General features: G+C 60.0%; 105 protein-coding genes, 2 tRNA genes and 1 pseudogene (2 of these 108 cut by a window edge). 56 read left to right on the plus strand and 52 right to left on the minus strand.

Annotated features, from left to right (window positions below):
- The 6 genes from ACP7DW_RS08005 to ACP7DW_RS08030 form a co-directional block, all read right to left on the minus strand.
- Positions 1 to 91, minus strand: the start of a protein-coding gene (locus tag ACP7DW_RS08005) for an acyl-CoA dehydrogenase (RefSeq protein WP_426054620.1). It extends 1,700 nt beyond the left edge of the window; the window shows 91 of its 1,791 coding nt (coding positions 1-91); its start codon is at positions 89 to 91; its stop codon lies beyond the left edge, outside the window.
- Between the two features lie 90 nt (positions 92 to 181).
- Entirely contained in the window at positions 182 to 1,114 is a 933-nt protein-coding gene (locus ACP7DW_RS08010; RefSeq protein ID WP_034759881.1) for an electron transfer flavoprotein subunit alpha/FixB family protein, read from the minus strand.
- Positions 1,115 to 1,154: 40 nt separating this feature from the next.
- Positions 1,155 to 1,904 (minus strand): electron transfer flavoprotein subunit beta/FixA family protein, encoded by a 750-nt coding sequence (locus tag ACP7DW_RS08015; RefSeq protein ID WP_219133189.1) that lies wholly within the window; start codon positions 1,902 to 1,904, stop codon positions 1,155 to 1,157.
- 266 nt (positions 1,905 to 2,170) lie between these two features.
- Positions 2,171 to 2,398, minus strand: coding sequence for a sulfurtransferase TusA family protein (locus ACP7DW_RS08020; RefSeq protein WP_010395510.1), 228 nt, complete (start codon positions 2,396 to 2,398; stop codon positions 2,171 to 2,173).
- A gap of 237 nt (positions 2,399 to 2,635) precedes the next feature.
- Positions 2,636 to 5,248: an alanine--tRNA ligase gene (gene alaS, locus ACP7DW_RS08025; protein WP_426054619.1), complete on the minus strand. Its 2,613-nt coding sequence runs from the start codon at positions 5,246 to 5,248 to the stop codon at positions 2,636 to 2,638.
- A gap of 119 nt (positions 5,249 to 5,367) precedes the next feature.
- Positions 5,368 to 5,826, minus strand: a complete 459-nt coding sequence (locus tag ACP7DW_RS08030; protein WP_426054618.1) for a Fur family transcriptional regulator — start codon at positions 5,824 to 5,826, stop codon at positions 5,368 to 5,370.
- A 159-nt stretch (positions 5,827 to 5,985) separates the two neighbouring features.
- On the opposite strand from ACP7DW_RS08030, the gene ACP7DW_RS08035 reads away from it, so the two are divergent.
- Entirely contained in the window at positions 5,986 to 8,049 is a 2,064-nt protein-coding gene (locus ACP7DW_RS08035) for a TonB-dependent receptor domain-containing protein (RefSeq protein ID WP_426054617.1), read from the plus strand.
- A 107-nt stretch (positions 8,050 to 8,156) separates the two neighbouring features.
- Here the strand turns inward: ACP7DW_RS08035 and ugpQ are convergent, their stop codons facing one another.
- Positions 8,157 to 8,900: a glycerophosphodiester phosphodiesterase gene (ugpQ, locus tag ACP7DW_RS08040; RefSeq protein ID WP_426054616.1), complete on the minus strand. Its 744-nt coding sequence runs from the start codon at positions 8,898 to 8,900 to the stop codon at positions 8,157 to 8,159.
- Between the two features lie 198 nt (positions 8,901 to 9,098).
- Between ugpQ and ACP7DW_RS08045 the strand changes: the two genes are divergently transcribed.
- Positions 9,099 to 10,202 carry a sensor histidine kinase gene (locus ACP7DW_RS08045; protein ID WP_426054615.1) on the plus strand — a complete coding sequence of 368 codons (1,104 nt, stop codon included), beginning with the start codon at positions 9,099 to 9,101 and terminating at the stop codon, positions 10,200 to 10,202.
- Entirely contained in the window at positions 10,199 to 11,074 is an 876-nt protein-coding gene (locus ACP7DW_RS08050; protein ID WP_426054614.1) for a LytR/AlgR family response regulator transcription factor, read from the plus strand. Before ACP7DW_RS08045 ends, ACP7DW_RS08050 begins: the two co-directional genes overlap by 4 nt.
- Positions 11,075 to 11,098: 24 nt before the next feature.
- On the opposite strand, the gene ACP7DW_RS08055 is transcribed toward ACP7DW_RS08050, so the two are convergent.
- The gene (locus ACP7DW_RS08055; RefSeq protein WP_298410725.1) at positions 11,099 to 11,425 is read right to left on the minus strand and encodes a hypothetical protein; all 327 of its coding nucleotides are present in this window, start codon (positions 11,423 to 11,425) and stop codon (positions 11,099 to 11,101) included.
- Positions 11,426 to 11,592: 167 nt separating this feature from the next.
- Here ACP7DW_RS08055 and ACP7DW_RS08060 point away from each other — a divergent pair, with 167 nt between their 5' ends.
- The gene (locus ACP7DW_RS08060) at positions 11,593 to 12,249 is read left to right on the plus strand and encodes a hypothetical protein (RefSeq protein WP_426054613.1); all 657 of its coding nucleotides are present in this window, start codon (positions 11,593 to 11,595) and stop codon (positions 12,247 to 12,249) included.
- Between the two features lie 5 nt (positions 12,250 to 12,254).
- On the opposite strand, the gene ACP7DW_RS08065 is transcribed toward ACP7DW_RS08060, so the two are convergent.
- The gene (locus ACP7DW_RS08065; protein ID WP_426054612.1) at positions 12,255 to 13,529 is read right to left on the minus strand and encodes an MFS transporter; all 1,275 of its coding nucleotides are present in this window, start codon (positions 13,527 to 13,529) and stop codon (positions 12,255 to 12,257) included.
- A 108-nt stretch (positions 13,530 to 13,637) separates the two neighbouring features.
- Here ACP7DW_RS08065 and ACP7DW_RS08070 point away from each other — a divergent pair, with 108 nt between their 5' ends.
- Positions 13,638 to 14,540 (plus strand): LysR substrate-binding domain-containing protein, encoded by a 903-nt coding sequence (locus tag ACP7DW_RS08070; RefSeq protein WP_426054611.1) that lies wholly within the window; start codon positions 13,638 to 13,640, stop codon positions 14,538 to 14,540.
- Between the two features lie 46 nt (positions 14,541 to 14,586).
- Here the strand turns inward: ACP7DW_RS08070 and ACP7DW_RS08075 are convergent, their stop codons facing one another.
- The 4 genes from ACP7DW_RS08075 to ACP7DW_RS08090 form a co-directional block, all read right to left on the minus strand.
- Positions 14,587 to 15,459, minus strand: coding sequence for a hypothetical protein (locus ACP7DW_RS08075; protein WP_426054610.1), 873 nt, complete (start codon positions 15,457 to 15,459; stop codon positions 14,587 to 14,589).
- A 19-nt stretch (positions 15,460 to 15,478) separates the two neighbouring features.
- The gene (locus ACP7DW_RS08080; protein WP_099760374.1) at positions 15,479 to 16,270 is read right to left on the minus strand and encodes a hypothetical protein; all 792 of its coding nucleotides are present in this window, start codon (positions 16,268 to 16,270) and stop codon (positions 15,479 to 15,481) included.
- Positions 16,260 to 16,772, minus strand: a complete 513-nt coding sequence (locus ACP7DW_RS08085; RefSeq protein WP_071079095.1) for a hypothetical protein — start codon at positions 16,770 to 16,772, stop codon at positions 16,260 to 16,262. Before ACP7DW_RS08085 ends, ACP7DW_RS08080 begins: the two co-directional genes overlap by 11 nt.
- 101 nt (positions 16,773 to 16,873) lie before the next feature.
- Positions 16,874 to 17,167 (minus strand): DnaJ domain-containing protein, encoded by a 294-nt coding sequence (locus ACP7DW_RS08090; RefSeq protein ID WP_426054609.1) that lies wholly within the window; start codon positions 17,165 to 17,167, stop codon positions 16,874 to 16,876.
- Positions 17,168 to 17,328: 161 nt separating this feature from the next.
- On the opposite strand from ACP7DW_RS08090, the gene ACP7DW_RS08095 reads away from it, so the two are divergent.
- The 3 genes from ACP7DW_RS08095 (at position 17,329) to ACP7DW_RS08105 (ending at position 22,016) form a co-directional block, all read left to right on the plus strand.
- A complete protein-coding gene (locus ACP7DW_RS08095; RefSeq protein ID WP_426054608.1) occupies positions 17,329 to 19,095 on the plus strand; it encodes a glutamine--tRNA ligase/YqeY domain fusion protein in 1,767 nt (588 codons plus the stop codon).
- A gap of 201 nt (positions 19,096 to 19,296) precedes the next feature.
- Positions 19,297 to 21,141, plus strand: coding sequence for a CHASE domain-containing protein (locus ACP7DW_RS08100; protein ID WP_426054607.1), 1,845 nt, complete (start codon positions 19,297 to 19,299; stop codon positions 21,139 to 21,141).
- Positions 21,142 to 21,329: 188 nt separating this feature from the next.
- Positions 21,330 to 22,016, plus strand: a complete 687-nt coding sequence (locus ACP7DW_RS08105; protein ID WP_426054606.1) for a glycine-rich domain-containing protein — start codon at positions 21,330 to 21,332, stop codon at positions 22,014 to 22,016.
- An 81-nt stretch (positions 22,017 to 22,097) separates the two neighbouring features.
- Here ACP7DW_RS08105 and ACP7DW_RS08110 read toward each other — a convergent pair whose 3' ends face one another.
- From ACP7DW_RS08110 to ACP7DW_RS08125, 4 genes are all read right to left on the minus strand, one after another.
- Positions 22,098 to 22,337, minus strand: a complete 240-nt coding sequence (locus ACP7DW_RS08110) for a hypothetical protein (RefSeq protein WP_029496207.1) — start codon at positions 22,335 to 22,337, stop codon at positions 22,098 to 22,100.
- Positions 22,338 to 22,579: 242 nt separating this feature from the next.
- Positions 22,580 to 22,849, minus strand: a complete 270-nt coding sequence (locus tag ACP7DW_RS08115; RefSeq protein ID WP_426054605.1) for a hypothetical protein — start codon at positions 22,847 to 22,849, stop codon at positions 22,580 to 22,582.
- A 205-nt stretch (positions 22,850 to 23,054) separates the two neighbouring features.
- Positions 23,055 to 23,315 (minus strand): hypothetical protein, encoded by a 261-nt coding sequence (locus tag ACP7DW_RS08120; RefSeq protein WP_096234162.1) that lies wholly within the window; start codon positions 23,313 to 23,315, stop codon positions 23,055 to 23,057.
- 83 nt (positions 23,316 to 23,398) lie between these two features.
- Positions 23,399 to 24,316 carry an SDR family oxidoreductase gene (locus tag ACP7DW_RS08125; protein WP_426054604.1) on the minus strand — a complete coding sequence of 306 codons (918 nt, stop codon included), beginning with the start codon at positions 24,314 to 24,316 and terminating at the stop codon, positions 23,399 to 23,401.
- 12 nt (positions 24,317 to 24,328) lie between these two features.
- On the opposite strand from ACP7DW_RS08125, the gene ACP7DW_RS08130 reads away from it, so the two are divergent.
- From ACP7DW_RS08130 to ACP7DW_RS08150, 5 genes are all read left to right on the plus strand, one after another.
- Positions 24,329 to 25,354 carry a CDP-6-deoxy-delta-3,4-glucoseen reductase gene (locus ACP7DW_RS08130; protein ID WP_426054603.1) on the plus strand — a complete coding sequence of 342 codons (1,026 nt, stop codon included), beginning with the start codon at positions 24,329 to 24,331 and terminating at the stop codon, positions 25,352 to 25,354.
- A gap of 78 nt (positions 25,355 to 25,432) precedes the next feature.
- Positions 25,433 to 26,704 carry an MFS transporter gene (locus ACP7DW_RS08135; protein WP_426054602.1) on the plus strand — a complete coding sequence of 424 codons (1,272 nt, stop codon included), beginning with the start codon at positions 25,433 to 25,435 and terminating at the stop codon, positions 26,702 to 26,704.
- Positions 26,705 to 26,742: 38 nt separating this feature from the next.
- A complete protein-coding gene (locus tag ACP7DW_RS08140) occupies positions 26,743 to 27,408 on the plus strand; it encodes a DUF1345 domain-containing protein (RefSeq protein ID WP_426054601.1) in 666 nt (221 codons plus the stop codon).
- A 187-nt stretch (positions 27,409 to 27,595) separates the two neighbouring features.
- Entirely contained in the window at positions 27,596 to 27,973 is a 378-nt protein-coding gene (locus ACP7DW_RS08145; protein WP_034781728.1) for an HPF/RaiA family ribosome-associated protein, read from the plus strand.
- Positions 27,974 to 28,234: 261 nt separating this feature from the next.
- A complete protein-coding gene (locus ACP7DW_RS08150) occupies positions 28,235 to 29,200 on the plus strand; it encodes a GGDEF domain-containing protein (RefSeq protein WP_141171986.1) in 966 nt (321 codons plus the stop codon).
- A 37-nt stretch (positions 29,201 to 29,237) separates the two neighbouring features.
- On the opposite strand, the gene ACP7DW_RS08155 is transcribed toward ACP7DW_RS08150, so the two are convergent.
- Complete coding sequence (locus tag ACP7DW_RS08155) at positions 29,238 to 29,852, minus strand: DUF5610 domain-containing protein (RefSeq protein ID WP_426054600.1); 615 nt, start codon at positions 29,850 to 29,852, stop codon at positions 29,238 to 29,240.
- Positions 29,853 to 29,998: 146 nt separating this feature from the next.
- Between ACP7DW_RS08155 and sbcB the strand changes: the two genes are divergently transcribed.
- Positions 29,999 to 31,447, plus strand: a complete 1,449-nt coding sequence (sbcB, locus tag ACP7DW_RS08160) for an exodeoxyribonuclease I (protein ID WP_426054599.1) — start codon at positions 29,999 to 30,001, stop codon at positions 31,445 to 31,447.
- 129 nt (positions 31,448 to 31,576) lie between these two features.
- Here sbcB and pyrF read toward each other — a convergent pair whose 3' ends face one another.
- Positions 31,577 to 32,401: an orotidine-5'-phosphate decarboxylase gene (gene pyrF, locus ACP7DW_RS08165; RefSeq protein ID WP_426054598.1), complete on the minus strand. Its 825-nt coding sequence runs from the start codon at positions 32,399 to 32,401 to the stop codon at positions 31,577 to 31,579.
- A gap of 157 nt (positions 32,402 to 32,558) precedes the next feature.
- Between pyrF and ACP7DW_RS08170 the strand changes: the two genes are divergently transcribed.
- The 5 genes from ACP7DW_RS08170 to ACP7DW_RS08190 all read left to right on the plus strand — a co-directional run bounded on the left by ACP7DW_RS08170 (position 32,559) and on the right by ACP7DW_RS08190 (position 36,281).
- Entirely contained in the window at positions 32,559 to 33,173 is a 615-nt protein-coding gene (locus tag ACP7DW_RS08170) for a LemA family protein (protein WP_426054597.1), read from the plus strand.
- A gap of 1 nt (position 33,174) precedes the next feature.
- Positions 33,175 to 34,005 (plus strand): TPM domain-containing protein, encoded by an 831-nt coding sequence (locus tag ACP7DW_RS08175; protein ID WP_426054596.1) that lies wholly within the window; start codon positions 33,175 to 33,177, stop codon positions 34,003 to 34,005.
- Positions 34,005 to 34,526: a TPM domain-containing protein gene (locus tag ACP7DW_RS08180; protein WP_426054595.1), complete on the plus strand. Its 522-nt coding sequence runs from the start codon at positions 34,005 to 34,007 to the stop codon at positions 34,524 to 34,526. Before ACP7DW_RS08175 ends, ACP7DW_RS08180 begins: the two co-directional genes overlap by 1 nt.
- Positions 34,527 to 34,549: 23 nt before the next feature.
- Positions 34,550 to 35,314 (plus strand): SDR family NAD(P)-dependent oxidoreductase, encoded by a 765-nt coding sequence (locus ACP7DW_RS08185; protein ID WP_298410665.1) that lies wholly within the window; start codon positions 34,550 to 34,552, stop codon positions 35,312 to 35,314.
- Between the two features lie 541 nt (positions 35,315 to 35,855).
- A complete protein-coding gene (locus ACP7DW_RS08190; RefSeq protein ID WP_298410663.1) occupies positions 35,856 to 36,281 on the plus strand; it encodes a VanZ family protein in 426 nt (141 codons plus the stop codon).
- Positions 36,282 to 36,299: 18 nt separating this feature from the next.
- Here the strand turns inward: ACP7DW_RS08190 and ACP7DW_RS08195 are convergent, their stop codons facing one another.
- Positions 36,300 to 36,578 carry a hypothetical protein gene (locus tag ACP7DW_RS08195; protein ID WP_426054594.1) on the minus strand — a complete coding sequence of 93 codons (279 nt, stop codon included), beginning with the start codon at positions 36,576 to 36,578 and terminating at the stop codon, positions 36,300 to 36,302.
- A gap of 220 nt (positions 36,579 to 36,798) precedes the next feature.
- Here ACP7DW_RS08195 and ACP7DW_RS08200 point away from each other — a divergent pair, with 220 nt between their 5' ends.
- Positions 36,799 to 37,236 (plus strand): hypothetical protein, encoded by a 438-nt coding sequence (locus ACP7DW_RS08200; RefSeq protein WP_426054593.1) that lies wholly within the window; start codon positions 36,799 to 36,801, stop codon positions 37,234 to 37,236.
- Between the two features lie 51 nt (positions 37,237 to 37,287).
- On the opposite strand, the gene ACP7DW_RS08205 is transcribed toward ACP7DW_RS08200, so the two are convergent.
- A complete protein-coding gene (locus ACP7DW_RS08205; RefSeq protein WP_426054592.1) occupies positions 37,288 to 38,415 on the minus strand; it encodes a M24 family metallopeptidase in 1,128 nt (375 codons plus the stop codon).
- 436 nt (positions 38,416 to 38,851) lie between these two features.
- Between ACP7DW_RS08205 and ACP7DW_RS08210 the strand changes: the two genes are divergently transcribed.
- On the plus strand, positions 38,852 to 39,850 hold the full coding sequence (locus ACP7DW_RS08210; RefSeq protein ID WP_426054591.1) for an LLM class flavin-dependent oxidoreductase: 999 nt from the start codon (positions 38,852 to 38,854) through the stop codon (positions 39,848 to 39,850).
- 199 nt (positions 39,851 to 40,049) lie between these two features.
- The gene (locus ACP7DW_RS08215; RefSeq protein WP_426054590.1) at positions 40,050 to 41,273 is read left to right on the plus strand and encodes an MFS transporter; all 1,224 of its coding nucleotides are present in this window, start codon (positions 40,050 to 40,052) and stop codon (positions 41,271 to 41,273) included.
- Positions 41,274 to 41,316: 43 nt separating this feature from the next.
- On the opposite strand, the gene ACP7DW_RS08220 is transcribed toward ACP7DW_RS08215, so the two are convergent.
- The 6 genes from ACP7DW_RS08220 to ACP7DW_RS08245 all read right to left on the minus strand — a co-directional run bounded on the left by ACP7DW_RS08220 (position 41,317) and on the right by ACP7DW_RS08245 (position 48,641).
- Positions 41,317 to 42,942, minus strand: a complete 1,626-nt coding sequence (locus ACP7DW_RS08220; protein WP_426054589.1) for a M28 family peptidase — start codon at positions 42,940 to 42,942, stop codon at positions 41,317 to 41,319.
- 137 nt (positions 42,943 to 43,079) lie between these two features.
- Entirely contained in the window at positions 43,080 to 43,916 is an 837-nt protein-coding gene (locus tag ACP7DW_RS08225) for an HDOD domain-containing protein (protein WP_071079117.1), read from the minus strand.
- 121 nt (positions 43,917 to 44,037) lie between these two features.
- On the minus strand, positions 44,038 to 45,114 hold the full coding sequence (locus ACP7DW_RS08230; RefSeq protein WP_426054588.1) for a BMP family ABC transporter substrate-binding protein: 1,077 nt from the start codon (positions 45,112 to 45,114) through the stop codon (positions 44,038 to 44,040).
- 21 nt (positions 45,115 to 45,135) lie between these two features.
- Positions 45,136 to 46,065, minus strand: coding sequence for an ABC transporter permease (locus tag ACP7DW_RS08235; protein WP_426054587.1), 930 nt, complete (start codon positions 46,063 to 46,065; stop codon positions 45,136 to 45,138).
- Positions 46,058 to 47,134 (minus strand): ABC transporter permease, encoded by a 1,077-nt coding sequence (locus tag ACP7DW_RS08240; RefSeq protein WP_282406000.1) that lies wholly within the window; start codon positions 47,132 to 47,134, stop codon positions 46,058 to 46,060. Before ACP7DW_RS08240 ends, ACP7DW_RS08235 begins: the two co-directional genes overlap by 8 nt.
- Entirely contained in the window at positions 47,127 to 48,641 is a 1,515-nt protein-coding gene (locus ACP7DW_RS08245) for an ABC transporter ATP-binding protein (RefSeq protein ID WP_426054586.1), read from the minus strand. The genes ACP7DW_RS08240 and ACP7DW_RS08245 overlap by 8 nt, the downstream gene beginning before the upstream one ends.
- 446 nt (positions 48,642 to 49,087) lie before the next feature.
- On the opposite strand from ACP7DW_RS08245, the gene ACP7DW_RS08250 reads away from it, so the two are divergent.
- The 17 genes from ACP7DW_RS08250 (at position 49,088) to gluQRS (ending at position 66,901) form a co-directional block, all read left to right on the plus strand.
- Positions 49,088 to 49,900, plus strand: coding sequence for an outer envelope protein (locus tag ACP7DW_RS08250; RefSeq protein WP_096238318.1), 813 nt, complete (start codon positions 49,088 to 49,090; stop codon positions 49,898 to 49,900).
- 78 nt (positions 49,901 to 49,978) lie between these two features.
- Positions 49,979 to 51,820 (plus strand): type VI secretion system baseplate subunit TssF, encoded by a 1,842-nt coding sequence (gene tssF / locus ACP7DW_RS08255; protein WP_426054585.1) that lies wholly within the window; start codon positions 49,979 to 49,981, stop codon positions 51,818 to 51,820.
- Positions 51,784 to 52,824, plus strand: coding sequence for a type VI secretion system baseplate subunit TssG (tssG, locus tag ACP7DW_RS08260; RefSeq protein ID WP_426054584.1), 1,041 nt, complete (start codon positions 51,784 to 51,786; stop codon positions 52,822 to 52,824). Before tssF ends, tssG begins: the two co-directional genes overlap by 37 nt.
- 77 nt (positions 52,825 to 52,901) lie before the next feature.
- Entirely contained in the window at positions 52,902 to 55,043 is a 2,142-nt protein-coding gene (locus ACP7DW_RS08265; protein WP_426054583.1) for a type VI secretion system Vgr family protein, read from the plus strand.
- Between the two features lie 2 nt (positions 55,044 to 55,045).
- Positions 55,046 to 56,344 (plus strand): DUF2169 family type VI secretion system accessory protein, encoded by a 1,299-nt coding sequence (locus ACP7DW_RS08270; RefSeq protein WP_426054582.1) that lies wholly within the window; start codon positions 55,046 to 55,048, stop codon positions 56,342 to 56,344.
- Positions 56,341 to 61,296 (plus strand): glycohydrolase toxin TNT-related protein, encoded by a 4,956-nt coding sequence (locus ACP7DW_RS08275; RefSeq protein ID WP_426054581.1) that lies wholly within the window; start codon positions 56,341 to 56,343, stop codon positions 61,294 to 61,296. Before ACP7DW_RS08270 ends, ACP7DW_RS08275 begins: the two co-directional genes overlap by 4 nt.
- On the plus strand, positions 61,278 to 61,529 hold the full coding sequence (locus ACP7DW_RS08280; protein ID WP_426054580.1) for a hypothetical protein: 252 nt from the start codon (positions 61,278 to 61,280) through the stop codon (positions 61,527 to 61,529). The genes ACP7DW_RS08275 and ACP7DW_RS08280 overlap by 19 nt, the downstream gene beginning before the upstream one ends.
- A 259-nt stretch (positions 61,530 to 61,788) precedes the next feature.
- On the plus strand, positions 61,789 to 62,064 hold the full coding sequence (locus ACP7DW_RS08285; protein ID WP_426054579.1) for a hypothetical protein: 276 nt from the start codon (positions 61,789 to 61,791) through the stop codon (positions 62,062 to 62,064).
- Positions 62,065 to 62,187: 123 nt separating this feature from the next.
- Complete coding sequence (locus tag ACP7DW_RS08290) at positions 62,188 to 62,463, plus strand: hypothetical protein (protein WP_426054578.1); 276 nt, start codon at positions 62,188 to 62,190, stop codon at positions 62,461 to 62,463.
- A 51-nt stretch (positions 62,464 to 62,514) separates the two neighbouring features.
- Positions 62,515 to 62,931 (plus strand): hypothetical protein, encoded by a 417-nt coding sequence (locus tag ACP7DW_RS08295; protein ID WP_426054577.1) that lies wholly within the window; start codon positions 62,515 to 62,517, stop codon positions 62,929 to 62,931.
- Positions 62,932 to 63,008: 77 nt separating this feature from the next.
- On the plus strand, positions 63,009 to 63,485 hold the full coding sequence (locus ACP7DW_RS08300; RefSeq protein WP_426054576.1) for a hypothetical protein: 477 nt from the start codon (positions 63,009 to 63,011) through the stop codon (positions 63,483 to 63,485).
- A gap of 14 nt (positions 63,486 to 63,499) precedes the next feature.
- Positions 63,500 to 63,820, plus strand: coding sequence for a hypothetical protein (locus tag ACP7DW_RS08305; protein WP_426054575.1), 321 nt, complete (start codon positions 63,500 to 63,502; stop codon positions 63,818 to 63,820).
- On the plus strand, positions 63,804 to 64,226 hold the full coding sequence (locus tag ACP7DW_RS08310) for a hypothetical protein (protein WP_426054574.1): 423 nt from the start codon (positions 63,804 to 63,806) through the stop codon (positions 64,224 to 64,226). Before ACP7DW_RS08305 ends, ACP7DW_RS08310 begins: the two co-directional genes overlap by 17 nt.
- 30 nt (positions 64,227 to 64,256) lie before the next feature.
- Entirely contained in the window at positions 64,257 to 64,484 is a 228-nt protein-coding gene (locus ACP7DW_RS08315) for a hypothetical protein (RefSeq protein ID WP_426085200.1), read from the plus strand.
- A 46-nt stretch (positions 64,485 to 64,530) separates the two neighbouring features.
- Positions 64,531 to 64,941 carry a VOC family protein gene (locus tag ACP7DW_RS08320; RefSeq protein WP_426054573.1) on the plus strand — a complete coding sequence of 137 codons (411 nt, stop codon included), beginning with the start codon at positions 64,531 to 64,533 and terminating at the stop codon, positions 64,939 to 64,941.
- A gap of 52 nt (positions 64,942 to 64,993) precedes the next feature.
- Positions 64,994 to 65,845 carry a hypothetical protein gene (locus tag ACP7DW_RS08325; protein WP_426054572.1) on the plus strand — a complete coding sequence of 284 codons (852 nt, stop codon included), beginning with the start codon at positions 64,994 to 64,996 and terminating at the stop codon, positions 65,843 to 65,845.
- Positions 65,846 to 65,971: 126 nt separating this feature from the next.
- Positions 65,972 to 66,901 carry a tRNA glutamyl-Q(34) synthetase GluQRS gene (gene gluQRS, locus ACP7DW_RS08330; protein WP_426054571.1) on the plus strand — a complete coding sequence of 310 codons (930 nt, stop codon included), beginning with the start codon at positions 65,972 to 65,974 and terminating at the stop codon, positions 66,899 to 66,901.
- 76 nt (positions 66,902 to 66,977) lie between these two features.
- Here gluQRS and ACP7DW_RS08335 read toward each other — a convergent pair whose 3' ends face one another.
- On the minus strand, positions 66,978 to 69,209 hold the full coding sequence (locus ACP7DW_RS08335) for a TonB-dependent receptor (protein WP_426054570.1): 2,232 nt from the start codon (positions 69,207 to 69,209) through the stop codon (positions 66,978 to 66,980).
- A 520-nt stretch (positions 69,210 to 69,729) separates the two neighbouring features.
- On the opposite strand from ACP7DW_RS08335, the gene ACP7DW_RS08340 reads away from it, so the two are divergent.
- Positions 69,730 to 72,405, plus strand: coding sequence for a hybrid sensor histidine kinase/response regulator (locus tag ACP7DW_RS08340; RefSeq protein WP_426054569.1), 2,676 nt, complete (start codon positions 69,730 to 69,732; stop codon positions 72,403 to 72,405).
- A complete protein-coding gene (gene bla / locus ACP7DW_RS08345; protein ID WP_426054568.1) occupies positions 72,398 to 73,291 on the plus strand; it encodes a class A beta-lactamase in 894 nt (297 codons plus the stop codon). The genes ACP7DW_RS08340 and bla overlap by 8 nt, the downstream gene beginning before the upstream one ends.
- Before the next feature lie 117 nt (positions 73,292 to 73,408).
- Here bla and ACP7DW_RS08350 read toward each other — a convergent pair whose 3' ends face one another.
- The 12 genes from ACP7DW_RS08350 to ACP7DW_RS08405 all read right to left on the minus strand — a co-directional run bounded on the left by ACP7DW_RS08350 (position 73,409) and on the right by ACP7DW_RS08405 (position 88,424).
- A complete protein-coding gene (locus ACP7DW_RS08350) occupies positions 73,409 to 73,849 on the minus strand; it encodes a DUF695 domain-containing protein (protein ID WP_426054567.1) in 441 nt (146 codons plus the stop codon).
- 38 nt (positions 73,850 to 73,887) lie between these two features.
- Complete coding sequence (locus ACP7DW_RS08355; RefSeq protein ID WP_426054566.1) at positions 73,888 to 74,535, minus strand: hypothetical protein; 648 nt, start codon at positions 74,533 to 74,535, stop codon at positions 73,888 to 73,890.
- Between the two features lie 100 nt (positions 74,536 to 74,635).
- Positions 74,636 to 74,902 carry a PAAR domain-containing protein gene (locus ACP7DW_RS08360; protein WP_298410610.1) on the minus strand — a complete coding sequence of 89 codons (267 nt, stop codon included), beginning with the start codon at positions 74,900 to 74,902 and terminating at the stop codon, positions 74,636 to 74,638.
- 13 nt (positions 74,903 to 74,915) lie between these two features.
- Entirely contained in the window at positions 74,916 to 76,532 is a 1,617-nt protein-coding gene (locus ACP7DW_RS08365) for a type VI lipase adapter Tla3 domain-containing protein (protein ID WP_426054565.1), read from the minus strand.
- Between the two features lie 58 nt (positions 76,533 to 76,590).
- Positions 76,591 to 78,882 (minus strand): T6SS effector phospholipase Tle3 domain-containing protein, encoded by a 2,292-nt coding sequence (locus ACP7DW_RS08370; protein ID WP_426054564.1) that lies wholly within the window; start codon positions 78,880 to 78,882, stop codon positions 76,591 to 76,593.
- 18 nt (positions 78,883 to 78,900) lie between these two features.
- Positions 78,901 to 81,696, minus strand: a complete 2,796-nt coding sequence (locus tag ACP7DW_RS08375) for a type VI secretion system Vgr family protein (RefSeq protein WP_426054563.1) — start codon at positions 81,694 to 81,696, stop codon at positions 78,901 to 78,903.
- A gap of 180 nt (positions 81,697 to 81,876) precedes the next feature.
- A complete protein-coding gene (locus tag ACP7DW_RS08380; protein ID WP_426054562.1) occupies positions 81,877 to 82,863 on the minus strand; it encodes an extracellular catalytic domain type 1 short-chain-length polyhydroxyalkanoate depolymerase in 987 nt (328 codons plus the stop codon).
- Between the two features lie 82 nt (positions 82,864 to 82,945).
- Positions 82,946 to 85,150, minus strand: coding sequence for a TonB-dependent receptor (locus tag ACP7DW_RS08385; RefSeq protein ID WP_426054561.1), 2,205 nt, complete (start codon positions 85,148 to 85,150; stop codon positions 82,946 to 82,948).
- Between the two features lie 147 nt (positions 85,151 to 85,297).
- Positions 85,298 to 86,104 carry an alpha/beta fold hydrolase gene (locus tag ACP7DW_RS08390; RefSeq protein ID WP_426054560.1) on the minus strand — a complete coding sequence of 269 codons (807 nt, stop codon included), beginning with the start codon at positions 86,102 to 86,104 and terminating at the stop codon, positions 85,298 to 85,300.
- A 116-nt stretch (positions 86,105 to 86,220) separates the two neighbouring features.
- A complete protein-coding gene (locus ACP7DW_RS08395; protein ID WP_426054559.1) occupies positions 86,221 to 86,859 on the minus strand; it encodes a TetR/AcrR family transcriptional regulator in 639 nt (212 codons plus the stop codon).
- Between the two features lie 106 nt (positions 86,860 to 86,965).
- Positions 86,966 to 87,922 carry a bifunctional helix-turn-helix transcriptional regulator/GNAT family N-acetyltransferase gene (locus tag ACP7DW_RS08400; RefSeq protein WP_426054558.1) on the minus strand — a complete coding sequence of 319 codons (957 nt, stop codon included), beginning with the start codon at positions 87,920 to 87,922 and terminating at the stop codon, positions 86,966 to 86,968.
- A 73-nt stretch (positions 87,923 to 87,995) separates the two neighbouring features.
- Positions 87,996 to 88,424, minus strand: a complete 429-nt coding sequence (locus ACP7DW_RS08405; RefSeq protein WP_426054557.1) for a hypothetical protein — start codon at positions 88,422 to 88,424, stop codon at positions 87,996 to 87,998.
- 129 nt (positions 88,425 to 88,553) lie between these two features.
- On the opposite strand from ACP7DW_RS08405, the gene ACP7DW_RS08410 reads away from it, so the two are divergent.
- Positions 88,554 to 89,048, plus strand: coding sequence for a hypothetical protein (locus tag ACP7DW_RS08410; RefSeq protein ID WP_426054556.1), 495 nt, complete (start codon positions 88,554 to 88,556; stop codon positions 89,046 to 89,048).
- A gap of 61 nt (positions 89,049 to 89,109) precedes the next feature.
- Positions 89,110 to 89,628, plus strand: coding sequence for a hypothetical protein (locus tag ACP7DW_RS08415; protein ID WP_426054555.1), 519 nt, complete (start codon positions 89,110 to 89,112; stop codon positions 89,626 to 89,628).
- Positions 89,629 to 89,631: 3 nt separating this feature from the next.
- Here ACP7DW_RS08415 and ACP7DW_RS08420 read toward each other — a convergent pair whose 3' ends face one another.
- The gene (locus ACP7DW_RS08420; protein ID WP_298410583.1) at positions 89,632 to 90,348 is read right to left on the minus strand and encodes an SDR family oxidoreductase; all 717 of its coding nucleotides are present in this window, start codon (positions 90,346 to 90,348) and stop codon (positions 89,632 to 89,634) included.
- A gap of 152 nt (positions 90,349 to 90,500) precedes the next feature.
- On the opposite strand from ACP7DW_RS08420, the gene ACP7DW_RS08425 reads away from it, so the two are divergent.
- The 3 genes and pseudogenes from ACP7DW_RS08425 to ACP7DW_RS08435 all read left to right on the plus strand — a co-directional run bounded on the left by ACP7DW_RS08425 (position 90,501) and on the right by ACP7DW_RS08435 (position 94,384).
- Complete coding sequence (locus tag ACP7DW_RS08425) at positions 90,501 to 91,805, plus strand: MFS transporter (RefSeq protein ID WP_426054554.1); 1,305 nt, start codon at positions 90,501 to 90,503, stop codon at positions 91,803 to 91,805.
- A 335-nt stretch (positions 91,806 to 92,140) separates the two neighbouring features.
- Complete coding sequence (locus ACP7DW_RS08430) at positions 92,141 to 93,721, plus strand: isocitrate lyase (RefSeq protein WP_426054553.1); 1,581 nt, start codon at positions 92,141 to 92,143, stop codon at positions 93,719 to 93,721.
- Positions 93,722 to 94,007: 286 nt separating this feature from the next.
- Positions 94,008 to 94,384, plus strand: a pseudogene (locus ACP7DW_RS08435) (type II toxin-antitoxin system HicB family antitoxin).
- 12 nt (positions 94,385 to 94,396) lie between these two features.
- Here the strand turns inward: ACP7DW_RS08435 and ACP7DW_RS08440 are convergent.
- A complete protein-coding gene (locus tag ACP7DW_RS08440; protein WP_426054552.1) occupies positions 94,397 to 94,831 on the minus strand; it encodes an STY0301 family protein in 435 nt (144 codons plus the stop codon).
- Positions 94,832 to 94,841: 10 nt separating this feature from the next.
- Entirely contained in the window at positions 94,842 to 95,228 is a 387-nt protein-coding gene (locus ACP7DW_RS08445; protein WP_426054551.1) for a BPSL0067 family protein, read from the minus strand.
- Positions 95,229 to 95,445: 217 nt separating this feature from the next.
- Between ACP7DW_RS08445 and ACP7DW_RS08450 the strand changes: the two genes are divergently transcribed.
- Together ACP7DW_RS08450 and ACP7DW_RS08455 are read left to right on the plus strand one after the other, a co-directional pair.
- The gene (locus ACP7DW_RS08450; protein ID WP_426085202.1) at positions 95,446 to 95,685 is read left to right on the plus strand and encodes a type II toxin-antitoxin system RelE/ParE family toxin; all 240 of its coding nucleotides are present in this window, start codon (positions 95,446 to 95,448) and stop codon (positions 95,683 to 95,685) included.
- 31 nt (positions 95,686 to 95,716) lie between these two features.
- Complete coding sequence (locus ACP7DW_RS08455; protein WP_426054550.1) at positions 95,717 to 96,109, plus strand: addiction module antidote protein; 393 nt, start codon at positions 95,717 to 95,719, stop codon at positions 96,107 to 96,109.
- Between the two features lie 641 nt (positions 96,110 to 96,750).
- On the opposite strand, the gene ACP7DW_RS08460 is transcribed toward ACP7DW_RS08455, so the two are convergent.
- The 5 genes from ACP7DW_RS08460 to acs all read right to left on the minus strand — a co-directional run bounded on the left by ACP7DW_RS08460 (position 96,751) and on the right by acs (position 104,150).
- Positions 96,751 to 99,168, minus strand: a complete 2,418-nt coding sequence (locus ACP7DW_RS08460) for an AAA family ATPase (RefSeq protein WP_426054549.1) — start codon at positions 99,166 to 99,168, stop codon at positions 96,751 to 96,753.
- Positions 99,146 to 99,850: an ABC-three component system middle component 1 gene (locus tag ACP7DW_RS08465; protein WP_426054548.1), complete on the minus strand. Its 705-nt coding sequence runs from the start codon at positions 99,848 to 99,850 to the stop codon at positions 99,146 to 99,148. Before ACP7DW_RS08465 ends, ACP7DW_RS08460 begins: the two co-directional genes overlap by 23 nt.
- A complete protein-coding gene (locus ACP7DW_RS08470; RefSeq protein ID WP_426054547.1) occupies positions 99,840 to 101,291 on the minus strand; it encodes an ABC-three component system protein in 1,452 nt (483 codons plus the stop codon). The genes ACP7DW_RS08465 and ACP7DW_RS08470 overlap by 11 nt, the downstream gene beginning before the upstream one ends.
- A 571-nt stretch (positions 101,292 to 101,862) precedes the next feature.
- A tRNA-Ser gene (locus ACP7DW_RS08475) sits at positions 101,863 to 101,953 on the minus strand.
- A gap of 190 nt (positions 101,954 to 102,143) precedes the next feature.
- Positions 102,144 to 104,150, minus strand: coding sequence for an acetate--CoA ligase (gene acs, locus ACP7DW_RS08480; RefSeq protein ID WP_426054546.1), 2,007 nt, complete (start codon positions 104,148 to 104,150; stop codon positions 102,144 to 102,146).
- A gap of 294 nt (positions 104,151 to 104,444) precedes the next feature.
- Here acs and ACP7DW_RS08485 point away from each other — a divergent pair, with 294 nt between their 5' ends.
- The 5 genes from ACP7DW_RS08485 to ACP7DW_RS08505 all read left to right on the plus strand — a co-directional run bounded on the left by ACP7DW_RS08485 (position 104,445) and on the right by ACP7DW_RS08505 (position 108,009).
- A complete protein-coding gene (locus tag ACP7DW_RS08485; protein ID WP_099760432.1) occupies positions 104,445 to 105,059 on the plus strand; it encodes a YqhA family protein in 615 nt (204 codons plus the stop codon).
- Between the two features lie 82 nt (positions 105,060 to 105,141).
- On the plus strand, positions 105,142 to 106,683 hold the full coding sequence (locus ACP7DW_RS08490) for a fumarate hydratase (RefSeq protein ID WP_426054545.1): 1,542 nt from the start codon (positions 105,142 to 105,144) through the stop codon (positions 106,681 to 106,683).
- Between the two features lie 67 nt (positions 106,684 to 106,750).
- Positions 106,751 to 107,596 (plus strand): glutamate racemase, encoded by an 846-nt coding sequence (murI, locus tag ACP7DW_RS08495; RefSeq protein WP_426054544.1) that lies wholly within the window; start codon positions 106,751 to 106,753, stop codon positions 107,594 to 107,596.
- A 142-nt stretch (positions 107,597 to 107,738) separates the two neighbouring features.
- Positions 107,739 to 107,814: transfer RNA gene (locus ACP7DW_RS08500), tRNA-His, on the plus strand.
- A 66-nt stretch (positions 107,815 to 107,880) separates the two neighbouring features.
- A complete protein-coding gene (locus ACP7DW_RS08505; RefSeq protein WP_426054543.1) occupies positions 107,881 to 108,009 on the plus strand; it encodes a hypothetical protein in 129 nt (42 codons plus the stop codon).
- A 28-nt stretch (positions 108,010 to 108,037) separates the two neighbouring features.
- Here the strand turns inward: ACP7DW_RS08505 and ACP7DW_RS08510 are convergent, their stop codons facing one another.
- Positions 108,038 to 108,484, minus strand: a complete 447-nt coding sequence (locus tag ACP7DW_RS08510; RefSeq protein WP_298410430.1) for a response regulator — start codon at positions 108,482 to 108,484, stop codon at positions 108,038 to 108,040.
- Between the two features lie 287 nt (positions 108,485 to 108,771).
- Between ACP7DW_RS08510 and ACP7DW_RS08515 the strand changes: the two genes are divergently transcribed.
- The 3 genes from ACP7DW_RS08515 to ACP7DW_RS08525 all read left to right on the plus strand — a co-directional run bounded on the left by ACP7DW_RS08515 (position 108,772) and on the right by ACP7DW_RS08525 (position 112,581).
- Positions 108,772 to 110,886 carry a TonB-dependent receptor family protein gene (locus ACP7DW_RS08515; protein WP_426054542.1) on the plus strand — a complete coding sequence of 705 codons (2,115 nt, stop codon included), beginning with the start codon at positions 108,772 to 108,774 and terminating at the stop codon, positions 110,884 to 110,886.
- Positions 110,887 to 111,216: 330 nt separating this feature from the next.
- Positions 111,217 to 111,876 (plus strand): FxDxF family PEP-CTERM protein, encoded by a 660-nt coding sequence (locus ACP7DW_RS08520; protein WP_426054541.1) that lies wholly within the window; start codon positions 111,217 to 111,219, stop codon positions 111,874 to 111,876.
- A gap of 255 nt (positions 111,877 to 112,131) precedes the next feature.
- On the plus strand, positions 112,132 to 112,581 hold the full coding sequence (locus ACP7DW_RS08525) for a hypothetical protein (RefSeq protein ID WP_071079168.1): 450 nt from the start codon (positions 112,132 to 112,134) through the stop codon (positions 112,579 to 112,581).
- A gap of 327 nt (positions 112,582 to 112,908) precedes the next feature.
- Here the strand turns inward: ACP7DW_RS08525 and ACP7DW_RS08530 are convergent, their stop codons facing one another.
- From ACP7DW_RS08530 to ACP7DW_RS08540, 3 genes are all read right to left on the minus strand, one after another.
- Positions 112,909 to 113,292 (minus strand): hypothetical protein, encoded by a 384-nt coding sequence (locus ACP7DW_RS08530; protein WP_099760438.1) that lies wholly within the window; start codon positions 113,290 to 113,292, stop codon positions 112,909 to 112,911.
- A gap of 143 nt (positions 113,293 to 113,435) precedes the next feature.
- Complete coding sequence (locus ACP7DW_RS08535) at positions 113,436 to 114,008, minus strand: hypothetical protein (protein ID WP_426054540.1); 573 nt, start codon at positions 114,006 to 114,008, stop codon at positions 113,436 to 113,438.
- Between the two features lie 168 nt (positions 114,009 to 114,176).
- Positions 114,177 to 114,367, minus strand: the 3' portion of a protein-coding gene (locus ACP7DW_RS08540; protein ID WP_071079328.1) for an energy transducer TonB. The gene runs 157 nt beyond the window's last position; 191 of the gene's 348 nt are visible here — the last part of the coding sequence; its start codon lies beyond the right edge, outside the window; the stop codon is at positions 114,177 to 114,179.

Here is a 114,367-nt window from a genome sequence, read left to right on the forward strand (position 1 = left end):
CTTCGCAGCCAGGCAAAGTATGAATTTCGGCCAGGCCGGCCAGTTCGTTCATGACGAACAACATGTCTTTCAGCGGGGCTTGATAGCTCATCTATTTCTCCAAGAAAAAAGCCACGCGCGGCTCGCCGTGTGGGGCGGGCCGGCGTGGCTTTGTCAATAACAAAACCTGAATGGGTAAGACTTAGCCCAGTTCCTTGACCAGTTGCGGCACGATCTCGAACAGATCGCCCACGATGCCGTAGTCGGCCACGGCAAAGATCGGCGCTTCCGGATCCTTGTTGATGGCGACGATGGTTTTCGAGTCTTTCATACCGGCCAGATGCTGGATCGCGCCCGAGATACCGACGGCGATGTACAGCGATGGCGCGACGATCTTGCCCGTCTGGCCCACTTGCCAGTCGTTCGGCACGAAGCCGGCATCGACGGCGGCGCGCGAAGCACCCATGGCGGCGCCCAGCTTGTCGGCCAGCGGTTCGAGGATGTGGAAGTTCTCGGCCGAACCCATGCCACGGCCGCCCGACACGATGATTTTCGCGGCGGTCAGTTCAGGACGGTCGGACTTGGCCAGCTCGCGGCCCACGAAGGCCGATTTGCCGGCATCGGCAACGGCGGCGACGGTTTCGGTGGCAGCCGAACCGCCGGTGGCGGCAGCGGCGTCGAAACCGGTGGTGCGCACGGTGATGACCTTGATCTTGTCGCCAGATTGCACGGTGGCAATCGCGTTACCGGCGTAGATCGGGCGCTCGAAGGTGTCAGGCGAGTCGACCTTGGTGATTTCCGAGATTTGCGCCACGTCCAGCTTGGCGGCCACGCGCGGCAGGATATTCTTGCCGTAGGCGGTGGCTGGCGCCAGGATGTGGCTGTAGTTGCCGGCGATGGCCAGCACTTGCTCGGCCACGTTTTCGGCCAGGCCGTCGGCGAAGTATGGCGCGTCGGCCACGATGACTTTCGTCACGCCGGCGATTTGCGCGGCGGCAGCGGCGGCAGCCGAGGCGTTCGAACCTGCGACGAGCACGTGCACGTCGCCGCCGCACTGGGCAGCCGCGGTCACGGTGTGGTGGGTGCTGCCCTTTAAGGTAGCGTTGTCGTGTTCAGCAATAACTAATGCGACCATGATATGTCCTGTAATTGTTCTGGGTAGACGGCAAAGCCGCTTAGATGACTTTGGCTTCGGTACGCAGCTTGGCGACCAGCGTGGCCACGTCCGGTACCTTGATGCCGGCCGAGCGCTTGGCTGGCTCGACGACTTTCAGGGTCTTCAGGCGTGGCGCGACGTCGATGCCCAGGTCTTCCGGCTTGACGGTCTCGAGCGGCTTTTTCTTGGCCTTCATGATGTTCGGCAAGGTCACATAGCGTGGCTCGTTCAAACGCAGGTCGGTGGTGATGATCGCTGGCAAGGTCAATGCCAGGGTTTCCAGGCCGCCGTCGACTTCGCGCGTGACGGTGACTTTGCCGTCTTCCAGCACGACTTTCGAGGCGAACGTGGCTTGCGGCCAACCCAGCAGGGCTGCCAGCATCTGGCCGGTCTGGTTGCTGTCGTCATCGATGGCTTGCTTGCCCAGAATGATCAGTTGCGGCTGCTCTTTCTCGGCCAGGGCTTTCACCAGCTTGGCCACGGCCAGCGGTTCCAGTTCGGTCGTCGTTTCCACCAGGATGCCGCGGTCGGCGCCGATGGCCATGGCCGTGCGCAGGGTTTCCTGGCACTGCGTCACGCCGCAGGAGATGGCGACCACTTCCGTGACCTTGCCGGCTTCTTTCAGGCGCATCGCTTCTTCCAGCGCGATCTCATCGAAAGGGTTCATCGACATTTTGACGTTGGCGGTATCGACGCCAGTGCCGTCACTCTTGACGCGGACTTTGACGTTATAGTCGACCACGCGTTTGACGGGTACCAAGACTTTCATAGCTATGCCTTTGGGAAATTATAAAAATGACGGATCAAGTGCTGATTGTGCGTTCGATTATAAGAGAAATTTGAATCCTGAACCGAATTTAAGCACGATCGTGCGATTTTTTGTTAGAGCAATCCATCTAAACTGTCCAGCTTCGGGGATTTCAGGGGAGTCTGCCGCTACGCTGCAGGGCAGCAAAAGGGCGTGAAAGTGACCAAAAATGACGCAGCACGGCAAGGTACAAGCAGGCCGCGCCACGGCGGCCCCGGCTGGCAGAATTATTTGCGTTGCATCAGGAAGACGAATTCGGTGCCCGTCTGCACGTGCGACAGCAGGGCATTGCCCGTTTGCTTGGCGAAAGCCTGGAAGTCGCGCACGGAACCGGGATCGGTTGCCATGATGCGCAGCACTTCCCCACTCTGCAGCTCTGACAAAGCCTTTTTCGCCTTCAGAATCGGCAACGGGCAATTCAAGCCGCGCGCGTCGAGTTCTTTGTGAAATTCCATAATCTCGGTATCAAGTAGTGTGTCGCTCATCATCAATATCCCACCATTGTTTTGTTGTACTGATTTTCGACATACTACTCTAAATCAGGGGCATTGACGCGCTGCACCAAAATAGTTCATCGGCTGTTGTGGGGTCACAACGGGATTCCACATGAAATAACGGCCCGCAAACATCGTCTGCGGGCCGTTTTCAAGGGGCTGTGGGGTGAAAACCCCGCATGCCTGCAAGCTTACGCCTTATTTCGTGCGTTCGCCGACCCAGGCCGGCACGCCGGCCAGGGCGTTCGCCAGACCGCTCGGATCGGTACCGCCCGCTTGCGCCATATCGGGGCGTCCGCCGCCTTTTCCGCCCACTTGCTGTGCAACGAAGTTCACCAGCTCGCCCGCTTTGACACGGGAAGTCGCGTCCGCCGTGACGCCGGCGATCAGGCTGACCTTGCCGTCCGTCACGCTGGCCAGCACGATGGCAGCCGTCTTCAGCTTGTCTTTCAGCTTGTCCATGGTTTCGCGCAGACGGGCCACGTCGGCGCCGTCGAGCACGGCGGCCAGCACCTTGATGCCGTTCACATCGACGGCTTGCGTGACCAGCTCGTCGCCCTGGCCGGAAGCCAGTTTCGATTTCAGCGCGGCCAGTTCCTTCTCCAGCGCCTTCACATGGTCCTGCACCTGTCCGATGCGGGCGGTCAGCTCTTCCGGCTGCGCCTTCAGCGCTTGCGCTGCTTCGACCAGGCGGCGGTTGATGGTTTGCACCAGCGCCAGCGCGCCCTCGCCCGTCACCGCTTCCACGCGGCGAATGCCGGCGGCCACGCCGCTTTCGGCGATGATCTTGAACAGGCCGATATCGCCCGTGCGCTGCACGTGGACGCCGCCGCACAGCTCTTTCGAGCTGCCGATGTCGAGCACGCGCACTTCGTCGCCGTATTTCTCACCGAACAGGGCCATCGCGCCATGCTTGACAGCATCGTCAAACGACATCAGGTGGGCCTGCGTGGCGCGGTTTTCCAGGATCTCTTTATTGACGATGGTTTCCACGGCGACGATTTGCTCCGCCGTCATCGGCGCATGGTGGCTGAAGTCGAAACGGGTTTTGTCCGGATCGACCAGCGAGCCCTTTTGCGCCACGTGGCTGCCCAGCACTTCGCGCAAGGCCTTGTGCATCAAGTGCGTGGCCGAGTGGTTACGGATCGTGCGCGCGCGCTTGGCCGTATCGACTTGCGCCGAGACGGCATCGCCCACTTTCAATACGCCGGACTCGAGCACGCCGTGGTGGCCAAACACGTCGGCCTGGATTTTCAAGGTGTCGCTGACGGCAAAGCTGCCGGCGCCCGAGGCGATCACGCCCTGGTCGCCCACCTGGCCGCCCGATTCCGCGTAGAACGGCGTGGTGTCGAGCACGACGATGCCCGCTTCACCGGCTTTCAGTTCCGTGACCGGCGTGCCGGCCGCGTACAGCGCCACGACCTTGCTGCTGAACGTCAATTGGTCGTAGCCGACGAAGGTGTTTTTCTCGCCCGTGTACTCGACCTTGCTGTCCTTGTGCGTCTTGCCGCCCTTGCGCGACAGTTCCTGACTTTCCTTCAGGGCCACGTCGTAGCCCTCCTGGTCGAACGTGATATTGCGTTCGCGGCAGATGTCGGCCGTCAGGTCCGGCGGGAAGCCATACGTTTCGTACAAAGTAAACGCGGTGGCGCCGTCGATGCCCGTGGCATCCTTGGCCAGCTGCGCTTCCAGCACTTTCATGCCCGTTTCCAGGGTTTCGCCGAAACGCTCTTCCTCGGCTTTGAGCATGTTGGCGACGTTGTCTTTCGCTTCTTCCAGCTCCGGATAGGCGCCGCCCATCTCGATGGCGAGATCCGCCACCAGCTTGTAGAAGAACGGTTTCGTCTGGCCCAGTTTGTGGCCATGGCGCAGGGCGCGGCGGATGATGCGGCGCAAGACATACGCGCGGCCTTCGCTGCCCGGAATGACGCCATCGACGATCATGAAGGCGGCGGCGCGGATGTGGTCGGCGATCACGCGCAGCGACTTGTTTTCCAGGTCGGTGGCGCCCGTTTCGCGCGCGGCGGCGCGGATCAAATGCTGGAACAGGTCGATTTCATAGTTCGAATGCACGTGCTGCAGCACGGCGGCCAGGCGCTCCATGCCCATGCCCGTGTCGACGCACGGCTTCGGCAACTTGTGCATGACGCCCGCTTCGTCGCGGTTGAACTGCATGAACACCAGGTTCCAGATTTCAATGAAACGGTCGCCGTCTTCGTCCGGCGAGCCCGGCGGACCGCCAGGAATGTCGGCGCCGTGGTCGTAGAAGATTTCCGTGCAAGGACCGCATGGGCCCGTGTCCGCCATCTGCCAGAAATTGTCCGAGGCGTAGCGCGCACCCTTGTTGTCGCCGATGCGGATGATGCGTTCGACAGGCACGCCGATTTCTTTTGCCCAGATGTCGTACGCTTCGTCATCTTCGATGTAGACGGTGACGGTCAGCTTGTCAGCCGGCAAGCCATACACCTTGGTCAGCAATTCCCACGCGTATTGAATCGCGTCGCGCTTGAAATAGTCGCCAAAGCTGAAGTTGCCCAGCATTTCAAAGAAGGTATGGTGGCGCGCCGTGTAACCGACGTTTTCCAGGTCGTTGTGCTTGCCGCCGGCGCGCACGCAGCGCTGCACGGACGTGGCACGCGTGTACGGACGGCTGTCCGTGCCCGTAAACACATCCTTGAATTGCACCATGCCGCTGTTCGTCAACAGCAAGGTCGGATCGTTGCCTGGCACCAGGGAGCTGGAACGGACGATGGAATGGCCCTTGGATTCGAAAAATTTGAGGAACTTGTCGCGGATTTCAGATGATTTCATGTTTTTTTGGCAAAAAGTGGCGGCAGCTTTAAAGGGAAGATTATACGTGATATGGGGTGCGGCAATGACGGCTGGCCAGGGCATTGTTGCGCCCGTGCCAACCTCGACAGCCTGCCAGCTCAGGCCGGGTCGTGGTGGCTGGCACAGGCGTGCACAGTGGTGGCAACGGCGGCGCCCCCCGCTGTGGCTGTGGCGCCGGCAGCGGCATTGCAGTCGGCGCAGCGGCCGTACAGGGTCAATTCGTGGCGCTCGACGACAAAGCCTTGCGGCGCCATGCGCTTCAAGTCGCCCGGGCAATCATGCACGTCGAACACGCGCTGACAGGTGGTGCACTGGAAATGGTGGTGATGGTGATTGGCGGCCGTGTTCGACTCATAGCGCGGGTTTTCGCCCGGCAAGGTCACCACGTGCACCTTTTCCTCCAGCACCAGGGACTTCAAGTTGCGGTAAACGGTGGCAATGCCCAGCTGCGTCACCTGCAAGCTGGCCTGTTCGAGAATTTCCTGCGCCGACAGGGGGCGCTGGGCCGACTCGATGGCGGCTTGAATAGCGGTTTTTTGACGTGTTGTGCGTTCCATAGCCGACAGAATACACCATCCGCCTGCATCTCCCGCCCGGAAAACTGTCACACAGTAATGATAATGGGTTATCATTATCATCTTCGGGCAGTCACTCCATCCGGCAAGCGCCTGCCCAAACCCCGCAAACACCGATCGCCGATAAAGGAACTCTTGCCCATGTCCGTCCGTCCTCACCAACCCACTCCCCTCGCGCTGGCCATCATGCTGGCCTTTGCCACCCCTGCCAGCGCCCTGGCGCAGCAAACAGCCACCTTGCCTGCCGTCACCGTTTCGGCCAGCGCCCTGGCCCTGGGCAGCGACGACATGAGCACGCCCGTGACCGTACTGGAAGGCGAAGCACTGGTGCTGGCAAGGGCTGCGACCCTGGGCGAGACCCTGGCGGGACAGCCCGGCATCACCTCCAGCCATTTCGGCGCCGGCGCCAGCCGTCCCATCATCCGCGGCATGGATGGCCCGCGCGTCAAGGTGCTGTCCGATGGTGCCGAGGTGCAGGATGCCTCGACCATCAGCCCCGACCATGCTGTCGCGGCCGAGCCGATGCTGTCGGAACAGATTGAAGTCTTGCGCGGCCCGTCCGCGCTGGCCTATGGCGGCGGCGCCGTCGGTGGCGTCGTCAATGTGATCGACAAGAAAATCCCCACGCGCGTGCCGGCCAAAGGTATCGAAGGCAGCGCGGAAGTGCGCGCCAATTCGGCCGCGCGCGAAAAAGCGGGCGCCTTTGAAGTCACTGGCGGCTCCGGCAACATCGCTGTCCATGCGGAAGGCGTCAAGCGCGATGCAAAAGAATACAAGGTCGGCAGCGGCTGGGAAGGCGGCTCCAGGGTGGCCGGCAGCTACAACAAGACGGACACGGGCAGCGTGGGCGTATCGTGGGTGGGTCAACGCGGCTTCCTGGGCCTGGCCTTCACGAGCCAGCATGCGGAATACGGCTTGCCCGGCCACAACCACGAATTCGAGAGCTGCCACCCGCACGGCGCGCACCTGCATTGCGGCGGCCACGACGGCCACGACCACGGTGCTGAAGAGGAACATGACCACGAGCACGGCAGCGTGCCCTACGTGAAGCTGAAAAGCGAGCGCTGGGATGTGCGCGGCGAATTGCGCGATCCCGTGCCCGGCTTCGCCAAGCTGCGCCTGCGCGCCGCGTTCACCGACTACAAACACGACGAAATCGAAGGCACGGCAATCGCCACCACGTTCAAGAACAAGGGCCACGATGCGCGCCTGGAAATGGAACACCATCCCGTCTTCGGCTGGCGCGGCGTAGTCGGCCTGCAAACGTCGAAGCGCGATTTCTCCGCCTTGGGCGAGGAAGCTTACGTGGCGCCGACGGTGACGAAGAAGCACGCGGCCTTCCTGGTCGAGGAATACAAGCTCGACCAATGGCGCTTCGAGGCAGGCTTGCGCCACGAATGGCAAGACATCACGGTCGACAGCGCCACCCTGCAGGACCGCAGCGCCAAGGGCACGTCCGTCTCGCTGGGCGCCGTGTGGAAATTTGCCCCCCAGTATTCGCTCGGTTCGACCATTTCGCGCACGCACCGCTTGCCCAGTGCCGAGGAACTGTATGCGCACGGCGTGCACATGGCCACGGCCACGTATGAGCTGGGCAATCAAAACCTGGGCAAGGAAACGTCGAACAATATCGACTTGACCTTGCGCAAATATGCGGGCGCCACGACCTTCTCGGCCAGCGCCTACCGCAACAAGGTCGACAACTACATCTTCGGCTCCACGCTGGACAACCACGAAGGCTTCCAGCTGATCCAGTACGCCCAGCGCGACGCCACGTTTACGGGCGTGGAAGGGCAAGTGCGCCAGCAGCTCAACCCCATGTTCGGCGCCAGCGTGTTCGGCGACTATGTGCGGGCCAAGCTGGCCGACGGTGGCGCAGGCAACAATAAAAACTTGTCGCGCATCCCGGCCCAGCGCATCGGTGTAAAAGTTGACGCCAACTGGCAGGCGTGGAGCGGCGTGGCCGAGTTCTACCGCGTGGGCAAGCAAGACAAGGTCGCCGCGTTCGAAACGGCAACCCCGGGCTACAACATGCTGAACCTGTCCGCCAACTACGACACGCGCATCGGCACGACGCCGGCCCAGTTCTACATCAAGGCGAACAACCTGACGAATGAACTGGCGTACAGCCATACCTCGTTCATCAAGAATGCGGCGCCGTTGATGGGGCGCAATGTCACGGTCGGCATGCGCGTGACTTTCTAAGCTGTTTGAAACGTAGGTCGGCTTAGCGCGCAAGCGCGTAAGCCGACAACACCAATAACGTCAACAATGTTGTCGGATTACGCGGGGCTTTGCCCCGCTAATCCGACCTACGCCATGGATGGAATAATATCTATCCTGTCCGTACAAAACCCGTCCACGCCCCAGGCCAGCAGCTCGCTGGCCCGTTCGGGCGTGTTGACGGTGTAGCAGAACAGCCCGTATCCCGCCGCCTTGACCTCTCGCGCCAGTTCCGGCGTCAGTTGCTGATGGTCGCAATGGATCGCCACCACGCCCAGTTCCTTCGCCATGCGCTCCCAGTCAGCGGGAATGGCTTCGACCAGCCAGCCGCGCGCCAGTTCCGGCGCCGCCTGACATGCCGCTTCCAGTGCGGCGATGCTGAACGACGATAGCAGCGGCAGCAATTCGCCGGCGGCGATTTCCTGCGCAAAATAATCGCGCGTGGCCCGCGCCACCGCCGCGCCCGTGGCCACGTCAACGCCGGGCGCCGGCTTGATTTCGATATTCATCCAGATGCGCTGCGCCTTGCAATACGCCACCACGGCGTCCAGCGTGGGCACGCCCTCGCCCGCAAACTGCGGGCCGAACCAGGCGCCCGCTTCCATCGCGCCCAGCTGCGCGGCCGTGTAATCATTGACATGGCCGCTGCCGGCCACCGTGCGGCCCAGTTCCGGGTCGTGCACGACGACGGGCACGCCGTCGGACGCCAGCATGACGTCGAACTCCACGGCGCGGTAGCCGTAGGCCAGGCCGCAGCGCAGGGCGGCCAGGGTGTTTTCAGGCGCCAGGGTGCCGCCGCCGCGGTGCGCCAGGGTGCGTGGATAGGGCCACATGCTGTTCCTTTATCGTGATGAGGTTGTCGATCCAGACGTCTTGCCATCATCGCGCGCAAGCGACCCTGTGTAAAGGACGCGATCCCGCGATTGGCGCCACATCCGCACGGTTTCGTCGCAGCGGCGTTGCGCCCGCGTGCGGAGCCGCCCATAATTGCCGCATTGCCAACCCGAGCGCACACCTGAAAGCAGTCCCGCATGCACACTACCGACGCAGCCCCCCGCAAGACGGGCTTTCCCTTCCGGCGCCTGCTGGCCGATGCCCGCTATGCGCTGCTGCTCAACGTCCTGTGTGCCCTCTTCGTCACCTTCGTGCTGAGCGGCGGGCAAAGCTTCTGGCTCAACCTGCTGGCCTCGATGTGCATCGGCGGCATCGTCTTCCTGCTCATCGACGGCATCCGCCTGGCGTGCTGGGGCGAACAGCGGCGCGCCCCGTTGTTGCCGTTCAGCATCCTCGTCATCGTCAGCGCCGCCGTGGCGCAGGTGGCCGGCACCATGCTGTTCGGCTGGCTCGCCAATATCGACGTTCCCGCGCCCGTGTCCATGTCGCCACGCAATGTCGGCATGACGGTGTTCACCTTGGCGGCGGCGGGAGCGGCCATCCTGTTCTTTGGCAGCCGCGAAAAGATTGCGCGCCTGCAAATGGAGGCAGCCCAGGAAAAGGCCCGCGCCGAATCCGTGGCGCGCCAGGCCATGCAAGCGCAACTGCAGTTGCTGCAGGCGCAGATCGAACCGCACATGCTGTTCAACACGCTGGCCAATCTGCAGGGCCTGATCAGCTTTGATCCGGAGCGTGCCCAGTTGCTGCTCGATCAATTGATCCAGTATCTGCGCGCCACCCTCTCTTCCTCGCGTGCCGGGTCCACCACCCTGGAGCAGGAGTTTTCCCTGATGCAAGCCTACCTGGGCCTGATGTCCACCCGCATGGGCGCGCGCCTGCGCTTTACCTTGAACTTGCCCGAGGCCTTGCGCGATATCAAAGTGCCACCCATGCTGCTGCAGCCACTGGTGGAAAACGCCATCCAGCACGGCCTCGAACCAAAGATCGAAGGCGGCCATATCCACGTGCAGGCGTCCACGGACGGCGGCGTGCTGATCCTGACGGTTGCCGACGATGGCCTGGGCCTCGACCATCCGGGCCAGACCAAGGGCACACACCTGGGCGTGGCGAATATCCGCGAACGCCTGCGCGGCATGCATGGCGATGCCGCCAGCCTGTCGCTGGCCGCCAACCATCCGGCAGGCGTCGTCGCCCGCCTGACACTCCCCCTTCCACCCACCATCACGAGTCCCCTCGCATGAGCCACCACACCCCGCGCGCCCTGATCGCCGAAGACGAACCCATCCTTGCCGCCGCCCTCGCGCACGCCTTGCAGCGGCTGTGGCCGGAGCTCGACATTGTCGCCACCTGCGCCAACGGTGTGGAAGCCTTGCGGCAAGGCCTGGCACTGCAGCCCGACATCCTCTTTCTCGACATCAAGATGCCAGGCAAGACGGGCCTGGAAGCGGCCGAAGAACTGGCGGAGCAGTGGCCCGACGGTATTGTGTTTCCCCGCATCGTGTTCGTCACCGCCTACGATGAATACGCACTGGCCGCCTTCGAACATGCGGCCGCCGATTACGTGTTAAAACCCGTCAACGATACACGCCTGGGCAAGACGGTGGAACGCCTGCAGCAGCGCCTGCGCGACAGCAGCGTTGGCAACGGCAACGCTACAACGACAGCAACCCCAGCGGCAACGGCAGCCACCACGACGGCACCCTTGGCGACGACGGAAACAGCGTCCGCCAGCGACGACAACCTGGCCCGACTGCTGAGCCAGCTGCAAGCCATGCTGCCGCCCGCGCCGCGCCTGCACATGATACGGGCCGCCGTCGGCAACAGCGTACGCATGATCGCCCTGGCCGACGTCGTGTATTTCGAAGCGCTGGACAAATACATCAACGTCGTGTGCCAGGACAGCGAAGCACTGATACGCACCAGCCTGAAGGAACTCTTGCCCCAACTGGACCCGCAACAATTCTGGCAAATCCACCGGGGCACCATCGTCAACGCCAGCGCCATCGCCACGGCCGTGCGCGACGACGCGGGCAAGCTGTCGCTGACCCTGCGCCAGCACCCGGCGCAGCTGCGCGTCAGTCCCTTATATGCCCATCTGTTCCGCCAGATGTAAAACGCTTACAACACCTGACAACACCTAGTGCAGCTGGTGCTTCAGGTCCGATAGTTCATCGTGCACCTTGAGCACGGCGCTCTTCATTTCGGGCGTCACGCTGGACGCCGTGCCACAGGCCCGCTTGGCGCGGTCGCCCAGCGACTCCATCTGGTCGACCGCCTGCCGGATGCGCGCATCGTCTTGCGTGTCGATGGCTTGCCGCACGGCACTCTTTTGCTGGTCCAGCTGGTTGATGCAATCTTTCAAGTCCATGGACATGCCCTGCTGTTTACCGCACAGCTGGGCCGCCTGACCGATCGCGTGTTCGATGGCGCCAAAGCGCCGTGCCACTTCCTTTACCTGCATCATGATGATCTCCTGTTCGCGTGGTATCCGAGTTGGATCGCCAAGCTGGCACAGGGTTCCCCGCTCACGGCCATGGCATCGAAATTTCCATGTGGAATTTTTTTGTAAGCACGTGTGACATTTTAGATAATTGTCAAATCCTTCAGATACATTGGCGTACCTGAACCTCCATGCCATCCATGACCTCGTTGCCACCCCTGCCCCGCCGCGCGCCCGGCCTGCTGCTGATCGTCCTGCTGCACGCGGGACTGGCCTATGTCATCGTGCAGTCGCGGCCGCGTCTTGCCACCGACGAGAACCTGCCGCAAGGTCCGGCCATCAGCTGGCTGCGCCACACGCTCCCGGCACCGCCCAAGCCCCTGCCCTTGCCCAGCATCAAACCAGCCGCCGCGCGCGTGCCAAGTCTGCCGAGTTTGCCCATCGTGGCGCCCGTCAGCCGCCCCCTGCCCGTCGCCAGCATGGCGCAGGCGCCAGCGCCGGCAACGCCGGAAGCGATCACGGCACCGCCAGCGCCCAGCGCGGCCGATATCCTGGCGCAAGCCAAACGCGACGTGGGCAAGATCGACAGGGAGTTGCGCAAGGAATTCCCGCAGCGGGGAGAGCAAAAACTCGACGACACGGGCTTCAAGCGCATGCAGCAGGGCTTTGCCGAGGCGTATGCCGCCGTACCGCCGAAATGGTATGAGGCGTCAAAAATCGAGGAAGTGGGCGCGAACGAGGCCAGGGGCAGCCGCACTTATAAAATCACCAGCGCGCTGGGCACCTTGTGCGTGACCACGGGCGCAGGCAGGAATGGGGAAACGATGATCGGCAACTGCCCCAAGTAGCCGTCTCAGCCCACCGCTTCGCGCGCGCCCAGCGGTTGCAAATGGCGCAAGCGCAAGGCGATCAGCACGCCGCCGCCCAGGCACAGGCCCAGCATGATGATGACGCCCGTCCAGCCGTCGAAGCCCCACATCATGCCCGAGACGGAACCGATCAGGCTCGAACCGAGGTAATAGAACAGCAGGTAGAAGGCCGAGGCCAGCGCCTGCGGCGCGCGCGCGCGGCGGCTGACCCAGCTGCTGGCGATCGAGTGCGAGGCGAAGAAGCCGAAGGTGGCCAGCGCCATGCCGATGACGATCAGCGGCAGGGAATCGAACAGGGTCAATACAATGCCGGACAGCATCACCGACAGCATGATCCACAGCACGCCGCGGCGCCCCAGGCGGTCCACCAGGCGGCCCGCCCAGACGGAGCTGAAGATACCGATCAGGTACAAAAAGGCCAGCAAGCCGACCGTGCTCTGGCGCAAGTTGAACGGCGCGGCCAGCAGGCGGTAACCGATGTAGTTATACAGGCTGACAAAACAGCCCATCAGCACGAACGCCAGGCAAAACAGCCACGGCAAGCCCCGGTCGGAAAAATGCTGGCCGATAGCGTGCGGCAAGGCATTCCAGCCACGGGTACTGGGCACGAAATTTTTCGATGCGGGCAGGCTGCGCCAGAATTCCGCCGCCGCCAGCACGCCGGCCACGCCCAGCACGCCCAGGGCCCAGCGCCACGAGAGGAAATCGCTGAGCATCGAAGCGATCAGGCGCCCCGACATGCCGCCAAAGGCGCTGCCGGCAATATACAGCCCCATCGACAGGCCCAAGGACGGCCCCTCGATTTCCTCGCCCAAATAAGCCATGGCCACGGCCGGCATGCCGCCCAAGGCTACCCCCAGCGCCGCGCGGATCGCCAGCAGCTGCGCGTAATCCTGCGCGAAGGCGGACAGAATCGTCAATATGGCGGCGGAAAACATCGACGCCACCATCAAGGGCTTGCGGCCGATGCGGTCCGAGACGGCGCTCAGCAGCACCAGGGAAATGGCCAGCAAGCCGCTCGACACGGACAGGGACCAGCTGCTCTGCGCCGGCGTCAGGTGGAACTGCTGCGACAACAGCGGAAACAGGGGCTGGATGCAGTACAGCAAGCTGAAAGTGGAAAAGCCGCCGAAGAACAGGGCGCGGTTACTGCGCTTGAATTCGATGGACCCCTTGGCGATGGCCGAACGGGGAGCGGGAGCAGAAACCGGGATGGCCGATGGGGCAGCGGGGGCAAAAGCGAGCGATGAATCAGACATGGCCGTGTTTCAAAAGAGAAGCGAATCTGCATGTTAGGATTGCCAACTCATATCGTCCAATATATATTTAAGGCCCAACTCATACTTTAAAACGATTACTGGACGAACATGGAACTGCGCCACCTGCGTTACTTTGTCGCCGTCGCCGAGGAACTGCACTTCACGCGCGCGGCCGAACGCCTGCACATCGGCCAGCCGCCGCTGAGCCAGCAAATCCAGGCGCTGGAAGCGGAACTGGGTGCGCAGTTGTTCGAGCGCAACAAGCGCTCCGTGCGCCTGACGCAGGCGGGCGCACTCTTTCTCGACGATGCGCGGCGCATCCTGGCCCTGGCGGAACAGGCGGCCGTGACGGCGCGCCGGGCACAGCGGGGCGAAGCGGGCGAATTGCGCATCGGTTTTACCTTTTCCACGCCATTTACGCCGTATTTCGCCACCGTCATCAACCGCTACCGCCAGCAATTCCCGCACGTCACCCTGACCTTGCATGAAATGGCCACACTGCATCAACTGGAAGCGATCTCGGGCAGGACGATGGACCTGGGTTTCGTGCGCCCACCGGAAACCACGTATCCGGACGACATCCGCCTGACGCAACTGCGGCAAGACCCGCTGTTCCTCGTGCTGCCCGTCGCCCACGCGCTGGCGGCCAAGAAGGCGATTGCCATTGCCGACATGGCGGGTGAAGGGTTTGTGATGTACCCGAAGGATGCGGGCACGGGGATTTATCCGCAGATCTTCCGCTTGTGCAAGGCGGCCGGCTTCGTGCCCCAGGTGACGCAGGAAGCGGGCGAGGCGTCGACCATCATCGGCCTGGTGGCGGCCGGCTGCGGCATTTCCGTGCTGCCCGCCTCGTTCGACCGCATCCGCATGGATGGCGTGTGCTACCGCCCGATCGCCGACCCGCAGGCGACCACCAGCCTGTTACTGGCCCAACGGGAAGAAGAGACGTCGCCGCTGGTGGCGGCGTTCGTGAAACTGGCCGAGGCAGCGGCGCTGGAAGGGGGAGCGTAGGTCGGATTAGCGGCGGCACGCCGCGTAATCCGACAACAGCATTGGATTACGAATAATCCGCGTCCAGCTCCGAACCCGCGTAATTTTCCAGGTCCTCGAACAGGCTCTTCATGCTGGCCCGCGTGAGGATTTTATGCACGACGGTGCAGCTGCGGCGATACGAGGCGATGCGGTCGAGCAACACGGGATGGTGCTGCACGGGTACCTTGGCCACCAGGGCGGCCCAGCCTTCCTCGAAGTCCGGCTTGTTCTTGCGCACGGAACGCACGAAGCGCTCGAACTCCTTTTGACCCGTGCGCGCCACGATGCGCCCGCCTCCTTCGATGGCGAAGATGATGGCCAGGGCGATGACGCCTTCGGCATTCAAGTCGCTGTCGCTGACGGGGCCGTTGTCATGGTGGCGGCGCAGCCAGCCGGCCAGGCGCACGACGGCTTGCACTTCCTTGCGTTGTTGCAACTGCAGCGCATACTTTTCATAGCCGGCCCAGTTCTGGTTCGGGTCGGCCTGGCAAATATCGATGAACAGCTCGCGCAAACGGCGCTCAAGGTAGACGGGGTCCTGGTCGTACTCGCCCACGAGGGCGTCTTCCGGCAGCTGCGACAATTCCTTGATCAGGCGAAAGCCCACCTGGAACGCGTGCTCGGCGCCGTGCTCGACGAGGAAATCGAGGGCGGCCTGGTCACCCTCATGCGTGACGGCCTGTTCCAGGCCCAAGGACACGCCGCCCACCGTCAAATACAACGCTTTCTGGATGCCGTCGGCCGTGCGTTCATTCGTGAACTTCTCGGCCACCATGGCCGTGATGCCCGTCAATTCATCGGCCAGGTCCAGCGCCGCATCCTCGCGCGGGTCGTTCGGCAACAGCTTGATGGCGCGCACCAGGCGCGGAAGATTTTCTACAACAATTGCTGGCAGCATTAGACGTTCCCTGCTTTCATTACGAGAAAATGCCGGTGCCCAGGCTGCGGCGCGTGCTGGAACGCGGCGCGCTGCGCGTGCTCGGCACTTGCTTGCGCAGGCGGTACAGCAATTCCTTGGTACTGCGCTGCAACATGGTCGGCTCTTCGTCCGGGTCGTCCGAATATTCGGCATCGGCCAGGTCGGCGCTGTGGCGGAAGTCGGGGAACAGTTCGAACAGCGAGCGGTCCCAGCCGTCTTCATTCGCTTGCGCCAGCTCGATGGCCAGCGGCACGACGTCGTTGTCGGACGAGGTCACGCCCGTCACGTACGGTCCCTTGATGACGATTTCGCCCGCCACTTCGAGGATTTCCTTCGGCGCCATCGAGAACAGGATGGCGAACGCGGTGGCGCCCCAGTCGGTGGCGGACGCTTCGAGCAGCAGCTCGCGGCGGCGCTCGGCGTCGTCGGTGGAAAACACCACGCCGTGGATGTGCGCGAACAGCGACTCGGCGATGCGTTCCGGATCATCCTCGATCTGGTCGTCGCTCCAGGTGGCGGCGATGAAGGCCAGGCTGTCGGCCCAGGCCTTCGGCGGCACCAGCAAGGTGGCCAGCGACATCTTGCCGCCGTCAAAGCCGGCCAGATGCAGGGCCGTCACTTGCGGCGGGATGGCATTGAGCACTTCCACCACGGCCAGATCGCCGTACTGGTCGGCCGCGTCGGCAAACGCCTGCTCGGCGTGGCCCAGCGAACCGGACAGCACCAATTCCATGACCTGTTTCGTCAGCGCGGGAAGATTACTCTTTTGATCATCCTTGTTATCGGCCATGGTCGTCTCCATCCTGGTCAAACATCTGGGCGAAATCGTCGGTGGCTTCGTCTTCATCGTGCTCGTCGTCGCCGTCGTCATTGGCCGCCAGCTGGTCGAGCGACTGGTCGTCGTCGTCCCACAGGCGCGGGTTCTTGTGCAAAAAGGCCGTGATGATGGCCTGGCGCGCCAGGTCGGGGAAGCTCTCTTCGATGGCGGCGTACATCTTCGCCGCTTCCGGCGCGGCGCAGGCGGCCATGGAAAACACGCGGGCCGGGTCGCCGAACTCGTAATCTTCGCTCTCGGCCAGCAAGCCTTTCGGGTCGCTGAAGGTGATGTGGTCGACCAGCGCGAAGGCCAGCATGTTCACGTCTTCGATGCCGCCGCCGCTGGCGTACTCGCTCACCAGCGCGTCGACCATGCTTTTATAGTTCTTGCGGTTTGGCGGGTCGCCGAGGATGCCATCGATCTGGCCTTCCAGCTCGCGCGACTGGTACGCGAATTCAGGGTGTACTCTTCTCATGCTGTGCTTTCCAATGTAATGCGCGGCGCTGTTATCGACATAAAAGCGCCGTTGTTGTTGTTTTCAAGTAATTCAAGCCGGCTCATGCTGGCCGCGTCGACTTAATCGGCAGGTAATACGGTCCCGTGAAGGCGGAACACGCCGCACCACAGGGCATAGGCTTCCGCTTCCGGATCGATGATGATGCGGTGGTTCACGCTCTGGTCGTATTCGGCGCGCTTGACCGGGTCGGCCAGGATTTCATACGCCTTGGTGACGCTCTTGAAGCGCGCCTCGGCGCCGGGGGCGTGGTTGCGGTCGGGGTGGAAGCGCATGGCCAGCGAACGGTAAACCTTCTTGATTTCATCGTCGCTGGCATTGGGCGCGACACCGAGGACGTTATATAAATTTTCCATACATGGCTCCGGGGTCACGTTTTTTTGCGAATTAAAGGCAGATTATCCTATAGAACGGCGCCCGCGTCGCTTGCATGCTGGGATATGGGGGCAAATACGTGCTTATAAAGCGCTTGCGGTACGGTAAAATGCTTTTTACTGTCACTCTTCCGCATTGATCAATGAGCAACGATAAACCGAATACCGCCGCACCAGCGCTGGCGCCCAATTTCTTGCGTAACATCATCGAAGCCGACCTGGCTGCCGGCACCCACGTGCGTCCCGGCCTGCCCCAGGTGATCACGCGTTTCCCGCCGGAGCCGAACGGCTACCTGCACGTGGGCCACGCCAAGTCGATCTGCGTCAACTTCGGCCTGGCACGCGATTACGCCGGCCAGTGCAACCTGCGCTTCGACGACACCAACCCGGCGAAGGAAGAGCAGGAATACGTCGACACCATCATGGACAGCGTGAAATGGCTGGGCTTTGACTGGGAACCGAAGCATGCCGATGGCCAGAGCCACCTGCACTACGCGAGCGATTATTTCGACCAGCTGTACGCGATGGCCGAGTACCTGATCACGGCCGGCTTTGCCTATGTGGACAGCCAGAGCGCCGAAGACATGGCCGCCAACCGGGGCAATTTCGGCCAGGCCGGCAAGAATTCGCCGTTCCGCGACCGTCCGCGCGACGAATCGCTGGCCCTGTTCCGCGCCATGAAGGCGGGCCAGTTCAAGGATGGCGAGCACATCCTGCGCGCGAAGATGAGCGAAGATGCCATGAGTTCGCCGAACATGAACTTGCGCGACCCGGCCATCTACCGCATCCGCCATGCGCATCACCACCGCACGGGCGACGCCTGGTGCATCTATCCGATGTACGACTACACGCACCCTATCTCGGACGCGCTGGAAAACATCACGCATTCGATCTGCACGCTGGAATTCCAGGACCACCGCCCGTTCTACGACTGGCTGCTGGAAACCCTGGCCGCCGGCGGCTTCTTCCAGCAACCGGTGCCGCGCCAGTTCGAATTCTCGCGCCTGAACCTGACCTACATCGTCACCAGCAAGCGCAAGCTGCGCCAGCTGGTGGAAGAGCACATCGTCGACGGCTGGGACGACCCGCGCATGCCGACCCTGGTGGGCATGCGCCGCCGCGGCTATACGCCGGAAGCGATTCAATTGATGTGCGAACGCACGGGCGTGACGAAGTCCGACGGCTGGATCGACTACAGCGTGCTCGAAGGCTGCCTGCGCGAAGACCTGGACCCGAAGGCGCCGCGCACGGTGGCCGTGCTGCGTCCGTTGAAACTGATCATCGACAATTTCCCTGAAAACGAGAGCGTGGAATGCACGGCGCCCGTGCACCCGCACTTCCCGGAACGGGGCTTGCGCACCTTCCCCATCTCGCGCGAGCTGTGGATCGAGGAAGACGATTTCATGGAAGTGCCGAACAAGGGCTATTTCCGCCTGTATCCGCCGATCGACGACAAGCCGGGCAGCAAGGTTCGCCTGCGCTACGGCTACGTGGTCGAATGCACGGGCTTTGACAAGGATGCAGACGGCAAGGTCATCGCCGTGCATTGCACCTACTTCCCGGACAGCAAGTCGGGCACGGAAGGCAGCTCCACCTACAAGGTCAAGGGCAATATGCACTGGGTCAGCGCGCCGACGGCGATTGCCGCCGAAGTACGCCTGTACGACCGCCTGTTTACCGACCCGCAGCCGGACGCGGGCGGCAAGGACTTCAAGCTGGCCCTGAACCCGCTGGCCAAGGACGTGGTGCAAGCGTGGCTGGAACCGGGCGCGGAACTGGCCCAGCCGGAACAGCGCTTCCAGTTCGAGCGCCACGGCTATTTCGCGGCCGACCGCGTCGACAGCCAGCCGGGCAAGCCCGTCTTCAACCGCATCGTCACCCTGAAAGACAGCTGGCAGCCGGCAAAATAAGCCGTCATGTTGCTCACAAAAAAACCGCTGCGGCGGTTTTTTTTCGTTCCCAACAGAAATATTGCCTGTTGACTATATTCACGATAATTTTGTATATTAGGCAGCTATTAAGCAATTTGCAATGTCGTTAGTGCTTGTGCAACTTGGTACAGCCTCCAGCACACAGGCGGCACCCGATTCCTCTTCCTGATGCGGATGGCGATGTCTACTACTGCCGGCAAACACTTATCTGCTGAAAAAAAACCGCTCTGGCTGCTCGGCGTCGTGATGTCGCTGATGGTGGGCCTGCTGTTCTACATGGCCGCCTCGCTGTCGATCGAAAACGATGCCAGCGAGCTGTTCAACAATCTGTCGCGCAATACCCAGAAAAACATCGCATCGCGCCTCAAGTCGTATACCAACTTGCTGCGCGGCACGGCCAGCCTGTTCCACGCCAACGAACACGTGAGCCGCGAGCAATTCCACCGCTACGTGGCGAACCTCGCCTTGCAACAGAACTACCCGGGCGTGATGAATCTCAATTACAGCCGGGAACTCGACGAGTCGCAGCGCGCCGCCTTCGAAACGGCCATGCAGCGCGACTATCCGCCCGGGCGCGACGACTATCCGGCGTTTGCCATCCATCCGCCCGCCCCGCGCGCCCGTTATTCCGTACTGGTGTACATCGCGCCGATCGCCAGCACCCCGGAAAAGTATGGCTATGACATCGCTTCGCGGCCCCTGATCGCCGAAGCGCTGGAACAGTCGCGCGATACCGGGCAGCTCAGCAATTCCGGCGTACCCGTGCCGATGGATGGCCGGCCGCAGCTGACGGGCATGGCCATGCGCCTGCCCGTGTACCGCTTCGGCATGCCGACCGGCACGGTGGAACAAAGGCGCGCGGCCTACCAGGGTTCCGTCGGCATCGGCTACGACCTGGTGACGATGATGCGCAGCGCGCTGGCCGACATGCCGGTACGCAATGTCCGCCTGACCCTGTTCGATATCGGCCCGCAGGCGCGCGAGCCGCTGGACTTGCCGCACGACATGCGCCCCATCTTCGACAGCACGACGGCGGGCATGCATGCGCCATGGTGGCTGCCCGGCAACTCGGGCCGCTACCTGAGCAGCACGATGCTGATCGAACACAATGGCCGCGTCTGGCAAGCGCTGTTCAGCGTGCGCAAGAGCGACCTGTACACGCGCTTCGACGCCTTCCTGCCGTGGCTGGCCCTGCTGATCGGTTTTGCCAGCACCATGCTGCTGTACCTGCTGTTCCACGCCCTGGCGTCGTCGCGCCGGCGCGCCATCCAGATGGCGACGGGCATGACGGAGGAATTGCGCGCCAGCCAGATCCGCCTGCAGCTGTCGCACCAGAAACTGCGCCGCCTGGCAGCCCACGCCGACCGGATCAAGGAAGAGGAGCGCAAGCGCATCGCGCGCGAAATCCACGACGACCTGGGACAGAACCTGCTGGTCTTGCGCATCGACGCCGACATGCTCGCCTCGCGCACGCAGCGCCGCCACCCGCGCCTGAACGCCCGCGCCCGCTCGACCCTGGAACAGATCGACGCCACGATTAAAAGCGTGCGGCAGATCATCAACGACTTGCGTCCCACCGTGCTGGACCTGGGCGTGAATGCGGCCGTCGAATGGCAGGTGGCGCAATTTCGCCAGCGCACGGGCATCGCCTGCGAAATCAGCGAGAGCCATGACGATATCTATTTGAGCGACCAGTGCGCCACGGCCCTGTTCCGCATCCTGCAAGAGTCACTCAGCAATATTTCCCAGCATGCGCATGCCAGCCGCGTGCAAGTCAAGCTGGAAAAGTGCCGCGACACCGTATCGATGAGCGTCAGCGACAACGGCGTGGGCGCGGCCATCGACGGACGCAACAAGCTGGGCTCATTTGGCCTGGTGGGCATCGAGGAGCGCATCAAGTTACTGGGTGGCACTTTCTACATCGAAAGCAGCCCCGGCGCAGGCATGCGCGTGCATGTCAGCGTGCCGCTGGGCGCGGACGCCACGGCGTTTCCCTACCAGGAAGATGGCCGGGCCAGCGCCTGACAGCCACATCCCGCATGAAACACGCTGCGCTTGCGTATTTTGTAATTAGATGCAGTATTGATGTAGAACAACTCAGCGCCAGCCCGCCATGGGCCAGGCATTCCTCGACTATTTACCAGGAGTACACACCCGCCGCTCTCCCTTGTTGCACTGTATTTCCCACAACGCTCTTTACCACAAGGACATTCATGGATACGAACGACAGTTTCAAGGCAATTGCCGATTTGAATTTGGACGCGATCAAAGTCAAGCTGATGCACCGGGAGTCAGGCGAAGGATGGAGCCTGGAGAAGGCCAATGCGGTGGAATTCGAATACCGGCGTTTCCTGATCCTGATGAAACAGTTTCCGCAAGAAGAAACGGCGCCGCTGATGGATGTCGATACCTTCTGGCACTACCACATCCTCGACACTCTGAAATATGCGGCGGACTGCGAACAGGTGTTCGGCTACTTCCTGCATCACTTTCCGTACATCGGCCTGCGCGGCGAAGACGACGAAGCGGCGCACCAGCGCGTGGGCGAGCGCATGAAACAGCTGTATGAGCAAACGTTCGGGGAAGATTATATCCGCGCAGAAACGGCGTATTCAGGGCGCGCCGTACAGGCGGCGTATTCAGGACGGGCCGTGCAGGCCGCGTATTCAGGGCGTGCGGTACAGGCGACGTCCTACTCGGGCCGGGCCGTGCAAACGGCGTTTTCCAGCGCGGCGGTGCAGGCGACGGCGTATTCAGGGCGCGCGACGGGCTCTGCCAGCACGGCATTTTCCAGCGCGCCCGCCACCTTGGCAGCAGCGCTGCTCAAGTCGTCTTCGAGCGGCCTGGAAATGGGGCGTTTCTATGTCGATCGTCCGGTGCTGAACCGCGACCCGCAATAGCAAAAACAGATGTGGCTGCCGCACGCGGCAAGCCTGACTTACCCAGACGGCACCTCTCAGTTTGCCGTCTGTCAGGCGCTCTTAGGCAGCCATCAACTCGCGCAGTTCACGAATGCTGAAATCGCTGATTTCATGCATCCGGATGAGGATCGTGGCGCCGATCGGCAAGGTGTTGTGACGAATCTTGCTGATGACCGGTGGCGCCACTTCCAGCGCTCGCGACAGGGCGGCATCGTTTTTCAGTTGCAGCTTGTCGATGATCGCATCGAGGACGCGATTCGGGTTGTAGGTAGGCAAAGAGGTAATTTGTTTGAGAGACATGATCGAAAATCCGTACTTGTTGTATTAAGGCAAAAAGAAACCGAATGTCTCTTCTGCAATAATTCAGGGTAAACACACTAAAAAGCGCCATCACTTATGCGGCTTTTAGGCCACAAACAATATAATACACGCTATTGTTGATTTTTGCGTAACTTAAAGCAAAATTGTGATAATTGAAGAGAATTGACGCACTTGGAATGTGCTAGAGGATAACTCAAATCGGAAAAATTTGCTGCACGTCATCAATTTTTACGATGAGCAACACCGCCGTGCATCAGCCAGGCTATGGCCATGAGGGTGCCCAGGCGGGCCATGTCGGCGGATAAATGCCAGCCTTGCGCGGCCAGGCCGGCCGGGGTGGCCGGAAGGCAAGTGCCGGGGAAGGCGTCCAGGCAGCACCAGGCCAGCTGCCGGCGAATTTCATCGGGCGGCGGTGGCGGCTGCAGCGCACGTTCGCGACGCCGCATATAGGCGCGCACCTGTTCCTTGCTGGGGTGACTCGTAGCTCGCATGGATCGCTCCTGCTGACGGAAACTGCGTCGCGCTAATTGTAGATGCCGAGCCCGCCACAACTAGCCAGGACGCGTGACGACATTGCTCACCATATCGCCAGCGCGCCATGATGCGTTTGCGTTGCATCAAATGGCAAGGCCCCGGTGTTGCGCCGAAGCCCGCACTGCGCCATGCTCCAGCGGCCTGGCGGCCAATAGCTGGCTCTTATTTCTTTTGCTGGCGCACGCGCTGTTGCTGTTTTTCCTGCGTTTGCTGGCGATTCTGCTTGCGCTCGAACAGGGTGACCGCATCTTTCTTGGCTTGCTCGGCGGTACGCATTTCCTCATGCGCATCGTGCGGAACAAAAAATTCGGCATCCTGCGCCGCCACGACCAGCTTGATGGCGGCGTCGTCGTCGAGGTCATACAGTTCCGTCAGGACGGTGGTGACCTCGTCCAGGTATTCTTCGTAAGTGAGGGTGGTCATGCTGTAGTCCTTAAGTGAATGGCGCGCCGCCGCAACGGCGCGCTGCGCACCGGTCCGGCAAAGTGCGCAGATAACCGGCCATTTTACCCGATGCCGGCCGTATCGGCAGACAGCGACTGCAAGGCATCGGCCACGCGCGCGTAGCGCAGGCGCACGCCCAGCTCGCGTTTGAGGCGCGTATTGTGCAGGCGGCGCGATTCGGACATGAACGACAACAGCATCGGCGTGACCACTTGCCGCAGCTCGGCACGCGGCAGGCGCGGCGGGCGCGGCAAGCCAAACGTATCGGCCACAGCATCGAAATATTCCGCCATCTTGAGTTCGCTGTCATCGCTGGCGTGATACACGCGTCCCGGTTTGCCGCGCCACAAGGCCCGTTCGATGATGCGCGCCAGATCATCGGCATGGATATGGTTGGTGTACACATCGTCGCCAGCGGCCAGGGCCGGCGTGCCTTCGCGCAGGCGCTTCAGGGGCAGGCGATCATCCGCATAGATGCCGGGCACGCGCAGGATGGCCACGCTGGCGCCGCGGCGCGCGCCCCAGCCCCGTAAAACCTGTTCCGCATCCACGCGCCGCTTCGCCCGCGCATTCGCCGGCGCAACCTGCCGCGTTTCATCGACCCAGGCGCCGCCGCAATCGCCATATACGCCGCTGGTACTCACATACACCAGGCGCGCATGCTCGGGTAAAATGGCGACCAGATTGCGCGTGCGCCGGTCCAGCAAGCCCGACGACAGGGGCGGCGCCAGGTGCACGATCGTCGGCGCCAGTCCCGCCAGCCGTTTCAGGCTGGCGCGGTCGTCGAGGTTGGCCACGATGGGCACGGCGCCGGCTGCCCGCAGCTGCGCGCAACGCGCCGGCTGGCTGGTGACGGCAAAGACGCGAAAACGCGCCGCTAGCTGCGGCAGCAGCCGCAGGCCGACGTCGCCGCAGCCGAGGATCAGCAGGCGCGGCAAGCCCACCGGCTTGCGCAAAGAGTGCATTAACATATTTTTCATCTCAAGGATTGTATGACTTTTCAAATTACTGTTCAGCCCAGCGGCCACCAATTCAGCTGTGAAGCGGACGAAACCGTCCTGTCGGCGGCGATCCGCGCCGGCGTGGGCTTGCCATACAGCTGCAAGAGTGGCGCCTGCAGCTCCTGCAAGGGCAAGATCGTGTCCGGCAATGTACAGCATAAGCCATACCAGGCCCGCTCCCTGACGGAAGAGGAAGCGGCCGCCGGCTACTCGCTGCTGTGCTGCGCCGTGCCACAGGGCGACCTGGTGGTGCAGGCGCGCGAAGTGGCGGGCAGCAGCGACTATCCGATCAAGAAAATGCCGTCGCGCGTGACCACCATCGAAAAAGTCGCGCCCGACGTCGTCGTGCTGACCCTGCAGCTGCCGGCCAGCGAGCGCCTGCACTACCGCGCCGGACAGTATATCGAAATCATGCTGCGCGACAACAAACGCCGCAGCTACAGCATGGCCAGCGCGCCCGTCGACGGCGGCCCCGTGAGCCTGCACATCCGCCACATGCCGGGCGGGCTGTTCACCGATCAGGTGTTCGGCAGCATGAAAGAGCGCGACATCCTGCGCTTCGAAGGCCCGATGGGCACCTTCTTCCTGCGCGAAGATTCCGACAAGCCCGTCGTGCTGCTGGCCTCGGGCACGGGCTTTGCCCCCTTGAAAGCCATCGTCGAGCACATGATCAACGAGCAATCGCCGCGCCCGATCACCCTGTACTGGGGCGCACGCCGTCCGCACGACCTGTACATGGATGCGCTGTGCCGCCAGTGGGCCGCCGACTTGCCGCAGTTCACCTATGTGCCCGTCGTCTCGGAAGCGCTGCCGGAAGACGCCTGGAGCGGCCGCACGGGCTTCGTGCACCAGGCCGTCATGGCCGACCTGCCCGACATGTCCGCGTATCAGGTGTATGCCTGCGGCGCACCGATCGTCGTCGAGTCGGCCAACCGCGATTTCGTGCAATTGTGTCAACTTCCAGCCGACGAGTTCTACGCGGACGCCTTCACCACCGAAGCCGACCTGGCCAAGTAAGCGTCACCTTCCAGACAGCGGGGCGCGGCTGGCGCGGCGCCCGCTGCCGCCCCCTCCCCGCTGTTCCCTGGAAATCTCATGTCCCTCGCGTCCGCCGGCAACGGCTTCAGTATCCTGCGTCACCGCAACTTCGCCTGTTATCTTTCCGCCCGCGTGCTGGGCACCGTGGCCGTGCAGATGCAAAGCGTGGCCATCGGCTGGCAGGTGTACCAGATCACGGGCAGCCTGTTCGACTTGGGCCTGATCGGCCTGGCGCAGTTCGCGCCCTTCCTCGTGCTGATCTTGCCGGCCGGCCACGTGGCCGACCGCTACAACCGCCGCAACATCATCGCCTGGTGCCTGGCGGCGCAGCTCGCTTGCGCGCTGGCCTTGCTGGCGTTTACGTTAAGCAGTATTTCCATCGTCTGGCCCGTGTTTGCCGTGCTGGTGCTGTTCGGCAGCGCGCGCGCCTTCATGATGCCGGCCACGCAAGCCGTGCTGGTGAACATGGTGCCCACGCAACACTTCAGCCGCGCCGTCGCGCTCAGCTCGTCGAGCTCGCACGTGGCCATCATCCTGGGCCCTACCCTGGGCGGCCTGCTGTATTACTTCGGCCCCAAGGTGGTGTATTTGATTTCGTCCGCGCTGCTGGTGCTGTCAGTGCTGCTGATGCGCGCCACCACACCGGCGCCGCAAGTGGTGCAGCGCGCCCCAGTCAGCTGGCATACCCTGCTCGAAGGCTTGCGCTTCGTCTGGTCGAAACCCATCGTGCTGGGCGCCATTTCGCTCGACCTGTTTGCCGTGCTGTTCGGCGGCGCCACGGCCCTGTTGCCGGCGCTCGCGCATGACGTGCTGCATATCGGCCCAAGCGGCCTGGGCTTGCTGCGCACGGCGCCGGGCGCCGGTGCCGCCCTGTGCTCGATCGTGCTGGCCATCTTCCCCATCACGCGCCGCGTGGGCGCGTGGATGTTCGGCGGCGTGGCCGTCTTTGGCCTGGGCACCCTGGTACTGGGCAGCACCAGCTATTTCCCGCTGGCGCTGGCGGCGCTGTTCCTGATGGGCGCCGGCGACATGGTCAGCGTCTACATCCGTCACCTGCTGGTGCAGTTCGAGACGCCCGACGAGATCCGCGGCCGGGTCAGCGCCGTGAATGCCGTCTTCATCGGCGCATCGAACGAACTGGGCGAATTCGAATCGGGCCTGACGGCCGGCTGGTTCGGCCTGGTGCGCGCCGTGCTCTTCGGCGGCGCCGCCACCCTGGCCGTGACGGGCGTGTGGGCCGTGCTATTCCCCGTGCTGTCGCGCATGGACCGCTTCCCCCACCACGAAAAGGAAACGGCCGCCAGGACGGCCACCGCGGCAAGCGCATAAGCTATAAGATGCGCTATTGCTACTGACGACACGGCACCATGAAAATCACGTTTCCCTTGCACAGCTTCATCCGCAGCCGCCCCCACCTGAGCATGGCCACGGCCATCGGCGTGGCGGCCGGCCTGCTGCTGCCCTCGTCCTGGCAACAGATGACGCGTTTGCTGACGGCGTGGAACGTCGCCGTCTGGTTCTACCTGGCGACGATGGCCTGGATGATGATGCGCGCCAACCATCACAAGGTCAAAGCCATGGCGGCGCGCCAGGATGAGCGGGCCGCCACGGTCCTGTCGGCCCTGTCCGTCGCCTCCGTGATGAGCCTGGTGGCCATCGTCTCGCAGCTGTCCTCGATGAAAGACATGGCGCCGGACGAGCGCGCGCTGCATTACGGCTTGACGATCCTCACCCTGGTCGGTTCCTGGTTTCTCGTCGGCACCCTGTTCTGCTTTCATTATGCCCACCTGTATTACCAGGCCGACCCCGCGCTGCGCCCCCTGAAGTTTCCCGACGATGAGCAAAACCCCGATTACTGGGATTTTCTGTATTTCGCCTTCACCATCGCCGTGGCCGTGCAAACGTCGGATGTCTGCGTGCAGACGCGGCTGATGCGGCAGATCGTGCTGGGGCAATCCGTGCTGAGCTTTTTCTTCAACCTGGTCGTGCTGGGGCTGTCGATCAATATCGCCGCCGGGCTCATCAATGGCTGAAAAATAATTTCGTAGCGGAAACTTGACCTGACTGAAGGGTTAAGCTCATCTTAATCGTGCGACCCCTCTTGAAATACTGGAAAGAGGAGTAAGATAAGTTCCATGCACAGAGGTCATGTGCATGAGGCAGCAACCAGGCCGCAGCACGCCTGAGATGGGTTTTTTTTGAATTGACAGGAGTAAGCATATGCAAATCAATATTCATACCGACAGCACCATCGCCAACACCGCTGGACTGAACGAACATGTGCAATCCGTACTTGAAAGCGCACTGAACCGCTTCCGCGACAACCTGACCCGCATCGAAGTCCACATCAGCGACACGAATGGCCCGAAAGGCGGTGCCGACGATATCCGCTGCGTCATGGAAGCACGCGTTGCTGGCTATCAACCGATTGCCGTGACCGAACAGAACGCCACCGTGCATCAATCCGTTGCCGGCGCCACCGACAAACTGAAACGCGCCATCGATAGTGCCCTGGGCCGCCTGCAAGACAGCAAGCGCCACGCCACCGGCAAGAATGCCGTGATCGATACGGCCGAAGCGGAAGAAACCGCCGAGTAATTCCCCACCCGCAGGATTTCCAGAGACTGAGGCAGCCGTTCAAGGCTGCCTTTGCACATCTGGCCCGCCTTTCGCGCGCGGCAACAACAATAGTCAAACCAGCATTGCTCCAGCGTATTGACGCCGCAATGAAATAATTGTCGTATTTCTCACAGTAAGTGACATCAAGCAAGCCTTTGCCGTGACGGCCAAGGCCGCTTTACGCTATCATGAAGCTACCGGCCCTCTGCTCGCGCGCGCCGGCTTTTTGAAAGTATGATTGTGGAACAGATCGGCAACTTCGGCGCTTCAGGCTGCAACATCGGCGATTTACAGCTATTTAGCGATGCTGCGGATAGCCAGACGGCCGCCATGCTGGCGCCCTGCCCCGTGATGCGCCTCGAAGCGGGCGAAGCCATTGCCGACAGCCAGGGCACCAGCCTGTACATCGTCCTGCGCGGCTCGCTGGCCGTGGCGGCCGACACCCACACGGGCATGGATGACGGCACCGTCAGCAAGGTCTTGCCCGGCGAAAGCGTGGGCGAACAATCGGTGCTCGATGAAGCGAGCAACCTGGCCGCCATTTCCGCCCTGGAAGAAACCGATTTGCTGGTGATCGACGCGGCCGTCGTCTGGGAATTGATCGAACAATCGAACGGCCTGGCGCGCAATCTGCTGCGCTTGCTGTCCTTCCGCATCCGCGCCGCCAATGCCCTGCTGCGCCGGCGCCAGAAACTGGGCGAATTCTACCGCCAGCTGTCGATGGTCGACAGCCTGACGGGCCTGTACAACCGTGCCTGGCTGACCGATTTACTGCCCAACATGATCATCACCGCCCACGCCAGCGGCTCGCCGCTGTCGCTGGTGATGATAGACCTCGACCATTTCAAGCGCTTCAACGACACGCACGGCCACCAGGCGGGCGACCAGGCGCTGCGCATCGCCGCGCAAGTGCTGGGCGCAGCCCTGCGGCCCACGGATTTTGCCGTGCGCTATGGTGGCGAGGAAATGATGGTGATCTTGCCCGATACCAACGAACACGTGGCCCTGCGGGTGGCCGAGCGCCTGTGCGAACGCATGCAGCACGCCGTCATCTTCGCCGACATGCGCAGCGCGCTGCCGCACATCACGGGCTCCTTCGGCGTGGCCAGCCTGGCGGCGGAACAGGACGACGAGGCACTGATCGCGGCCGCCGACGCGGCGTTATATCGCGCCAAGGCAAGCGGACGCAACCGCGTAAGCACCTGAAATTCTCAGGCGCTTCCGGCGCATTCAGTAATAATGATCAGGCAGCCTTGCTGTCGGCCGGCTTGGCCGCGTCATCCTTCTTGCTGCTGTGTGCGGCGATGAAATCCGCATAGCCCTTCTGCACCAGCTCGTACGTCTTGTCGATATTGCTGGCGATATCGCCATTCAGCACTTTCAAGCCGCCCAGGATGTCGCGCGCTTCCTTGAAGCCTTTTTCCATGCCGCCGCTGATGGTGTCCATGAACTTGGTCAGGGCCGCATCGTCGTCCATGCCGGGATTCTGTTTTTTGAACGCATCAAAAAACCCCGTCGACAGCGACACGATGCGGCTCGCCGTCGCTTCGGCGCTATTATCCTGCGAGGCAGCGTTCTGGATCGCATCGTCGCCGTACTGGCCCTTCAGCGCTTCATTGATATTCGTGATGGCCGTCTTGTACAGCAGCGCCAGCGGCTCGTTTTCCGAACCGATCGAGACATTCAGCGACGCCTGCATGATGGACGCGTTCAACTGCAGCTTGCTGCGCTCGTTCACGCTCATTTCAGTGTTGGCGCCGTCCTTTTTCTGGACTTTATCGTCCTTGCCGGCAACGCCCGTACTGACGGAAGTCACGGAAGGGGTGGAATTGCCGCTTGCGGCGATGGGAATTGACACGATAGACCTCCTTGAACGGGCAATATATGCCACCATGCGGGAAACGCCATGATGACCATCCTCTCGTGTAGTATCGGCAGGTTTTCAGAAAACTGTAGCCGCGACGCTTTGAGCGGCCCAGATAACCAATTCAGCAACGACCATCAATGACTACCCAGACTTTCCTTTGGCACGACTACGAAACCTTTGGCGCCCAGCCGCGCCGCGACCGCCCGGCCCAGTTCGCAGCCATCCGCACGGATGCCGAACTCAACGAGATCGGCGAGCCGATCATGCTGTATTGCCAGCCGGCAAATGATTTCCTGCCCGACCCACAAGCGTGCCTGATCACGGGCATCACGCCGCAGCAATGCTTGCAGCTGGGCGTGCCCGAGCACCAGTTCGCCGCCACCATCGAAGCGGCCTTTTCGGAACCGGGCACCATCGGCGTAGGCTACAACACCATCCGTTTCGACGATGAAGTCACGCGTTTCCTGTTCTGGCGCAACCTGATCGACCCGTATGCGCGCGAATGGAAAAACCATTGCGGCCGCTGGGACATCCTCGACGTGGTGCGCATGACGCACGCGCTGCGCCCGGAAGGCATGCAATGGCCGAAGCGCGACGATGGCCAGACCAGTTTTAAACTGGAACACTTGAGCAAGGCCAATGGCCTGGTGCACGAAGCGGCGCACGATGCGCTGTCCGACGTGCGCGCCACCATCGCCCTGGCCCGCCTGATCCGCGAAAAGCAGCCGAAACTGTTCGAATTCTGCCTGGCCCTGCACAAGAAGGACAGGGTCGCCAGCGAAATGGGCATGCACCTGGCCGCCGCCGAGCGCCAGCCCTTCCTGCACGTGTCGGGCATGTTCCCCGCCGAACGCGGCTGCCTGGGCGTCGTCTGGCCGCTGGCCACGCATCCGAGCAATAAAAATGAAATTCTCGTCTGGGATTGCGCCTACGACCCGCGCGAACTGTTCTCGCTGGACGCCGACACCATCCGCACGCGTTTGTTTACGCGCAGTGACGCCATGCCGGAAGGCATGACGCGCCTGCCCGTGAAAAGCGTGCACCTGAACAAGTCACCCATGCTGGTCGGCAATTTAAAGACCCTATCGCCGGCCATGGCCGCGCAGTGGGGCATCGATGTGGATGCGGCGAAGGTCAACGCCCAGCTGGCCGCCACGGCGCCGAACATGGATGCCATCTGGGCCGAAGTGTTTCAGCGCCCGGGCGCGAACGTCGCGCTGGACGTGGATGAGGATTTGTACAACGGTTTCGTCAGCAACGACGACCGCCGCCTGCTCGAATCCTTGCGCCGCGACACGCCGGCCAAGCTGGCCACGGCCCGCCCCTCGTTTGCCGATGAGCGCCTGCAGGAATTGCTGTTCCGCTACCGCGCCCGCAATTTCCCGCAAACCCTGAGCGAAGCGGAAAGCCTGCGCTGGGAACAGCACCGCGCCGCCCGCCTGTTCGACGGCGACGGCGGCGCCCGCACCATCGAGATGCTGTTTACGGAAATCGACGTGCTGTCGGAATCGGTGGATGAGCGGGGAGAAGAGATACTGGGCGAGCTGTACGACTATGCGGAGATGGTGGCGCCCATGCGCGACTGAAGGACCAGGCCGGGTAGGTCGGATTAGCGGGGCAAAGCCCCGCGTAATCCGACAACATTGTTGACGTTACCGGTGTTGTCGGGTTACGGCCGCTGGCCTAACCCGACCTACATCTTTTATGGGTGATGTTTATACCGAACGATGTTGATTGATCGCATCGCGCGTTTCAATGGCCACGCGGCGCGCCGCGTCGGCGAAATCTTCGCCCGCTTGCGGCGTGGCGTAGATGATGGCGCGCGAGGAGCTGATCATCATGCCCATGCCGTTCGCCGTCTGGCCCGCGCCGACGGTCGCGGCGATGTCTCCGCCCTGGGCGCCGATGCCGGGCACCAGCAGCGGCATGTCGCCGACGATGGCACGCACCTGCGCCAGTTCTTCAGGGAAAGTGGCGCCGACGACGAGCGCGCACTGGCCGTTCTTGTTCCACTTCTCGGCCACCAGGCGCGCCACGCGCTGGTACAGGGGCACGCCGTCCGTGTCGAGAAATTGCAGGTCCGAGCCGCCCGGGTTCGAGGTGCGGCACAGGATGATCACGCCGCGGTCCTTCCACGCCAGGTAGGGATCGAGCGAATCTTCACCCATGTAGGGGTTCACGGTGACGGCGTCGGCGCCGTAGCGCTCGAACGCTTCGCGCGCGTATTGCGTGGCTGTCGCGCCGATGTCGCCGCGTTTCGCGTCGAGGATCAGGGGGATGTGCGGGTAGTTCTCGCGCACGTAGCGGCAGATGTCTTCCAGCTGTTTTTCCGCGCCCAGCGCGGCAAAGTACGCGATCTGCGGCTTGAAGGCGCAGGCCAGGTCGGCCGTGGCGTCGATGATGCGCGTGCAAAAGGTGGTGATTCCATCGGGCAGATCGCGCAGGTCGGCCGGCAGTTTCGCCAGGTCGGGGTCGAGTCCCACGCACAGCAGGGAATTATTGGCCGTCCATGCGGCGGATAATTTATTGATGAAATTCACGGCACACCTTCTCTATATTCAGTTGCAAACCCCGTATTGTAACGCGGCGCGGTCCTGTCAAGTCAGCCGGTGGCGGCGGCCGGCGCTTATTAAACCGACATTGCGGGCCGTTTCAGGTATATTTGCCGCATCCCTTTTACTCTGCACGGAACCCATCATGCAAATCACCAAACAATTCACCCAATGGCTGCGCCTGACACTGAGCGTCACCGTCCTGGCCGGCATCCTGACGGGCTGCGGCTACAACGACTTCCAGAGCAAGGATGAAGCCACCAAGGCCGCCTGGGGCGAAGTGGTCAACCAGTACCAGCGCCGCGCCGACCTGATCCCCAACCTGGTCAATACCGTCAAAGGCTACGCCACGCACGAGCGCGAAACGCTGGAAGCGGTGACCAAGGCGCGCTCTGCCGCCACCAGCTTCCAGATCACGCCCGAAGTGCTGAACGACCCGGCCGCGTTTGAAAAGTTCCAGCAAGTGCAGGGACAGCTGTCGTCGGCCCTGTCGCGCCTGATGGTGGTGGCTGAAAAATACCCGGACCTGAAGGCCGATACGAGCTTTCGCGACTTGCAGTCGCAGCTGGAAGGCACGGAAAACCGCATCACCGTGGCGCGCCAGCGTTACATCGTCGCCGTACAGGATTACAACGTGCATGCGCGCAGCTTCCCGAACAACCTGACGGCCATGATCTTCGGCTACAAGGTCAAGCCGTCGTTCACGGTGGAAAACGAAAAAGCCATCTCGACCGCACCGACCGTCAACTTTGGCAAATAAGATGAAAGCCTGGTCCTACCTCGCGGCGCTGGCGACGGCGCTGCTGCTGTGGACGATGGCGCCGGCCGGCGCACAGGGCTTGCAGCCCGTGCCGCCGCTGGCGGCGCGCGTGACGGACAACGCCGGCATGCTCGACGCGAAGCAAAAGGCGGCGCTGGAAGGCGTGCTGGCCGATTACGAAGCCAAGACGGGCAGCCAGATTGCCGTGCTGCTGGTCAAGAGCACGGAACCGGAAGCCATCGAGCAATACAGCATCCGCGTGACGGATGCCTGGAAGCTGGGCCGCAAGGGCGTCGATGACGGCGTGCTGCTGATGGTGGCGAAAGACAATCCATCGTCCCTGCGCCGCCTGCGCATCGAGGCGGGCCGCGGCGTGCAGGGCGTGCTGACGGATGCGCAATCGAAACGCATCCTGCAAGACGTCATCGCCCCGCATTTCAAGCAAAACGACTATTACGGCGGCCTGGTCGCTGGCGTGGGGTCGATTGCCACCTTGCTGAACCAGGAGCAATTCCCCGCGCCCGCCCGGCAAAAGGCGCCGGCCAGCGTGGAAGCGGGCGGCCTGAGCTTCTGGCTGCCGCTGCTGTTCTTCGGCTTTCTCGTCGTGCTGACCGTGTTCCGTTCGCGCGGCGGGCCTAACAGGCTGCAGCGCGGCAGCAACTGGTCGAGCGGCGCCACCGGTGTCGTGCTGGGCAGCATTTTGAGCCAGGCGCTGAACAACCGCGGTGGCGGCGGAGGCTTCGGCGGCGGCGGTGGTTTTGGCGGTGGCGGCGGTGGTTTCGGTGGCGGCGGCGGCGGTTTTGACGGCGGCGGCGCCTCGGGAGATTGGTAATGACGAAACAACTGACATTCGGACAACGCTGCGGACGCGCTTTAAAACATTTGCGCGGCACGCCGGCGACGGCGCGCCAGGCGTTTCCAGAACGCACCCTGAAAGCCATCGAGACGACGATTGCCGACGGTGAAGCGATGCACCAGGCGGAAGTGCGCCTGATCGTCGAGGCGGCCCTGACGCCTGGCATGGCCTACCAGGGCGTGAGCAACCGCGAGCGGGCGCGCGAACTGTTCGCCCAGTATGGCGTGTGGGATACGGAAGATAACGTCGGCGTGCTGATCTATATCAACCTGGCCGAACACCAGGTCGATATCGTCGCCGACCGCAACGTGGGCCGGCGCATCACGCCGGAACAGTGGCAAGGCGTATGCCGCACCATGACGGGCGGCTTCAAGGAGGGCAATTTCCACGACAGCACGCTCGATGCCTTGCAGCAGTTAAATACCCTGCTGCAAAGCCACTTTCCCGCTGATGGCACGCGCGGCAACCAGTTGCCGAACGAACCTATCCTCCTCTGATTCCTTCCCGCCGAGGCGATTACATGAAACTAGTCAATAAAACCGCCATCGTCACGGGCGCCACGCAAGGCATCGGCCTGGCTTGCGCCACCCGCCTGATCGCCGAAGGGGCGCAGGTGATGTTGGTCGACATCAAGGAAGAAGGCGCGCAGGCGGCCGCCGCGCTCGGCCCGCAGGCGCGCTTCTTTTGCGCCGACGTCAGCCAGAAGGCGGACGTGGACGCCATGCTGAAGGAAACCCTGGCCCAGTTCGGCCACGTCGATATCCTCGTCAACAATGCGGGCGTGACGCACGCGGCCGATTTCCTCGACGTATGCGAAGACGATTTCGACCGGGTCATGCGCATCAACCTGAAATCGATGTTCCTGTGCGGTCAGGCCGTGGCGCGCGAGATGGTCAAGCGCAACAGCGGCTGCATCATCAATATGTCCAGCGTGAATGCGGAGCTGGCGATCCCGAACCAGGTGCCGTACGTGGTGTCGAAAGGCGCCATCAACCAGCTGACCAAGGTCATGGCCTTGAACCTGGCCACGCACGGCGTGCGCGTGAACGGCATCGGCCCGGGCACCATCCTGACGGAACTGGCCAAGCAGGCGGTGCTGTCGAGCCCGGAGGCGCGCCACACGATCCTGTCGCGCACGCCGCTGGGGCGCTGCGGCGAACCGGAAGAAGTGGCCGGCATCGCCGCCTTCCTGGCCAGCGACGACGCCACCTACATGACGGGCCAGACCATCTATGTCGATGGCGGACGCATGGCGCTCAACTACACGGTGCCCGTGAAAGAGTGAAACAGGCGAGTTATATAAAAAAATAATAATGCATATCTAAAAAGATCATTAGACACATATCGTGCGACGCAGCATAATGCACCTGTCTCCACTATTCTCCTCCAAGAAAATAGTTTTAAGCCCGCTTTCACCAGCGGGCTTTTTTTTTGCTGTCACTCCTGAAACATGGCCATTCTTGCCACGATATCCAATCTTCCCGGTCATTCTGCCGGCCGAAAAAAATGTTGCGGCGTGTCATCAGCCCGTCATGTTGGCTCCTTATACTTGCTTCATCTGCTGTACAGGCAACCGATATGCCTGACTACAGACAGGTGTGCCGCGATGGCACACCACTCCCCTTTCATGACTGTGGCGGGCGCCGGCAAGGCGCGCGACATGGTGAGTACCGAGCAACTCTCAACTCTTGACCCATTTCATTTGGGTTTTTGGCCCGCGTCCTCGCGGGCCTTTTTTTTGCCTGATCGGCAAGCTCTTGCGCAAAAACATGGTGACCCGCCACGCACATGATATTGTGACTGCCTTTCCACCGTCCTGACGCACCATGCCTGCACCCTTGCTCGAACTCTGTTTTGCCGACCGCCACGCACGCCTGCGCTACCGCACGGCCCTGGTGTTGTATGCCCTGGTGATTTTGATCGGCGACATACCGGGCGTGCGCGCGGACGTGGGCCAATATGCGTCAGGCGGCGTGCTGCATTCCTTCGGCTATGGCGTGCTGGCCCTGATCCTGTTCAGCGGCACAGGCGGCGGCATGGCGCGCCGGGCGCTGCTGTCGGTGCTGATGGTGGCGGCCATGGGCGCGCTGGACGAGTTCATCCAGAGTTTCCTGCCTTACCGCCGTGGGGCCGTGAGCGACTGGGTGGTCGATATCACGGCCGCCACGGCGGTCTGCTTGCCGCTGTGTTTCCTCTGGCCCAAAATGGTCGCCGCTGCCCTCGGCAAGGGTACGCCGCAATCGAATGCCTGAATGGGACATGACCGCCCGTCAGGCGCGGTCCGCTTCGCTATCCTGCAATGCCAGGGGCAACTGCCCCTGACTGCGCGCACCAAGGCGCCGCATCAGCGCGCGCGTCTCGCGCCGGCTGCCGGCCCCCATGGCGCGAGCCGCATCGCGCTGCATGTCGAGCAACTGCTCCGAGCGCGCCAGCCGCACCAGGCCATGCAAGGCCTGCGCCAGCACATGGCGCGCACGGGCATCGCGCGCGGTGCCGCCGACGGCCTGCACCAGTTCATCGATCAGTTTTTCGGTAGGACCAGATGACATTTTTTCTCCCGATTCAACAGTGAGGAATCGTGCGGCCGCACGACCTAGTGATTACCAGCATCGTTTATACCAAGCACGGTAATTCAACGCTTGATCTGGCTCAATCGCTGATGACGGCGACAGAACATCCCGGCGCCACCATGCTCTTACATGCAGCAATCGCTGCTATCCGCATCACCGCGGGTGCCGATCCTGAGTGTTCGACCATGAGGAGACCAAGATGAGATCGAAAAAAACCCTGCTGCTGGCCGGCCTGGCCTGTACCTTGCTGGTAGCCTGTCATTCCACGGACAGTACCAGCCTGGCGCGCAGCAATAGCGGCGAAACCTACGCCGCACCGGCCGGCACGACGCCGCAAAGCAGCATGCCGGCCAGTAGCATGCGCAGCGATATGGATCAGTCCGGCATGAACATCAGTTCAGCGACGGTGCAGTCGATAGAAACCGTGCCACGCGGCATGGATCAAGGCAGTGCCGACATGCAGGCGGGCACATCGGGTACCGCCGGCAGCACCTCGGGTGCGGCAGGCAATATGCTGTACCGCGTCACCTTGCGGCTGGACGACGGCACGACGCGCACCTTCATGCAAAATACCCAGCCCGTCTTCCAGATCGGCGAGCGGGTCAGCGTGCAAAAAGGCGTGATGCAGCGCTATTGACAGGTGCCGGGGCTTGCCGCTGCCTGACGATGGCCGCTGCACAGGGCCGCATCAGGCCAAGGCCAGGGTCAGCGGGCGGCTGCGCCCCTGCACCATGGCCGAGGGCCAGGCCGGGTCATGCGTCAGGTTGTGCAATTGGTTGCCATCGAGCAGAAAGGTGTCTTCCACCGTGCTGCCGGGCAGACTCGGGTGGAAGGCCAGCGCCATGCCCCGCTTGAGGAGGATTTCCGTGTGCGCGCCGGCCGCCACTTCGGGCGCCAGGTAGCCATGGATGCCGCCCTGCCGTCTGGTACGCACCGTATCGGGCTGGCCTGCGAACGCGTAAGCGCTGTCGAGCGCGTGATACACCATGCTCAGCGCGTGGCCCGTTTCGCAAGCGTCGAGCGCCACCGCTTCCAGCGCCAGCATGGCGGCATCGGCATCGTCCATGGCCACCGCCGCGCCATCGGCGCGATGCTGCGCCGGGCCGAAGCGGCGTTGACGACTGAGGCTGGCGCACAGGCCGAAACGCCGCGCGCACAGGGCCAAGACGACTTGCGTACCCAGCACCACCTGGGCCGGCGGCGCGCGCCGATACCGCTGCTGGCGCTCCGCGCCGCTGACCAGCACGTGCACGGCCTGCAAGCCCCGCAGCCACAGCGCACGCACGCAAGCGGCAGCCAGTTCCTGCTCGCTCCAGTCGGGACGGGCCTGGCGCAGCGCATCGGCGGCCGCGCCGGCGGCCAGTTGCCCCACCTGCCGATAACGCAGTTGCTCCGATTCCAGCAGCACCAGCCGCTCTTCGCGCAAGGCCACGGGCAGGCTGCGCTCGTGCAAGCCGGGCCGGTCGGACAGCACCGGCGCACCACCGGCCGCATGCTGCACGAAATGCTCGCGCAACTCATACAGCTGCGGCTGCATCCAGGGCGACACTTGCCACGTCCATGGCCCGCGCACTTCTTCCTCGCGCATGCGCATGGCTTCGGCTTCGTCCGTCAGGATATAGGCCGCGTCGCGCGTCACCAGCACTTCCGCGCAGCCGCACTCGGCCGTATGGCAATGGCTGTTCGATGCGCCCGCCGTGGCCCACGCAAACCAGTCCACGCCGCGCAGGCGCACGGCGCCGGCACGTTCCTGTTCCAGCCAGCCCCGCATCTGCGCCAGCTTATGCGCCACTTCCAGTTCCAGCGGCCAGTTCATGACCGCCCCTCGTTCGGGTTCAGGCGCGGCACCACCCCGCCTGCCTTGCCTGGCGCCAGCCGGGCCTCCTGTTGCTCATGCATAGCTGCTCCCTTCCTATATGGAAACATCAGACCCGCATGCGCATAAAAAGTTCGGCGCCCGGATTCGTCTCAGGCTTGCAGTCTATGACTTCCCTCTAATTTTGCAAGCGGCTATTTCGCCGGCTCGCTCAAGACAGCCGTGTACATTTGCAGAGGCAGCAGCAGCTGCTGTTCCGTGATGAACGCGTGTTCGGAATGCCGAGTTTTTTACCGATCAGTACGCAAATTCCCGATTCGCATTATCATGTGTCCAGCCTGTCTTCCCCGCCGCGCCGTCATGGGTGACCCTGCCAGCGTCAGGGGATAGACAAATCGTCCATTGTGATTTTCCACCACGTCCCGATATCGCTACCATGATTCCATTTTCCATACTCGACCTCGCGCCCATCGCTGAAGGCAGCAACGCCAGCGAGTCGTTCAAGAACACGCTCGACCTGGCGCAGCACGGCGAACGCTGGGGCTACAACCGCTACTGGCTGGCCGAACACCACGGCATGCCCGGCATCGCCAGCGCCGCCACGGCCGTCGTCATCGCCCATGTGGCGGCCGGCACGACAACCATCCGCGTGGGTGCGGGCGGCGTCATGCTGCCGAACCATTCGCCGCTGGTCATCGCGGAACAGTTCGGCACGCTGGAAGCGCTGCACCCGGGCCGCATCGACCTGGGCCTGGGCCGCGCGCCCGGCTCCGACCAGACCACGGCGCGCGCGCTGCGCCGCGACCTGCAATCGGACGCGGAACAGTTTCCGCAGGACGTGCTGGAATTGATCGACTACATGTCCGACGAGCCGCGCCAGCGCGTGCTGGCCGTGCCCGGCAAGGGCGCAAAAGTGCCCGTGTGGATACTGGGGTCGAGCCTGTTCGGCGCCCAGCTGGCCGCCCACCTGGGCTTGCCGTATGCGTTCGCCTCACACTTCGCACCGCAGATGATGCTGCAAGCGGTGGCGTATTACCGCGAACACTTCAAGCCGTCAAAACAGTTGGCGAAACCGTACGTGATGCTGGGCTTTAATGTGTTCGCCGCCGACACGGATGCGGAAGCGCATCTGCGCGCCACCTCGATGCAGCAGGCATTCGTCAACCTGCGCACGGGCCGCCCGTCGCGCCTGCAGCCGCCCGTGCCCGGTTATCTGGAACAGCTGGGGCCACAGGAACGCGCCATGCTCGACTCCGTCCTGTCGTGCACGGCCATCGGCGCGCCGGACACCGTCAAGGCAAAGATGGCTTCCTTCATCGCCGAAACGGGCGCCGACGAGCTGATGATCACCTCGCAGATTTTCGAGCACCAGCACCGCCTGCGCTCGTATGAAATCACGGCGCAGGTGCATGCGGAGCTGGCCCGGCAACAGTAACTGACAGTTTTCCTCCCTCGGTATTTCCCCAAATACCCTTTTCCCGGCCGTCGGCAACGATCGCCGGGATTTTTTTGCCTGCCGTTTGGCCTGCACGGTTTCCTTCCACCCCGCCGCAAAATCGGCCCTGCCCGGCAGGATATGCGCCACCCCGCTATCATGCTCGTCCAAAAGCATCATTCCAAGAAAGTTGTATCGCATGAAATCAACACCATCCACTATCGACGCCAGCGCCTTGCTGACGTCGACGCGCATCCTGTTGTTCGCCCTGTCCGCCGGCGTGCTCGTCGCCAGCCTGTACTACGTGCAGCCGCTCACCTCGATGCTGGCCGCCTCGTTTGGCGTGAGCGTGCCGCAAGCGGGCTACCTGGTCACGGCCACGCAGATCGGCTATGTGCTGGGCATCGTCTTTTTAGTCCCCCTCAGCGACGTGCTGAACCGCCGCCAGTTGCTGACGTGGATGCTGATCGCCAAGATCGGCGCGCTGCTGCTGGCTGCCACCAGCCAGAACATCATCGTCTTCGCCATCGCCAGCGTCTTGATGGGCATCACATCCAGCGCCTTGATGGTGGTGACGGCCATGGTGGCCTCGTATGCGCCCGACCACAGCCGGGGCCGCATGGTAGGCACCGTCATGACGGGCTTGTTGTTGGGCATCTTGCTGGCGCGTACCGTGTCCGGCACGGTGTCGCAGATCAGCGGCGGCTGGCGCAGCGTCTACGTGCTGGCCGCCGTCGTCGTGGCGGCCCTGCTCGTCATGCTGCGCCGCATCCTGCCGAACGAGACGCCACGTGGCAAGCTGCAATACGGCAAGCTGATGGCCTCCTTGGCCGACATCATCCGCCAGGAACCGTTGCTGCGCCAGCGCGCCCTGTTCTCGGGCCTGGGCCTGGGCACCTTCAGCGTGTTCTGGACGGGCCTGACCTTTTTGCTCAGCGGCGCGCCGTATCACTATTCGGAAATGCAGATCGGCCTGTTCGGCCTGGCAGGCGCCACGGGCGCCTTTGCCGCGAATACGGCGGGCCGCATGGCCGACCGCGGCTATGCGCGCCAGGCCACCTGGCTGCTGGCAGTCGCCTCGATCGCGGGCTGGGCCCTGATCGGCTTCGGCGCCCATTCGCTGGTGCTATTGCTGATCGGCATCGTCCTGCTGGACATGGGCGTGATGGGCCTGCAAGTGACGCACCAGTCCATCATCTATAAACTGGCGCCGCATGCGCGGGCAAGAGTCACCACCGTGTTCATCGCGGGCGGCTTCATCGGCGCGTCGGCCGGCTCGGCGCTGGCCAGCGCCAGCTTTGCCGCTGGCGGCTGGCCCGCCCTGTGCATGGTGGGCGGCGCCATGCCGCTGTTGCTGCTGCTGGTGTGGAGCAAGTACCGATTCGAGCAGCGAAGGCTGGGGTCAGACCCCCGGGGAAGTTAACGCTAATCTTGCTGTTGGCGGTGTTGAGGGTCTGAGCCCGGGTTTATTTTGCGGCCTGGTCACGCGCCTTGCCAAACGCATCGCCCGCCTTCCACGCCGGCATTTTCGCGGCGTTGGCCACAGCTTGCCCCAGGTTCAGCGTAAATTGCGCCTGCTGCGTCATGCCGGACAAATCCCAGCTGGCATCGTACTCATCGGTGACTTGATGGTAACGGGGGCCGTAGGCGGCCGCCTTGGCTTTCGACTCTGCCACGTCCTTGATGTACTCGCGGCCGCCATTGATGGAAAACGCGGGCACGCCTGCCTTGGCAAAGCTGAAATGGTCGCTGCGGAAATAGCCACCGGCCAGGTCGGGACGCGCCTGGGCGATGTGCATGTCCATGGATTTCGCCACCGTGGCAGCCATGGCGCCCAGGTCCGTGCGCTCGCTACCCTGCGCGCCGATGTCATGCGTGGCACCGATGAAATTCAAGCTGTCGAGGTTCAGCGCGGCCGCCGTCTTGTTCAAGGGCCACAGCGGGTCGGCCGCATACGCGGCGCTGCCCAATAAACCCTGCTCTTCGGCCGCCACCCACAGGAAGATCTGCGTGCGCTTCGCCGGTTTTTTCACGGCTTCCTGCGCCATGGCCAGCAAGCCGGCCGTGCCCGAGGCGTTGTCGACGGCGCCGTTGTAGATGGTGTCGCCCGCTTTTTCGTCATTCTTACCTTGCTTGCCCAGGTGGTCCCAGTGGCCGCTGTAGATGACGGCTTCATCCTTCAATGCCGGGTCGGTGCCTGGCACCATGCCGGCGATATTGAATTGTTCCACCTTGCGCACGATGGACTTCATGTCGCCCGACAACTTGGCGTTCAAGGCGACGGCCTTGAAGTCCTTGCTTTCCGCTTGCGCGCGCAAGGCGTCCAGATCCTGGCCACCGGCCGCGAACAGACGGCGCGCGGCCTCTTCCGCGATCCAGCCCTGCAGCGGAGTGCCGGCAGTGCGGTCCGCCAACTGGAAGCGTTCGCTGCCGCTCCAACTGTTCTGCACCACGCTCCAGTCGTACGAGGCCGACGGTTTCGTGTGGATCAGCAACACGCCGGTCGCGCCCTGGCGCCTGGCTTCCTCGAATTTATACGTCCAGCGGCCATAATAAGTCAGCGCCTTGCCGGCAAAGCGGTTCGGATCAAGAGCAGTGGGCTGCGGGTCGTTGACCATCATGACGACGATCTTGTTTTTGACATCGACACCCTTGAAATCGTTCCAGCCCTCTTCCGGCGCCGTGATGCCATAGCCGACGAACACCAGCGGCGCATCGAAGGTGTGGGCGGCAACGGAGTCGCCCGTGGCCCAGACCCAGTCCGGGCCGAACGCCAGCGGCACGGCCTTGCCACCGGCCAGCGCCTGCAGGCTGCTCTCGGCAGGCAGCGACTTCACGCCGGCGATTTGCACGCTCTGGCGGTAGCTGTTGCCGCGCACGGGGCGCAAACCGGCCATCTGCGCCTGGGTTTCCAGATACGCCACCGTCAGGTCGGCGCCCCGTTGGCCCGTGCCCCGGCCTTCCAGCAAATCGTTGGACAGGAAGGCCAGATGGGCGCGCAGCGGCGCTTCCAGTACCACGGGCAAACCGGTGGCGGCGTGCGCGGAAAACGCCAGCGCAGTCAAGGCGATGGAAGAAAACAGCTTCTGCATAAGATCCTTTGGGTAAGAGGAGGAAAGCGGTCCGGCGGATAGCCGGGCCGGCGATTGTATGCCATGGGGAAAGATGGATCAAAATGCGGACGAAAAAAATCCCCGCAACAAGGGCGGGGATAGACGATGGGGAAGCGTCAGACCAGCAGGGCCGCCGCCAGCGATTCGATCTCTTCGGCCGATTCCTCGAGTATCGTGTGCAAGGTGCTGCCGCCAATTCCAAAATCGATCTTCGCCGCCGCCAGGCGCCGCTCGGCGCTTTCCGGCGGATGCAGGGGTGAGCCGACAGGCGACAGATCGTTGGCCAGCACCAGGGTCGCGCCCAGGGTACGGGGCGGGAACGGGCTGCCGCCATGCCACATGCCTTCCACGGCTTGCAAGACCATGTCGGGCACTTGCAGCTGGCGCAGCACGCCGCGGCCGATCAGTTTTTCGCCGTATTCGATCCAGTCTTCCGTGTTGTCGTCGAGCAAGCCCGGATATTCCTCGGCGCGCGACAGCAGATAAAAGCCGCCCACCTCGTGCACGATGGCGGCGAACATGGCCGTTTCCACATCCACATGCGTGACTTTGCGCGCGATCACCTGGCTCAATGCCGCCACGTGGGCCGTGTGCTCCCACAGCTTGGCCCCCTTGGCGCGCAATTGCGGGTCGGTGATCTGACTGCCCAGCTGGCGCACGATGACGGACGCCACCATCGACTTTAATGTGGCAAAGCCCAGGCGCGAGACGGCTGCGCGCACATTGGCGATTTCATTGCCGGAACGGTTGTAGGCGGCCGAGTTGGCCAAGGCCACGACCCGCGCCGACAGCAGCGGCTCGGCCATGACCATGCGGGCGGCCGCCTCGATATGGCAATCGGGGTCGTCCAGCGCTTCCTGCAGCTTCAAGGTGGCCTTGACGTTGGCGGGGAACGTCAGCTCGCCCTTGCTCGCTTGCAGCGCGATAATCTTGAATACTTCCAGTCTGTCCATGGGTCGATCTCCGGTACGGGCCTATGCAGGCTCTGCTATGTGGATGGGCCGGGAATGCGCATGTATCCCCGGCCTTGCTCCCGTTTCCGGCAATATTACAGCAAGTTTAAAATCAAACCTATTACTTTCCGGAAACTTTCCCTGCCACGCCTTCGACAAAATAATCCATCTTCGTCAGCGCCGCATCGTCCAGCGCGCCTTTCTCCAGGCGCACCTTGCCATCGTTATCCTTGATCGGCGCGCTGAAAGGATTGAGCTTGCCAGCCACCATGTCTTTCTCGCGCGCCAATACAAACTGTTTCACATCAGCGGGCACGGCGGCGTTGATGCCTTCCAGCTTGACCATGCCATCCTTGATGCCGCCCCAGGTGCTGCTGGACTTCCACGTACCGTCCAGCACAGCTTGCGCCTGCTTCGTATAGTACTCGCCCCAATGGTGGGTGACGGCAGCCAGTTGCGCCTTCGGCCCGTACTTTTTCATGTCCGAGTGGTAGGCGATCGCATACTTGCCCTTCTCTTCCGCCGCCTGCACCACGGCGGTCGAGTCCGTATGGTGGGTGACCACATCGGCGCCCTGGCCGATCAGGGTGATGGCCGCGTCGCGCTCCTTGCCCGGGTCGAACCAGCTATTGACCCACACCACTTTCACTTCCGCCTTCGGGTCGACGCTGCGCATGCCGCGCGTGAAGGCGTTAACGCCCTGCAACACTTCCGGGATGGGAAACGCCGCCACGTAACCGGCCACATGCGTCTTGCTCATCTTGCCTGCCAACACGCCCGCCAGATAGCGGCCTTCGTAGAAACGGGCATTCGTGTTGGCCACGTTGACGGCCGTCTTGTAGCCAGTCAGGTGGATGAACTTCACATTAGGAAATTGCTTCGCCACTTTCAAGGTGGGATTCATGTAACCGAACGAAGTCGTGATGACCAGCTTGCTGCCCGTTTGCGCCAGATCGCGGATCACCCGTTCCGCATCGGCGCTCTCCGGCACGTTTTCCACGAACCTGGTGGTGATCTTGTTGCCCAGCGCCTTTTCCATTTCCTTGCGCGCCTGGTCATGCTGGGTGGTCCAGCCCGCGTCGCCGATGGGGCTGATGTAAACAAAACCGACATTCAATGGAGCGGCGGCGGGCGCGGCGGCCATGGCAGGCATCAGAATGGCACTGCAAACGGCGGCGCACAGTAATTTCTTGGACATGGTTTTCCTTGTGGTGAGTGATTAATTTCCGGGATTGAAATTTTTCCCCAGCGAAGCGGGCATGTTGAGCTTGATGTAATTGGCATTGCTGGAAATGAGCACGAGCACGACGATGGCCGCCAGATACGGCAGCATCGACAGCAGTTGCGAAGCGATGGGCACGCCCAGCGCCTGCGCATGGAAGGTCAGAATGGTGATGCCGCCAAACAGGTAGGCGCCGCCCACCACACGCGCGGGGCGCCAGGTGGCAAACGTGGTCAGCGCCAGCGCGATCCATCCGCGCCCCGCCACCATGCCCTCGACCCACAGCGGCGTGTACACGAGCGACAAGAACGCGCCGGCCAGGCCGCAGCAGGCGCCGCCGAACAGCACGGCCGCCAGGCGGATGCGGCGCACGGGATAACCGAGCGCATGCGCGGATGCGGGCGACTCGCCCACGGCGCGCAGCACCAGTCCCGCCCGCGTGCGGTACAAGAACCAGGCGATGGCCACGCACAGCAGCAGCGACAGATACACCATCGGATGCTGGCGGAACAGGGCCGGGCCCAGCACGGGAATGTCTTCCAGGAACGGGATGCCGAAGCGGCCGTTCTGCAAGCTGTTGCCCACGTACTTCAGGCCGATGTAGGTGGAGGCGCCCGCGCCGAACAGAGATAAAGCCAGGCCCGTCGCGTACTGGTTCGTGCCCAGCCATACGGTCAGCCAGGCAAAGAAGCCGGACAGCAGCATGCTGGCGCCCGCCCCGGCCAGGAAGCCCAGAGTGGGGCTGCCCGTGTTGACGGCCACGGCAAAGCCCGTGATGGCCGACACCAGCATCATGCCTTCCGCGCCCAGGTTCACCACGCCCGCCTTTTCATTGACCAATAAACCGAGCGCGGCGAGCATCAGCGGCGTGCCCGCATTGATGCTGGCGGCGATCAAGGGCGCTATCGTCAGGGCCAGGTTATCCATGTTTTCTCCAGCGCAATTTATATTGGATCAGCACGTCGCAGGCGAGCAAGGCAAACAGCAAGATGCCCTGGAACACGCCCGTAATCGCGCTGGGCAGCCCCAGGCGCGATTGCGCCAGTTCGCCGCCGATATAGAACAGGGCCATGACGAAGCTGGAAAAGAGGACGCCGACCGGATGCAGCCGCCCCACGAAGGCGACGATGATGGCGGCAAAGCCGTAGCCGGGCGAGACCGTGGGCGTGAGCTGCCCCATCGGTCCCAGCACTTCGCAGGCGCCCGCCAGGCCGGACAGGGCGCCGCAGATCAGCAGGGACGACCATAAAGTCTTGCGCGAAGAAAAGCCCGCATACCGCGCGGCGGCCGGCGCCATGCCGCCCACGCGCAGGCGAAAACCCGCAATGCTTCTGGATAAGTACAGCCAGCCGCCCAAGGAGGCGAGCAAGGCGAAGATGATGCCCACATGCAAGCGCGTGTCGCTGATCACCATCGGCAACAGCAAGCCGTCGGACAGCAGTTTCGATTGCGGAAAATTGAAGCCTTCCGGGTCGCGCAGCACGCCATACACGAGATAGCTGAGCAGCAATTGGGCGATGTAGACCAGCATCAGCGAAACGAGAATTTCGCTGGCGTTGTAGCGGTCGCGCAGCCACGCCACCAGGCCCGCCCACGCCATGCCGCCCGCCATGCCGGCCAGCAGGGACACGCCGATGACGGTCGCGCCGCCGACGCCATCGTCCAGGTACAGGGCCGCCGCGCCGCCGCAGATGGCGCCCAGGGTCAGTTGCCCTTCCGCGCCGATGTTATAGATATTGGCGCGAAAGCAGATGGCCAAACCCACGGCGATCAACAGCAGCGGCGCCACCTTGATGCCCAGCTCGGACCAGCCGTGCGCGTCGCGCAAGGGTTCCACGAAGAAGACGGCCAGTCCGGCCAACGGATCGTGTCCCAGCGCCAGAAACAGCAAAGCGCCGCACAGCACGGTCAGCAGCACGGCCAGCACGGGCGACAGCCACGACATCAGCCGCGACGGTGTCGGACGGGCCTCCAGGCGCAAGGCAAACTTAGCCATGGGCTACCTCCTGCGGCCACAGCCCGCTCATCCATTGCCCCACCTGGGCCACGCTGGCCTCGCCCACGTCCAGCGAAGGTGAAATCTTTCCTTTCGCCATTACCAGCAAGCGGTCGCTGATCTCGAACAATTCATCGAGTTCCTCCGACACGACGAGCAGCGCGCAACCGGCGTCGCGCAGCGCCAGCAATTCGGCGCGGATTTGCGCGGCCGCGCCCACGTCCACGCCCCAGGTCGGCTGCGCCACCACCAGCACGGTGGGTTCGCGCATGACTTCGCGTCCGACTATGTATTTCTGCAAATTGCCTCCAGACAAGCTGCGCGCCAGCGACTGCGGCCCGCCCGCCTTCACCTGGAAGCGGGCGATGATGGCGGCCGCCCGCTGCGCGATGACGTGATGACGCACGAAGCCGTGGCGGATGGTGGCGGGGGTCTGCAAGCTCAACAACACATTGTCGGCCAGCCCCATGTCGGGCACGGCGCCGCGTCCCAGCCGCTCTTCCGGCACGAAGCCGAAGCCCAGGGCGCGCCGGCGTCCCGGCGGCAAGCGTCCCGCCGGCGTGCCGTTCAGCACGATGCTGGCGGGGGCCGCGCGCATGTCCTCGCCCGACAGGGCGGCCAGCAATTCCTGCTGGCCATTGCCGGACACGCCAGCGATGCCGACGATCTCGCCCGCGCGCACGTCGAAATTGATGTCCGTCAACTGCGTGGCAAAAGGGTGGCTCTTCGGCAAGTCCAGCTGCCGCACGCTCAGCATGACGGCACCGGGCGTGCGCGCCACGCGCGTGACGGCGGGCGGTTCGGCGCCGATCATCATGCGCGACAGGCTGGCCGCCGATTCCTGGGTGGGATCGCACACGCCCGCGTTCTTGCCGGCGCGCACCACCGTGCAGGTATGGCACAGGGCGCGGATTTCGTCGAGCTTGTGGCTGATGTACAGGATGCTGCAGCCTTCGGCCGCCAGCTGGCGCAAGGTAGTAAACAGTTTCTCCACGGCGCCCGGCGTCAGCACGGAAGTCGGTTCATCGAGGATCAACAGTTGCGGTTTGGCCAGCAGGGCGCGCACGATTTCCACGCGCTGGCATTCGCCCACCGACAAGGTGTGCACGTGGCGCTGCGGTTCCAGGTCCAGGCCGTACTGGCGCGCCGTCGCCTCGATGCGCTGCGCCAGTTCCGCCATGTTGGTGCCGGCGGGCAAACCGAGGGCGATGTTTTCCGTCACGGTGAGCGTGTCGAACAGGGAAAAGTGCTGGAACACCATGGCGATGCCCAGCGCGCGCGCGGCCGACGGGTTGGCGATCTCGACCTCGCGGCCATTCCACAGGATGCGCCCGCCATCGGGTTGCACGGCGCCATAGATGATTTTCATCAAGGTCGATTTGCCGGCACCGTTTTCGCCGAGCACGGCGTGAATCTGTCCGGGCGCCACGGTGAGGTGGATGCCGTCATTGGCCACCACGGACGGATAGCGCTTGCTGATGTCGTGTAATTCGAGACGTGCCGTCATTGTTTTTTTCGTGCCTCGCTAAGTTGTCCGTCTATCGATCGGTGCGGCGTCAAGCCATCGCGATAGCTATCGTATCGGCATCCGCGGATGCTGGGGGGCTGGCGTTTGGCAGTCCATTTCTATTTCTGCAAAAAAACAACACCTGTATACAATTTTGAAAAAAATTAGCTGCTTTGCAGCCCCCGCCTTGCCCCACAAGGGCTGGAAGATGCGATGATTATATGCAAGAAATGATAGTAGGTATGTAAATACTGCATATTATCTGATGCCGCGCCTCTCGCATCATGGATTGAACGGCGCGCATTCTGCGGCAACGCAGCGCATCATGCGCCCTACGCGCCCCGCCATCCCTTGTATCCGTTTTCCAACACCGCCATCAGGAGCCGAAAGTGCCAAAAATCTTACCGTGTCTGTTGCCTTGCCTGTGCCTTGCCACGACCCTGGGCCTGGGAGCGACCGCCCAGGCTGCCGAATGGAGCGACACCGCGCTCAGCTGGCGCGCCGGCAGTGACTACCGCGAGCCGTTCAATCCCGATGACATCAAGAAAAACATCTTTGCCATCACGCACGCCAGCGGCTACAAATACGGCAGCAACTTCGTCAACCTCGATTTCCTCATGTCCGACAGCAAGGACCCTGGCGCGCTGGGCAAGACGTCCGGCGCGCAAGAGGCGTATCTGGTGTACCGCAACACCATCGACATCGGCAAGGTGCGCGGCAGCGACATCAAGTTCGGCCCCGTGCGCGGCGTCGGCGTCACCCTGGGTTTCGACGTCAACACGAAAAATGACGTCGGCTACAACTCGCGCAAGCGCATGCTGGTGGCCGGCCCGACCTTGATGTGGGACGTGCCCGGCTTCTTCAATACCAGCCTGCTGTTGCTGCGTGAAAGCAATGCCCCCAGCGGCGCCTTCCCGCCCATCTCGCAAGTGACGGGCCGCTACACGTATAAAACGCACGCCATGCTGACGGGCGCCTGGGGCATTCCCCTGTCGCCGCTGTTCTCGTTCGAAGGCTTCTTTAACCTCATCGATTCAAAAGGCAACGATGAAGTGGGACGCAAGACGGCGGTGGAAACGAATATCGACATGCAGGTGATGTTCGACGTGGGCGCGGCCCTGGGCAGTCCGAAAAATACCTTCCGCGTGGGCCTGGAATACCAGTACTGGAAAAACAAGTTCGGCAACTCGGCCGCCACCACGGGCAACGTGGGCCAGACGGCGAAGACGCCGATGATACGCGCGGAGTACCATTTCTAAGAATCATTGTCACGCATCAACATCCACCTTCGCGCCTGATGCCAGCATGAAGCTTTCCAGCTGGCGGAGAGCGCGACCGTGGAACAACTGCTGCCGTATTACGAGCGTGAGCTGGGCTTGTTTCGCCAGTACACGCGCGAGTTTTCCAGCCGCTATCCGAAAGCGGCCGGGCGCCTGCTGATCGCCGGCGACACCTGCGAAGATCCGCATGTCGAACGCCTGATCCAGTCCGTCGCCCTGCTCACGGCCAGGGTCGCCAAGCGCCTCGACGACGCCTATCCGCAATTCACCCATGCCCTGCTCGACACCCTGTACCCGCACTATCTGCGGCCGTTTCCCTCGTGCTCCATCGTGCGCATCGCCGCCGACGAGGCGCCCGGTGGCGGCCAGCTGGCCCAGCTTGTGCATGTCCCGCGCGGCACCGTGCTGCGCTCGCAGCCGGTGCAAGGCGTGGCCTGCAAGTTCACCAGCGCGTATGACGTGACCCTGGCGCCGCTGGCCATTTCTCGCCTGCATTTTTCTGCCATCATCGACGCGCCGCCCGGCCTGCGCCTGCCCGACGGCGCCAGCGCCTTGCTCAGCATTCAATTCACCAGCGGCAGCGACAACTACCACTTGGATCAGCCGGGTTTTTCCAGCCTGCGCCTGTTTGCCGATGGCGAACCGTCCGTGCGCGCGGCCCTGCTCGACGCCCTGTTCCTGCGCGGCGCGGGCGCGTACGTGGCGCTGGATGACCACAGCCCGTGGCTGGCCGTCGATGGCACGCCGCTGGCGCCGGCCGGTTACGAAGAAAACGATGCGCTGATCCCCTTCTCGTCCCGTTCGCACCCGGCGCTGCGCCTGCTGACCGAGTATTTCGCCTTTCCGGAAAAATTCCATTTCATCGATATCGCCTGGTCGCGGCTGGCGGCCCTGTTGCCGAAGCAATGCCGCCAGTTCACCTTGCACCTGCCCCTCAAGGGCGTGCGCAGCGACAGCCACGAGGCGCGGCTCTTGTCCGGCGTCAGCCGCGACAACCTCTTGCCGGGATGCACGCCTGTCGTCAACCTGTTTGCCAAGTCCGGCGTGCCGATCCGCCTCACACATACCGAGCCCGACTACGCCCTGGTAGCCGATGCCACGCATGCGTTCGCCTACGACATCCACAGCATCGAGGCCGTCACCGTGGTGCGCAAGGACGAGGCCGGCGACCGCCTGAGCACCTTCTTGCCGCTGTATGCCTCGCTGCAAGGTGCCCAGGCAGAGCAGGGACAGTATTGGTTGGCGCGCCGCGACGAAGCCGTGGCGGCCATCAGCCCCGGCCATGAAATGCGCCTGAGCCTGATCGACCCGCAGTTTTCCCCGGACAGCACGGCCTGCGCCACCGTCTCGACACAGCTGCTGTGCAGCAACCGCGACTTGCCCACGCAGTTGCATTACGGCTTGTCCGGCGGCGACCTGCTGGCCGAAGACGTGCCCGACGGCATCCCCGCGCGCTTCCTGCGCAAGCCCACGCCCGGCATGCGCTTCCTGGCGGACACGCACTGGCGACTGATTGCGCACCTGTCGCTCAACTACGCCAGCCTGACGCAAGCGGGCCTGGGCGAATTCCAGAAAATGCTCAGCCTGTACGACCTGCCCCGCTCACCCACCACGCAGCGCCTGATCCAGGGCATCGTCACGCTCGACCACGGCATCACGCGCGCGTGGATGCCAACCGTGCCGTTCCCCACCCTGATGCCCGGCATCGCCATCCGCCTGGGCATCGACGAACAAGCCTTCGTCGGCAGCAGCATCTATATTTTCGCCCAGGTGCTGCAGCGCTATTTCGCCCTGAACAGCCAGCTCAACTGCTTTAGCCAACTGACGCTGCTATCCCATCGCAGCGGCGAGGAAATCCTACGATGCACGGAACGCAGCGCCGACGCCACCCCAGCGTGATCCAGCAATTGCTCGACGTGCCGCAGCGCTTCGAGTGCTTCCAGGCGCTGCGCCTGCTGCTGGCGTGGCTGGCCGAACACGGCATCGATGAGCACGCGGCGCTGGCAAAGATCCTGCGCTTCGACAACAGCGTCTCGCTGCGCTTTCCCGTCAGCCAGATCGAGGCGCTGGCGACCAACGGCATCGCCGATGCCGAAGCCTTGCTGCAGGCGCTGCTATCGGGTCATTTACAACATATCCACCTCACGCCCGCCTTCATGGGCTTGCTGGGTTGCCAGGGCAGCTTGCCCAGCCACTATTCGGAGCGCATCACCGCGCACCAGCATAGCGAGCGCGACACCAGCGCGCGCGCTTTTCTCGACCTGTTTTCCAGCCGTGCCGTCACCCTGTTTTACCAGGCGTGGCAAAAATACCGCATCGAGCAGGCCGGCCACAGCGGCACCTTCCTGTCGCGCCTGCTGGACCTGGCCGCGTGCCAGCCTGGCCAGGACGAGGTGGCGATCGGCCTGTACAGCGGCTTGCTGCAGCAACGCAACATCTCGTCCATCGTCATGGCGCGCATCCTCGGCGACCACTTTGGCGTGCCCTGCCACATCGACGAAGCGACGGGCGCCATGGACGCGCTGGCGCCGCGCGAACAAACGGCGCTGGGCATGGCCAATGCCGTGCTGGGCCAGCGCGCCACCATCGGCGAGCGCTGCCGCCGCCCCGACCTGGCCGTACGCCTGCGCCTCGGTCCGCTCACGGCGCAGCAGCACGCCAGCTTTCTGCCGCGCGCCCCTGCTAGCCAAGCGCTGCGGCAGATGCTGATGCTGTTCGGCCAGCCGCTCGTGCGCTACGAGATCGTGCTGGTGCTGCACGCCAGCGAGGTGCGGGGACTGGCATTGACGAGCGCGCCACAAGGCGGACTCGGCTGCAACAGTTTCCTCGGCAACGACGCCACACCGCGCCACCGCGACGACATGCATTACGAAATGCAATTGATGCCCTCGTTCAAAGATTGAACCTTGCGGCGGCGCAAAACGCCTGTGTTCGCTATTGCTACAGTCCGTCAACGATTCCTACCGTGAAGCGATGCGCGATGAGCCAGTTCCCCGATACGACGGCGGCATGGACGGCATTACTGGACGACATGCAGGGCCAGCGCCTGCTGCGCCTGCACTTCCCGCATGGCGACGGCCCTGCCGGCATCCAGTTGCTGGCCAACAGCCTGGATGCCAGCGAAAGCCTGTCGCGCGATTTTTCCCATGTGGTGGAAGTGCTGTCCGACGACGCCGCCATCGCGCTCGACAAGGTGATGGGCAAGATGGTGACCATCGAACTGGTGCGCGAAGACGGTACCTTGCGCTACTTCAATGGTTACGTGTTCGAGTTCCGCTTCCTGCGCACGGACGGTGGCTTCGCCTTTTATGAAATGGTGCTGGAGCCGTGGCTGGCACATCTGCACTTGCGGCAAAACAATGTAGCCTTCCACGGCTTGACGGTGGCAGCGCTGACGGACAAGGTCTTCGATGACTACCTGATGCGCGACTACAAGCTGGCAGCCAGCGGCCTGGACCCCGCCATCACCTACACGTGCCAGCACAACGAGAGCGACCACAACCTGCTGCACCGGCATTGGGAACAGCTGGGCTGGCACTACCGCTACGAACACCGCCTTGACGGCCACACCTTGTGGCTGGACGACGACAGCACTACCGGCAAGCCCATCGATGGAGAATCGAACGCCATGCCCTTCCAGCACCAGGCCGGTTCCCTGGAGGACGATGGCGTGCATCAATGGAGCGCGGTGCGGCGCATGGCCCCGGCCCAGATGACGGTGGCCAGTTTCAACTTCAAGAATCCGCGCAGCGCCCGCGCCAGCCGCGACTCGCTGAACCGGCAAGGCGCCGTGCCGTCCCTGGAAGTGTATGAAAACACGGGCAGTTACGGTTTTAAAAACATCGACGATGGCGAAGCCCTGGCCCAGCGCCGCATGGAAGAGGTTGATGCCCAGGGCCAGCTGTTCGAGGCGCAGGGCAATGACCGCACGGCGCAGCCGGGACGCTGGTTCACCCTGGACGGGCATTTCGACAGCGCAGCTGGCGAATACCTGATCCTGTCCGTGCACCACTACGCCAGCAACAACTACCAGCAAGGGCACGGCGCCACCTCGCACTACAGCAACACATTTACCTGCATCCCCCGCGCCACTCCCTGGCGCCCCGGCCGCAATTTTCATAGCCGCGAACCGAAGATCTACGGCGTGCAGACGGCGACCGTCGTCGGGCCGCCCGGCGAGGAAATCCATACGGACGGTTATGGACGGGTGAAGGTGCAATTCCACTGGGACCGCCTGGGCACCTTCGACGACAAAAGTTCGCCGTGGATAAGAGTGATATCGAACTGGGCCGGCCCGAATTTCGGCCACATCAGCCTGCCCCGGGTGGGCATGGAAGTGGCCGTCCAATTTCTCGACGGTAACGTCGCCATGCCCATCATCATCGGCTGCGTCTACAACGCGCGCAATATGCCGCCGTGGGAGCTACCGGCCAACAAGACGCAAAGCGGCATGCTGAGCCGCTCCTCGAAAAAAGGTTCCACCGCGCACGCCAACGCCTTGCGCTTCGAAGACCGCAAGGACGCGGAAGAGCTGTGGCTGCATGCGGAAAAAGACCAGCGCATCGAAGTCGAGCATGACGAATCGCACTGGGTGGGCAATGACCGCAGGAAAACCGTCGACCGCGATGAAACCGTGCACGTCAAGCGCGACCGCACGGAAACGGTGGACCACGATGAAGACATCACCGTGCACAACAACCGCCGTGAGCGCGTCGACCATGACGAACACATCGACATCGGCGACAACCGCCGCGAACACGTGGGCGGCAACGAGCAGGTGCAAATCGACGGCCACCGTTCGGAACGGGTGACCCTGGCCAAGGACGAAACCATCGGCCTGGCCAAGGTGCTGACCATCGGCGCGGCCTACCAGACCACCGTCATCGGCGCCATGAACACCACCGTGGTGCTGGCGCAGGCCGAGCAGATCGGCCTGACGAAAAGCGTCATCGTCGGCGCCGACAGCACGCTCACGGCCACCGATTCGCACACGATGACGGTAGGCACGTCCAGCATCACCATCACGCCGGGACGCATCGAACTCGTTGCCGATGAAATCATCATCCGCGGCAGATCGAAGGTGCAGATCCATGGCGACGACATCGACAACAACCCGGGCTGACGATGAACGACGCCGGCACAGCCCATTTCAACATCCCCAACCTGCTGTTCGACAACCGCACGCCGCACGCGGCCAGCCAGTTCGACATGGTCGATCAATTCGGCGAGGCCTTTCACGTCGTGGTGGCGCGCATGGGCTACGCGCTTGGCCCCTGCGGCGCGGACGGCCTGGCCAGCCTGCTGCCCATAGTGCGTCAGTCGCCGCTGGCCACTGAAGACCGGCACCTGGACGGCGACACGCAGGCGGGCACCGTTCAGGAAAGCGACTTCGCGCCCTATAAACCGCGCTGCGACGTGATCGTCAATGGCGTGGCGCACGCGCCGCGCGGGCAGGCGATGCCGCAATTTCTCGTCAATATCAAGGTGAAGTCGGAAAAGAAGATTCTGGTCGACAAGACCCTGCAAGTGAGTGGCGAGCGCGCCTTCCGCAAGAAAGCCATCCTCACGCGCCTGGCGCAGGGCTGCGCCCGCATCGCCACGGTGGGTTTGCTGCGGCCCAATCCGTGGCAGCTATCCGCACCGGTAGCGTTCCTGCAACTGCCGCTGCGCTACGCCTACGCGTATGGCGGCCAATGCCGCATCGAGGCCGATGACTGCAACGCGGCGGCGCACGATTCCTGCCAGTCCAACCCGCTGGGACGCGGTTTCGCGCGGCACTGGTACCTGGATGCGAAACATATCGACGAGGTGCCCGCACCGCGCATCACGGATGCATCTCTGCCATGCACGGCCGCCCAGTTCTGGCAAGGCGCCGGCGGCAAGGAGCTGCCCGCGCCGGCGGGGCTGGCCGTGATCGGCCGTGGCTGGTTGCCGCGCCGCGCACTGGCCGGCAGCATCGTCGTCAAGGATCAATGGGATGCCGACGAAGTCCCTGCCCTGCCGGAAGACTTCGATTTCGCGTACTGGAACAGCACGCCACCCGACCAGCAATGTCCGTACCTGGCGGGACGGGAGCAATTTACGCTGACCAATCTGTGCCGCCACGACCATCGCTCGGCCCGCATCGACCCGCGCGGCAACACCGTGCTGCGCTTCGCCTTGCCCGAACAAGTAATGTGCCTGCTGCTGGCGGACAAGAACGATCAGTTGCTCGTCTGGCGCCTGGCCATCGATACGGTGCTGATCGATCCTGAGGCGGCCACCATGGAACTGGTCTGGCGCGCCATCGTGCCGGCCGACGCGGGCCAGGTCGCCTCGCGCCTGCTGCACCTGATGGAGCCGGCGCAGATCGCCCGCATCGAACTGCTGGAACAGGCGCAGGAAGCACTAAGCGAAGCCGCCAGGCAGGGCAAGAAACCATGACGAATGAAACCGTCACCAAAGCCTCGCGCTTCTATTGCGTCAGCCTCAGCCCCGACATTTGCAAGACGCCAGTCGGCTCCAGCACGCCACCTATTCCCTACAACATCATCGGCGAATTTTCAGAGGCGCAGAACGCCTCGCCCAACGTCAAGTCGCACAGCGAACCCGTCATCCTGCATCAGCGCAGCACCATTCCCACCGTCAGGGGCGACGCGGCCGGCAAGGCGGGTGGCGTCAAGAGCGGCACCGTCGGCAAGCAGGTCGACACCAAGGTCGCCAGCGCCATCCACCGCGCCAACGGCGCCAGCTTAGTACAGATGGGGCGCGAAGTATGGATGAATTCGCGCAATACCGTGGGCAAGATTTATGAACGGGGCGGAGAGGCGGCCAAGCCCGTGCTCAAGGAACTGAAGGCGGCGATACGGGAAGCGGCACAAGACTACAAGGATCATGGTTCGAAGAGCATGCATGGCGCCGCCGAAGACCTCGTGGATGCGGGCGGCGCAGTCCTGACAGGCAGCGCCGTGCTGGGTGTCGCCGGACTGGGCGCTGCGGCAACCGGCGTTGGCCTGCCGGCAGCTGCCGCGATGGAAACAGCGGCAGCAACCGGCGCGGTTGCCGGCACGGCGACCCTTGCGACAGGCACGGCAATGGAAGCGTCGGCCACGGTGCTCGACCAGGCGGCCGATTACCTATTGACAGGCAAGACACCAGATTTGCTCAATACCGCCTCGGACATGGTCATGAATGCGGCAGGCACATTATTGCAAACGGCGGTGTTCGGCAAGGTTCCTGGCGGAAAAATACTGAGCAAGTTCCTCGGCAAGAAAGCGGCACCGACCATCAACAAGGTCAAGGAAAAGATTGTCGGCAAAAAACCGGACAAGCCGCCCCCAAAACTCGACAAACCTCCCCCAAAAAACGGCGGCGACGACGGCAAGAGCCGCGGCAAGAAGGAGCCGAAATCGGAGCCGCCATCCGACTGCTGCCCCAAGGATAGCGGCCCCGCAAAAAAACCCGTCAAGGGCCGCAAGCCCGTGCATTTCGGCACGGGACAGGAAATCCTGTACCAGACGGATTTCGCGCTCGAACGCAGCATCCCCATCGCCTGGACGCGCTGCTACCGTTCCGGCGCCGAATGCGAGGACTGGGGCTTGCTGGGCGCGCGCTGGTCTACGCCCTACACCACCAGCCTGTCGCTGTGCGATGCGGGCATCGTGTTGCACGATGACAGCGGCCGCGCCCTGCGCCTGCCTGGCCTGGAACCGGGCCAGCAACACGACAGCCGCAAGGAAGGTTTTACGCTGACGCGCGACGGCGCCGACACTTTTACCGTGCTGTGGCGCGACGGCAGCGTCGACCGCTACGCGCACGCTGAAGGCGGCTGGCTGCCGCACGGCTACGACGGCGTCAACGCCATGCTGGCCCCGTCCGCTCCCGTCGCAACGCAACGCTTTGCACTCGTGCGTAGCGAAGGGCGCGATGGGCGCGGCATCAGCATCGAACGGTTGATCGATGCAAAACCGGGCGAAGTAGTGCTGCGCCTGCGCAGCGACGATGGCGCCGTGCTCGAAGCCATGCGCGGGGAGTCGGAAAAGACCATCCACATAGGAAGAGTCGACGAGGTGTTGCCAGACGGCAGCCGCCTCTGCCACGTCCGCTACGCCTATGCCGTCGAGACGAACGATACCCTGGCGCCCTTCGCGCCGCGCCACAACCTGATCAGCCAGTCGAATGCGCTCGGTGACACGCGTTGCTACAGCTATCGTCACCACCTGCTCACGTCGTGCAGCAGCTACACGGGTTTTAGTTACGAGCTGGAATGGATCAGCCTGGACGCGCTGCGCGCCCGCTGGAGCGGTTCCCCCTTGAGCGAGCAGGAGCTGGTCGAACGTTTCCCCGTCACCGTGGCCAACAGCTACCAGGCGCGCGCCATCGCCACCCGGGCGTGCGATGGCAGCGAGCACACGCGCATCGATTACGTGGACAACGACACCAGCCGCGTCGCGGAAAACGGCGGCGTCCTCGAATACACCTTCGACGCCAACTGGCTGGTCACCGAAGTGCGCCGCGTCATCGATGGCAAAACCGCCTCGCTGGGCCGGCGCGAGTGGGACCGCGACGGCATGCTGCTGGCCGATATCGACGCCAACGGCGCCGCTATCCACTACACCTACGATGCGGCCGGCAACCTGACCCGCAGCATCGATGCCAAGGGAAACGGCAGCAACATCGCATACGATGGCCAGAACCAGCCCGTCGCCTTCACGGATGCGCTGGGCAACACCGCACGCCGCGAATACGATGCGGCAGGTCGTCCCGTCAGCATCACGGATGCGCTGGGCCACGTCACGCGCTACCGCTACGACCAGCGCGGCCAACTGGTGGAACTGATCGACGCCAGGGGCGGCAGCAAGCATTTTCAGTACAACCGACAGGGCTTGCTTACCAGCTACACGGACTGTTCTGGCCACAGCAGCGAATACAGCTACGACAAGCAGGGAAGATTGACGGCTGCGCGCGATGCCATGGGCCACGTCAGCAGCTATGAGTACGATGGCCTCGGCCGCCTGACCGGGCTCATCGCACCAGACAAAACACGGGAACACTACGCCTACGATGCAGACGGCAATCTGGTCTTGCACGTGGATGGCGCCGGCCAGCAGACGCGCTACCGCTACAACGGCCAGGGCTTGCCGGTGGAACGCACGGACGCCATTGGCCAGTCTTTACAGTATCGCTACGATAGCGCGCTGCAACTGACGGAATTGATCAACGCCAAGGGCGAAAGTTATCAACTCGCGTATCACGCGGAAGGCTGGCTGACGTCGGAAACGGGCTTCGATGGCAAGCGCACGCAATACAGCTATGACCAGGCCGGCAACCTGACCGCCAGCGAGTGCGGCAGCCAGCGCACGCAGCTGCTGCGCGACGCGCTCGGCTTGTTGCAAGTCAAGACCACGGCGGACGGCGTGGTGCGCTACGCCTACGATGCACTGGGCCGCCTGACGGCCGTCTCCGCGCCGCAAGCCGAACAGCGCTTTGTCCACGACGCCCTGGGCCAGCTGATCGAAGAGCGCAGCGCCTGCTTTTTGCAAACGCTGCCCGAGATGGCCAGGTTGCCGAATGCCCCGCGCGTGCCGGATGCCAGCTTTGTCATGACGCATGCCTATGATGAGCTGGGCAACCGCATCCAGACGGTCTTGCCGAACGGACGCCGCATCGATACCTTGCGCTATGGTTCCGGCCACTGGCATGGCGTGCTGTGGCAAGGCAAGGCCGTGGTCGATGTCGAGCGCGACAAGCTGCACCGCGAAAAGCAGCGGCAGCTGGGCAGCAGCGGTTTGCTCGCCACGCGCCAGTACGACCCGCAATCGCGGCTCACGCAGCTGACCCTGGCGCGTGGCGCCGATGCGCCCGTCCCCGTGCGCGAACGCCGCTTCGACTACGATGCGCAGGGCAACCTGACCACCATTTTTCAAACAGGCGCCACCGCTACCGGCCCGCTCGGCAAACTCAGCTACACCTACGACCCCGTCGGCCAACTGCTGGCCGCCGTGCAACCGGGCCTGGCCGAACACTTCGCCTTCGATCCGGCAGGCAATCTGCTCGACACGGCTCCCGCCACCGGCAACGTACTGACACGCTACGGCGATACTGAATACGATTACGACGAGCAAGGCAATGCCACCGGCAAGCGCTTCCATCCGCCGGGCAGGGAGTCGACGTGGAGCGATCTGGCGCTCGAATACGACGCCGAAAACCGCCTCAGCCAAGCCACCAGGACGGAACGCCAATCGCGCCACCGCGCCCACTATTTCTATGACGCCTTCAGCCGCCGCATCGCCAAACGGGTAGAAGAAGCACGCTGGAGCAATCGGCAGGACATCACCAAAGACCAGCCCGCACGCACGAGCTCCGCCACCACCTTCTTCGTCTGGGATGGCGACACGCTGGCACAGGAACTTGGGCAGGAAGACACGGTCACATACCTGTACGAGCCGGACAGCTTCGTGCCGCTGGCCAGGATCGCTTCGCCAGCCTGCCGCCAGACCAGCACGGTCCACCTGCCGCGCGTGGCCCAATGGGATTTGCCTGCCACCAGGCACGACGCCGAACTGCAGGCCGCCATTGAGCAAGAACAAGCGGACACCGAAACGCTGCAGGTATCGGCATGGCAAGGTATCCAAGCGGCAGCCGATGACGCGGCAACACACGACCGCATCACCCACTACCACTGCGATCACCTGGGCACGCCACGCGAGCTGACGGATGCGCAAGGGAACGTGATCTGGAGCGGACGCTACAAAGCTTGGGGACGCTTGCTGCACGTCGAAGGAGAAATCAAGCAGCCGCTGCGGTTTCAGGGGCAGTATGAGGATGGGGAAACGGGGCTGTTTTACAATCGCTATAGGTATTATGACCCAGAGCCAGGACGTTACCTGACGCAAGATCCAATAGGTCTATTAGGCGGTATCAACAGTTACTTCTATTCACCAAGTCCTACCATGATGACCGATCCATTAGGTCTAGTATGTGGTAAAGCAAATCCCTCAAAAGTTGACAAAGATCATAACGGTAGATTTAGAGATCAGTATGGCAGGTTTGCTGCTGATCCAGGCTGGCCGACAAATCGTGGCTTCAATGATATACCTAATAAATTTTCACTATTACCAATGACAAGCATAGATCGATTCGGGTATCCCGGTGGAACTTTTGTATCCCCTCAAGGAGTAAAATTTTCACATAGAGCACTACCCCAATCATACCAGAATGGAAAACCTTATCATGTATATCAAGTCTTAAAACCAATCCAAGTGGACGCTGGGTTAGCAGCGCCGTGGTTCAACCAGGTTGGCATGGGAATGCAATATGAGCTACCTGTCCCTGTCGACGATTTAATTAAAAATGGATCCTTAATAGAAGTTTTGCCATGCGGGCCAATACCTTGAAAGACGCTATGAAAATTCCAGAAATGCTAAATATCATAAAAAGCAAAAATATCCCGGACGATGCATATTCAATAAATAGAAAATTACAGGATGAAAGTTTGTGCATGCAAAAAAATGACAACCTTTGGGAAATTTTCTATTATGAACGTGGCATAAAGACCTCATTTCATACATTTGAAAATGAAGATAATGCCTGTGAATATTTCATGAAAGAATTAAATGAATGGTTCTAAAAAAATAATCAACAATCATATTCATAAAAAAGCAATAATTTCTCAAGGGCCGACATAGATATTGCGAAATCCAAGGGAATAGGGAAATTTAAATATAAAGGTTATTTAGGCACTACGAGTGGAGCATTAAAATGATACAACTCGAAAAATGAAAATATTTACAATTTATAAAAAGACAATTTTTATCTTAATTGTTGTTTTCACACACATCACCAGCACAAAATATTGAGTCCAACAATGAAATTAAAGGAGAAAAATTATGGAAAAGGTCCGACAATTTGATGACGAAATTTCTGGGAAATATTTTAGATATACAACAATTGCATATATTGATTTTGAAAAAAAACAAAAAAATATTGAGGATTTTAAAATATTAATTAGGGACGACAATCAACAAGTCGAAATAATTTTTATGCCCAATCTTGCCCCAGGAGAACACCAAAGTTTAGGAGGAGAAACATCCTTAGGATACGCAGTAACATATTTTATTTCAAAAAAAGACTACATCATTATCAGATCATATCGTCATAGATAGCCAAATTTTAAAAATTAAATAAATATCAATTGCATAACGAGTGTTTAAGCTATCAATAAATTCAAAAAATATTGATATAACACAACGCGTACATACCGTCTCAAAAAAACTATAAAATAAAAAATGGAAAACTCAGAAAATGTGAATTATATGATATTAGGAAAATATTTTATATATTCCATTATAGCCTATGAGGATTTTGAAAAAAAACAAAAAAATATTGAAGATTTCATTATCTACATAAAAGATGAGGATAATAAAATAGAATTAACATTCCACCCAAACCTTGCAAAGGGAGAGAATCCAATACTAGGAGGGAAAACCTCGCTGGGTCGAACGGTGGTCTATCTTATATCAAAAAAAGACAAGAAAATAATTAAAATCAATTATCAAAAATGAATTTCATTAAATTACATTAAAGCAAGTTATCAAAGTCCTGCAAACGCAGCCATGTTAAAAATTGCACAAAATATCATCGTCATCAATGTATCTGCCGACGACGACAATGTTTTCAATGGCCATATTGAACCTATATTTAGTTACTACCTACACAACTCACCAAACTATGAACAAGAGAAAATTCTTGATCGCTTCGAAAAAAGCAAATCCCTGAGATTGCGCATGATTGTGGCCGAATTCCACATGTGGAAAAATCATGTTTTGAAAGGCTTGCACATGATGGCAAAAATACTTGATGAGGAAAATATAGATCATGCTATCGCTGATTCTATTTGCATGTGGATCGCGCAAAAGAGAACTCCGGAACTACGGAACTCTTTTCTTCATGAAGCGGCGCAGGAACGAAAAAAAGGAAATATTTCCTATGCCAAGACTCTGGAGTGGATATGCGAAAATCTCATCCGTTAGCGGTCAAGGCATAGTGTCCGGTTGGAGATTATCGTATTACCACTCCGTACCAGGTCATCCGGAAAGGTTTCAAAAAAATGAAAAAAATATCTTTTGATACAAAAAATGGTTATCTCCTATTGGACGGCATCATGATGGCACCACTTAACGAATCTGAGTTTATTAAAATTGCAAAAGAAAATGACATTGAAATAGAAGACAACGAAACAAATACCTATGTGCATAATTTATCAACGTGCGGAAGCTTGAATGAATTTGAATTTGGCATAAATTTTACTTTTGAAAATTATTGTATGAAAAGCGTTTGGCTATCGTGGGATGGGGGAAACACAAAAAAATATGGATATAACACGACAGAGTACCAATTAATATCCGACAAAAACAGGCTGGCCAAATTACTTGCTAAAGTCTTGGAAAAAGGTCCTGATGAGATAAAGAAAACATTCTCCGCATTTAATTTTTCATGGGGCAACATTTCAGCTTCAGCATCTCTTCAATCAACGATGGATTCAATTGGAATATCCTGGAATATGCACTATTTTCATACGCAATAAATCAAAGGACAAAAATGAAAATTCTTATTTATCCACATAAGGAATTTTTGTCAAGTATGAAGTTTGAAATTGGAAATGGAACTGATATCCAAATTAAGCTATCGAAGGCTTGGAATGCCAAACTAATAACGCCAGAAATAATAAATCTACTGATCGATGAAAATTCAGAGGGAAAGAGTTGGAAATATGTGTTTTGCATTTTTTTAAATCCGAGTTTCTTCTCCGCTTATTTTTATGCCCAATCAGAAAACTATAGGGTAAGCCTGGTTGATGAAAAAAATAAACTGATAAAATTTCATAAAATTAAAACTATTGATCATGGATACATTTCCTGATATTAAACTTAAAAATGGATATTTTTCCGCAAACGAATCGATCATTCTATTTAGAGGAATGAAAAGAAAAAATCTACACTCGATGGATCAAGACTGGGAAGCATGGATAAAGTATGAGGAGGAGGTAATCGCCTACAAAACAAGTTTCAAACGAAAAAAATTGAGAATAATTGTTATTTGTTTTTTTGAGAAAGATGATGGACCCATAAAATACTGGGATTTTGGTCCGGAAAATTGCATGGATGGTTTTCAGTCTAAACCCGAAGGAAAATATACAAGAAGATTGAGACGCTGGTTTCTGGATGAGTTTGGCATCATTCTGCCGCAAGCAGGGCCATGGGGGGAAATAGACGCCTGTCACGATCCACATAATCAAACCACATCCGTTTTTTGTGCCTATCAATAAAATCAATATCGAATTCAGATTACCATATAGATGAATATTTCAGATATTGCACACGAGATGGCAATTTTAAGCATTCCATCAAATGCTTTCTCGATTGGCGATCCGACTCAGGATGAGAGTCTGTGCATCAGAGAAAAAAATGGATGTTGGGAAGTTTTTTACTATGAACGAGGAATAAAGACAGGTCTTCGCGTTTTCAAAGAAGAACATGAAGCCTGTGAAGATTTTTTATTCATAATAAAATCCTGGTTTATGTAATTTGAAAAATATTCTTCGTATTTATCCTCTCTCCCAAGAGATAACCATGAAATCCAGAAAAAATTGCATGTTAAATACAATCAATATAGGAATACTTTGCCTGAATTTTGACGAAGCAAAAAAATTTTACATTGATAATCTCGGATTTTTTATTACGATGGATAGCACCATTCAGTGTGATTCAGGTACCAGTCGCCGCCTCACGATGGCTCACGAGTCCAACAAAAAATTCTCAATAGAATTCATGCATCCTTCAAACATTGAACAAGCACATCGCGTAGGCAGCAAAGGTGGCACGATCAATCTATTCACTTTACCAACGAAGAATATTGACACGCTCAAGGAGCGACTGGAGAAAACTGCTTTTTCCGTCAGTTACGTAGAGACTCCCTACGCAAGTTTTCTGAACGTCGAAGATCCGATGGGGAACAATATTTGCCTCTACGAACCGTGCTGAATCACTGCAATAATTCATACGAGATGCCTCATTCGAAATTCCGCATAACAGAATGAAAAAATTTGAAATCCCAGGCTATATTTTTGATTTCATTGATGGATTACTGCTCGTCAATGGAGAGATTGTATTATCGAAAAAAACGCCAGCAAACGATTTCATAAATAGCATTATCAATATATTCCATACCAAACCCACAACAACAGGGACTGGGATGTATATTTTTGATATCAACGGATGGGTAGGCGATTACGTTGTCGAGTTAATTATTGTAAAAGAAAATTTCCCAGTAATAGATTACATAATAATGCATTACTTTGAAAATAATTCCGTAGGCAACGGCGTGAGTGACTCATCGCTAGTCAAACAAATTCAAAAAAAGTCTGGCATTTCCGGCCAAGTGAAAGGCCTATCAGAAATAGTATTTCAATTTTCATGGGGGAGCATCGTCGTACAGCATGACATAAAACTATCTTCCTCATGCATAATATTGCAGTACAAAGTAGCCAGAAAATCACCCATCCGATTGAAAATGAACGATCATTGTGAATCGTATACCAACATAGATAAATCTATAGAAGTGCAGCAACGAATAGTAGCATCCATCAAAAATAGTGATACATTTTTCCCAAAAGCAAGTGAGATACATTGGCTGAATTTATTGAAGAAGCTACCTCGAAAATTAAAAATCTGTCTTCTCGATGAAATTTCTTTTGAAAATACATTGATAGCATTGTATTCTTCAGACTGGCCAGATGAGGGGAGCGTTGTAGCACTGCTCAGTAACAAGTTCAGAACGAAGGAATTCGACAAGGATTTACATTTCAGAGAACTGAATGACGCGCATTACTGCAAGGAAGAAATTTCATATGTTGAAGATAACGTTACGCATTTAATTATTAATTAGGCAGCCCGCGAACAACCCAGGATTTGACTTGCCCATCGCCCTGCACGATACTTGCCGCTGTCGCCAAAGCTCCCCACCCTGAGCAATAAACCATCAGCGCCTGTCACCACCGCCTACACTCACAGCATGCCGTCTCCGAACTCTCCCACCGCCCCCTACATCGGCCGCTTCGCCCCCTCTCCCTCCGGCCCTCTGCACATGGGCTCGCTCGTTGCCGCCATGGCCAGCTATCTCGATGCGAAGGTGCATCGCGGCACGTGGCTGCTGCGCATCGAGGATCTGGACTATGACCGCAATGTCGAGGGCGCCGATATGGCGATCCTGGCTACCCTGCAACGCTGCGGCATGACGTGGGATGGCGAGGCGACATGGCAGAGCCGCAGGCTGCCGCTGTATGAGGCGGCGCTGAAGCGCTTGCAGGACGCTGGCCTCGTGTATGCGTGCGGCTGTTCGCGCAAGGAGATCCACGATTCGGTGTTGCAGGCGGGTGTCCCCAAGGGCGGGGCCGCCGTGTATCCGGGCAACTGCCGCCACGGCCTGGCGCCGGGCAAGGCGGCGCGGGCCTTGCGGTTGCGCGTGCCAGAGGGGCCGCAAGCCGTGTATGGCTTCACCGACCGCTGGCATGGTCCGCAGCGGCAGGACCTGGCCGGCGAGGTGGGCGACTTCGTCGTGCTGCGCGGCGATGGTTACTGGGCGTACCAGCTGGCCGTGGTGGTTGACGATGGCGTGCAGGGCATCACGCAGGTGGTGCGCGGGGCGGATTTGCTCGATTCCACGCCGCGCCAGCTGTATCTGCAGGACGTGCTGGGCTTGCCGCATCCGGGCTTTCTGCACGTGCCTGTCGTCAACAATGCCAGCGGCGAGAAACTGTCGAAGCAGACGGGCGCCCTCGCCTTCGATACTGGCACGCATGCCGGCGAACTGCTGGCGTCGGCGCTGCTGCTGGCCGCCCGCTTCCTCGGTCTCGACGTGCGCGCCGACGACGTGGAAGACTTCTGGCGGCAAGCCATTCCCGCCTGGGCGCAGCGGCTGGCGCGCCTTCCCGAGCGCACATAAAAAAACCCGCCGCGGCGCAAACCGGGCAGGTTGAAGCAGGCGCTGGCCGCAAGGGCCGGCGCCTCGTATCAGGCAATTAGAAGTTGCCTTTAAACTGCACACCAAATTGACGTGGCTCATTGATGAAGCCCGTGCGGTTGTTGAAGTCGATGGCGCCCGTGATGCGGCGGGTATCGGTGATGTTGCGGCCAAACGCGGCCACTTCATACTTGCCGGCATCCCAGATGTAGCCTACGCGCAAGCCGCCTTCCAGCAACGATTTGCCCGTGTATTCGGCCGCTTCGTACAGGAAGAAGTTGATCTTGCTGCGGTATGCCCAGTCCGTGAACAGGAACAGTTCGCCGTTTTCCAGCGGGATCGAATAGCGGCCGGTGGCCGTGACGATCCATTTTGGCGCCTGTGGCAGCGGATTGCCGTTGATGACGACGTTGCCGGCGGCATTGATCGGATCAAGAATGGTGCAGGAAGCAAAACCGCATTTGCTGACGGCCAGGCCAGCGTCATTGATCTGGGTGAAGTTGTAGCTGCCACCCAGGGACATTTTCAGGCTAGGCGTCACGAAGCCTTCCAGGTCCAGCTCAACGCCACGGCCGCTGGTCTTGGCAGCATTGATCAGCCGGTTGACGTTCGCGCTGCCGCCAACCACGGTCAGTTGCTGGTTCTTGATCTCGTAATCGTAAATGCTGAAGGCGACGCGGGCGCGGCGGTTGAACAAGTCAGCCTTGATGCCGGCCTCGTAGGACAGGATGGTTTCCGCATCAGCGATGGTGACAGGCACCTTGTCGCCAGCTGGTGCGATACTCGGCGCGCGGAAGCCGGTGGCGATGCGGGCGTAGAAGTTCACGTCCTTATTGTATTTATAGGTGCCGCTCAAGTCCCAGTTGACCTTGCCCTTGCTGACATCGGCGCTGGTGGGGGAGATTTGCTTCACGCGATCCGCTTCGACCGTGTTGAAATCCTTCTTGTCCTTGGTATAGCGCAAGCCGCCGCGCAACATGAAATCTTCGTTGACGGCGTAGTTGACGGAACCGAAGGCGGCCCAGGCCTTGTTTTTCTGATGGCTGGCCACGTGCGAGGTCAGCGCACCCGTGTCGCTGTTGAAGTTGTCGGTGAAACCGTTGGCATCTTCATCGAAGAAGTACAGGCCCGACTGCCAGTTCAAAGGACCGGCGTTTTTCGATTCGACGCGGAACTCCTGGCTGTACTGGGTGACGCCGCTGATGCCGCCAGCCGTCTCTACCTGGAATGGCAAATTATTCGAAGGGCCAGGTACGCCGCCGTCGATGTCGCCATGGCTCAGGTAATTGTTGACCTTTTCATAGCCGGTGATCGAGAACAGCTTGACGCTGTCCAGGTCCCAGCTCAGGCGGGCGCTGGCGCCGCTGGTGCGCAGGCGCTGGAAGTTCTGACCATTGGTGTACGATTTTTGCGGGTCGAAACCATCGACCAGGTCATTCGTGCCCTTCTTGATTGCATTGGCGAAGAACAGGCGCGCGCTGCCGGTCGTGGTGCGCTGATGCACATTGAACAGGGCGTTGAACGTGGTGTTCGGTGCGTACAGCAGTTGCACGCGTTCGGCGTGTTCGTTGTAGCCGTCCAGCGCATCTTTCTTGCCCGTAAACGTGTTGTCGACATAATTGTCGCGGTGCTGGCGCAGGGTCGAGACACGCAGCGCCCATTCTTTGCTCAGCGGCACGTTGACGGCGCCATCGACATTGCTGGTGTTGTGCGTGGCCATGGAAACGTTGTAATAGCCTTCAACCTTCTCCAGCTTCGGCTTGGCCGATTCGAATTTCACCACGCCGGCCGGCGTGTTGCGGCCGAACAGGGTGCCTTGCGGGCCGCGCAGCACTTCCACGCCGGCCACGTCAAAAATCGGATAGCCCTTGAGGATCGGATTTTCTTGCACGACATCGTCGTAAATCAGGGAAACAGGCTGCGATGCAAAGATGTTGAAGTCGGTATTGCCGTAGCCGCGGATGTAGAAGCGGGGGAAGGTGCGGCCGTTCGACGATTCCACGTTCAGGCTAGGCACTTTGCCGGCCAGCACGCGGATATCTTGTCCGCCGGATACCAGCACGTCGAGCTTCTCGTCGCGCAGCAGCGATACGGAAACGGGCACGTCGCGGATATTTTCCTTGCGGCGCTGCGCCGTCACGGTCACGGTTTCCAGCTGGCTGGCGGCAGGGGTCGTATCAGCAGCGACTTCATCAGCATAGGCCGAGCCGATAGGCAAGGCAGCGGACAGTGCCAGCATGGCGGCGCTTTTGGCGCACAAACGCTGGTGCATCTTGGACATCTTGATCATGTTGTTTCCCAGAAGTTTAAAAAAGTATTGCGAAACCTGTCTCCGGCTTATGTACGGCGCTGGATGATCGTTTGCACCATCTCGGTGCAGCAGCGCAAGCGGATGTTTCTCCGCTCCTGGCGTCACTGGCTCTGCCCTGGCTGTCGTCCAAGCTGACAGCGGTGGCGGCCGCATCTCTGGGATGTCTGATGAACACCAACTTTTAAATAAGGCGCCAATTTAATTCACGCGCCTGATGCGCTGCAAGAATATTGTTATGTAAAATATTCATTCATCAACATAACGGGCCGACTAGTGGTTATTCAGCCACAATAGCGCCCCTGTTTTGCTATTTCCTTGCCATTTCCCCCGCTGACTGGCTGGATGGCGCGCCTTTTTCTCGTGGGCTGCAGAAAGTAGAATTGGCGTCCTGCAAGACAGCCCAGAGCGTAAAAATAGTTGTAATATCGCCAGAATTGAACTGCCATGCCGCCCCATCCCAGTGCGGCGGCGGTACCCCGCACCATCGTCGATCGCCTCCATGCCAGAACCGAGCCAGCCCAGCAACGCCGTCCCGTCCTCCATCGCCGCCGCCCAGGCCGCCCATTCACTGCTGCGCGCCCATTGCGACATCGTCTGGAGCACGAAGACCTTCGGCCAGTTCGATGCCGACCAGCCCTCCTGGCGCGCCTTCACGGGCCAGACCGAAGCCGAACTGCTGGGCCGCGGCTGGCTCAATGCACTGCATCCGGACGACCGCAACTTGCCTTACGTCATGCCGTCACATCTGACGAGCGTGTTCGAAGCGGAATACCGGCTGCGCCACGTCAGCGGCACCTACCGCAATATGGTCGTGCGCATGCTGCCTGTGCTGGCGCCCGACGGCAGCATCGTTGAATGGCTGGGTTCGCATTGCGACGTGACGCAGCAACGGCAGACGGAACAGCGGCTGCGCCTGGCCATGCAGGGCGGCCGCATGGGCACGTGGGAGATCGACCTGGGCAGCGGCAGCATGGCCGGCTCCGACGCGTTCAAGGCCAATCTGGGCCTGCCACCTGCCAGCCACGTCGACTACGCGCAGCTGACGGGCGCCATGCTCGACGGCGAGCTGCAGCACTGGCAAACGGTGGTGCATGCCGCCATCGCCAGCGCCAGCGATTTCGAGATCGACATCCGCGTGCGCTGGCCCGATGGATCGCTGCACTGGGCGCACATGCGCGGCACCTGCACCAGCGACGGCGCCGGCAACGTGATCGCCCTGTCCGGCATCTCGCTCGACCTGACGACCAGCAAGCAGAACGAGGAAACCCTGCGCCTGACCCTGGAGGCCGGTGAAGTGGCCACCTGGAACTGGGACATCGTGGCCGACCGGGTCACGGCCGACAGCAATATGGCGCGCTTGTTCTCCGTCCATGCCGATGCGCCCCCGGTGGCGCCGCTGGCACACTACCTGGCGCTCATCCATCCCGATGAGCGCGAGCAAGTCAGCGCGCAGATAAGCCAGGCGGTGCACGCGCACACGCCGTTCGAGGCCAGCTACCGCATCGGCGCCGGCGATGGCCAGTACCGTTCGGTCATCGCGCGGGGCCGCGCGGAGTATGCGCCCGATGGCACACCCTTGCAATTTCCCGGCGTCCTGCTCGACATCACGCGCCAGAAACAGGTGGAAGATGCGCTGCGCCGCAGCGAGGAACGCTACCGCACCTTGATCGAGCTGATGGACCAGGGCTTTTGCGTGATCGAAATGCTGTACGACGAGCAGGGCCGCCCTATCGATTTCCGCTACCTGGAAGGCAACGCCGCCTTCGTCAAGCAGTCGGGGCTGGTCAATGCCATCGGCAAGACCATTCGCAGCTTCGTGCCCGACCACGACCAGCACTGGTTCGACCTGTACGACCAGGTCGTCAAGACGGGCGAACCCGTGCGCTACGAAAACGAAGCCGTGGCCATGGAGCGCTGGTTCGAGGTCTTCGCTGCGCGCCTGGGCGGCCCCGGCAGCCGCCTGCTGACGGTGCTGTTCAGCGACATCAGCGAGCGCAAGCGCTCGGAGCAGCAATTGCGCCAGTTGGCCGACAACCTGTCCGAGATGGACCGGCGCAAGACGGAATTCCTGGCCACCCTGGCGCACGAATTGCGCAACCCGCTCGCGCCCATCCGCAACGGCTTGCAGATCATGCGCCTGGCCGCCGACAAGCCCGCCACCATGGCGCGCGTGCGCGACGTGATGGAGCGGCAAGTCAATCAGATGGTGCATCTGGTCAATGATTTGCTGGACGTGGCCCGCATCACGCGGGGCCAGATCGAACTCAGGCTGGAACGCGCGGACTTGAAAACCATCATCGCGGGCGCCGTGGAAACGAGCATGCCGCTGATCGAAGCGGGCCGCCACCAGTTGCAGGTAACGCTCGATGAGCAGGCGCTGCCGCTCGAGGCCGACCCCACGCGGCTGGCGCAAGTGCTGGGCAATTTGCTCAACAATGCCGCCAAGTACACGCCCGCCGGCGGCCATATCAGCTTGCGCGCGGTACGCGATGGCGACGAGGCGCTGATCGAGGTGCAGGACAGCGGCGTGGGCATCCCCGCCGAGTCGATCGCCACCGTCTTCGACATGTTTACCCAGGTGGGACAGAACATGGGCCGCGCGCAGGGCGGTCTGGGCATCGGCCTGTCGCTGGTGCGGCGCCTGGCCGAGCTGCATGGCGGCAGCGCCACGGCGGCCAGTCCCGGCGCCGGCCTGGGCAGCACCTTCAGCGTGCGCCTGCCCCTGCTGCTGGCGGAAGCGCAAGCGCCCGCCGCACCGGCCGCGCCGCTCCGCAGCGCCAGCGGCCCGCACTTCCGCGTGCTGGTGGTCGACGACAATATCGATGCGGCCGATACCCTCGCCGCCGTGCTCGACATGATGGGCCATGCCACGCAAGTGGCCCACGATGGCGCGCAGGCGCTGGAAGTGGCGCCGCAGTTCTTGCCAGACGTTATCTTCCTCGACATCGGCTTGCCTGGCATGAACGGCTACGAGGTGGCGCGCGCGCTGCGCCGGATACCGGCCGGCGCCAACGTCGTGCTCGTCGCATTGACGGGCTGGGGCGCCGAAAACGACCGCAGCCAATCGAGCGCGGCCGGCTTCGACCACCATCTGACCAAACCGGCCAACCTGCTCGCCATCGGCGAATTGCTGGCCACCCTTTCCACACCAACAATACCGACAAACCATGACTGAATCCCTGAACCACGTCCGCCGCCACCTCCTGCTGGCCAGTGGCGCCGCCATGCTGTGCCCGGCACCGCTGCTGTTTGCCGCGCCCGCCACCAGCATCGCCGCCGCCCACACGCAGCTGGCCGCGCTGGAACAGGCCGCAGGCGGACGCCTCGGCGTTACCGCCTGGCGCCACGGCAGCGAGCTGCGCGTGGCCTACCGCGCCGACGAACGTTTCCCCCTGGCCAGCACCTTCAAGGCGATGCTGGCGGCCGCCGTACTGGCGCGCAGCGTCAGCCAGCCGGGCTTGCTGGACCAGCACGTGCGTTACGAGAAAAAGGAACTGGTCACCTATTCGCCCATCACGGAAAAGCATCTGGCCGATGGCATGAGCGTGGCCGACCTGTGCGCCGCCACCTTGCAGTACAGCGACAATAGCGCAGCCAATTTCTTGATGACATTATTAGGCGGGCCGCAAGCCGTGACGGCGTTTGCGCGCAGCATCGGCAATACGGTGTTCCAGCTGGAACGCTGGGAAACGGAACTCAATAGCGCCATCCCCGGCGACGTGCGCGACACGGCCAGCCCTGCGTCGATGGCGCACAGCTTGCAGCAGTTGTTATTGGGAAATAGCTTGCCGGCGCCGCAGCGCCAGCAACTGGACGCCTGGATGCGCGGCAACACGACGGGCGACAAGCGCATCCGCGCCGGCGTGCCTGCCGGCTGGCAGGTGGCCGATAAAACGGGCTCGGGCGCGTATGGCAGCGTCAACGATATCGGCGTGGCCTACCCGCCCAGCGGCGCGCCGCTGGTGATCGCCGTGTACTACACGCGCGAACAGAAAAACGCGGACACCAACCAGGACATCATCACGGCCGCCACGCGCATCGTGGCGGCCGCGCTGACCTGATTAGATCCAACCCTGATAAAACCGTCGCGAGCGGAAGAGAGCTGTCGCCGAGAGCGGAACTGTGCTTTAGCACAGTGAGCATCGCAGGTGGCAGATCACGACGCGCAGCAGGTTTGATCAGGTCGTTGGGGGTAAGGCCGCCATGAAACCCGCGTAAGTCGACCAGGCGGGGTCGGCCGCGCTGCGGATTTCAATCGGGAATTTCGGGCGCGGCGCCAGCGCGGTGTTGAGGCGGTTGAAAAATTCTTCGCCCGACTGCGTGTAATAAATCCATTCGCGCAGGTTTTCACCGGTCGACACCAGCGCCAGCGTGGCGAAGCCGCCCTCTTCCACCACGGGCGCCAGCGCCGCTTCCAGCTCTTCCATGTGCTCGCGCTCGTTCGGCGCGGGCATGCCTGTTTCATCTTCATAACGCCAGGCGATGATGATGCGGTCCGGTTGCGACGACAGGTCCCAGTCGTCATGGAAGGCCTCGACATAGCGGTAGATGATGGCCATCTCGTCGCTATGCGTGACGATGGTGCCCCAGCTGCGGGCGGAAGTGGAATTTTCGTTCATGGTTGCAACAGTCAAAAAATAAATCGAAGAGGCGCAGCTTACAGCACTGGCGGGCAAGTCACATTCCAGGCGTCATACTGGGCGCCGCTCTTGCGCAGCCAGACGCGCGCGTAGCTGTCGCGGTCGCTCTTGAACACCAGTGCATAACGCTCTTCGGCCCTCGGCGCGGCGGCGCCCACGTCAACGGCCGCCAGCGCAAACTTCAGCGCACGCAGCGGCGCGCAGGCCGTGTTACCTGCCATCAATAACCGCGCCCGCTCCAGCAGCGGCTTCTGGTACAGCAACACGCCTTCCAGTTCCACATCGGGGACGCGTTGCAGCATGCGCACGGGTTCGGCCACGGGGCGGCAGGTGCCACGGTCGAGCCAGGCAAAATATTCCATGCCCGCCTCCTGCCAGCGCGCCTGCTTGCCTTCGCCGTGCAGCACGAACTTGGTGCGCTGCGTGCGGCACAGCGCGCCATGGCCACGGTACGGCGACGTTTCCACGCTGCCCACCACTTCGCTGCCATTGCCACCGACCACGGGCACGCTCTCGAACACGGTGCGCGCAGCGGGCTCGCCCGGATATTGCTGCGCATAAAATTCCAGCAAGGACGCGCGCTGCTGCGCATCCACCACCACCGCCTCGGCGGCGCTGGCTGAGATGCACACGGCCGATACGGTAAAGAGCGCTACAGAGCGCATGAAATATCCTGGCATGGCATTCCTTCAATCGACGTTCAGGGGCGGGTATCGCCCAAGCGCAGATTATATAGTTACCAGGAAATACCAGGAGCGCGCCGCGTCAGGCCGTGCGCAAGGTGGCGCCGCCAGCGAGCAGCTTGGCGCCGCAAGTGGTGGTGTCGCCCTCAAAGGCGATGGCGATGCCGTTGATGCTGTGCCGGGACGAGCCGCTGGCAATCTTGCAGCCCTGATGTCCCTTGATGGGGCAGCTGCACAAGTCCCCGACGCAGGCGACCGCAATCCCATTGACCGTGAAGTGCGTGGCGGCACAACTGAGCACCTTGCCGCCGTGCGACGTGGCGTCGCCCAAACGGATGACTTTGCGCATGCTGCCTCCCGAATTATTGTCCCGCCGAGCTTTCCAGGATGGCGTCCACCGATGGCGCCGCATAGTTGGCTGGATCGACGGCGGGCGTGACGCGGCTGCGGAAGATATCGCCGCCGGCATCCTGCTTCTTGCGGGTTGCGTCCGATGGCGGCGTGATGAAGATGATGCTGGCCTCGTTGCTGTCGCGCAGATTGATCGCCGCACTGGCGCCACCATCGCGATAGCTGCCCATCACGCCGATGGCCATCTGCATGAACCAGGTGGCTGCACCCGTATTGCCCAGGCGAAGATCGGTATTGATGAACTGCGCGCTCTTGCCGCTGTCGATTTCCGGCCCGCCCTGTGCCGTGTAGTCATGCAGCAGGCTTTCCAACATCAGCAACTGTTCCGGCTGATTTCCCGTGCCGGCCACGATGCGCGCCGGCCCCTTGCCGCGCTGCGCCTCCGACAAGGTCTGCAGTGCCTGCTGCCAGCCTGCATTGAATATCTTCTGGCGCGCGTCGCGCCGCGTGACGGGCTTGCCTTCTTCATCCGCGAACTTGACGAATACAGGCCGGTGCACGAAACCGAACGAGGGCAGGCGGTCAAAGGTTTCCATCTGTTCCCGGTTCCAGGGAATGGGGAACCACGGCGTCGGCTTCCAGTCACGCGGGGGGCGATTTTCCCAGGGATTGAGCTTGTCGAACGTATGCAAGCCCACGCCACGGATATCGGGCCGCTGGGCAAAAGCGGCGGCAGCGGCGAGCCATTCGGCGACGGTGGGTTGACGAGGCATGCTAAGACTGGACCATATTGATTTGACTGGCCTGGCCAATGAACTCTTCAAATCGTAATACATGGCCTTGAAGTGCCCCTGTACAAACTTATTCTCGGGATCCTCCCATACGTAAGGGCGCAAAGGATCTATTCTTTCGCGGCGCGCCAACACAAACACGGCGGTGGCATCGGGCATCTCGGGGATGTAATAGCCATCCTTTAGTCTCATCGCATCACCCGGCTTGCGACCTCCATCGCGCGTACCCACACTATCTTCGGAATGTACGACAACATAAGGCAGCTCTGGATGTTGGTCGAAAAATTCAAAGGCTTCAATCAACAAGCGATCCGGTCTCTCATCCAATTTCCAAGGACCTATCGAAAATAAATGCGCCGGCAGGCCAATTGTCGACGCACCCGCTACCAGTCCAGCCATCGGCTCGTACAAACTGGGTTGCTCGTCAGGATCAAGAATGGGAGAACCAGCATACAACGATGGCAAGCCCCAATACATGGGTGTGAAATTAACGCCGTTTTCCAATGCGTCGCAGGCTCGGCCTCCCCCCTGCCCATCCTTATCCATCCCTTTCCACGGATACTTCGTCGGATCCTGCTCACGTATGCTGGTATAAGCACTTCCTTTTTGTAAGATATCCCACAGCTTTCCTTGTCGATACTTATCCAGGGTAACGCCAAGTCCAATCACCTCCAGTACATACTCCCGCACCGGTTCCACAGGCACCTTTGGCTGTTTCGCCTGCAACTGTGACGCAATTTCACGTGCCTGACTCTTAGATGCGGCGCCTAGCCATAACCAGCCAGCAAATAAAATTACAACAACTATCGATATCCCCAACCAACGAAGCATCATCATAGTTCTCACCTTTTGGGTCAGCAATTCTGAAGGAAGCACAATCAGTCCCAATAACCTGTTATCGATGCGTCTTGGACACGCTACTTATCTTTTTTTCAGCCACTATTTTCATATTTTTTGTTTGTGATACGACAATCTTCCATAAAGCGCCCGACAATAATGGTAGTCCTGCAGGCAAATTTCCGCTGTTGTAATAGCCAATATTTCCTTCAATAATTGATTGCCGCCATGCTGGCTCAACATCCAGATAAGAAGAATACAAAGCACGAAATCGATGCATTAATAGTATTCCGTCTCTCGGTTGCTCACCTTTCTTCAGCATCTTCACCCGCCAATCCGCCACCGCACATAAATACGCATAGAACTGCGGATCGGATGACGCCTTGCCGCTACCAATCGCCACGTCATACGCGGTCACCTGGCTATGATTTTTCGCGCTACCGATAATGGAACTGTGGAAAGACTTGGCACTGACTTCCCGCTGCCAGCGCAAGCGCGCCTCGTTCGGGCTTTCCTGAATTTTCGCCACGACCTTGCTGTCAGGGTAGCGTTGCGCCGATACAATTTCGCGTTGATCCAGCTTGTCTTTCACGTCCAGTCCTTTTTCCTTGTTGTAGCTTGCCGTCATCAATGCCAGCTCTCGTGGAGTGAGGTGTTCCACCCGTTCGGGAAACTTTTGATAACCACCAGGATCAGGACGATATTCGCTGCGTAATTGCATGCCGCTCCCGCTGGTCGGTGCGACCGACGCATCGCAGGGATCGACTTCGTCCGCAGGCCCCTGATCGGCAACAGGACGGTTTCTCATCATGGACGTTGCCGGGATATTTACCGGATCGATTTGCGATGTGCCGCGCAAGTCGGCGGCTACGGGCTGCTTCAATGCTTCGCCCGTGATAGTACGAATGCCATTGCGCTGCTCCGTCTTGCTCAACCGGGTATTGACAGGCCAGGCCACCGCTTGATGTTGTGCACGGTGTTTTCGCAAAGAAACCTCCACGTGCGATTGCTCCGTTTCCGTCGACAGACGCAACGGAAAGTCAAACGGTGGCGGCTTGCCCACCAACGACACCGTGGTCTTTCCCGTGGCCGGATCGAGCCGGGTCTTGTTGCTGAATACCCGCTGATAAAATCTGCCACCCAGTTCCGCCAGCGCGCTCCGCACCTTTTGATGTTCCACTATCTTGGTGTGCCCGGAGGAGATACTGTAGCCATCAAGACTCGATGTCTCTTCCTCTTCCACCAATTCACTTCCCGATGCATGATCGGGCACACCATCCCACCCTATGCCCTGAATGTTATCGAGTGCCACCGTCATGTCTTCAGGGCAGAAATACAGATAAACCTTGCGGCGATTGTCGCGGTCGTCGGCACTCTGCCAGCGGCTGCCAACCATGCCGCGATGCTCGTCCTTTTTCAAGTCGGCAAACGACGGCTGGCAGGCCTGGCCACTGCCTTTTGCCACCCCGGCCACGATGTTTACCAATGTCTGCAGGCGCGCGCCCATGGTCTGCGCACCACTGAGCAAATGGTAATAGGGCTTCATCGCCGCATCCTCGCCGCCATCGAACCAGGCGGCACCTCGCATCAACAGAGGCAGGCTGTCCACCAGGCTGTATGGCGGATGCGTGAGTATCAAATTATCGGCCGGCGCCAACCCCTTTTCCATCAGCATGGCTTGCGCCAGCAGCGACAGCAGGCAGCCCTGGCTGTGCGCGACGATGCTGACGGTGTCCTGGGCATCATAATCGCGGATCATGGAAATGAGCGCGGCCAGGCGCTGCGCCGCCAGCACCATGTACATGCGGCCGGGCGCCGTCCTCAGCGGACGCAAGGCATCGCCCATGGGGTCCGCCGGCGCATACATGCCCGGACGCCACATGTCGGGCAAGCTGCTGGTGGCGTTGCCAAAGGGGCCGCCTTCCTTCGACAGATCCTTGTCCAGCCGGTTGCCGTAGCGATCGACGAACTGACCGTTGACGGTAGTCGTCTTACCCTCAACTTCGCGGTAGCCCCAGTAAAACGGAATCACGGGGCTGTTGGTGTCCTTGGCGATCGTGCGCTTGAAGAAGACGGCGTCGGGATCATCTTCCAGCTTGTCCTTGTCCGCCGCCACGGGCATGCGGTATGACGCGGGCGTAAAGCCGCGCCCCAGCCTTTGCGTCAAGCCCTCGCACAAGCCGTGCTCCACCGCCTTGTAGCTGACGCCCACATCGTTGACGCCATGGATGACGATGATATTACCCGGCAGGTTGCGGCGTATCTTGACCTTCTTGCAGACGGTGCGTTCGCAATGCAGGAGCGCCACGTCATCGCCCACCACGTACGGCACTTTCGGATAGCTGCCCATCGCACTCTCCTGGCGTCATCAATCCTTGTTGTTGAACACTTCGATGGCGGCCAGGTGCATCGCCGCGCGCTCCAGCACGTCCGTCTTGCCGCCTCCATCGCTGCGGCCATCAGCCGACGAGCCATCCTCCAGCTTCACGGCAAAGTGCGCCTGCGGCGCCAGTTGGGGAGCTGGCGGCACACCATCGACAGGGCTGTCGTCGCCCTCGTATTGAAAAATGAATTGCTGGTCGGCCTTGCCCTCGGCAAAGCTTGGCAACTCCACCGCCATGCTCTGCGGGTCGTTGAAAACAAAATTGGGCGCATTGAAGTTCAGCGGCGACTGGCTGCCGAAGGTGATGCCGTCGGCGATGCGGATGAATGCGCCATGCTTGGAGATCAACACGATTTCATCGGCCATGCCCGTCAGCTTGCCTTCGCTGGCGGTGAGCTTCAGGTTTTTCCCGGCATTGAGTTCCATGTCGTCATGCTGGCTTTGCAGCAAGAACTTGCCATGGTGGGCGATGGCGCGGATGCCATCCGCATGGGCAAACAGCGAAATGCCCTTGCCCGCGTTGACGCTGTAGCGCTGGCCTGCCACCGCTTGCAGGTGCTGCTGCGCCACCGTATCGATATTGCTGACGGCATAGCTGACGATGGCCTTCGAACTGGCAAAGCTGATGCCGGCCGGCGCCGTGACGGCAATCGCCGCCGCACCGCCCAATTCGGCACGCGGCTGCGTATTGCTGCCGCCTTCCCAGCTTTTCAAGCTTTGCTGCAACTCCTGCTGCGCTTCGTCCGCGTTCTCCAGCGCCTGATGCGTGGCGGCATAACTGCCCAGCGAGCGAAACAATTCCAGACAGTTCTCCATCAGGCCCAGATATTCGCTGCGCGCCATGTGGCCGCCATCGCCGTTCAGCCGCTTCCAGGCCGAGAGCAGCATGCCCTTGCCCGCACGCATGGCCAGTTGCTCATCGGTGCGCAGCTCGGCCCCCTCGCCGCGCGCGTCGCCTTGGCCATTGCGCCGGTCCTGCGTCAGCCAGCCCAGGTTGAGCTGGCTGGAACCGTGATCGCTGGCAAGCTGGGCGTTGATTTGCCCATGCACATCGTCAAAGCGCAGCTGATTGCCACGCGTGCCCTTGATCTCGCGGCTCTTGATGCCGGACAAATAACGGTTGCCAGGCAGGTCGCCCACCTTGCTCAAGGCCACCGGCCGCGCATTATGGTTGTACAACTGGCCCACGATAATGGGCCGGTCCGGATCGCCGCCCAGGAAAGCCAGCAAAACTTCGCTGCCGACGCGGGGCAAGCCCAGATAGCCGCATTGCTGCATGCTGCCAGGTCCGTTTCCCGCCCAGCTCGACGCGACGCGCACCCAGGCCGAATCGGCATCCGTGTCGGAGGCGCCCGTGCCGCCTGCATGCTCATGGTCCAGCTTGCGCGTGGCGGGAAAGCGCACCTTGACCCGGCCCATCGCATCGCAATGGACCTCCTCGTTGGCCGGCCCCACCACCACGGCGCTTTGCATGGTGACTGGCGGCAAATCACTGCGCGTGTCGTAGGCCGGCACGATGGCCACGCCGCGCCGTACTGCCGTCAGTTCGATCTGCATGCGCAAGGGGCCACCGTCCACGGCAGCCGCCAGTTCGCGCTGCGGCAGCGATGCCTCATCGGCCAGCCAACGGTTACGCGCGAACAAACGCGCCACCCGGGCGGCCAGCTCCCTGGGTAAATTGTTTTGCGCCGCCACGTGCAGCGACGTGACGACAAAATCGCGCGCGGCCGCTGGCAAGGCGTCAATGTCCGGATGCTCGGCCAGCGTAAAATATTCACCCGGACACAGGTCGCGTACGCTGCCTTCGGCATGAAAGCAATGGCTCTCGTAATCGTGCTGCTGCATGGCCAGCATGCCCAGCTGACACAAGGCATCATGATCGATGCCCGCGCGCGGCGGCAGCACGCGATAATCATCAAGGGTGGCGGCAATGGCATTGCCATGCATGCCTTGTGCACCCTGCCCCAAGGCATCGGCGGTCATGAACGGCCGCGCGCGCGGGTGTTCCTCATTCCAGCTATGGCGCGTCACCTTGCCCGCCTGCAGCTTGCGCACTTCGTTCCACGACGTCAGGGTGTCGCGCTCTTCAGTTGCCCGGTCCGCGTGATAGCGCACCGTGTCGGCCATGTTCTTTCGCAAGCCATCGGCGTGGTTGAATAACACCAGGGTATGCGCCGGCTCGGCATATGCATTCGTCTTGCCCTCGGCACGAAAAAACCAGGCGACGCCGCTGCGCTTGAGCAGGCGCCGCACGAACGCCGCATCGGATTCATTGTGTTGCATGACAAACTCGCGCTGCGGATACGTCTGCGCCTCGAAGAAATCGGCAAACGCATACTGGAAGGCATGCGCCATTACCGTATTGCTGCGTATCCACTCATCGAGCAGGGTCTTGACGATCTCGATATCCGTCAGACGCCGGAAGACGCGCGTATTGCAGCGTTTTTCCATGATGGCGAATGCGTCCGTCAGCACCAGCTGGTAGCTGGCGAGCGCGCCATCGCTGTCACCGGCGCTCGCTTGCGTGACGAGGCCGCAGATGCTGCGCAGCTGCCCCTGGTCGGTGACTATATCGATAGCGGCCGGCAAGGCAATCAAACTACTGAGCGGCAAGTCGGCATGCGTCGAAACGCACAGCACGCGGTATTCGATCCCGCCGCAGATGGCCTCGCTGCCGGCGATACGCTGCGGCATCAGCACACCGGCAGGTATCTTGGGCGACACCCCCAGGCGCAGGCGCAAGGGACGTTCGCCACCCAACATCGATTCAACACCGTCCATGGCGCTCTCCCCGTTCCTACATCAAGCTGGAGAACCGACAATGCCACGGGATGGCAAGGAAATACTTGATATTTAGTAAGAACCTGCCAAGGTTCCCATCACTTCCGTCAGCCTTTGCCGCCTGGCCAGCACGACGGGGCCCAATCGCTGCGCCCCGGAAGCTGCAAGTTCATCAACGCATCAGCGCTGGTATTGCTTGAAGAAATTCCAGCTGATCACGGTGGCGTCCGGTCCCAGCTCATCGCTGAAGGGCCAGCCGCGAGGACCGCCGCTCCACGCATGGTTCATGCCCTCGACCGTGTACTTTTGCGCGATGACGGCGCCGTTGTGCAGGTAGGTGTCGATGGAGTAGCTGCGGCCGTACGGCACCGTCTGGCGCACGATGCTGTCGGCACGGTAGCGCACGCTGTCATTGTCGAGGCCATCGTCGCCAACATCGCTGGTCTGCAGGAATTGCTCGATGGTTTGCTCGCCGTTGAGCGGGTTGACGACGATGTCGGCCGTGCCGTGGAACACCATCGTCGGCATCAGCCGGCGCGGCGAACCGGAGCAGCGCCAGGCATCCTTGCCGCGCACTTTCGGGTCGAACGAGCTGCCGTTGAACAACGAATCGGCGGCCGTGAGCATGCCGATGGCGCCCTTGTACATGCCGCCCGAATGCACCATCACGGCGGCGAACACGTCGGAATAGCAGGCGGCCATGATGGAAGCCATGGCGCCGCCCGCCGAGATACCCGTCACGTACACGCGGCTGTCCTGCACCGCATACTTGCTCTTGACCTTGTTCAAGATACCCATCAGCACGGCAGGCTCGCCCGTACCCCGCTCCTGGTTCAGCGGCAACATGAAATTCCAGCAGCGCATGGGGTTGGCCGTGACGTTCTGGCGCGGATAGACGACGATGAAATTCTCGCTGTCGGCCAGCTGGTTGTAGCGGCTGACGGCGGCCATGCTGTTCGGCTCGGAACCGCAGCCGTGCAGCATCAGCACGACGGGCAGCGGCGTGTTCGGATTGTAGTTGCTCGGTAGCCAGACCTGGTACTCGCGCGTGCCCCACAGACTCGCGTACAGGCCGAAGTCCCACTGGCCAGCGGCCGCCGGCAGCGCGGCCAGCAAGCCGCAAGCGGCGATGATTGCAGATAACAAGTGACGCAGTTTAGATGCCATGCCAGTCTCCTGATTCATTAAGGACGAAAACAGCGACATGGGCCGGCTTGATCCAACGCAAACCGGCCACTCCTACAAGCTCTTAAAATTTATAGCCTGCCTTGGCGATGATCTGGCGCGGCGGGCCATAGAAACCGTCGAGGATGAAGACGGCGGGAATATTGTAGCCATCCGTGCGGTAGCGCTTGTTGCCCAGGTTGCTGCCATGCAGGCTGAAGGTCCAGTGCTTCGGTGCTTCCCACACGACGCCGGCCGTCCAGATGCTGTAGCCGCCCTGCGCCAGGGTTTCGCTCAAGTCCGTGGTCGGATACACCTTGCTGCGGTAGCCATAGCCGACCATGCTGCGCAGGGCGCCGCCGAAGACGTCGCGGTCCGTGCGCGTCACATTCAAGCCCACTTGCCGCGCTGGCGTATTGCTGAACTTCTGCGTATCCGCAATGTTCTTGCCGCCGCTCATGAACTCGTCATAGTTGGCATCGAGCAAGGCGAGAAAGCCGTTGACTTCCCACTGGCGGTTCGGGCGCCACGAGAATTCGAATTCCGCGCCTTTCACCGTCGCCTTGCCCGCATTCGTGAAGTCGCCATAGAAGCCCGGCACGCCGCCCGGCTGCACGTAGCTGGTAAACACGGACAACTGAATATCCTTGTAGCGGTTGTAAAACAGGGCCACGTTGGCGTCAAACGTGTCGTCGGGCGCCGCGTATTTCATGCCCACTTCCAGCGCGTCGAGTTTTTCATCCTTGTAGGGGCGCGCGGAATCGGGCACCACCAGGTTGTTGGCACGCACGTTGTAGCCGCCCGATTTGAAACCGCGCGACAGGTTGCTGTAGAAATTCGTCGTCTTCGACGCTTCATAGCGCACGGAGATTTTCGGCGAGGTATTGCTGACTGACAAGGACTTGTCGAAGTCGGCCGCCGTCTGGATGGGCCGCGTAAAACCCACGTCGGCAAAGGCGCGGTTAAGCACGATGGCGCGCTTTTCCTCGCGCGTGTGGCGCAAGCCCGCATTGATGCTCCACACCTTGCCCAGCGGCCAGGTCCAGTCCGTGTACAGCGCCGTACTGTCCGTCTCCACCGTGCTGACGGCGGCCGTGAACTGGCGCCCCAGGAAATTGTTGTAGATGCCGCCGCCGGCCGTGCCTTCGAAGCGGTACAGGCCGATCACGCCGGCGCCGTAGTCGCCGCTGTACGAGGCTTGCAATTCCAGGCTTTTCTGCTCGTCGCGCGAGTCGCCAAACACGTCGGCGATCGGTTGCGGCAAGCCGTCGAAGTCGATGGTTTGCTCGGACGTGCTGCGCCGCTTGGCGCCGATCACTTTCACGGACCAGTCGTTCGACAAGGTGTAATTGGCCACCAGCGAACCGCCACGATTATGCGTGAAGTTGTTGCCCGGCATGCCGCTCTGGATGTCATACGCATCCGTGCTGGCGGGACGCTTGAGCGGGTCAAACGCGCTCACGCCCATGCGCTGGAAACCGCGCACGCCCGACTTGTCGTCCGTGGCGTCCAGGCTCAGCACGACGGTCAAAGGGATGTCTTGTGGAAAGTAACCGACGGACAGGCGCGCGGCCGTGCTGTCCTGGTCGCTGACCTGTTCGCCATTGAAGGTGTTGCGGCCGAAACCGTCGCGGTCCAGCTTGGCAGCGGCCAGGCGTGCGCGCCAGGTGCCGTTCTCGTTGGCCAGGTTGAAGGCGGCCTTGAAGTTGCGCTGGTTGTAATTACCGATACCCACTTCCGCCGAGGCGCCGTTTTCCTTCGCCAGCGGACGCGAAATGTACTTGATGGCGCCGCCGATGGTGTTCTTGCCGTACAGGGTGCCTTGCGGGCCGCGCAGCACTTCGATGCGCTGCACGTCGAACACGTCGAGCAGCGCGCCTTGCGGACGGGCCATGTAGACGTCGTCAAAATAGATGCCCACGCCCGGGTCCACTCCCCAGACGGGGTCGGCCTGGCCCACGCCGCGAATGAAGGCCGTCAGCGTGGTATTCGTGCCGCGCGAAGCGTACACGGTCAGGTTCGGCACGCGTTCCTGCAAGTCGGCCAGGTTCTGGATATTCGCCCGTTCCAGGGCCTTGGCGGAAAACGCCGTGACGGCCAGCGGCACGTCCTGCAGCCGCTCTTCGCGGCGGCGGGCCGAGACCGTCACGGTGTCCATGCGTTCTTTCGCATCGCTGGCTTCCTGGGCCGTGCTGGCAGCAGCGGGAGTGGCTTCCTGCGCCTGGGCCTGGGTGGCAAAGGCACCGGCAACGGCGAGGGCGGCGGGCATCAATTTCAAAGCAAGTTTCATAGCGTCTCCAATGTCAGGCTTGCTTGCCACCAGGGAAGACGGCCGGATTCCAGAATCGCAAGACGTCACGGTACCGGCGCGCGCAATGCGAGCACCTGCCCTGCGATGACTGTTTCCGGCCCTCGGCCCGTGCGGCGAGTGGCCTGTTTATTTTGAATGTAGAGTAAGGAAGGACTGCAACAAGGTATTCACACGCTGCGCCTGGTCCAGGGGCGTGGCGTGGCGCGAGTTCGCGATGATCTCGATCTCGCACTGCTGAAACTGTGCGGCAAAGGCCCGCTTGCTGGCGACGGGCGTGTAATCCTGGTCGGCCGCCATGATGAAGACGGGCATGGCCAGGGCCTGGAAGTGAAGTTCGATATCCCAGTGGAAAATGGCGTCCAGCGCGGCCAGATAGGCGCGCTTGTCCATGCCTGCCATCTGCGTGGCGAAGCGCTCGACGAGCGCTTGCTGGGATGGATCGGGAAACAGTTTCTTGCCGATGATCTTGCCCATGGCTTTCAGGCCGAAGGTGGCAATCACCGTGCGGCGCAGCCAGTAGGCAAACAGCAACGACGCCGGCTTGCTGCCCTGGAACGGTTGCGAGTTGATCAGGCACAAACTGGCTACCCGGCCCGGCGCGCGGTTGGCCATTTCCAGGCCCACCATGCCGCCCAGGGAAAAGCCGACGACGTGCGCGCGCGGCACGTCGAGCTGGTCCATCAAATTGAAAAGATCGTTGGCGAAGTCGCCGATCTGCCAGTCGCCGCCCGGTGCGGGACTGCGGCCATGGCCGCGCATATCGGGCACGATCAGGCGGTGTGAACTGCCGAGGGCGTCGATCTGCGGGCGCCAGTCTTCGGCGCAGGAACCGAGGCCGTGCAGCAAAAACACGGGATCGCCCTGCCCTGTCTGTGTGCCGGGATCGAGGTCGAGGTAATGCAATGGAACATCGGATGTCGTGTGACGCCGCATTCTGTCTCCTTGCTGTTGAACATGCTTTGTGTTCAGGTGCAGGAATATGTTTTCCTGCTGTTGGAAAACATAATACGGAATCCGAATTCCGATTTCAAGTTAAATCGCTAAATATCTCAAGTCAGGTAATTTAAAGCAACACGCACCAGTTCATCTTCCAGTGCCGCGCCCGACAAAAAGGACAGCGAACCCGTCAGGGTATGCTGGTTCAGGATACCGAGCAGCACGGGCGGCACCACCATCATCGCCTGCGTGGGGTTCGGGTGGCGGATACTGGACGACTTGCTGGCCAGCACGGCGACCGTGCGTTGCGAAATCAAGTGATTGATCTGATGCACCCTGTCGCGAAATTGCGCATCCTGCGACGCGCGCGTGATCAAGGCGCGCAAGACGCCGCTGCGCCCGCCATTCACGGCCACGAACATCGCCACCATGGCGCGGATGAAGTCTTCCAGGCTGCGCCCTTCCCACTGGCGCAGCTCCGTCAGGGTCTCGACCTTTTCCACCATGTCGAAAAAAAAGCGCTGCAGCAGCAAGCGGCTCAGGGTGTCCTTGTCGCCCAATAAACGGTAAAAGGTGCCGACCGAGGTTTCCGCCAGTTTTGCCAGATCGGCCACGCCGATTTCATCGAAACGGTTTTCCGCCAGCAACTGTTCGCCCACCAGCAGCAGGCGCTCGAACGCTTGCTTGCTGCGCGCCTGGGTGGGCTCCGGTGGAACGATCATCTGCGGGAAGGGCATCGGGAAGGAAGGCATGCGGCGTCGGCGTCTCGAATAGTGGAACCTGAGTTCCGTTATGGGTGCGCGTATTGTAACGCGGGAGACGGCCGCTGGGGAGCGCCGCGTGGCGCCCTCGCGTGTGCTACCTGCCCTGCCACTCCATGTAGACGTCGGCACGCTGGTAATGCGCGTCGCCGGCGGGCCGCGCCACGTGGCTAAAACCGCTGCTTTCGTACAGGCGGATGGCGGGCGCCAGCTTGCTGTTCGACTCCAGGAACAGGAGCTTGGCGCCGCTGGCCTCGAAGGCGTCGAAAGCCCGTTCGATCAGGCGGCGCGCGATGCCCAGGCCCTGGCACTCTGGCGTGACGGCCATTTTCGACAGCTCGATGCTGGCGTCGCCGGCGCGTATCAGCGCGCAGGTGCCGACGATCTTGCCGTCCAAACGCGCGAGGAAAATCTGCCCGCCAGCGTCGAGGATGGAACTTTGCGGATCGGACAGCACCTTGTCGTCGAGCGCCTCGACATAGAAATAGCGTTCCAGCCAGGCGATATTCAGGCGCTTGAAATCGGCCGCGTATTGGGCCGCGTAATCGATGATTTCCACCGCGGCCCGCTCGCGCTGGCGCCGGCAGGCGGCGATCGTCTCGCCGAAGCCTTGCGATTGCAGGCGCGCTTCCGCCCGGTCCAGGCTGGCCATCAGCTGCGGCGTGCCTTGCTCGAACACCGCATCGACGGCGGCGCGCACATCGTCCCACAGGGGCGCCATGGTGCGCAGCAAGGCTTGCCCGGCGTCGGACAGCGCCAGCAGGCGGCGCCGCTCGTCCTTGGCGTCCGGCAGCTCCGTCACCATACCAGCGTCGAGCAGCTTGCGCCCCAGTTGCACCACCACCGGATGCGTCTGTCCGATCTGCGCGGCCAGGGCCGTGATCGCCGTGGGACCGTTGTCGCGCAGCAGCAATAACAAGGGGAAACAACGCGACGTCAGCTCGACGCCGGCGGCCAGATAGCTGGTATCGACACCCGCATACAGTTGATCGGAAAGACGGCGCAGGCGGCTGGCCAGCATCAGGGAGCCGTAGGTTTGCAAGTTGGAGGACATGAGATCAGGATATATGTAAGTAGTTACGTATACCCTAACGTAAACCGGCTTTCCAAGTCAAGCACAGGCTTGCCTAGTCCTCATCATCGGCCAGCGCCGCTTGCAGCCTGGCTTGAAACACGGTCTCGACCAGCTCTTCCAGAGTCGGCCACACCTGCGTCAGCCAGCGCTTGCCCTCCTCGCTGGGCGCCACATACGGCGTGTCGCGCATGGCGCAGTCCAGGCCGATGGCGATGACTTGTTCCGCATGGTCCAGGCCACCCGCGATCATGGCATCGATGGGGAAAGCGATCAGCTCTGCGGTCAGATGCGGACGCAGCAGGCAGGCGGGCGCGATGATGGCGAACGACGCCTCCATGTAACTCCAGCAGTTGGTGGGCCAGTGGGCAGCCTTGACGGCGTCGAGGAAGGCAGCGTCGCTGAAGGCATCCGGATGCGCTTGCGCTTGCGCATAAAAGGCGGCCAGGGCAACGAGTTGAGGCGGGGAAGTCCAGGTGGGCATCGGTCATTAATCCATGCAAAGCCGCGCCGGGCTGGCGGCAGTGGCGGACTGTAACATGTTCAATTAACACGCTGAAACACCAATGGCCGGGCATAATCATGTCCGCCGCCACTCTCGCCAGTCACAGCCATGCCAACCGCCTTTGAACTATGGAAAGCCGAATTACTAATTGTGGGCAACATCGTCCAGGATGACGATACCAGCACGCCGCCCGATGAAGCGCAGCGGCGCTTCCAGCGCTACTGCGCCATGCTCGACGCGCTGACGGGCGCGGAAGGCGCGCACTACGCGCTGGCCATTGTTCAGTCCGTGCAAGCCGGGCACGATTACGGCGCCTACCAGACGGCCAACCACGCCGCCTGGCGCTTCGGCGAGACGGCGTATTGCGCCGCCCTGCTGCAGGAATTGCCGCGCCTGATCGCCAGCTTGCCAGACTGGGCCGGTGACTTTCTCGTCGGTATCGCCAACGGCGCGGGCACGCCCCACGCCTCGACCATCACCTGCTTCAACACCCTGCTGGCCGCCGCGCCGACCGCGCAGCAGGCGCTGATCGCGGATTTTATTGCACAGGAAGAAGACGATGGCTGGTTCGAGCATTGCCCTGGCGTGCTGGGGCATCCGTAAGACCCGTCTGTTTGCGCATGCGCGCCAACACTCATTACCTGTTTATATCAGGAGGAAGACAATGCTGCTATCACTCGACGACCCCATCTGGCCCACCCTGGAAGGCGGCTACCGCATGCCCTACGACGTGGCCGCAGCGCTCAAGGCCATGCAGGCGGGCGAAGACGTCTGGCATGAACTGTGGGAAGAGCTGCACCACCAGGGCGACGTGGGCATCGCCTCGTATGCGGCCGTGCCCCAGCTCGTCCACCTGCTGGGCAACGCGCAATCGCGCGAGGAAGATTTTTATGCGCTCATCGCCCTGATCGAGCTGGAGCGCCACCGCAAGCACAATCCGCCCCTGCCGGAGTGGCTGGCCGGCAGCTACCAGGCAGCCTGGGCGCAGCTGCCCGCCATCGCCGCGCGCGACCTGCAGGGCCAGCTGGACCCCGTCATGCTGGAATCCGTGTTTGCCGTGCTGGCCCTTGCCAAGGGCAAGCTGCGGCTGGGCGCCCTGCTCCTGCAGATGGACTCGTCCGAAGTGGATGAATGGCTGGAAGAGCGGCTGGGCTGGACCGAGGTCTACGGCGAAGATACCTGACAGTCAGAAACGCTCGTCGCGCAGCGCCGGCAGCACCAGTTCGCGCACGAACGAGGCATTCGACAGGCTCAGCAGCATGCGCACGACGGCAACGACATCATGCACGGGGATCAGCTCGCCTTCGCCCCGTGCGGCGGCGTCCGCCAGCGGCACGGACAAGCCATCGTAGGTATTCAAATAGCCCAGCTGCAGCGCCGTGACGGCCAGTCCCTGTGCGCGGAAACCTTCGCGCAAGGCGTCGGCGATGCCGTTCAGGGCAAATTTCGAGGCGCTGAACGTCACTTCCGGGCGGCCGCTCTGGCGCAGACCCGACGTCGACCCCGTGAGTATCAACTGCGGTTTGCTGCTGGCCAGCAAACGCGGCACCAGGCGCTTGAGCAGCAATATCGTCGCCGTAATATTCGTATTGACCATGTCGACGATGGCCTCGTCCGCATCGCCGAGGAAAGCATAGTCATCGCTGAAGGCTTTTTCTTCCCACACGCCCAGGTTGTAGATCACCGCGTCCAGCACGGCGGGCGCGACACGCGCGATGCGTTCGACGGCCTCGGCCGGCGCGGCCAGGTCCGCCGCGATCCATTGCAGCTGGGTGCCCTGGCCGGCAGGCAAGTCGGCGGGTTGCTGGCGCGATACGCCGATGACGGTATGTCCGTCAGCGAGCAAACCGTCCACCAGCGCGCGTCCCAGGCCCCGGCTGGCGCCCACGATCATGATGTGCATTGTGTGTCCTTTCCAATGAAGTCAACGCTGATGATAGCGGCGTTGTATTAAGCACAGCTGAGGCTATTCCCCATACGCACCGCATTTACTCACACGGCGGAAATGCGTATGCTAGGTCCGGCAATCTCCGATAACACACAAGAACGAGACACATGCCTACTTCCAATACCGCCGCAATCAACGCCGCAAGCCGTCCCCTCACCAAACAAGACTACAAGACCCTGTCACTGGCCGCCCTCGGCGGCGCGCTGGAATTCTACGATTTCATCATCTTCGTCTTCTTTGCCAACGCCATCGGCCAATTGTTCTTCCCGCCGGAAATGCCGGAATGGCTGCGCTTGCTGCAAACCTTCGGCATCTTCGCCGCCGGCTACGTGGTGCGTCCGCTGGGCGGCATCGTCATGGCCCACTTCGGCGACTTGCTCGGCCGCAAGCGCATGTTCACCCTGTCCATCCTGATGATGGCCGTGCCGACCCTGCTGATCGGCCTGCTGCCGACCTACGCCACCATCGGCCTGGCCGCCCCGCTGCTACTGCTGCTGATGCGCGTCTTCCAGGGCGCGGCCGTGGGCGGCGAAGTGCCGGGAGCCTGGGTGTTTGTGTCCGAACACGTGCCGAGCCGTTTCACGGGCTTTGCCTGCGGCGTGCTGACGGCCGGCCTGACGGTGGGCATTCTGCTCGGCTCGCTCGTCGCGACGGGCTTGAACACCGTCTACACGCCGGCAGAAATCACCAATGGCGCCTGGCGCTATCCGTTCCTGCTGGGCGGCCTCTTCGGCTTTGGCGCCATGTATTTGCGCCGCTGGCTGCATGAAACCCCGGTCTTCGCGGAAATGCAGCAACGCAAGGCGCTGTCGACGGAAATGCCGTTGAAATCCGTGCTGCGCAGCCACCGCGGCGCCGTCGCCGTGTCGATGCTGCTGACCTGGATGCTGTCAGCCGGCATCGTCGTCGTCATTTTGATGACGCCTGCCCTGCTGCAAAAGATCCACCACATCGCGCCGCGCACCACCCTGGTGGCCAATACCGTGGCCACCCTGTGCCTGGCCTTCGGCTGCATCATCGCCGGCATGCTGGCCGACCGCCTGGGCGGCAAGCGCGTGATCTTCGTCGGCTCCGTGCTGCTGGCCATCAGTACATATATCTTCTACACCACCGTCGGCAGCCGTCCCGACCTGCTGCTGCCCCTGTACGCGATGACGGGCCTGTTCGTCGGCGTCGTCGGCGCCGTGCCCTACGTGCTGGTGCAGGCGTTCCCGGCCCAGGTGCGCTTCTCGGGACTGTCGTTTTCCTACAACTTGTCGTACGCGATTTTCGGCGGCCTGACGCCCGTGGTCGTGACGTTGATGCTGAAGAACAACGTGCTGGGCCCCGCCTATTACGTGATCGGCGTGTGCGTAATCGGCATGCTGACGGCGCTGTTCATCAAGGACCAGCGGCAGACCGTGGGACGCTAAACGCGCCCCTGCGCCCCAAGCCGCCTTCGGGCGGTTTTTTTTCGCGCCGATTTGTCGCGCTGCACCAAATTCTGAAAAGGCGTTTCACATCGCGGAATCTAAACCACCAGACTCAGCCATAAATTCTCTCACTTTTTGAAAATTCATTTCATATCCTGAAAAATCATAATTAAGTCATTGAAAAACAAAGACTTAATTTAAGTTATATGTCTTATATAAGACTTGAACATCGACGCGAATCAGCCTACTATTTAGTCATGCAGTTTGCTTCGACAAGACGTTGTGGCGCACTCGGCGATTTTCTCAAACATAGCTTTTCTTTTTAGGAGATTCACATGTCCCAATATCAAGACGACATCAAAGCTGTTGCTGGTTTGAAAGAGCAACAAGGCAGCGCCTGGAACGCCATCAATCCCGAGTCCGCCGCCCGCATGCGCGCCCAGAACAAGTTCAAGACCGGCCTGGACATCGCCCGCTACACGGCGAAGATCATGCGCAACGACATGGCTGCCTACGATGCGGACCCATCCAAGTACACCCAGTCGCTCGGTTGCTGGCACGGTTTCATCGGTCAACAGAAGATGATCTCGATCAAGAAGCACTTCAACAGCACCGACCGCCGCTACCTCTACCTGTCGGGCTGGATGGTCGCCGCCCTGCGCTCCGAGTTCGGCCCGCTGCCAGACCAGTCGATGCATGAAAAGACCGCCGTCTCGGCCTTGATCAAGGAACTCTATACCTTCCTGCGCCAGGCTGATGCCCGCGAACTGGGCGGCCTGTTCCGCCAGCTGGACGCGGCCCAAGGTGCTGAGAAGCAAGCGATCCAGGCCAAGATCGACGGCCACATCACCCACGTCGTGCCCATCATCGCCGACATCGACGCCGGTTTCGGCAATGCGGAAGCGACGTACCTGCTGGCGAAACAGTTCATCGAAGCGGGCGCCTGCTGCATCCAGATCGAAAACCAGGTGTCCGACGAGAAACAATGCGGCCACCAGGACGGTAAAGTCACGGTGCCACATGAAGACTTCCTGGCCAAGATCCGCGCCATCCGCTACGCCTTCCTGGAACTGGGCGTGGACGACGGCATCATCGTCGCCCGCACGGACTCCTTGGGCGCCGGCCTGACCAAGCAGATCGCCGTCACCAATGAACCAGGCGACCTGGGCGACCAATACAACTCCTTCCTCGACTGCGAAGAAGTGTCGGCCGACGCGCTGGGCAATGGCGACGTCATCATCAAGCGCGAAGGCAAGCTGCTGCGTCCAAAACGCCTGCCAAGCAACCTGTTCCAGTTCCGCGCCGGCACCGGAGAAGAGCGTTGCGTGCTCGACTGCATCACCTCGCTGCAAAACGGCGCCGACCTGCTGTGGATCGAAACAGAAAAACCGCATATCGCGCAAATCGGCGGCATGGTCAGCGAAATCCGCAAAGTCATCCCGAACGCCAAGCTGGTGTACAACAACAGCCCATCGTTCAACTGGACCCTGAACTTCCGCCAGCAGGTGTATGACATCATGAAGGCCGACGGCAAGGACGTGTCCGCCTACGAACGCGCCCAACTGATGAGCGTGGAATACGACCAGACGGAATTGGCGATCACGGCCGACGAGAAAATCCGCACCTTCCAGGCCGACTCGGCCCGCGAAGCCGGCATCTTCCATCACCTGATCACCCTGCCGACCTACCACACGGCCGCCTTGTCGACCGACAACTTGGCCAAGGAATACTTCGGCGACCAAGGCATGCTGGGCTACGTGGCCGGCGTGCAGCGCAAGGAAATCCGCCAGGGCATCGCCTGCGTGAAACATCAAAACATGTCCGGCTCGGACATCGGCGACGATCACAAGGATTACTTCAGCGGCGAAGCGGCGCTGAAAGCGGCTGGCAAAGACAATACCATGAACCAGTTCTGAGTTTTTGGTTTGGCTGTAGAGTGAAAAACCCGCTTCGGCGGGTTTTTTTGCGTCTGCGCTGCGGGCAGGTGGCAATTTCGTAGGTCGGCTTAGCGAACGCGTAAGCCGACATGCACAGCCGCAGGCGCGGCTTGGTGGGGTTGTTTATTGAGTACAAAAACGCTTCCGCTATCTTTATTGCGTTTGACCCCTTGCAGCGCAGCGACTATGCTGAAATACACGCTCAGCTCAATCACAGGGAGCGGCCATGTATATCCCCGTTGTCATTTTCAAAGATGCAGCCAGCATGTACGGTGTGAACGTCCCCGACATCCAAGGCGTCCACTCATGCGGCGACAGCGTGGAAGACGCGCTCGACAACGTCCGGGCAGCCATCACCAGCCACATCGAGACATTGATGGAACTGGGCGAACCCGTGGATATCAGGCAATCGAAGCCCTGCAGGACTATCCTGAACATGCGGGTGGCATCTGGGCATTGGTGCACCTCGACCTTGAAAAACTCGACAGCAAGCCCGAACGCATCAACATCAGCCTGCCACGCTTTGTGCTGAGCAAGATCGACCGCTATGCGGCGGCGCGGCACGAGACGCGCAGCGGCCTGCTGTCGCGTGCGGCGCTCAGCTTGATCGAGGCCGAAGCCAAGGGCGGCGGAGCGCGGTGATACCAAAATGCCTTAATGGCAATCGATATCGATCTCGTTCTGCCCAGCCTTGCTGCCTTTCCTGTAGGTAAATTCGCACAGGCTGATACTGTCGTCCATCCTTCTCGACAGCGTTACTTCACCATGCACGCCGTAGCTGCATTGCAGCCACTTGCCATCTGGATAGCGGCCTTCCAGACGGTAGCTGAGCGTCGTTTGCCCTTTCTTCTTGCGCTCCCCGCTGGGCACCAGCTGCCCCCTGCGCTCCGGTGCGCCATCGATAGGCGCTGCGGCGCTCAGGTAGAGGGGGCTGCCGATATGCGGCGTCCAGCCAGCCGGTACGCCGGTCAGGCTGATCGATGCCGCAGGCACGCTCTCGGGGCAAGCATATGAGGCGGCCATGGCTGCCTGCGCGAGCACCGGGAAAAGGCAGCAGGCGGCGCAGGTCAACAAACGTCTAGGTTGCATGGATACTCCCCTATTCGATGACGAAAAAAGCATCGGCATTGTTGCTGGGGTCGATATGCAAGCCATTCTTGTACTGGCCTTTGGAACGCACGGTGCGCGAAGTCACGATACCTGGGCGCTTGCCCGACCGCTGATCCATGACAATAATCCCATCCAGCGCCTGCCCCATATACAGGGCTGCGTGATTACCTTGTTGATGATTCGCATACTTCCCATTGATGAACGTGGCAATGGCCGTGCCTTTGCGCAGAAAGCGATTTCCCAGCACTGCCTCCCCCTGCTTCCAGCCCATTGGGGCAGGCGCGCCCGCGTAGTGGCGGACCAGCGCAACGCATTGATGGTTGCCGACCATGGTGGTTTTTTCCAGGTCGTCGACTTTGGTGTAGGTGTAGGACATGGGACTCTCTTGACTTTGTGGGAGAGGCTTACGATATATGGGGGAAACTATGGGGGAGTTGAGAAGGGACAAGGTTTGCGGGGGAGTAAGGGTTACGCAAATTTGATTGCGCATCTGTATTCGAATGAATACAATGTTTTCATGAAGACGGTCAAAAAAAACAAGTACTTCAGCAACTGGTTGTCCGATATCAAGGACGACAAGACCCCAGCACATCATCCGGCTGGAAAATGGGCTGGGTGACGTGAAGGCAGTTGGTGGCGGCGTGCGTGAATTGCGCATTGATGTAGGGCCAGGCTGGCGTGTCTACTTCATCGAAGTTGAAGGCTACGTGATCGTGTTGCTAGCAGGAGGTAACAAGAGTACCCAGACTGCCGACATCAAGAAGGCTAGGCAGATGGTCACAGAATTGAAGAAGTCTGCTGCAGCGAAATCCGCCGCAAAACCGAAAAATTAATAGCGACCCGAAGCAATACAGGAGGTGCATCATGACTGAGCACAACATCACATTGTCCGACCTTGAAGGGCTGGATCTGGAAGACTTCGACCCAGCGGAATACATCACCAGCGATGAAGCGGCAGCCGCCTACATCACGCAAGCGCTGGCAACGAACGACGCCGCCATATTTGCCGCCGCCATTGGCGATATCGCCCGTGCGCGCGGCATGAGCGAAATCGCCAAGGCGGCTGGCTTGGGGCGCGAGAGTTTGTACAAGGCACTGCGCCCGAATAGTCAGCCGCGCATGGAAACCATGACCCGCGTTCTTGGTGCGCTTGGGGTGCGGCTGGTGGCGGAGGTTATTGGGGCTGGGAAGGGGGAGGCAGCTTCGGCCGATAGCGTTGCAAGGACTAGTCTGCCGGCCATGCCTGCTGCGAAATAGGCAGTGGCTGGGAAACCGCGGTTGCGGGGCGAGTCGGTTTGGGTCTAGCCGACGGCAGCGAAGGCCGGAGGTACAAAGGCCGCTGCGCATCGGCCACGAGTACTGCTCGGTTAATTGTCTTGTTAGTTCACTAAATCGTATGCGGCCTAGGGCAGGTCTGCCATTTGGACACGGACTGATGCGCTGGGCGTCGTAGAAGCGTGCTTAGTAAAAATCCTGATTAGAACCACCAACGTGCGCCGGAGGCGCACGGGGCTGCCGCAGCGGTAGCCGTTGGTCGGTTCGGAGAGAGAGGGGCTCGACACTTCGCGTCTCCGCGCAGGGCGCAGGCCTGGAGGGTAATTCCTATCATAGAAAGAAACCCTTACCTGCCAAGAACCTTTTACTGTTCCGCGCGCAGCGTTCCCCTAAGCACGCCCTATTGTGGTGCTACGGGAATGCACAGCCCTCTTCACTTGACTTGTAGAAAAAACCAAGATCATTACGAATTCCGCCATTCTGATGAGCGTCGAGCGCACTGGTCCAGATATAACATGAACCTAACAACTCTGAATCAACAGCACTTTTTTCGCGAATACAGTGGAAAATTCTTAGATAATAACAATATCAAAGTCAAGAAGCTTCCGAGAACATCGATAATATTACCGTGGTGAATTAGGTATAAAAGAAGGGGAAGAAGACCGCTCATAAACGTATCTCTTCGCAGGGACGTACTCCTCTCTTCTCATAAGATTAACCACCCTTACCGACTTATTATATTTCAAGAATTTATAAATGAAGTATCTTGAGACCTTATCCTCATGAGTCGAAAGAATTATCTGCCTGTCACTAAAATCATTTCTCAACAATTCCACCAAAGATGACATGTTAATGTCATCCATTGTCTGCACGGGATCATCAATCAAAATTGTTTTGAAATTTTTAGAATAAACCTTATTTAGAGCGAGTGTCAGCGATATAACTACAGCAGATATTTGCCCAGAACTCATAGTGTTTAACACATCATGATCACCTTCTAAATTAGCAACGAACCGTACATTCTTAAGTTGATCACCTCCAGTGGGGTCTTTTATAAATATTCCGTGACCTACACCCACTTGATGAGTCTGAAGAATTTTTCCAGAATAAATAAAAAATGGAATTTCGATATCTGTTATTAGGCGTTTTCGGTATTGACTAATCTGAGTCCGAACCACACCAATTATTTCAGCCAGTTGCGCCTTCTTGTGGTCAAGTTTTATCATCCTTGCCTCACCCACCTTTCTCCTTTTCAATACAGAGTCTAGCGATTTAGAGTATTGGATTCGCAAGTAATTTACTTTATCAGAAATACTATTTCCACTAAATGAATTAACCAATGAAGCATCCTGCATAAAGAAAATTCTGTGTATACGCTCGAATTGCCCATTAGCGTTTGCATCAGAAAATTCATCACTCTGCGCCGGTGAATTTTCTCTTATCCTAGCAGATAATCTGCGAACAGCATTTTCTATTTCATCAGAATCTCGTTTAGATGGCAACTTCTTTTCAACTAGATCATCACTTATAATATTTTCACTATTTAGCCAAGCACTAAGACGATGCAACCTCTCTTCCAATTGCTTTGCCGCAACCAATCCTGTTAATTCGTCATCACCTAGATAGGATACTTTCGAAATATTTTCCGACACTAGTTCGACCAGCGGAGTTAAATGCTCCGTTCTAAACATATCTCGCATAAGGACAAGCCTCCGCTGCTGCCCATCAAGTAGGCCCCGAAGAAATTGTCCCTGCTTTATAACATACGACATTAAAACTTCATGAGAATCATAGTTATTACCACACAGAGGACAGTCGCAAATTTCGGCAGCCTTATCCAAGTGGTTTATAAGTAACTCTCTATGCTTGATCAGATCGCTATATTCGGCACTGGCACCAGTTTGCTCTTTTTCAGCCGAAATCAAATCATTCAACTTATCCATAAATTCTTTGGATGATCCAATATTGATCGATTCAAACAGCGCACCAATATCAAGACGAGCGATACTTAACAAGTCTCCTTGAGAAAGAACAATTAAAGACTGCCGTAAAAGTCGACCAAGCGCATTAAGTTCAATGTAATGATCTACATCGTTCAAAACATTAAAAAATTTTATATAGCTCTTCAATAAATCGACTTGCTGCGAACTCCTTACATAAACACGATCTTTTAAAAACTCGCTCCTAAATTCGACAAAAGTACTTATACTCGCAAGTTCGTCAAGAAAGTAGTTTAGCTTATCTTTACTCCAATCTTTTACAGTCAAATTATCCCACTCGGGTCTATCTGATTCATTTATCCATGGCAAAATATATTCGTGGTGTATAGTCTCAGCCTCCTGTAAACCGAGGCTCTGTATATCATTTTCTGCGTTGATTTCTCCGATCTGGCGACGGGTTTCCATTCGCAAAGAATCCACCTTCTTTTGAAGAGACAATAATTTATTTAATTTCTCTTCTACCACCTCAGTGCCACCAAATAATCCAGCTAGAGCTTCGGCACGCTGATTTTCATTATTTGTTTTCAGAAATCGCGCACTTTCTTCTTGTTGAATATAATGAAATAGATGATAATCTCTCAAGAATTTGCGATTATTTAAGATACGATCAATTTCATTTGGATTAATCTGAATCCATTTATCATCACATTTTTCAAAAGTATCCCATAATTCCTGAAACTTAGAAATCTTTGTTGCATCTTTTGGCAATGGGCTTTTTAGCTTGCGTAATATTGAAACATTTTTTTTACCACCTAGTTCCAACTGAATTTCCACGTCAGCTGCGCTGTTATGTGCAACTACGACGTCATTTGGGATTTGACGATTTTCTAAAGGTATAAGTCTGCCGATATTGCCTGTGAAAGCAAGCTCCAAGGCATCAAACACAGAGGTCTTTCCATAACCATTAGGACCATCCATTAAAACCAGATCACTTCCTTCAAAGCCGATGGAATAATCTTCTGGACCAAATAACTTGAAATTCCTAAACGTGATTTTCTTTATTGAAATCATTTTTAACCTACGGTTGATCCAGCCAAACATCGAACTTCTTGTCAGAATTGAGCAATTCCTCTGAAATAGAACTTTCGTACATCGCCACTTGTTGTTTAGTCATGGATGTACTAATCGCACCCTCCAAATCATGAAGCGATTTCACTGGCGGAATATAATTTATGAGTGGAAGCTTAGAAACAATTTTCATTAAAAGAGAATAATAGTTCCTGGATGCGCCGCCACTAGACTTAAATGCCCGAAATAAGTCACCACCCCCCTCATTTATAATATTATTTATATATTCATTGGTCAATTTAAGAACACCATCCTCTGATTTAACCTTATCCGCTATACTATCAATCTCCGCAGCTACGTAAGAGATCACGTTTTTCTTGAAATTATAATGATCTTCTTCGATAGACAAGGCTAAGCCAACTGGACAAGCTGTTTCTTCACAGCAAATTATTAAAGTACTATTTTTCTGAAAATAATCGGCCATATTTTTTTGCGCTGAAAGTTCATCAAATAGCTGATCTGCTTTCTCATTAAAAATGAGAGCCAATGATAATTCTGTTTGCACAAGGCTTTCCAAAACAACAAAATACTCTTCTTTTGATGAGCGATCTACTGTTTCGAATACGTAAAATTTATACCCCTCTAATGTAACATCACTTAAACACTGAACATAACCATTGTTTGTCAATATATTGGATATATAGTCAATCAGCATTTAGTTCGCTCTTAGCTAATGTAGTTGGAATTAGGCGCAAATTTTCACAAATATACATTCTTTTTTGACGATGATCTTCTGACGCAGTATCCGGTGCGACAGTATGGTTTCGCCCCCGCTGCCCAAGGTCATTGATCAACGCTCCTTCATATATTAAATTATTGATTTCAAATAGTGATTCAATTAAACCTGGATTTTCAAATATTCTTCGCGCAATCATCGACGGTGTAAGGTCGGGTCTTATTGTTGTGGGCAGATAGACAGCCTTTGGCCTTAGAGGAGATCTATAGGTCAGCCTTGCAGCAGATAAATCATAGTCGATTTTTCCACAATCAATCTCATGAAATATTTTCAACAGCACCAAGAGGATAGCATCAAGTTCTACCACACTCATTGCTGCACCAAGATTATTAACGGTATGAAAAATCATTTGCGGAGAAAAACGCTCGTACAATCTCCACAAAAACTCCGGCCGCATTGGCGACAATAAATTGCGAATTTCAGTCAAATTACAGAGCGCTCCAGTATCTAAAACTGGCTGCACATACAAATCTGGCTCCCCCATAAATTCATCGAATTTATCAAAAAATGCAGACTTGAATTCAAAATGTAAATACTGAGCGCTTACATCCTCAAAATCTTTCGCCAATACCTCCAAAATCTTATCGAACTCTATAGGCAATATGATCGGAGATCCAAGAGCCAAGTGTCGGGAAATTATATATTCATCAATCTCACCGAGAAAAAAACGGAAGGCGTTATCTATCTGCTTTCCGCTATTAAATATGGCACGCGCCGTGAAGGCTTTAGATAACTCTTCTTTAATTTTATTATTTACCTCCAACAGATCACAAAAATAATTTCCATCTGGATACCTATAACAAGACAGCCTCGATATAGATGAATTTATATCAAGCCTAATATTATTAATAATACTAAGCAATTCACTCTCGGTCTTTGCTGGGAACGCATTACGAATAATAGCCGACTGTTTAGGTATCTTTTTATCTACGCTGGCAGCTCTACCTATAATCGTGTTTTTTGGACATGGAGACATTAGATAATCGGAAACAACTCCTGAAAATTCATCACGAAGTAAGTCTTGAATACTCTTATGTGGCTTAGAGTTTATTTTTTTCCAGGTATGAATAAATCCATCGGAAGATGTATTTTTCTCTAGCTCTAAGACCAGACCAAAAAGAGCATTTTTATAACTACTAAATTCGGCGTCTTGATACGCTTTAACTTGGTGGATTGTATTGCTATTACCATTTATTTGAATTTCAAAGTCTTCCGTATTCTCAAGAATAAGTTTATATCCAGAAAAATCAAAATTCGGGTCGATTGAAAGCTTTCCATTAATTATAAATAACGCATGAAATAATGCTACTTTTCCTTGGTAATTAAAACCGCTCCAGGAAGGGGAGGCGTCATATGCCATTTTAAGATCTTTCTATCGCCACAGATTCAGGTGACTCTCCGCGATTGTCGTCTCCGCTATTGCGATTCTCTGACAACGGGCTCACAAAAGAGTGTTAAGCGATATCTTGCTACACTAAGGACAGGATACCATGTTGCCAAATTGAAAAATACTCACATTCTCACACCTATCCCTACTAGCAGTCGGGTTAGAGAAATGAGCTCCGGCATATTGCCGGCCATAGACGTATACACTTCATGGATTGGCCCAATTCCTCACGCATATGGAATGCCGTCACAGGATGCCTCCCCCCATTGATCGATGCTGTGGTTGGACACGGACTAGGTTGAACACGGACTGATGCGCTGGGCGCCGTAGAGGCTTGCTCAGTCGAAACCTAATTAGAACCACGAACGCGCGCCGCAGGCGCGCGGGGCTGCCGCGCAGCGGCAGCAGTCAGTGGATTCGGAGAGGGCCGGGCCGGTAGGCCCGACCCTTCGAATCTCCCGCGCACGCCCCGCAGGGGGCGTGCTTCTCTCCACCTACAGACGAAAAAAAAGCTACCCGAGGGTAGCTTTTTCTTTTTCGTCTTTGGCGGAGAGAGGGGGATTCGAACCCCCGATAGAGTATTACCCTATACACGCTTTCCAGGCGTGCGCCTTCAGCCGCTCAGCCATCTCTCCTGAAGGCAATGCGCGCGTCTTGCTTGCTCACATTGTGTACTGCATATCGCTTGTCGCGAAGCCGCAGATTATAGCAAAGATTCTACAGACTGCCAAAGTTATTTACCCTGGGGTAAAAGTTTGGCCAGGCCCGCCGGAAGGATGCGCCCCAGCGGTGCGCACTGCCCTTCCGGCGGGACTGGCCTGTCTGTTAAGACGTTTCTTTCAACTGATCCAGAATCGCCGGGTTTTCCAGGGTCGACACGTCTTGCGTGATCGTCTCGCCCTTGGCCAGCACGCGCAGCAGGCGGCGCATGATTTTGCCGGAGCGGGTTTTTGGCAGGTTGTCGCCGAAACGGATTTCCTTCGGTTTCGCGATCGGGCCGATTTCCTTGCCGACCCAGTTGCGCAGCTCCAGCGCCAGTCGTTTCGCTTCCTCGCCTGTCGGACGCGCTTGCTTGAGCACCACGAAGGCGCAGATCGATTCGCCTGTCGTGTCGTCCGGACGGCCCACCACGGCCGCCTCGGCCACCAGCGGGTTGGCGACCAGGGCCGATTCGATTTCCATCGTGCCCATGCGGTGGCCCGACACGTTCAGCACGTCATCGATGCGGCCCGTGATGGTGAAGTAGCCCGTTTCCTTGTTGCGGATGGCGCCGTCGCCTGCCAGGTACATCTTGCCGCCCAGTTCTTCCGGGAAGTAGCTGGACTTGAAACGCTCGGGATTGTTCCAGATCGTGCGGATCATCGATGGCCATGGACGCTTCACCACCAGAATGCCGCCCTGGCCGTTCGGCACGTCCTGGCCCGCTTCGTCGACGATGGCGGCCATGATGCCCGGCAATGGCAGGGTGCAGGAACCGGGGACCATCGGCGTCGCGCCTGGCAACGGGGTGATCATGTGGCCACCCGTTTCCGTTTGCCAGAAGGTATCGACGATCGGGCATTTCTCGCCGCCGATGTGCTTGTAGTACCACATCCACGCTTCCGGATTGATCGGCTCGCCAACCGTGCCCAGCAGGCGCAGGCTGGTCAGGTCGTAGTTGCTTGGATGGACTTTCGGGTCCACGTCGGCCGCCTTGATCAGCGAACGGATGGCCGTGGGGGCTGTGTAGAAAATGCTGACGTTGTGTTTCTTGATGGTTTCCCAGAAGCGGCCCGCGTTCGGGTAGGTCGGGATGCCTTCGAACACCACTTGCGTGGCGCCCACGGCCATCGGGCCGTACGCGATGTAGCTGTGGCCCGTCACCCAGCCGATGTCGGCCGTGCACCAGAACACGTCGTCGGGCTTGATGTCGAAACTCCACTTCATCGTCAGCGCGGCCCACAGCAGGTAGCCGCCGCTCGAATGCTGCACGCCCTTCGGCGTGCCCGTCGAACCGGAGGTGTACAAAATGAACAGTGGATGCTCGGCATCGACCCATTCCGGCTCGCATTGCGCGCTCTGGCCTTCGACCAGGTCGTGCAGCCAGGTGTCGCGGCCGGCCACCATCGGCAGGTCGCTGCCCGTGCGCTTGTAGACGATGACGTTTTTCACGCACTCGCAGCCGCCCAGCGCCAGCGCTTCGTCGACGATGGATTTCAATGGCAGCTTCTTGCCGCCGCGCAATTGCTCGTCGCCCGTGATGACGGCCACGGCGCCCGCGTCGATGATGCGTTCCTGCAAGGACTTTGCCGAGAAGCCGCCGAACACGACGGAGTGCGTGGCGCCGATGCGCGCGCAGGCTTGCATGGCAGCAACGCCTTCGACGGACATCGACATATAGATGATGACGCGGTCGCCCTTGGCGATGCCCTTGGCTTTCAGGCCGTTGGCGAACTTGCAGACTTTTTCGTGCAGTTCTGTATACGTTGCCTTGGTGACGGTGCCGTCATCGGCTTCGAAGATGATGGCCGTCTTGTCGCCCAGGCCATTTTCAATGTTGCGGTCCAGGCAGTTGTAGGACACGTTCAGCAGGCCGTCTTCGAACCACTTGTAGAACGGCGCGTTGTCTTCGTTCAGGGTGCGGGTAAACGGCTTCTTCCAGCTCAGGTTTTCGCGCGCCAGCTTGGCCCAGAAGCCTTCGTAGTCGCGTTCGGCATCGGCCACCATGGCGCGGTAGGCGTCCATGCCGGAAATCGTTGCCTGTGCAGCAAATGCTGCCGACGGTTCAAATACGCGCGACTCTTCCGGTCCCTGCTGCTCAGTGCCCTGCCCTTGGTTCTCTATAGCGGCCATGCTAGTCTCCAGTGTAGTAATTGTTTGTTAACACAATATTCCTGCTGTCTTACGGACGCCTTACATGCAACGTTTTCCTCGATCCATTCTAACCATAATCGCCACCGGCGACGGGCGTCAAGCGTACGCCGCCCAGCATTCTGGATGGAAAAACGGATATCAAGTCAATTAGCTGGCGTCGCTTTGTGTTTCATCAAGGCCAAGAATCCAAATCGAGGGCATGCGCAGTGATCAGCAGCGAGTGTAAAATGTCGGGCATACCAAAAATTGGTATTTACCCCCAGGAAACTCCAGATGATCGACCACTCACAAAAGCCCTCCCATAGCAAACTGCATCCCCTGTCCGCCTTCATCTTCATGTCGCGCTGGCTGCAGCTGCCGCTGTACCTGGGCCTGATCCTTGCCCAATGCGTCTACGTATTTCATTTCTGGGTGGAACTGTCGGACCTGATCGGCGCCGTGTTCGGCAATGACGCGGCCCTGCAGCACGTCTTGACGGCCGTTGCCGTACCGGGCGGCACCCTGCCGACCAAGCTCAATGAAGCGACCATCATGCTGGTGGTGCTGGGCTTGATCGATGTGGTCATGATCTCGAATCTGTTGATCATGGTCATCATCGGCGGCTATGAAACGTTTGTCTCGCGCATGCACCTCGATGACCATCCGGACCAGCCGGAATGGCTGTCGCATGTGAATGCGTCCGTGCTGAAGACGAAACTGGCGATGGCCATCATCGGCATCTCGTCCATCCACCTGCTGAAGACCTTCATCAACGCCAACTCGTACAAGATCGAAGTGATCATCGCGCAAACGGTGATCCATATGGTCTTCATCCTGTCGGCGATGGCGATTGCGTACACGGACCGCATCATGACCGTCACGCAAAATCAAGCCAGAGCACCACACTAAAGAAAAGAAGCCCATGGCTGCCAGCGGCGGCCATGGGCTTTCAGCAAAGAGTCCTACCCTTCTTATCCACCGCGAGAACACCATGACTGTCATAAAGCAAGAAGACCTGATCGAATCCGTCGCCGCAGCGTTGCAGTACATTAGCTACTACCACCCTGCTGATTACATCGAGCACCTGGCGCGCGCCTACGCGGCCGAGCAAAGCCCGGCGGCAAAAGATGCGATCGCGCAAATCCTGACCAACTCGCGCATGTGCGCGGAAGGCAAGCGTCCTATCTGCCAGGACACGGGTATCGTCAACGTCTTCCTGAAAATCGGCATGGGCGTGCGCTTCGAAGGCTTCTCCGGCACGGTCACCGACGCCGTCAACGAAGGCGTGCGCCGCGCGTACAACTTCGACGACAACAAGCTGCGCGCCTCCATCGTGGCCGACCCGCATTTCGACCGCAAGAACACCAAGGACAACACGCCCGCCGTGGTGCACATGGAACTGGTCGAAGGCAATACCGTCGACGTGAAAGTCGCTGCCAAGGGCGGTGGCTCGGAAAACAAATCCAAGATGATCATGATGAACCCGTCCGATTCGCTGGTGGACTGGGTCATGAAGACCGTGCCAACGATGGGCGCCGGCTGGTGCCCGCCTGGCATGCTGGGCATCGGCATCGGCGGCACGGCCGAGAAAGCCATGTTGATGGCAAAAGAAGTGTTGATGGAAGACATCGACATGTTTGAGCTGAAACAGCGCGGCCCGCAGAACAAGCTGGAAGAACTGCGTATCGAGCTGTGCGACAAGATCAACTCGCTGGGCATCGGCGCGCAAGGCCTGGGCGGCCTGACGACCGTGCTCGACGTGAAAATCATGATGCACCCGACGCACGCCGCATCGAAACCGGTCGCCATGATCCCGAACTGCGCCGCCACGCGCCACGGCCACTTCGTGCTGGACGGCTCCGGCCCTGCCTACATGACGCCGCCGTCGCTGTCGTCGTGGCCGGAAGTGCACTGGACGCCGGACACGGAAAAATCCAAGCGCGTCGACCTCAATACCCTGACGAAAGAAGAAGTCGCTTCGTGGACGCCGGGCCAGACCCTGCTGTTGAACGGCAAGATGCTGACGGGCCGCGACGCCGCGCACAAGCGCATCCAGGACATGCTGGCCAAGGGTGAAGAGTTGCCGGTCGACTTCAAGAACCGCGTGATCTACTACGTGGGGCCAGTCGACCCCGTGCGCGACGAAGCCGTCGGCCCGGCCGGTCCGACGACCGCCACGCGCATGGACAAGTTCACCGACATGATGCTGGAAAAAACGGGCCTGATCGCCATGATCGGCAAGGCTGAACGTGGCCCGATCGCCATCGAATCGATCCAGCGCCACCAGTCGGCCTACCTGATGGCTGTGGGCGGCGCCGCCTACCTGGTATCGAAAGCCATCAAGCACGCCAAGGTGCTGGGCTTTGCCGACATGGGCATGGAAGCGATCTACGAATTCGACGTCGTCGACATGCCGGTGACGGTGGCCGTGGATGCGAAAGGCACGTCGGTGCACAACACGGGTCCGAAAGAGTGGCAGGCGAAGATCGAGCAACTCAATAGCGTCAGCAAGATTCCCGTGACGGTCGCTTAAACAAGCTCTACCATAGACGCCGCGCGGCAACATCAGCGCGGCGTTTTTTTATCTTCAACGGTTCCCTATGACTTTTACTGCAAGCATTGCCCGCCCGGACGCGCCCATCGGCATTTTTGATTCCGGCGTGGGCGGCCTGTCGGTGCTGCGCCATATCCGCGCGCAGCTGCCGCAGGAAGATTTGATGTACTTTGCCGATTCCGCCTATGCGCCATATGGCGACAAGACGGAACAGCAAGTGGTCGACCGTTCGCTGGCCATCACCGCCTTTTTATTGCAGCAAGGCGCGAAGGCGCTGGTGGTGGCGTGCAACACGGCCACCATCGCCGCCATCAAGGCGCTGCGCGCGCGCTACCCGGACCTGCCCATCGTCGGCGTCGAACCGGGCCTCAAACCAGCGGCCAGCATCAGCCGCAACGGCAAGATCGCCGTGCTGGCCACGGAACGCGCCTTGCGCGGCGACAAGCTGCTGGCCCTGCGCGAACAGGTGAGCGCCGCCACGGGCGCCACGTTCATCTTGCAGCCCTGCATCGGCCTGGCCGACCGCATCGAGCAGTGCGAGCTGGGCAATGATCCCCAGGACGCCACCAGCGCCATGCTGGAACGCTACATCGCGCCCATGCTGGCGCAAGGCGTCGACACCCTGGTGCTCGGCTGCACCCACTACCCCTTCGTGCAGGACGCCATCGTCCGCACGGTGCGCGCGCATACGCAGGAAACGATTACCCTGGTGGACACGGGCGACGCCGTGGCGCGCCAGCTGGCCCGCTTGCTCGACGCGGCAAGCCTGCGCCGCATCGACAACGAGGCCCCGCGACTGCAGGGCTACACGACGGCCAAGGTCGAAGCCTTGGCGAAAGCCTTCGCCGGTTTGCTGGACTTGCAGCCGCCCGTCACCCACCTGTCAGTGTGAGCGGCGTGAGCAAAAGCGACCGTTTTCATGCAATCTTTCGATTCTTTAAAAAAGACTGCATTTAGATTTGCCACTTCGCCGAGTTCTTTGTATAATTCGGCACCTGTTCAGCAAAACAGCTAAACAGGTAAGTAAGACAGTGGTGGCTGTAGCTCAGTTGGTAGAGTCCAGGATTGTGATTCCTGTTGTCGTGGGTTCGAGCCCCATCAGCCACCCCACAGAATTAGTGGTAAATTAAAGGGTTACATGCTTCGGCTTGTAACCCTTTTTTCATTCCAGCGCACATGCATGAGGCAACATCAGCCTTCCTCTCCCGCAACATGTCCGGCGAAGGCAATCCGAGCTTCGACACCATTTTGAAGGTGACGCATGCACTCGGCTTGCAATTTCGCGCCGCAGCGCTGAACACCTGACTACTCATCAGATGTGGCAGCGGAAAACCTACCCCGCCAGCACCGACTGCACCGTCGTCACCAGGTCTTCCAGGCGCACGGGTTTGACGAGGAAGTGGCGGAAGCCCACGGCCAGCGCATCGTCCATGTACATGGGCAGGCTGTGGCCGGTGACGGCGATCAGGACGGCGTTGGCCGTCTCGGGATTGTGGTGCAGGCGGCGGCCGATTTCGATGCCGCTGATGCCGGGCATTTCGATGTCGAGGTAGACGGCGTCGGGCACGCACAACTTGACTTGCTCGACGGCCATCTGCCAGTTGCGCACCACCACCGCGTGGTGGCCCAGCGCTTCGAGCAGCATGGCCAGCGATTCGCCCACTTCCTGGTTGTCGTCGACCACCAGCAGATTGAGTTTGCGCGCAGCGCTTGCCGGCTGGTCGCCCTGGCGGCGTTCCGAGGAGGAACTACCTGGTGTCGTTTCAGTTGTCTGGCTCATTGTACCTTCACGTCTGACGGCTGCAAAAACGGCAGTATACAAGAAGCGCGCGCAATGCCGTCGCACCCCAGCAATGCTGCCAAGCAGCAATCCAGGCGCCCCGCTGTACCGCGCCAGCAACACTTCCCCACCCCGCGCGGAGAAAGCCAGCCCTACGCAGTTTGCGCAATTGACGGATAAAATGAGAATCATTATCATTCTTATCCCCTTGCGCCGGATGTCCACGCCACGCTGTTGTCGCGCCGCCTGCTTGCCCGCGCAAACATTGTCACTACGGAGATCCATGCATGGCCGCCACACTTTCCACACTGCCGTTTTCGCTGCGCCCCTGCGCGCTGGCCATCGCCCTCGCCTGCCTGGGCACTTCCCTTGCCGCGCAGGCACAGCAAGCCAATACGGCCAGCACGGCCGATAACGCCGGCCCCATCCTGGAATCGATTCAGGTCAGCAGCAACCTGCTGGGCACCAGCATGGCCGCCAGCACGAAGAATTTCGCGGGCGCACGCACGGTGGTGCAAAAGGACGATATCGACAACTCGGGCGCGACCAGCCTCAGCGATGTGATGCGCCGCATTCCCGGCGTGCAGATCAGCGACAACTCGGGCAGCGCCGGCAGCGCCATCGCCCTGAACATCGGCGTGCGCGGCCTGGCCGGACGCTATTCGCCGCGCAGCACGGTGTTGCTCGACGGCATCCCGATGTCGGTGGCGCCATATGGCCAGCCGCAACTGTCGTTCGCGCCCGTCAGCCTGGCCAATGTCGAGACGGTCGACGTGGTGCGCGGCGGCGGCGCCGTGCGCTTCGGCCCGCAAAACGTGGGCGGCATCATCAACTTCAAGACGCGCCGCGTGCCCACCACGCCAGGCATCACGGGCGACGCCAGCGTGCGCTACAACGCTTACAGCGAAGTGGGCCACAACACGCAGGCCAGCGTCTTTGCCGGCACCCAGCTCGACAGCGGCCTGGGCCTGGCGGTGCTGTACTCGGGCATCCGCGGCAGCGACTGGCGCGTCGGCAGCGACGAGAAGGTCAACGACTTCGCCCTGAAATTGCGCTACGACCTGAGTCCCACGGCCGAGGTCTACGCCAAGCTGTCCTACTACGACGTGACGTCGCGCACGCCGGGTGGCCTGACCGCGGCGCAATACAAGGCGGACCCGTTCCAGAACACGCGCCCGACCGACTTCTGGAGCGGCGAGCGCAAGGCCTTCGACATCGGCTACCTGAATGCCCTGTCCGGCACGCAGGAATTCGAGGTGCGCAGCTACTATTACAAGAGCTCGCGCGAAAGCACACTGATCAGCGGAAAGAACCTGGGCCACCAGCCGCGCAACTATGAAACGACGGCCATCGAGCCGCGCTACACGCAGCGCTTTACCACCGGCAAGGTCTCGCAGGACGTCACCGTCGGCTACCGCTACCTGGCCGAGCGGGCCGACGAAACCATCTACAACGTGCTCATCGCCAGCGGCGTGCAACAAAAGCCGACGCGCTTCGCCAACAACTCGACTGATGCGCAAGCCGTGTACATCGACGACAAGATCGCCATCGACGCCTGGCGCATCACGCCGGGCGTGCGCTACGAGCACATCAAGACGGAACGCTACAACCACTTGCCGGTCGACCAGAAGATCGAGTTGCTCAACAACAAGGCCCTGCCCTCGCTGAACGTGGCCTACTTGCTGAGCAACAACGTGACCCTGTTCGGCAACTACAACAGCTCGTTTGGCGCCGTGCAAAACACGCAGCTCAATGCGCAATCGAGCAAGAATCCGCTGCAGCCGGAACTGGCGAAAACAGCCGAGCTGGGCGCGCGCTGGAAGAGCGGCCAGCTGTCGGCCGAGGCGACCTTGTTCAACATCAAGTTCGACAACCAGATCCAATCCGTTGGCAGCGGCGAGAACGCCGTCTTCTACAACGTGGGCGCCACGCATCACCGGGGCCTGGAAACGGCCATCGATTACCATTTCGACCAATCCGGCCCGCTGGCCGGCGTGAACGCCTACGCCACCTACACTTACACCAAGGCGACCTTGCAGGATGGCGCGAACGCGGGCAATGACGTGCCCTTCTATTCGCGCAACACCGATACCGTCGGCGCCCACTACCAGCTGGGCGCCTGGGGCTTCGATTTATCGAGCAGCCACCAGAGCCGCCAGTTCGCCGACGAGGCCAACACCGTGGCGGAAAATGCGGCCGGCAACCTGGGCGTGATCCCCGGCTTTCGCACCTGGAACACGCAAGTGAAATGGAAAGTGCCGGGCCAGAAGGGCATGGAACTGGTCGCCGGTGTCAACAACCTCGCCGACAAGCGCTACTTCACGCGCACTTCGGACGGCAACCTGGGCAAGCTGGTGGGCGCGCCGCGCATGGTCTATCTGCAGGGCCGCCTGGCGTTCTGACCATTGCATGCGGCAGTGCCTATCGAATCGATATGCCGCCGCAGCCGCACCTGCCCTCCAAAAAACCTGCCTCGTTGTTGTTACGATGCAGGTTTTTTTACGCCCTGATGTGACAAAAATACTTCCATGCAAGAAGGTTCATAGTCGCGCTCGCCTTGCATCACGGCAGTAATTGCTTCGCCATCGAAATTAATTGCATTACAAACACAAATAATTTCACAATTGCAAATATTTTTAGCCGGCCCTGGTGTTTGGTGTGAGTTTTGGTGATATCATTTAAATGTCATTTGAGAAATTGAATTATCCTATAATCAACTAAATTGGAACACCATGACAATGCCAGCCACCCTCCTGAAGATTGCCGCATTGGCCGCCCTGGCCACCGCTGGCACAGCCAACGCCGCGACCGAACTGGTGGTCAATGGCAGTTTTGAAAACAATGTCATCTCCTCATCCTTCGCTACGCTCAGCAGCGTGACAGGCTGGACCTCGTCAGCCAACGGCAACTCGGCCTTTGAAATCCAGAAAGGCGCCACGCAAGGCGGCCTGATCGGCTTCAACCCCGTCGCCGCCGCCGGCACGCAATACCTGGAACTCAACGCCGCGCGCCTGACGTCCGTATCGCAATCGATCGCCACCACGGCTGGCGGCACGTATTCGCTGTCGTTTGCCTATTCGGGCCGCCCGGATACGCCAGGCGGCGCGAGCAGCCTGATGAATGTCTACTGGGGTTCCACCCTGCTCACGCCAACGGCCCTGATCGGCACCACGAGCGGCGTGTGGCAAACCTACAGCCAGAACGTGTCCGCGCTCGGCTCGTCCACCCTGCTGCGCTTCGAATCGATCGGCCCGGTCTCCGCACCGAGCTATGGTTCCTACCTGGACAATGTCTCGGTGATGACTGCCGTGCCGGAACCGGAAAGCTACGCCATGATGCTGCTGGGCCTGGGCTTGCTGGGTTTCATGGCACGCCGCAAGACTGCCGCCTGAATCCACGGTCGTTGCACAACAGCCGCTCCGCCACCTGGCCGGGCGGCTTTTTCATGGGAAAACGGGTGCATTAGCTCAGGAAATGTTGCAAGGAAGAATTAAATTGGCGCTACAATAGCGGGGCATCAAGCAATGCCAAGCATCGCACCGCCAGGGCCCCTACCCCGCCCTGATTATCAGCACGCATTTTTTGAACAGGATGACTGGCGCTGCCGGGCCCGATTGCGCTCCCGGTACGGCCACCACACACGCACCATGTCTGCAGAGAAACCCATTACCGAAACCAGCTCCTACGGCAAGGATACGCCCGTGGGACGTCCCGACATCGATGGCCGCGCCGGCATTTTCGTGCCCACCGCGGAATTTGACCTCGACAACACCACCACCATCCGCAAGGGCGCGGGCATCGTCGGCTTCGGCAACCTCGATGGCACCCTGACCGTGTATTTCGAAGCGAACCGCTTCGACGAAAGCAATCTGCACAAGTGGGAACACAAGGCGCGCAAGGCGTATGACCGCATGGTCATGGGCGCACCCACCGTGTCAAAGGCAAAGATCGATGCGCGCATGCTGGAACAGGTCGGCATCATCGATGGCATGGGCATCAATCTCAAGCATCCGGAACGCCTGACGCACTGGCTGGCGATCTCGAACGTGCCGGACACGGCGCCGGAAGAGCCCGTGGTACGCTGGAAAAACCGCTAAGTAATCCTCAGGCGGGAGAGCGAGGCGGGGCGCCCGGCACGAGGTGTTGTCCTACATCGCGGCGGACATTCATCCGATGCCCGAGAGCATCAATTCAACCTATGATGAAAGCCTGACCACACATTCCCCACCACTCAGGAGTACGACATGTCCCGCCTCATCCCGATCAGCTTTGGCGCCTTGCAAATAGGTCTGGCAGCGGCGGCGATGTATATCCTGTGCTCGGCGGACGTGCTGCACCAGAATTCGGTTTATTTCCACTAGCAAAATGACAAAGCCGGGCAAGCAACGCTTGTCCGGCTTTGTCCTGCATGCAAGCGCGCCAGATTAGCGGCGGCCGTGGTAGCGACCATGCCCGCCCCAGCCGCCACGGTGTCCACCGTGGCGTCCAAAACCAAACATGAAGTCCAGCCCGATCGATACGGGTGGATTGTAATAATACGGTTGTGGCGCGTACACGGGCGCCGGCACATACACAGGTTGCTGCACGTACACAGGTTGCTGCTGCACGTAGACGGGCTCATTCGTGTATTCCACGCGCGGTGCGCTCATCACGCGGCCGGACTGCACCGGCTCGGACGAGACCGTATGCCATTCATAAGGATTGTAGGCTCCCTGCGGCGCGCGCGAACCGTAATACGCGGGACCGGGGGGCGCCACGGCGCAGCCACCCAAGGCGGCCAGCGAGATTACTGCCAACAGGGTTTTCATCGCAATTCTCCTAATCTGTATTACCAGTACTATAAGAAATTACGCCGGGCTTTGCTGCGCTTTTACCGATTGTTACACGCCGACGCACGCCGCAACATGCAATGTGGCAAAGCCGCTACAAGCGGGCCAGACGGCATGTTTCCTCAAATAAACGGAATCGCGCAGGTGTCGATGGCCTTGCCAGCGGCATCGTAGCGCTGCACGCACACCTGGTAGCGCACGCCGTAATCGAGTTCGACTTGCTCGACCTTGCCATACTTCAATTTCCAGCTGGGCTGCACGCGCTGCCTGCCCGCCAGCGCGGCCACATCCTGCGGAATCGCCATCGCCGTTTGCGTCTCGCCCTGACGCGCATCCTGGCGCCGCGCCACGTCGATCGCTACGCTCACGGCCAGGTCGACCCCGCCGTCCACATAGGCCAGCGTGGGCACGCCGCGCTGCGCCCGCATCACGCCCCAGGCGCAAGGCTTGCCGTCCGCATCGCATTGCTTCAATTGCGCCAGGGGAAAATACTCAGGGGCAATCTTGCCATCCTTGATGGGCCAGCTGGTGCGCACGCCGTCGCGCTTGCCCGTCAGGGGATTGTCCCAGCTCAGGCTATTCACGACGGCCACGGTCTGCCCCGCCTGCAAGCCCGCAGGCGTGCCCAGCGATGCGCAAGCGGAAAGCAGCAAGCCGCTGGCGGCCAGGGAGGAAAGTGTCAGGATGCGCTGCATGGTAAGCCTCTTGTGATGGGATGTCCCGAAGGTATGTTTCGAGGGTAACAGAATCGGCAGCGACGGTGCCGTTGGCTGGCGCACATAACAGAACGGGCGGCACCGTTGCAGGCGCCGCCCGTAGCGGAGTCGGCCATGCCGGGAGACGCGCTCCCGGCTGCAGGTGGATCAGTCCAGCTTCCAGGCGTAATCGACCTTGGTCCAGGTTTGCGCTGCGGCGCCATCCTTGGTGCCCGGCTTGAACTTGCATGCGGTCAGGGCCTTGATGGCGGCCTTGTCCAGGTTCTTGAAGCCGCTGCTCTTGTCGAGTTTCGAATCGGCAACGCTGCCATCGGCATTGACCAGGAAGGACATCGACA

Origin of the sequence: Janthinobacterium sp. PSRC1-1 (genome assembly GCF_049897525.1) — a bacterium.
Classification (GTDB): Bacteria; Pseudomonadota; Gammaproteobacteria; order Burkholderiales; family Burkholderiaceae_D; genus Janthinobacterium; species Janthinobacterium tructae.

Bases quoted from the DNA above. Each gene is read 5' to 3' on its own strand.
- ACP7DW_RS08010 (WP_034759881.1), bottom strand. From the start codon at position 1,114: ATGGTCGCATTAGTTATTGCTGAACACGACAACGCTACCTTAAAGGGC.
- ACP7DW_RS08015 (WP_219133189.1), bottom strand. From the start codon at position 1,904: ATGAAAGTCTTGGTACCCGTCAAACGCGTGGTCGACTATAACGTCAAA.
- ACP7DW_RS08020 (WP_010395510.1), bottom strand. From the start codon at position 2,398: ATGGAATTTCACAAAGAACTCGACGCGCGCGGCTTGAATTGCCCGTTG.
- alaS (WP_426054619.1), bottom strand. From the start codon at position 5,248: ATGAAATCATCTGAAATCCGCGACAAGTTCCTCAAATTTTTCGAATCC.
- ACP7DW_RS08030 (WP_426054618.1), bottom strand. From the start codon at position 5,826: ATGGAACGCACAACACGTCAAAAAACCGCTATTCAAGCCGCCATCGAG.
- ACP7DW_RS08035 (WP_426054617.1), top strand. From the start codon at position 5,986: ATGTCCGTCCGTCCTCACCAACCCACTCCCCTCGCGCTGGCCATCATG.
- ugpQ (WP_426054616.1), bottom strand. From the start codon at position 8,900: ATGTGGCCCTATCCACGCACCCTGGCGCACCGCGGCGGCGGCACCCTG.
- ACP7DW_RS08045 (WP_426054615.1), top strand. From the start codon at position 9,099: ATGCACACTACCGACGCAGCCCCCCGCAAGACGGGCTTTCCCTTCCGG.
- ACP7DW_RS08050 (WP_426054614.1), top strand. From the start codon at position 10,199: ATGAGCCACCACACCCCGCGCGCCCTGATCGCCGAAGACGAACCCATC.
- ACP7DW_RS08055 (WP_298410725.1), bottom strand. From the start codon at position 11,425: ATGATGCAGGTAAAGGAAGTGGCACGGCGCTTTGGCGCCATCGAACAC.
- ACP7DW_RS08060 (WP_426054613.1), top strand. From the start codon at position 11,593: ATGCCATCCATGACCTCGTTGCCACCCCTGCCCCGCCGCGCGCCCGGC.
- ACP7DW_RS08065 (WP_426054612.1), bottom strand. From the start codon at position 13,529: ATGTCTGATTCATCGCTCGCTTTTGCCCCCGCTGCCCCATCGGCCATC.
- ACP7DW_RS08070 (WP_426054611.1), top strand. From the start codon at position 13,638: ATGGAACTGCGCCACCTGCGTTACTTTGTCGCCGTCGCCGAGGAACTG.
- ACP7DW_RS08075 (WP_426054610.1), bottom strand. From the start codon at position 15,459: ATGCTGCCAGCAATTGTTGTAGAAAATCTTCCGCGCCTGGTGCGCGCC.
- ACP7DW_RS08080 (WP_099760374.1), bottom strand. From the start codon at position 16,270: ATGGCCGATAACAAGGATGATCAAAAGAGTAATCTTCCCGCGCTGACG.
- ACP7DW_RS08085 (WP_071079095.1), bottom strand. From the start codon at position 16,772: ATGAGAAGAGTACACCCTGAATTCGCGTACCAGTCGCGCGAGCTGGAA.
- ACP7DW_RS08090 (WP_426054609.1), bottom strand. From the start codon at position 17,167: ATGGAAAATTTATATAACGTCCTCGGTGTCGCGCCCAATGCCAGCGAC.
- ACP7DW_RS08095 (WP_426054608.1), top strand. From the start codon at position 17,329: ATGAGCAACGATAAACCGAATACCGCCGCACCAGCGCTGGCGCCCAAT.
- ACP7DW_RS08100 (WP_426054607.1), top strand. From the start codon at position 19,297: ATGTCTACTACTGCCGGCAAACACTTATCTGCTGAAAAAAAACCGCTC.
- ACP7DW_RS08105 (WP_426054606.1), top strand. From the start codon at position 21,330: ATGGATACGAACGACAGTTTCAAGGCAATTGCCGATTTGAATTTGGAC.
- ACP7DW_RS08110 (WP_029496207.1), bottom strand. From the start codon at position 22,337: ATGTCTCTCAAACAAATTACCTCTTTGCCTACCTACAACCCGAATCGC.
- ACP7DW_RS08115 (WP_426054605.1), bottom strand. From the start codon at position 22,849: ATGCGAGCTACGAGTCACCCCAGCAAGGAACAGGTGCGCGCCTATATG.
- ACP7DW_RS08120 (WP_096234162.1), bottom strand. From the start codon at position 23,315: ATGACCACCCTCACTTACGAAGAATACCTGGACGAGGTCACCACCGTC.
- ACP7DW_RS08125 (WP_426054604.1), bottom strand. From the start codon at position 24,316: ATGAAAAATATGTTAATGCACTCTTTGCGCAAGCCGGTGGGCTTGCCG.
- ACP7DW_RS08130 (WP_426054603.1), top strand. From the start codon at position 24,329: ATGACTTTTCAAATTACTGTTCAGCCCAGCGGCCACCAATTCAGCTGT.
- ACP7DW_RS08135 (WP_426054602.1), top strand. From the start codon at position 25,433: ATGTCCCTCGCGTCCGCCGGCAACGGCTTCAGTATCCTGCGTCACCGC.
- ACP7DW_RS08140 (WP_426054601.1), top strand. From the start codon at position 26,743: ATGAAAATCACGTTTCCCTTGCACAGCTTCATCCGCAGCCGCCCCCAC.
- ACP7DW_RS08145 (WP_034781728.1), top strand. From the start codon at position 27,596: ATGCAAATCAATATTCATACCGACAGCACCATCGCCAACACCGCTGGA.
- sbcB (WP_426054599.1), top strand. From the start codon at position 29,999: ATGACTACCCAGACTTTCCTTTGGCACGACTACGAAACCTTTGGCGCC.
- ACP7DW_RS08170 (WP_426054597.1), top strand. From the start codon at position 32,559: ATGCAAATCACCAAACAATTCACCCAATGGCTGCGCCTGACACTGAGC.
- ACP7DW_RS08175 (WP_426054596.1), top strand. From the start codon at position 33,175: ATGAAAGCCTGGTCCTACCTCGCGGCGCTGGCGACGGCGCTGCTGCTG.
- ACP7DW_RS08180 (WP_426054595.1), top strand. From the start codon at position 34,005: ATGACGAAACAACTGACATTCGGACAACGCTGCGGACGCGCTTTAAAA.
- ACP7DW_RS08185 (WP_298410665.1), top strand. From the start codon at position 34,550: ATGAAACTAGTCAATAAAACCGCCATCGTCACGGGCGCCACGCAAGGC.
- ACP7DW_RS08190 (WP_298410663.1), top strand. From the start codon at position 35,856: ATGCCTGCACCCTTGCTCGAACTCTGTTTTGCCGACCGCCACGCACGC.
- ACP7DW_RS08195 (WP_426054594.1), bottom strand. From the start codon at position 36,578: ATGTCATCTGGTCCTACCGAAAAACTGATCGATGAACTGGTGCAGGCC.
- ACP7DW_RS08200 (WP_426054593.1), top strand. From the start codon at position 36,799: ATGAGATCGAAAAAAACCCTGCTGCTGGCCGGCCTGGCCTGTACCTTG.
- ACP7DW_RS08205 (WP_426054592.1), bottom strand. From the start codon at position 38,415: ATGAACTGGCCGCTGGAACTGGAAGTGGCGCATAAGCTGGCGCAGATG.
- ACP7DW_RS08210 (WP_426054591.1), top strand. From the start codon at position 38,852: ATGATTCCATTTTCCATACTCGACCTCGCGCCCATCGCTGAAGGCAGC.
- ACP7DW_RS08215 (WP_426054590.1), top strand. From the start codon at position 40,050: ATGAAATCAACACCATCCACTATCGACGCCAGCGCCTTGCTGACGTCG.
- ACP7DW_RS08220 (WP_426054589.1), bottom strand. From the start codon at position 42,942: ATGCAGAAGCTGTTTTCTTCCATCGCCTTGACTGCGCTGGCGTTTTCC.
- ACP7DW_RS08225 (WP_071079117.1), bottom strand. From the start codon at position 43,916: ATGGACAGACTGGAAGTATTCAAGATTATCGCGCTGCAAGCGAGCAAG.
- ACP7DW_RS08230 (WP_426054588.1), bottom strand. From the start codon at position 45,114: ATGTCCAAGAAATTACTGTGCGCCGCCGTTTGCAGTGCCATTCTGATG.
- ACP7DW_RS08235 (WP_426054587.1), bottom strand. From the start codon at position 46,065: ATGGATAACCTGGCCCTGACGATAGCGCCCTTGATCGCCGCCAGCATC.
- ACP7DW_RS08240 (WP_282406000.1), bottom strand. From the start codon at position 47,134: ATGGCTAAGTTTGCCTTGCGCCTGGAGGCCCGTCCGACACCGTCGCGG.
- ACP7DW_RS08245 (WP_426054586.1), bottom strand. From the start codon at position 48,641: ATGACGGCACGTCTCGAATTACACGACATCAGCAAGCGCTATCCGTCC.
- tssG (WP_426054584.1), top strand. From the start codon at position 51,784: ATGCACGGAACGCAGCGCCGACGCCACCCCAGCGTGATCCAGCAATTG.
- ACP7DW_RS08265 (WP_426054583.1), top strand. From the start codon at position 52,902: ATGAGCCAGTTCCCCGATACGACGGCGGCATGGACGGCATTACTGGAC.
- ACP7DW_RS08270 (WP_426054582.1), top strand. From the start codon at position 55,046: ATGAACGACGCCGGCACAGCCCATTTCAACATCCCCAACCTGCTGTTC.
- ACP7DW_RS08275 (WP_426054581.1), top strand. From the start codon at position 56,341: ATGACGAATGAAACCGTCACCAAAGCCTCGCGCTTCTATTGCGTCAGC.
- ACP7DW_RS08280 (WP_426054580.1), top strand. From the start codon at position 61,278: ATGCGGGCCAATACCTTGAAAGACGCTATGAAAATTCCAGAAATGCTA.
- ACP7DW_RS08285 (WP_426054579.1), top strand. From the start codon at position 61,789: ATGGAAAAGGTCCGACAATTTGATGACGAAATTTCTGGGAAATATTTT.
- ACP7DW_RS08290 (WP_426054578.1), top strand. From the start codon at position 62,188: ATGGAAAACTCAGAAAATGTGAATTATATGATATTAGGAAAATATTTT.
- ACP7DW_RS08295 (WP_426054577.1), top strand. From the start codon at position 62,515: ATGTTAAAAATTGCACAAAATATCATCGTCATCAATGTATCTGCCGAC.
- ACP7DW_RS08300 (WP_426054576.1), top strand. From the start codon at position 63,009: ATGAAAAAAATATCTTTTGATACAAAAAATGGTTATCTCCTATTGGAC.
- ACP7DW_RS08305 (WP_426054575.1), top strand. From the start codon at position 63,500: ATGAAAATTCTTATTTATCCACATAAGGAATTTTTGTCAAGTATGAAG.
- ACP7DW_RS08310 (WP_426054574.1), top strand. From the start codon at position 63,804: ATGGATACATTTCCTGATATTAAACTTAAAAATGGATATTTTTCCGCA.
- ACP7DW_RS08315 (WP_426085200.1), top strand. From the start codon at position 64,257: ATGAATATTTCAGATATTGCACACGAGATGGCAATTTTAAGCATTCCA.
- ACP7DW_RS08320 (WP_426054573.1), top strand. From the start codon at position 64,531: ATGAAATCCAGAAAAAATTGCATGTTAAATACAATCAATATAGGAATA.
- ACP7DW_RS08325 (WP_426054572.1), top strand. From the start codon at position 64,994: ATGAAAAAATTTGAAATCCCAGGCTATATTTTTGATTTCATTGATGGA.
- gluQRS (WP_426054571.1), top strand. From the start codon at position 65,972: ATGCCGTCTCCGAACTCTCCCACCGCCCCCTACATCGGCCGCTTCGCC.
- ACP7DW_RS08335 (WP_426054570.1), bottom strand. From the start codon at position 69,209: ATGATCAAGATGTCCAAGATGCACCAGCGTTTGTGCGCCAAAAGCGCC.
- ACP7DW_RS08340 (WP_426054569.1), top strand. From the start codon at position 69,730: ATGCCAGAACCGAGCCAGCCCAGCAACGCCGTCCCGTCCTCCATCGCC.
- bla (WP_426054568.1), top strand. From the start codon at position 72,398: ATGACTGAATCCCTGAACCACGTCCGCCGCCACCTCCTGCTGGCCAGT.
- ACP7DW_RS08350 (WP_426054567.1), bottom strand. From the start codon at position 73,849: ATGAACGAAAATTCCACTTCCGCCCGCAGCTGGGGCACCATCGTCACG.
- ACP7DW_RS08355 (WP_426054566.1), bottom strand. From the start codon at position 74,535: ATGCGCTCTGTAGCGCTCTTTACCGTATCGGCCGTGTGCATCTCAGCC.
- ACP7DW_RS08360 (WP_298410610.1), bottom strand. From the start codon at position 74,902: ATGCGCAAAGTCATCCGTTTGGGCGACGCCACGTCGCACGGCGGCAAG.
- ACP7DW_RS08365 (WP_426054565.1), bottom strand. From the start codon at position 76,532: ATGATGATGCTTCGTTGGTTGGGGATATCGATAGTTGTTGTAATTTTA.
- ACP7DW_RS08370 (WP_426054564.1), bottom strand. From the start codon at position 78,882: ATGGGCAGCTATCCGAAAGTGCCGTACGTGGTGGGCGATGACGTGGCG.
- ACP7DW_RS08375 (WP_426054563.1), bottom strand. From the start codon at position 81,696: ATGGACGGTGTTGAATCGATGTTGGGTGGCGAACGTCCCTTGCGCCTG.
- ACP7DW_RS08380 (WP_426054562.1), bottom strand. From the start codon at position 82,863: ATGGCATCTAAACTGCGTCACTTGTTATCTGCAATCATCGCCGCTTGC.
- ACP7DW_RS08385 (WP_426054561.1), bottom strand. From the start codon at position 85,150: ATGAAACTTGCTTTGAAATTGATGCCCGCCGCCCTCGCCGTTGCCGGT.
- ACP7DW_RS08390 (WP_426054560.1), bottom strand. From the start codon at position 86,104: ATGCGGCGTCACACGACATCCGATGTTCCATTGCATTACCTCGACCTC.
- ACP7DW_RS08395 (WP_426054559.1), bottom strand. From the start codon at position 86,859: ATGCCTTCCTTCCCGATGCCCTTCCCGCAGATGATCGTTCCACCGGAG.
- ACP7DW_RS08400 (WP_426054558.1), bottom strand. From the start codon at position 87,922: ATGTCCTCCAACTTGCAAACCTACGGCTCCCTGATGCTGGCCAGCCGC.
- ACP7DW_RS08405 (WP_426054557.1), bottom strand. From the start codon at position 88,424: ATGCCCACCTGGACTTCCCCGCCTCAACTCGTTGCCCTGGCCGCCTTT.
- ACP7DW_RS08410 (WP_426054556.1), top strand. From the start codon at position 88,554: ATGCCAACCGCCTTTGAACTATGGAAAGCCGAATTACTAATTGTGGGC.
- ACP7DW_RS08415 (WP_426054555.1), top strand. From the start codon at position 89,110: ATGCTGCTATCACTCGACGACCCCATCTGGCCCACCCTGGAAGGCGGC.
- ACP7DW_RS08420 (WP_298410583.1), bottom strand. From the start codon at position 90,348: ATGCACATCATGATCGTGGGCGCCAGCCGGGGCCTGGGACGCGCGCTG.
- ACP7DW_RS08425 (WP_426054554.1), top strand. From the start codon at position 90,501: ATGCCTACTTCCAATACCGCCGCAATCAACGCCGCAAGCCGTCCCCTC.
- ACP7DW_RS08430 (WP_426054553.1), top strand. From the start codon at position 92,141: ATGTCCCAATATCAAGACGACATCAAAGCTGTTGCTGGTTTGAAAGAG.
- ACP7DW_RS08440 (WP_426054552.1), bottom strand. From the start codon at position 94,831: ATGCAACCTAGACGTTTGTTGACCTGCGCCGCCTGCTGCCTTTTCCCG.
- ACP7DW_RS08445 (WP_426054551.1), bottom strand. From the start codon at position 95,228: ATGTCCTACACCTACACCAAAGTCGACGACCTGGAAAAAACCACCATG.
- ACP7DW_RS08455 (WP_426054550.1), top strand. From the start codon at position 95,717: ATGACTGAGCACAACATCACATTGTCCGACCTTGAAGGGCTGGATCTG.
- ACP7DW_RS08460 (WP_426054549.1), bottom strand. From the start codon at position 99,168: ATGTTTGGCTGGATCAACCGTAGGTTAAAAATGATTTCAATAAAGAAA.
- ACP7DW_RS08465 (WP_426054548.1), bottom strand. From the start codon at position 99,850: ATGCTGATTGACTATATATCCAATATATTGACAAACAATGGTTATGTT.
- ACP7DW_RS08470 (WP_426054547.1), bottom strand. From the start codon at position 101,291: ATGGCATATGACGCCTCCCCTTCCTGGAGCGGTTTTAATTACCAAGGA.
- acs (WP_426054546.1), bottom strand. From the start codon at position 104,150: ATGGCCGCTATAGAGAACCAAGGGCAGGGCACTGAGCAGCAGGGACCG.
- ACP7DW_RS08485 (WP_099760432.1), top strand. From the start codon at position 104,445: ATGATCGACCACTCACAAAAGCCCTCCCATAGCAAACTGCATCCCCTG.
- ACP7DW_RS08490 (WP_426054545.1), top strand. From the start codon at position 105,142: ATGACTGTCATAAAGCAAGAAGACCTGATCGAATCCGTCGCCGCAGCG.
- murI (WP_426054544.1), top strand. From the start codon at position 106,751: ATGACTTTTACTGCAAGCATTGCCCGCCCGGACGCGCCCATCGGCATT.
- ACP7DW_RS08505 (WP_426054543.1), top strand. From the start codon at position 107,881: ATGCATGAGGCAACATCAGCCTTCCTCTCCCGCAACATGTCCGGCGAA.
- ACP7DW_RS08510 (WP_298410430.1), bottom strand. From the start codon at position 108,484: ATGAGCCAGACAACTGAAACGACACCAGGTAGTTCCTCCTCGGAACGC.
- ACP7DW_RS08515 (WP_426054542.1), top strand. From the start codon at position 108,772: ATGGCCGCCACACTTTCCACACTGCCGTTTTCGCTGCGCCCCTGCGCG.
- ACP7DW_RS08520 (WP_426054541.1), top strand. From the start codon at position 111,217: ATGACAATGCCAGCCACCCTCCTGAAGATTGCCGCATTGGCCGCCCTG.
- ACP7DW_RS08525 (WP_071079168.1), top strand. From the start codon at position 112,132: ATGTCTGCAGAGAAACCCATTACCGAAACCAGCTCCTACGGCAAGGAT.
- ACP7DW_RS08530 (WP_099760438.1), bottom strand. From the start codon at position 113,292: ATGAAAACCCTGTTGGCAGTAATCTCGCTGGCCGCCTTGGGTGGCTGC.
- ACP7DW_RS08535 (WP_426054540.1), bottom strand. From the start codon at position 114,008: ATGCAGCGCATCCTGACACTTTCCTCCCTGGCCGCCAGCGGCTTGCTG.